Origin of the sequence: Sphingopyxis macrogoltabida, assembly GCF_001307295.1 — a bacterium.
Lineage (GTDB): Bacteria > Pseudomonadota > Alphaproteobacteria > Sphingomonadales > Sphingomonadaceae > Sphingopyxis > Sphingopyxis macrogoltabida_B.
The window spans coordinates 512,044-625,408 of record NZ_CP012700.1 but is presented as its reverse complement, the minus strand read 5'-3'; the positions used below and the strand labels follow the sequence as shown (position 1 = coordinate 625,408).

At 66.5% G+C, this 113,365-nt stretch carries 108 protein-coding genes, 2 tRNA genes and 2 pseudogenes (2 of these 112 running past the window's edge); 59 read left to right on the top strand and 53 right to left on the bottom strand.

What is annotated here, in order from left to right:
* From AN936_RS03050 to AN936_RS03020, 7 genes are all read left to right on the top strand, one after another.
* A protein-coding gene (locus tag AN936_RS03050; protein WP_054586845.1) for a GIY-YIG nuclease family protein crosses the window boundary here: on the top strand, positions 1 to 166 show its final stretch. The gene continues 239 nt to the left of window position 1, outside the view; the window shows 166 of its 405 coding nt (coding positions 240-405); the start codon falls outside the window, past its left edge; the stop codon is at positions 164 to 166.
* Positions 163 to 2,046 (top strand): DNA primase, encoded by a 1,884-nt coding sequence (gene dnaG, locus AN936_RS03045; protein ID WP_054586844.1) that lies wholly within the window; start codon positions 163 to 165, stop codon positions 2,044 to 2,046. Before AN936_RS03050 ends, dnaG begins: the two co-directional genes overlap by 4 nt.
* A gap of 34 nt (positions 2,047 to 2,080) precedes the next feature.
* Entirely contained in the window at positions 2,081 to 4,096 is a 2,016-nt protein-coding gene (gene rpoD / locus AN936_RS03040; RefSeq protein WP_054586843.1) for an RNA polymerase sigma factor RpoD, read from the top strand.
* 375 nt (positions 4,097 to 4,471) lie between these two features.
* Positions 4,472 to 4,765: a PspC domain-containing protein gene (locus tag AN936_RS03035; protein ID WP_054586842.1), complete on the top strand. Its 294-nt coding sequence runs from the start codon at positions 4,472 to 4,474 to the stop codon at positions 4,763 to 4,765.
* A gap of 260 nt (positions 4,766 to 5,025) precedes the next feature.
* The gene (locus tag AN936_RS03030) at positions 5,026 to 5,697 is read left to right on the top strand and encodes a DUF6975 family protein (RefSeq protein WP_054586841.1); all 672 of its coding nucleotides are present in this window, start codon (positions 5,026 to 5,028) and stop codon (positions 5,695 to 5,697) included.
* Between the two features lie 105 nt (positions 5,698 to 5,802).
* Entirely contained in the window at positions 5,803 to 6,648 is an 846-nt protein-coding gene (locus tag AN936_RS03025) for an AAA family ATPase (protein ID WP_054586840.1), read from the top strand.
* Between the two features lie 2 nt (positions 6,649 to 6,650).
* Complete coding sequence (locus tag AN936_RS03020) at positions 6,651 to 7,184, top strand: hypothetical protein (RefSeq protein ID WP_054586839.1); 534 nt, start codon at positions 6,651 to 6,653, stop codon at positions 7,182 to 7,184.
* Between the two features lie 14 nt (positions 7,185 to 7,198).
* On the opposite strand, the gene AN936_RS03015 is transcribed toward AN936_RS03020, so the two are convergent.
* The gene (locus tag AN936_RS03015) at positions 7,199 to 8,596 is read right to left on the bottom strand and encodes a methyl-accepting chemotaxis protein (RefSeq protein ID WP_054586838.1); all 1,398 of its coding nucleotides are present in this window, start codon (positions 8,594 to 8,596) and stop codon (positions 7,199 to 7,201) included.
* A 147-nt stretch (positions 8,597 to 8,743) separates the two neighbouring features.
* Between AN936_RS03015 and AN936_RS03010 the strand changes: the two genes are divergently transcribed.
* The 4 genes from AN936_RS03010 to AN936_RS02995 are packed head-to-tail and all read left to right on the top strand — an operon-like array spanning position 8,744 to position 12,317.
* A complete protein-coding gene (locus tag AN936_RS03010; protein ID WP_054586837.1) occupies positions 8,744 to 9,922 on the top strand; it encodes a vWA domain-containing protein in 1,179 nt (392 codons plus the stop codon).
* Positions 9,923 to 9,929: 7 nt separating this feature from the next.
* On the top strand, positions 9,930 to 10,622 hold the full coding sequence (locus AN936_RS03005) for an immunity protein Imm33 domain-containing protein (RefSeq protein ID WP_054586836.1): 693 nt from the start codon (positions 9,930 to 9,932) through the stop codon (positions 10,620 to 10,622).
* Between the two features lie 41 nt (positions 10,623 to 10,663).
* The gene (locus AN936_RS03000; protein ID WP_084758140.1) at positions 10,664 to 11,470 is read left to right on the top strand and encodes a lipid II flippase Amj family protein; all 807 of its coding nucleotides are present in this window, start codon (positions 10,664 to 10,666) and stop codon (positions 11,468 to 11,470) included.
* Entirely contained in the window at positions 11,463 to 12,317 is an 855-nt protein-coding gene (locus AN936_RS02995) for a DUF817 domain-containing protein (protein WP_054586835.1), read from the top strand. The genes AN936_RS03000 and AN936_RS02995 overlap by 8 nt, the downstream gene beginning before the upstream one ends.
* Positions 12,318 to 12,358: 41 nt before the next feature.
* Here the strand turns inward: AN936_RS02995 and AN936_RS02990 are convergent.
* The 3 genes and pseudogenes from AN936_RS02990 to AN936_RS02980 all read right to left on the bottom strand — a co-directional run bounded on the left by AN936_RS02990 (position 12,359) and on the right by AN936_RS02980 (position 15,388).
* Positions 12,359 to 13,602 (bottom strand): annotated as a pseudogene (locus AN936_RS02990) (M24 family metallopeptidase).
* Between the two features lie 14 nt (positions 13,603 to 13,616).
* On the bottom strand, positions 13,617 to 14,822 hold the full coding sequence (locus AN936_RS02985; RefSeq protein ID WP_054586834.1) for an exo-beta-N-acetylmuramidase NamZ domain-containing protein: 1,206 nt from the start codon (positions 14,820 to 14,822) through the stop codon (positions 13,617 to 13,619).
* Positions 14,819 to 15,388: a DOMON-like domain-containing protein gene (locus AN936_RS02980; RefSeq protein WP_054586833.1), complete on the bottom strand. Its 570-nt coding sequence runs from the start codon at positions 15,386 to 15,388 to the stop codon at positions 14,819 to 14,821. Before AN936_RS02980 ends, AN936_RS02985 begins: the two co-directional genes overlap by 4 nt.
* A gap of 181 nt (positions 15,389 to 15,569) precedes the next feature.
* Here AN936_RS02980 and tyrS point away from each other — a divergent pair, with 181 nt between their 5' ends.
* Complete coding sequence (gene tyrS / locus AN936_RS02975; RefSeq protein WP_054590072.1) at positions 15,570 to 16,796, top strand: tyrosine--tRNA ligase; 1,227 nt, start codon at positions 15,570 to 15,572, stop codon at positions 16,794 to 16,796.
* Between the two features lie 74 nt (positions 16,797 to 16,870).
* Positions 16,871 to 17,212, top strand: a complete 342-nt coding sequence (locus tag AN936_RS02970; protein WP_054586832.1) for a PilZ domain-containing protein — start codon at positions 16,871 to 16,873, stop codon at positions 17,210 to 17,212.
* Positions 17,213 to 17,237: 25 nt separating this feature from the next.
* Here the strand turns inward: AN936_RS02970 and recG are convergent, their stop codons facing one another.
* Entirely contained in the window at positions 17,238 to 19,304 is a 2,067-nt protein-coding gene (gene recG / locus AN936_RS02965; RefSeq protein WP_054586831.1) for an ATP-dependent DNA helicase RecG, read from the bottom strand.
* Positions 19,305 to 19,379: 75 nt separating this feature from the next.
* Here recG and AN936_RS02960 point away from each other — a divergent pair, with 75 nt between their 5' ends.
* Entirely contained in the window at positions 19,380 to 19,646 is a 267-nt protein-coding gene (locus AN936_RS02960; RefSeq protein WP_054586830.1) for a succinate dehydrogenase assembly factor 2, read from the top strand.
* A complete protein-coding gene (gene mfd / locus AN936_RS02955) occupies positions 19,643 to 23,137 on the top strand; it encodes a transcription-repair coupling factor (protein WP_054586829.1) in 3,495 nt (1,164 codons plus the stop codon). The genes AN936_RS02960 and mfd overlap by 4 nt, the downstream gene beginning before the upstream one ends.
* Before the next feature lie 108 nt (positions 23,138 to 23,245).
* Here the strand turns inward: mfd and AN936_RS02950 are convergent, their stop codons facing one another.
* The gene (locus tag AN936_RS02950) at positions 23,246 to 24,442 is read right to left on the bottom strand and encodes a GGDEF domain-containing phosphodiesterase (RefSeq protein ID WP_054586828.1); all 1,197 of its coding nucleotides are present in this window, start codon (positions 24,440 to 24,442) and stop codon (positions 23,246 to 23,248) included.
* A 60-nt stretch (positions 24,443 to 24,502) separates the two neighbouring features.
* Here AN936_RS02950 and moaA point away from each other — a divergent pair, with 60 nt between their 5' ends.
* The 3 genes from moaA (at position 24,503) to AN936_RS02935 (ending at position 26,443) form a co-directional block, all read left to right on the top strand.
* Positions 24,503 to 25,516: a GTP 3',8-cyclase MoaA gene (gene moaA, locus AN936_RS02945; RefSeq protein WP_054586827.1), complete on the top strand. Its 1,014-nt coding sequence runs from the start codon at positions 24,503 to 24,505 to the stop codon at positions 25,514 to 25,516.
* A 23-nt stretch (positions 25,517 to 25,539) separates the two neighbouring features.
* The gene (locus tag AN936_RS02940; RefSeq protein ID WP_054586826.1) at positions 25,540 to 26,310 is read left to right on the top strand and encodes an NAD kinase; all 771 of its coding nucleotides are present in this window, start codon (positions 25,540 to 25,542) and stop codon (positions 26,308 to 26,310) included.
* A gap of 58 nt (positions 26,311 to 26,368) precedes the next feature.
* Positions 26,369 to 26,443 (top strand) — tRNA-Asn (locus AN936_RS02935).
* 85 nt (positions 26,444 to 26,528) lie between these two features.
* On the opposite strand, the gene AN936_RS02930 is transcribed toward AN936_RS02935, so the two are convergent.
* The 7 genes from AN936_RS02930 to phhA form a co-directional block, all read right to left on the bottom strand.
* Entirely contained in the window at positions 26,529 to 27,311 is a 783-nt protein-coding gene (locus tag AN936_RS02930) for a sulfite exporter TauE/SafE family protein (RefSeq protein ID WP_054586825.1), read from the bottom strand.
* Positions 27,312 to 27,428: 117 nt separating this feature from the next.
* The gene (pal, locus tag AN936_RS02925; RefSeq protein ID WP_054586824.1) at positions 27,429 to 27,926 is read right to left on the bottom strand and encodes a peptidoglycan-associated lipoprotein Pal; all 498 of its coding nucleotides are present in this window, start codon (positions 27,924 to 27,926) and stop codon (positions 27,429 to 27,431) included.
* Between the two features lie 57 nt (positions 27,927 to 27,983).
* Positions 27,984 to 28,706 carry an anti-sigma factor family protein gene (locus AN936_RS02920; RefSeq protein WP_054586823.1) on the bottom strand — a complete coding sequence of 241 codons (723 nt, stop codon included), beginning with the start codon at positions 28,704 to 28,706 and terminating at the stop codon, positions 27,984 to 27,986.
* Positions 28,687 to 29,229, bottom strand: coding sequence for a sigma-70 family RNA polymerase sigma factor (locus AN936_RS02915; RefSeq protein ID WP_054590071.1), 543 nt, complete (start codon positions 29,227 to 29,229; stop codon positions 28,687 to 28,689). The genes AN936_RS02920 and AN936_RS02915 overlap by 20 nt, the downstream gene beginning before the upstream one ends.
* Complete coding sequence (locus AN936_RS02910; RefSeq protein ID WP_054586822.1) at positions 29,226 to 30,464, bottom strand: glycosyltransferase family 4 protein; 1,239 nt, start codon at positions 30,462 to 30,464, stop codon at positions 29,226 to 29,228. Before AN936_RS02910 ends, AN936_RS02915 begins: the two co-directional genes overlap by 4 nt.
* A gap of 446 nt (positions 30,465 to 30,910) precedes the next feature.
* Complete coding sequence (locus tag AN936_RS02905; RefSeq protein ID WP_054586821.1) at positions 30,911 to 32,137, bottom strand: amino acid aminotransferase; 1,227 nt, start codon at positions 32,135 to 32,137, stop codon at positions 30,911 to 30,913.
* Positions 32,134 to 32,994 carry a phenylalanine 4-monooxygenase gene (phhA, locus tag AN936_RS02900; protein WP_054586820.1) on the bottom strand — a complete coding sequence of 287 codons (861 nt, stop codon included), beginning with the start codon at positions 32,992 to 32,994 and terminating at the stop codon, positions 32,134 to 32,136. The genes AN936_RS02905 and phhA overlap by 4 nt, the downstream gene beginning before the upstream one ends.
* Positions 32,995 to 33,106: 112 nt before the next feature.
* On the opposite strand from phhA, the gene AN936_RS02895 reads away from it, so the two are divergent.
* Positions 33,107 to 33,559, top strand: coding sequence for an Lrp/AsnC family transcriptional regulator (locus tag AN936_RS02895; RefSeq protein WP_420496831.1), 453 nt, complete (start codon positions 33,107 to 33,109; stop codon positions 33,557 to 33,559).
* A 30-nt stretch (positions 33,560 to 33,589) separates the two neighbouring features.
* On the opposite strand, the gene AN936_RS02890 is transcribed toward AN936_RS02895, so the two are convergent.
* A complete protein-coding gene (locus AN936_RS02890; RefSeq protein ID WP_054590070.1) occupies positions 33,590 to 34,927 on the bottom strand; it encodes an aspartate aminotransferase family protein in 1,338 nt (445 codons plus the stop codon).
* Positions 34,928 to 35,079: 152 nt separating this feature from the next.
* Here AN936_RS02890 and AN936_RS02885 point away from each other — a divergent pair, with 152 nt between their 5' ends.
* From AN936_RS02885 to AN936_RS02855, 7 genes are all read left to right on the top strand, one after another.
* Positions 35,080 to 35,628, top strand: a complete 549-nt coding sequence (locus tag AN936_RS02885) for a cupin domain-containing protein (RefSeq protein WP_054586818.1) — start codon at positions 35,080 to 35,082, stop codon at positions 35,626 to 35,628.
* 163 nt (positions 35,629 to 35,791) lie between these two features.
* The gene (locus AN936_RS02880) at positions 35,792 to 37,066 is read left to right on the top strand and encodes a tetratricopeptide repeat protein (RefSeq protein ID WP_054586817.1); all 1,275 of its coding nucleotides are present in this window, start codon (positions 35,792 to 35,794) and stop codon (positions 37,064 to 37,066) included.
* A gap of 21 nt (positions 37,067 to 37,087) precedes the next feature.
* Positions 37,088 to 41,566 (top strand): hypothetical protein, encoded by a 4,479-nt coding sequence (locus tag AN936_RS02875; RefSeq protein WP_054586816.1) that lies wholly within the window; start codon positions 37,088 to 37,090, stop codon positions 41,564 to 41,566.
* A gap of 110 nt (positions 41,567 to 41,676) precedes the next feature.
* The gene (locus AN936_RS02870) at positions 41,677 to 42,363 is read left to right on the top strand and encodes a response regulator transcription factor (RefSeq protein ID WP_054586815.1); all 687 of its coding nucleotides are present in this window, start codon (positions 41,677 to 41,679) and stop codon (positions 42,361 to 42,363) included.
* Positions 42,364 to 42,416: 53 nt separating this feature from the next.
* Positions 42,417 to 43,706 (top strand): sensor histidine kinase, encoded by a 1,290-nt coding sequence (locus AN936_RS02865; protein WP_234715726.1) that lies wholly within the window; start codon positions 42,417 to 42,419, stop codon positions 43,704 to 43,706.
* Positions 43,703 to 44,293, top strand: coding sequence for a hypothetical protein (locus AN936_RS02860; RefSeq protein WP_054586814.1), 591 nt, complete (start codon positions 43,703 to 43,705; stop codon positions 44,291 to 44,293). The genes AN936_RS02865 and AN936_RS02860 overlap by 4 nt, the downstream gene beginning before the upstream one ends.
* A 286-nt stretch (positions 44,294 to 44,579) precedes the next feature.
* Positions 44,580 to 47,414, top strand: a complete 2,835-nt coding sequence (locus AN936_RS02855) for a CHAT domain-containing tetratricopeptide repeat protein (protein ID WP_054586813.1) — start codon at positions 44,580 to 44,582, stop codon at positions 47,412 to 47,414.
* 19 nt (positions 47,415 to 47,433) lie between these two features.
* On the opposite strand, the gene AN936_RS02850 is transcribed toward AN936_RS02855, so the two are convergent.
* The gene (locus AN936_RS02850; protein ID WP_234715725.1) at positions 47,434 to 48,093 is read right to left on the bottom strand and encodes a TetR/AcrR family transcriptional regulator; all 660 of its coding nucleotides are present in this window, start codon (positions 48,091 to 48,093) and stop codon (positions 47,434 to 47,436) included.
* A 146-nt stretch (positions 48,094 to 48,239) separates the two neighbouring features.
* Here AN936_RS02850 and AN936_RS02845 point away from each other — a divergent pair, with 146 nt between their 5' ends.
* Genes AN936_RS02845 through AN936_RS02800 form a run of 11 tightly spaced genes read left to right on the top strand, consistent with a single transcriptional unit; the run spans position 48,240 to position 58,945 of the window.
* Positions 48,240 to 49,406: an amine dehydrogenase large subunit gene (locus AN936_RS02845; RefSeq protein WP_234715724.1), complete on the top strand. Its 1,167-nt coding sequence runs from the start codon at positions 48,240 to 48,242 to the stop codon at positions 49,404 to 49,406.
* Positions 49,406 to 49,924, top strand: a complete 519-nt coding sequence (locus tag AN936_RS02840; RefSeq protein ID WP_054586812.1) for a MauE/DoxX family redox-associated membrane protein — start codon at positions 49,406 to 49,408, stop codon at positions 49,922 to 49,924. The genes AN936_RS02845 and AN936_RS02840 overlap by 1 nt, the downstream gene beginning before the upstream one ends.
* Positions 49,921 to 50,511: a redoxin family protein gene (locus AN936_RS02835; RefSeq protein WP_054586811.1), complete on the top strand. Its 591-nt coding sequence runs from the start codon at positions 49,921 to 49,923 to the stop codon at positions 50,509 to 50,511. Before AN936_RS02840 ends, AN936_RS02835 begins: the two co-directional genes overlap by 4 nt.
* 31 nt (positions 50,512 to 50,542) lie before the next feature.
* Positions 50,543 to 51,100 (top strand): methylamine dehydrogenase light chain, encoded by a 558-nt coding sequence (locus AN936_RS02830; RefSeq protein WP_054590066.1) that lies wholly within the window; start codon positions 50,543 to 50,545, stop codon positions 51,098 to 51,100.
* Positions 51,100 to 51,543, top strand: a complete 444-nt coding sequence (locus tag AN936_RS02825; RefSeq protein ID WP_054586810.1) for a c-type cytochrome — start codon at positions 51,100 to 51,102, stop codon at positions 51,541 to 51,543. The genes AN936_RS02830 and AN936_RS02825 overlap by 1 nt, the downstream gene beginning before the upstream one ends.
* A complete protein-coding gene (locus tag AN936_RS02820) occupies positions 51,540 to 52,016 on the top strand; it encodes a cytochrome C (protein WP_234715723.1) in 477 nt (158 codons plus the stop codon). The genes AN936_RS02825 and AN936_RS02820 overlap by 4 nt, the downstream gene beginning before the upstream one ends.
* A gap of 28 nt (positions 52,017 to 52,044) precedes the next feature.
* Entirely contained in the window at positions 52,045 to 52,272 is a 228-nt protein-coding gene (locus AN936_RS25365; RefSeq protein ID WP_234715722.1) for a hypothetical protein, read from the top strand.
* Positions 52,218 to 54,263: a TonB-dependent receptor gene (locus tag AN936_RS02815; protein ID WP_234715721.1), complete on the top strand. Its 2,046-nt coding sequence runs from the start codon at positions 52,218 to 52,220 to the stop codon at positions 54,261 to 54,263. The genes AN936_RS25365 and AN936_RS02815 overlap by 55 nt, the downstream gene beginning before the upstream one ends.
* Positions 54,264 to 54,276: 13 nt before the next feature.
* Positions 54,277 to 55,686: an aldehyde dehydrogenase family protein gene (locus AN936_RS02810; protein WP_054586809.1), complete on the top strand. Its 1,410-nt coding sequence runs from the start codon at positions 54,277 to 54,279 to the stop codon at positions 55,684 to 55,686.
* Complete coding sequence (locus AN936_RS02805; RefSeq protein WP_054586808.1) at positions 55,683 to 57,275, top strand: AMP-binding protein; 1,593 nt, start codon at positions 55,683 to 55,685, stop codon at positions 57,273 to 57,275. The genes AN936_RS02810 and AN936_RS02805 overlap by 4 nt, the downstream gene beginning before the upstream one ends.
* Positions 57,272 to 58,945 (top strand): AMP-binding protein, encoded by a 1,674-nt coding sequence (locus AN936_RS02800; protein ID WP_054586807.1) that lies wholly within the window; start codon positions 57,272 to 57,274, stop codon positions 58,943 to 58,945. Before AN936_RS02805 ends, AN936_RS02800 begins: the two co-directional genes overlap by 4 nt.
* Here the strand turns inward: AN936_RS02800 and AN936_RS02795 are convergent.
* Together AN936_RS02795 and AN936_RS02790 are read right to left on the bottom strand one after the other, a co-directional pair.
* A complete protein-coding gene (locus tag AN936_RS02795) occupies positions 58,936 to 59,646 on the bottom strand; it encodes a hypothetical protein (RefSeq protein ID WP_054586806.1) in 711 nt (236 codons plus the stop codon). The two genes, AN936_RS02800 and AN936_RS02795, sit on opposite strands and share 10 nt — an antisense overlap.
* Positions 59,643 to 60,131: an RNA polymerase sigma factor gene (locus AN936_RS02790; RefSeq protein WP_054590064.1), complete on the bottom strand. Its 489-nt coding sequence runs from the start codon at positions 60,129 to 60,131 to the stop codon at positions 59,643 to 59,645. Before AN936_RS02790 ends, AN936_RS02795 begins: the two co-directional genes overlap by 4 nt.
* A gap of 139 nt (positions 60,132 to 60,270) precedes the next feature.
* On the opposite strand from AN936_RS02790, the gene AN936_RS02785 reads away from it, so the two are divergent.
* The 4 genes from AN936_RS02785 to AN936_RS02770 all read left to right on the top strand — a co-directional run bounded on the left by AN936_RS02785 (position 60,271) and on the right by AN936_RS02770 (position 64,582).
* Positions 60,271 to 61,512, top strand: coding sequence for a S8 family serine peptidase (locus tag AN936_RS02785; protein ID WP_054590063.1), 1,242 nt, complete (start codon positions 60,271 to 60,273; stop codon positions 61,510 to 61,512).
* Positions 61,513 to 61,592: 80 nt separating this feature from the next.
* Complete coding sequence (locus AN936_RS02780) at positions 61,593 to 62,486, top strand: hypothetical protein (protein ID WP_054586805.1); 894 nt, start codon at positions 61,593 to 61,595, stop codon at positions 62,484 to 62,486.
* Between the two features lie 149 nt (positions 62,487 to 62,635).
* The gene (locus tag AN936_RS02775; RefSeq protein WP_234715720.1) at positions 62,636 to 63,541 is read left to right on the top strand and encodes an alpha/beta hydrolase; all 906 of its coding nucleotides are present in this window, start codon (positions 62,636 to 62,638) and stop codon (positions 63,539 to 63,541) included.
* Between the two features lie 39 nt (positions 63,542 to 63,580).
* Positions 63,581 to 64,582: a LacI family DNA-binding transcriptional regulator gene (locus tag AN936_RS02770; protein WP_084758137.1), complete on the top strand. Its 1,002-nt coding sequence runs from the start codon at positions 63,581 to 63,583 to the stop codon at positions 64,580 to 64,582.
* A gap of 5 nt (positions 64,583 to 64,587) precedes the next feature.
* Here AN936_RS02770 and AN936_RS02765 read toward each other — a convergent pair whose 3' ends face one another.
* Complete coding sequence (locus AN936_RS02765) at positions 64,588 to 65,517, bottom strand: alpha/beta hydrolase (protein WP_054586802.1); 930 nt, start codon at positions 65,515 to 65,517, stop codon at positions 64,588 to 64,590.
* A 149-nt stretch (positions 65,518 to 65,666) separates the two neighbouring features.
* Between AN936_RS02765 and AN936_RS02760 the strand changes: the two genes are divergently transcribed.
* Genes AN936_RS02760 through AN936_RS02745 form a run of 4 tightly spaced genes read left to right on the top strand, consistent with a single transcriptional unit; the run spans position 65,667 to position 72,029 of the window.
* Complete coding sequence (locus AN936_RS02760; protein WP_054586801.1) at positions 65,667 to 67,970, top strand: TonB-dependent receptor; 2,304 nt, start codon at positions 65,667 to 65,669, stop codon at positions 67,968 to 67,970.
* Between the two features lie 4 nt (positions 67,971 to 67,974).
* The gene (locus tag AN936_RS02755; RefSeq protein ID WP_054586800.1) at positions 67,975 to 68,931 is read left to right on the top strand and encodes an alpha/beta hydrolase; all 957 of its coding nucleotides are present in this window, start codon (positions 67,975 to 67,977) and stop codon (positions 68,929 to 68,931) included.
* The gene (gene treF, locus AN936_RS02750; RefSeq protein ID WP_054586799.1) at positions 68,931 to 70,415 is read left to right on the top strand and encodes an alpha,alpha-trehalase TreF; all 1,485 of its coding nucleotides are present in this window, start codon (positions 68,931 to 68,933) and stop codon (positions 70,413 to 70,415) included. Before AN936_RS02755 ends, treF begins: the two co-directional genes overlap by 1 nt.
* Before the next feature lie 27 nt (positions 70,416 to 70,442).
* The gene (locus AN936_RS02745; RefSeq protein ID WP_173585639.1) at positions 70,443 to 72,029 is read left to right on the top strand and encodes a long-chain fatty acid--CoA ligase; all 1,587 of its coding nucleotides are present in this window, start codon (positions 70,443 to 70,445) and stop codon (positions 72,027 to 72,029) included.
* Here the strand turns inward: AN936_RS02745 and AN936_RS02740 are convergent, their stop codons facing one another.
* The 4 genes from AN936_RS02740 to AN936_RS02725 all read right to left on the bottom strand — a co-directional run bounded on the left by AN936_RS02740 (position 72,030) and on the right by AN936_RS02725 (position 75,628).
* A complete protein-coding gene (locus tag AN936_RS02740; protein WP_158500037.1) occupies positions 72,030 to 72,953 on the bottom strand; it encodes an alpha/beta hydrolase in 924 nt (307 codons plus the stop codon).
* A 77-nt stretch (positions 72,954 to 73,030) separates the two neighbouring features.
* On the bottom strand, positions 73,031 to 74,266 hold the full coding sequence (locus AN936_RS02735) for an MFS transporter (RefSeq protein ID WP_054586797.1): 1,236 nt from the start codon (positions 74,264 to 74,266) through the stop codon (positions 73,031 to 73,033).
* Positions 74,267 to 74,447: 181 nt separating this feature from the next.
* Positions 74,448 to 74,523: transfer RNA gene (locus tag AN936_RS02730), tRNA-Val, on the bottom strand.
* 55 nt (positions 74,524 to 74,578) lie between these two features.
* Positions 74,579 to 75,628: a MarR family winged helix-turn-helix transcriptional regulator gene (locus AN936_RS02725; RefSeq protein WP_234715719.1), complete on the bottom strand. Its 1,050-nt coding sequence runs from the start codon at positions 75,626 to 75,628 to the stop codon at positions 74,579 to 74,581.
* A 372-nt stretch (positions 75,629 to 76,000) separates the two neighbouring features.
* Between AN936_RS02725 and AN936_RS02720 the strand changes: the two genes are divergently transcribed.
* From AN936_RS02720 to AN936_RS02695, 6 genes are all read left to right on the top strand, one after another.
* Positions 76,001 to 76,453 carry a thermonuclease family protein gene (locus tag AN936_RS02720; RefSeq protein ID WP_054586796.1) on the top strand — a complete coding sequence of 151 codons (453 nt, stop codon included), beginning with the start codon at positions 76,001 to 76,003 and terminating at the stop codon, positions 76,451 to 76,453.
* 66 nt (positions 76,454 to 76,519) lie between these two features.
* Entirely contained in the window at positions 76,520 to 76,900 is a 381-nt protein-coding gene (gene crcB / locus AN936_RS02715) for a fluoride efflux transporter CrcB (protein ID WP_054586795.1), read from the top strand.
* Entirely contained in the window at positions 76,897 to 78,111 is a 1,215-nt protein-coding gene (locus AN936_RS02710; protein WP_054586794.1) for an RluA family pseudouridine synthase, read from the top strand. Before crcB ends, AN936_RS02710 begins: the two co-directional genes overlap by 4 nt.
* Entirely contained in the window at positions 78,111 to 78,827 is a 717-nt protein-coding gene (locus tag AN936_RS02705) for an FMN-binding negative transcriptional regulator (protein ID WP_084758135.1), read from the top strand. The genes AN936_RS02710 and AN936_RS02705 overlap by 1 nt, the downstream gene beginning before the upstream one ends.
* The gene (locus tag AN936_RS02700; RefSeq protein ID WP_234715718.1) at positions 78,791 to 78,964 is read left to right on the top strand and encodes a hypothetical protein; all 174 of its coding nucleotides are present in this window, start codon (positions 78,791 to 78,793) and stop codon (positions 78,962 to 78,964) included. The genes AN936_RS02705 and AN936_RS02700 overlap by 37 nt, the downstream gene beginning before the upstream one ends.
* On the top strand, positions 78,961 to 79,650 hold the full coding sequence (locus tag AN936_RS02695; protein ID WP_054586792.1) for an ATP12 family chaperone protein: 690 nt from the start codon (positions 78,961 to 78,963) through the stop codon (positions 79,648 to 79,650). The genes AN936_RS02700 and AN936_RS02695 overlap by 4 nt, the downstream gene beginning before the upstream one ends.
* Positions 79,651 to 80,149: 499 nt before the next feature.
* Here the strand turns inward: AN936_RS02695 and AN936_RS02690 are convergent, their stop codons facing one another.
* The 4 genes from AN936_RS02690 to AN936_RS25360 form a co-directional block, all read right to left on the bottom strand.
* Complete coding sequence (locus tag AN936_RS02690) at positions 80,150 to 80,953, bottom strand: crotonase/enoyl-CoA hydratase family protein (RefSeq protein ID WP_054586791.1); 804 nt, start codon at positions 80,951 to 80,953, stop codon at positions 80,150 to 80,152.
* Positions 80,954 to 80,966: 13 nt separating this feature from the next.
* The gene (locus AN936_RS02685; RefSeq protein WP_054586790.1) at positions 80,967 to 81,572 is read right to left on the bottom strand and encodes a 2-hydroxychromene-2-carboxylate isomerase; all 606 of its coding nucleotides are present in this window, start codon (positions 81,570 to 81,572) and stop codon (positions 80,967 to 80,969) included.
* A 6-nt stretch (positions 81,573 to 81,578) separates the two neighbouring features.
* A complete protein-coding gene (locus AN936_RS02680) occupies positions 81,579 to 83,111 on the bottom strand; it encodes an acyl-CoA synthetase (protein ID WP_054586789.1) in 1,533 nt (510 codons plus the stop codon).
* Between the two features lie 107 nt (positions 83,112 to 83,218).
* Positions 83,219 to 83,893 (bottom strand): winged helix-turn-helix transcriptional regulator, encoded by a 675-nt coding sequence (locus AN936_RS25360; protein WP_054586788.1) that lies wholly within the window; start codon positions 83,891 to 83,893, stop codon positions 83,219 to 83,221.
* Between the two features lie 126 nt (positions 83,894 to 84,019).
* Between AN936_RS25360 and AN936_RS02670 the strand changes: the two genes are divergently transcribed.
* Entirely contained in the window at positions 84,020 to 85,564 is a 1,545-nt protein-coding gene (locus AN936_RS02670) for a class I adenylate-forming enzyme family protein (RefSeq protein ID WP_054586787.1), read from the top strand.
* Here the strand turns inward: AN936_RS02670 and AN936_RS02665 are convergent.
* The 6 genes from AN936_RS02665 to crtY all read right to left on the bottom strand — a co-directional run bounded on the left by AN936_RS02665 (position 85,540) and on the right by crtY (position 90,883).
* Positions 85,540 to 86,061: an AAA family ATPase gene (locus AN936_RS02665; protein ID WP_054590061.1), complete on the bottom strand. Its 522-nt coding sequence runs from the start codon at positions 86,059 to 86,061 to the stop codon at positions 85,540 to 85,542. The two genes, AN936_RS02670 and AN936_RS02665, sit on opposite strands and share 25 nt — an antisense overlap.
* The gene (gene pnuC / locus AN936_RS02660) at positions 86,058 to 86,627 is read right to left on the bottom strand and encodes a nicotinamide riboside transporter PnuC (RefSeq protein WP_054590060.1); all 570 of its coding nucleotides are present in this window, start codon (positions 86,625 to 86,627) and stop codon (positions 86,058 to 86,060) included. Before pnuC ends, AN936_RS02665 begins: the two co-directional genes overlap by 4 nt.
* Entirely contained in the window at positions 86,624 to 87,574 is a 951-nt protein-coding gene (locus AN936_RS02655) for a phytoene/squalene synthase family protein (protein WP_054586786.1), read from the bottom strand. The genes pnuC and AN936_RS02655 overlap by 4 nt, the downstream gene beginning before the upstream one ends.
* Entirely contained in the window at positions 87,574 to 88,155 is a 582-nt protein-coding gene (locus tag AN936_RS02650) for a TIGR00730 family Rossman fold protein (protein ID WP_054586785.1), read from the bottom strand. The genes AN936_RS02655 and AN936_RS02650 overlap by 1 nt, the downstream gene beginning before the upstream one ends.
* Before the next feature lie 98 nt (positions 88,156 to 88,253).
* Positions 88,254 to 89,729, bottom strand: a complete 1,476-nt coding sequence (locus AN936_RS02645) for a phytoene desaturase (RefSeq protein WP_054586784.1) — start codon at positions 89,727 to 89,729, stop codon at positions 88,254 to 88,256.
* Positions 89,726 to 90,883, bottom strand: a complete 1,158-nt coding sequence (crtY, locus tag AN936_RS02640; RefSeq protein WP_054586783.1) for a lycopene beta-cyclase CrtY — start codon at positions 90,881 to 90,883, stop codon at positions 89,726 to 89,728. Before crtY ends, AN936_RS02645 begins: the two co-directional genes overlap by 4 nt.
* A 110-nt stretch (positions 90,884 to 90,993) precedes the next feature.
* Between crtY and AN936_RS02635 the strand changes: the two genes are divergently transcribed.
* The 7 genes from AN936_RS02635 to AN936_RS02605 all read left to right on the top strand — a co-directional run bounded on the left by AN936_RS02635 (position 90,994) and on the right by AN936_RS02605 (position 98,899).
* Positions 90,994 to 91,728, top strand: a complete 735-nt coding sequence (locus AN936_RS02635) for a sterol desaturase family protein (protein WP_054590059.1) — start codon at positions 90,994 to 90,996, stop codon at positions 91,726 to 91,728.
* Positions 91,682 to 92,083: a DUF2141 domain-containing protein gene (locus AN936_RS02630; protein ID WP_234715717.1), complete on the top strand. Its 402-nt coding sequence runs from the start codon at positions 91,682 to 91,684 to the stop codon at positions 92,081 to 92,083. The genes AN936_RS02635 and AN936_RS02630 overlap by 47 nt, the downstream gene beginning before the upstream one ends.
* Positions 92,084 to 92,697: 614 nt before the next feature.
* A complete protein-coding gene (lnt, locus tag AN936_RS02625; protein ID WP_234715716.1) occupies positions 92,698 to 94,281 on the top strand; it encodes an apolipoprotein N-acyltransferase in 1,584 nt (527 codons plus the stop codon).
* A gap of 49 nt (positions 94,282 to 94,330) precedes the next feature.
* A complete protein-coding gene (metK, locus tag AN936_RS02620) occupies positions 94,331 to 95,551 on the top strand; it encodes a methionine adenosyltransferase (RefSeq protein ID WP_054586782.1) in 1,221 nt (406 codons plus the stop codon).
* A gap of 67 nt (positions 95,552 to 95,618) precedes the next feature.
* Positions 95,619 to 96,596: a hypothetical protein gene (locus tag AN936_RS02615; protein WP_149037577.1), complete on the top strand. Its 978-nt coding sequence runs from the start codon at positions 95,619 to 95,621 to the stop codon at positions 96,594 to 96,596.
* 62 nt (positions 96,597 to 96,658) lie between these two features.
* The gene (gene trmB / locus AN936_RS02610; protein WP_054586780.1) at positions 96,659 to 97,384 is read left to right on the top strand and encodes a tRNA (guanine(46)-N(7))-methyltransferase TrmB; all 726 of its coding nucleotides are present in this window, start codon (positions 96,659 to 96,661) and stop codon (positions 97,382 to 97,384) included.
* A gap of 45 nt (positions 97,385 to 97,429) precedes the next feature.
* Positions 97,430 to 98,899, top strand: coding sequence for a tyrosine-type recombinase/integrase (locus AN936_RS02605; protein WP_234715715.1), 1,470 nt, complete (start codon positions 97,430 to 97,432; stop codon positions 98,897 to 98,899).
* Between the two features lie 113 nt (positions 98,900 to 99,012).
* Here the strand turns inward: AN936_RS02605 and AN936_RS02600 are convergent, their stop codons facing one another.
* The 21 genes and pseudogenes from AN936_RS02600 to AN936_RS02515 form a co-directional block, all read right to left on the bottom strand.
* Complete coding sequence (locus AN936_RS02600; RefSeq protein ID WP_054586779.1) at positions 99,013 to 99,234, bottom strand: DUF2274 domain-containing protein; 222 nt, start codon at positions 99,232 to 99,234, stop codon at positions 99,013 to 99,015.
* Positions 99,231 to 100,307 (bottom strand): TrbI/VirB10 family protein, encoded by a 1,077-nt coding sequence (locus AN936_RS02595; RefSeq protein WP_335337297.1) that lies wholly within the window; start codon positions 100,305 to 100,307, stop codon positions 99,231 to 99,233. Before AN936_RS02595 ends, AN936_RS02600 begins: the two co-directional genes overlap by 4 nt.
* Before the next feature lie 128 nt (positions 100,308 to 100,435).
* On the bottom strand, positions 100,436 to 101,287 hold the full coding sequence (trbG, locus tag AN936_RS02590; RefSeq protein ID WP_084758132.1) for a P-type conjugative transfer protein TrbG: 852 nt from the start codon (positions 101,285 to 101,287) through the stop codon (positions 100,436 to 100,438).
* Complete coding sequence (gene trbF / locus AN936_RS02585) at positions 101,284 to 101,967, bottom strand: conjugal transfer protein TrbF (RefSeq protein ID WP_054586777.1); 684 nt, start codon at positions 101,965 to 101,967, stop codon at positions 101,284 to 101,286. Before trbF ends, trbG begins: the two co-directional genes overlap by 4 nt.
* 6 nt (positions 101,968 to 101,973) lie before the next feature.
* On the bottom strand, positions 101,974 to 103,254 hold the full coding sequence (gene trbL, locus AN936_RS02580) for a P-type conjugative transfer protein TrbL (protein WP_054586776.1): 1,281 nt from the start codon (positions 103,252 to 103,254) through the stop codon (positions 101,974 to 101,976).
* Complete coding sequence (gene trbK-alt / locus AN936_RS02575) at positions 103,251 to 103,541, bottom strand: putative entry exclusion protein TrbK-alt (protein WP_158500036.1); 291 nt, start codon at positions 103,539 to 103,541, stop codon at positions 103,251 to 103,253. The genes trbL and trbK-alt overlap by 4 nt, the downstream gene beginning before the upstream one ends.
* Positions 103,507 to 104,226 carry a P-type conjugative transfer protein TrbJ gene (trbJ, locus tag AN936_RS02570; protein ID WP_054586774.1) on the bottom strand — a complete coding sequence of 240 codons (720 nt, stop codon included), beginning with the start codon at positions 104,224 to 104,226 and terminating at the stop codon, positions 103,507 to 103,509. The genes trbK-alt and trbJ overlap by 35 nt, the downstream gene beginning before the upstream one ends.
* 343 nt (positions 104,227 to 104,569) lie before the next feature.
* Positions 104,570 to 105,985, bottom strand: a pseudogene (gene traG / locus AN936_RS02565) (IncP-type conjugal transfer protein TraG); the annotation flags it as partial.
* A gap of 15 nt (positions 105,986 to 106,000) precedes the next feature.
* Positions 106,001 to 107,746 carry a relaxase/mobilization nuclease domain-containing protein gene (locus AN936_RS02560; RefSeq protein ID WP_054590056.1) on the bottom strand — a complete coding sequence of 582 codons (1,746 nt, stop codon included), beginning with the start codon at positions 107,744 to 107,746 and terminating at the stop codon, positions 106,001 to 106,003.
* A gap of 219 nt (positions 107,747 to 107,965) precedes the next feature.
* Entirely contained in the window at positions 107,966 to 108,682 is a 717-nt protein-coding gene (locus AN936_RS02555; RefSeq protein WP_084758130.1) for a lytic transglycosylase domain-containing protein, read from the bottom strand.
* Positions 108,669 to 108,995 (bottom strand): DUF736 domain-containing protein, encoded by a 327-nt coding sequence (locus AN936_RS02550; protein ID WP_054586773.1) that lies wholly within the window; start codon positions 108,993 to 108,995, stop codon positions 108,669 to 108,671. Before AN936_RS02550 ends, AN936_RS02555 begins: the two co-directional genes overlap by 14 nt.
* Entirely contained in the window at positions 108,992 to 109,582 is a 591-nt protein-coding gene (locus AN936_RS02545; RefSeq protein ID WP_054586772.1) for a S26 family signal peptidase, read from the bottom strand. Before AN936_RS02545 ends, AN936_RS02550 begins: the two co-directional genes overlap by 4 nt.
* Positions 109,579 to 110,124: a DUF2840 domain-containing protein gene (locus tag AN936_RS02540; RefSeq protein ID WP_054586771.1), complete on the bottom strand. Its 546-nt coding sequence runs from the start codon at positions 110,122 to 110,124 to the stop codon at positions 109,579 to 109,581. Before AN936_RS02540 ends, AN936_RS02545 begins: the two co-directional genes overlap by 4 nt.
* Positions 110,124 to 110,366 (bottom strand): helix-turn-helix transcriptional regulator, encoded by a 243-nt coding sequence (locus AN936_RS02535; RefSeq protein WP_054586770.1) that lies wholly within the window; start codon positions 110,364 to 110,366, stop codon positions 110,124 to 110,126. The genes AN936_RS02540 and AN936_RS02535 overlap by 1 nt, the downstream gene beginning before the upstream one ends.
* Before the next feature lie 102 nt (positions 110,367 to 110,468).
* Positions 110,469 to 110,951: a DNA -binding domain-containing protein gene (locus tag AN936_RS23940; RefSeq protein ID WP_420496830.1), complete on the bottom strand. Its 483-nt coding sequence runs from the start codon at positions 110,949 to 110,951 to the stop codon at positions 110,469 to 110,471.
* On the bottom strand, positions 110,881 to 111,258 hold the full coding sequence (locus tag AN936_RS25875) for a transcriptional regulator domain-containing protein (protein ID WP_420496829.1): 378 nt from the start codon (positions 111,256 to 111,258) through the stop codon (positions 110,881 to 110,883). The genes AN936_RS23940 and AN936_RS25875 overlap by 71 nt, the downstream gene beginning before the upstream one ends.
* Before the next feature lie 122 nt (positions 111,259 to 111,380).
* Complete coding sequence (locus AN936_RS02525) at positions 111,381 to 111,695, bottom strand: DUF736 domain-containing protein (RefSeq protein WP_054590053.1); 315 nt, start codon at positions 111,693 to 111,695, stop codon at positions 111,381 to 111,383.
* 313 nt (positions 111,696 to 112,008) lie between these two features.
* Complete coding sequence (locus AN936_RS02520) at positions 112,009 to 112,302, bottom strand: hypothetical protein (RefSeq protein WP_054586769.1); 294 nt, start codon at positions 112,300 to 112,302, stop codon at positions 112,009 to 112,011.
* On the bottom strand, positions 112,303 to 112,440 hold the full coding sequence (locus AN936_RS24985; protein WP_158213641.1) for a hypothetical protein: 138 nt from the start codon (positions 112,438 to 112,440) through the stop codon (positions 112,303 to 112,305).
* Between the two features lie 123 nt (positions 112,441 to 112,563).
* Entirely contained in the window at positions 112,564 to 112,728 is a 165-nt protein-coding gene (locus tag AN936_RS25230; RefSeq protein ID WP_164499240.1) for a hypothetical protein, read from the bottom strand.
* 451 nt (positions 112,729 to 113,179) lie between these two features.
* Positions 113,180 to 113,365, bottom strand: the 3' portion of a protein-coding gene (locus AN936_RS02515) for a DUF736 domain-containing protein (protein WP_054586768.1). Its footprint extends 135 nt past the window's final position; 186 of the gene's 321 nt are visible here — the last part of the coding sequence; the start codon falls outside the window, past its right edge — the gene reads right to left on this strand; the stop codon is at positions 113,180 to 113,182.

Below are 113,365 nucleotides of genomic sequence, written 5' to 3'. Positions count from 1 at the left end.
CGATTGGAACGCCGTGAGCCACTTCGCCAAACCGCCAGCCGAACGCCCCTCCCCTCCCGTTCGCGTCGAGCGAAGTCGAGACGCCGCTCAGGATAGCGCCAAGCCGATGGGTGTCTCGACTTCGCTCGACACGAACGGAACTGGGAACGAGGTTCGCCCCTCGTGACCCTCACCCCGCAATGGCTGGACGAACTGCGATCGCGGATCACGCTGTCGACGCTGATCGGGCGGACGGTGAAGGTCACCCGCGCCGGCCGCGAGTATAAGGCGTGTTGTCCCTTCCATAACGAAAAGACGCCCAGCTTCACGATCAACGACGAAAAGGGCTTCTACCACTGCTTCGGCTGCAGCGCGCATGGCGACGCGATCCGCTGGATGACCGATCAGCGCGGCCTCTCGTTCATGGATGCGGTGAAGGAGCTTGCCGCCGAGGCCGGGATGGAGGTTCCCGCCGCCGACCCGCGCGCCGCAAAAAAGGCCGAGGAGCAGGCGAGCCTGCGCGATGTGGTGCAGGCGGCAGCGGACTGGTTCACCCAGCAGCTGGGCAGCACCAACGGCGCCCCGGCGCGCGAGTACCTCACAAAACGCGGGATTTCGGAGGCGACGCGCAAGGCCTTCGGCTTCGGCCTCGCGCCCGACAGCCGCAGCGCCCTCAAGGAAGCGCTCAAGAAATTCCCGACCGCGATGCTCGTCGAGGCGGGCATGCTGATCGCGGTCGACGACAAGGAGCCCTATGACCGGTTCCGCGGCCGGTTGATGATCCCGATCCGCGACGCGCGCGGACGCGTCATCGCCTTCGGCGGCCGCATCCTCGGCGATGGCGAGCCCAAATATCTGAACTCGCCCGACACGCCGCTCTTCGACAAGGGGCGCACGCTCTATAATCTCGACAAGGCCTCGCCCGCGTCGCGCCAGACGAACCGGATCGTCGTCGTCGAAGGCTATATGGACGTCATCGCGCTCGCCGAGGCGGGGATCGCCGATGCGGTCGCGCCACTCGGCACCGCGCTGACCGAGAACCAGCTCGGCTTGATCTGGCGGATGGTGCCGGTACCGGTGCTCTGCTTCGACGGCGACAGCGCGGGTCAGAAAGCCGCGATGCGCGCCGCGATGCGCGCGCTTCCCTTGCTCCGGCCCGGTTTCAGCCTCGCCTTCGCGACTTTGCCCGCGGGACAGGATCCCGACGACCTCGTCCGCGCGCGCGGTGCCGCGGGCTTCGCCGAAATCCTCGAGGACGCGCAGCCGCTCGTCGAACGCCTCTGGGCGCACGAAGTCGCCGCCGGCCCGCTTGCCACCCCCGAAGAACGCGCCGCCTTGAAAACGCGCCTCCTCGCTCACGCCGACGCGATCGAGGACGCCGATGTCCGTCACCATTATCGCGAGGCCTTCCGCGAGCGGCTCGATGCGCTGTTTGCGCGGCGGCAGCCCGAGCGCGCACCGCGCGTTCCGTGGGCACCGTCGGCGCGGCGCGGGGCGGGACGCCGCTTCGCCCCCGATCCGCGCCTGCAACCTCCCGCCGACGAGACGCGTTCCATCGGACAGGCGGGGATTGCGGCACCGCTCGTCGCCGCGCTCATCGGCGGACTGCTGCGCTATCCCGAAGCGCTGCGCCGCAACGAAGAGGCGCTGACGCGGCTCGCGGTTCCCGATTCCGCCGACGCCGAATTGCTCGGCGCGATGCTTGACATCGCAATCGGTCAGGAAGGGCTTGATTGCGAGGGGTTGCTTGCCATATTGGAGCCAATGAAAGTGTATAATAGGGCGACGACATTGCTCAGAGCCGACGGAATGCACTTCTCGTTCAACCGCAGGCTGGAAAGCAGACAGGGGGCCGCTCCGGCGCCGGAAACGGCGCTCCGCGACCTTGAAGAATATATCGGCGTGCTGGTCACCCAGCCCGAAATCCGCGCCCGGCTGGCAGAGGCCACCGCGGACTTTCAGCGCACGATGGATGACGAAGGCCTGGCGCGACAACAAAGGTTGCGCGCGATGGACGAGGATTTGACCCGCCGGCTGGCCGCGCTGTCCGACAGCAGCGGCCAGTAACCGACCCACTTGATGCCCCTAGGCAGGAACAGATATGGCCACGAAGAACACCGAAGCCGACACCGACGCCCCGCTGATCGACCTCAACGAGGCCGATGTCAAAAAGCTGATCGCGCGCGGCAAGAAGCGCGGTTACCTGACCTATGACGAATTGAATGCGGCGCTGCCGCAGGACGAGATGTCGTCGGAGCAGATCGAGGACATCATGTCGGCGATCTCCGACATGGGCATCAACATCGTCGAGAGCGACGAGGATGTTCAGGAAGAAGCCGATCAGGAAGCCGACGACGAGGTCGACGTCAGCGCCGGCACCGGTTCGCTGTCCAACCCCGCGGTCGAAAAGAAGAAGGAAACGGTCGATCGCACCGACGATCCGGTGCGCATGTACCTGCGCGAAATGGGCGCGGTTGAGTTGCTGTCCCGCGAGGGCGAAATCGCGATCGCCAAGCGCATCGAGGCGGGCCGCGACACGATGATCCTCGGTCTGTGCGAAAGCCCGCTGACCTTCAACGCGATCATCGAATGGTCGAACGCCCTCAACAACGGCGACATGCAGCTCCGCGAGATCGTCGACCTCGAAGCGATGCTGTCGAAGGACCCTGCGCCCGAAAACCTCGATGAGGAAGGCGCCGAGGACGATGGCGAGATCAGCGAGAAGAATGCCGGCGTCTCGTTCAAGGACGAGGACGAGGTCGAGGAAGAGCCCGCCGCCGACGGCGACGACGAGGACGGCGAAGGCTCGTCGGGCAAGCGCGAGAGCTTCGAGGAAGACGAGGAAGACAACACCCTCAGCCTCGCGGCGATGGAAGAGCTGCTGAAGCCCGACGCGCTCGAAAAATTCGCCAACATCACCAAGAGCTTCAAGGCGTTCCAGAAGCTGCAGGAAGCGCGGCTCGAATCGCTGTCGGGCGGCGAGGAATTTCCTTCGGCGTCGGAAAAGAAATATCACAAGCTGCGCGAGGAACTCACCGCGCAGGTCGAAAGCGTGCAGTTCCACGGCACCAAGATCGAATATCTCGTCGACCAGCTCTACAGCTATAACCGCCGCCTGACCGCATTGGGCGGCCAGATGCTGCGCCTTGCCGAGCGCCACAAAGTGCCGCGCAAGTCGTTCCTCGACAATTATGTCGGCCGCGAACTCGAAGAGAATTGGCTCGATCAGGTCTCCGGTCTCGACAAGAAATGGGCCGCCTTCGCCGAGAACGAAGCCGGCGCGGTCGACCGCATCCGTATCGAAATTAGCGAGATCGCGCAGGCCGCCGGCATGAGCCTGACCGAATTCCGCCGCGTCGTGAACATGGTCCAGAAGGGCGAGCGCGAGGCGCGCATCGCCAAGAAGGAAATGGTCGAGGCGAACCTGCGCCTCGTGATCTCGATCGCCAAGAAATATACGAACCGCGGCCTGCAGTTCCTCGACCTCATTCAGGAAGGCAATATCGGCCTGATGAAGGCGGTCGACAAGTTCGAGTATCGCCGCGGCTACAAATTCTCGACCTATGCGACCTGGTGGATCCGTCAGGCGATCACCCGCTCGATCGCCGATCAGGCGCGCACGATCCGCATCCCGGTCCATATGATCGAGACGATCAACAAGCTGGTGCGCTGCAGCCGTCAGTTCCTCCACGAAAGCGGCCGCGAGCCGACGCCGGAGGAAATGGCCGAGCGTCTGTCGATGCCGCTCGAAAAGGTCCGCAAGGTGATGAAGATCGCCAAGGAGCCGATCAGCCTCGAAACGCCGATCGGCGACGAGGAAGACAGCCACCTCGGCGATTTCATCGAGGACAAGAACGCCGTCATCCCGGTCGACGCCGCGGTGCAGTCGAACCTCAAGGAAACCGTCACCCGCGTGTTGGCATCGCTCACGCCGCGCGAGGAACGCGTGCTGCGCATGCGCTTCGGCATCGGCATGAACACCGACCACACCCTCGAAGAGGTCGGCCAGCAGTTCAGCGTGACCCGCGAACGTATCCGCCAGATCGAGGCCAAGGCGCTCCGCAAGCTGAAGCACCCGTCGCGCAGCCGCAAGATGCGCAGCTTCCTCGACCAGTAAGCTTCGGCAAGCTTCCGGACACCAGACACCCCGCCCTCACCGGCGGGGTGTTTCATTTTGCACTTTCGATCAAAGCCTTGATCGAATGGTGCACTGCACAATTTTTTACGCTCGCCCTCTTTAAATCTTCACATTTGCGCCCCAGATGCCGGCCGTCATCGCGATGCGGAGCGCTTCAACGACGAGAAAGCGCACGCCATCGAATGGCAATCATTCCCGCATAATGGGAATCGGTTCGCACTCAGGACGGCGCAGCCCCGCTTGGCTGACATAAAAAATCCCGGAAAACCGGGGACTGCAGAAACTGGCACGGCCTTTGCGATGCACTTGGCATCGCCGCGGCGCAGGGCCCGCAGCCACAGGAAAGACAAAAAGATGGAAAACGAAACCACCAACCTCTTCCGCCGCCGCGACACCTTCTTCGGGATCTGCGAGGCCGTTGGCCAGGACTTCGGCTTCAACCCGCTGTGGCTGCGCCTCGCCTTCGTCGCGCCGCTCTTCTTCTTCCCGGTCCAGACCTTCATCGGCTATTTCGCGCTCGGCGTCGCGGTGCTCGCGTCGCGCTTCCTCTTCCCCGCGAAGCTCGGCGATGCAGCTCCGGCGGCGGCCCAGCCCGCCGCGATCGCCCCCGCCGCTCCGGCGACCGGCGAACTCGCTCTCGCCGCCTGATTGGGCGCGGGCCGGGCTCCCTCTCCCCGTCTGACCCGCTCCCGGCTCCCTGACGTCCACTGGCGCCATAGCCAACCGGGACCGGCAAGCACCTTGCGCTTGCCGGTCCCTTTATTTTCGGACCGTCCCGCACCGGCACAGCATTGGCCTGTTCCGGCGGCGCTTATAAACGCGACGTTTACGACGTTGCCCTAAGACTCATCGCCGGAATTCCAGAAGGGGGCGGGTTCATCACCCGCGCCGCATGCGAGGATCAAGCGTTGAGCCAGTCGACCCAGCCCAAGCTGCCGCCACGCGATGTCGCCGAAATGCTCGATTCGCTCGTCGCGAGCGAGGGCACCGGTGCGCATCCGCATGTCCGCTCGGGCGCGCTGTCGAGCGGCCCGGACGCGATGCGAAACCTCGCCGACGCCGTCCATTTCCTCTGCCTCCTCCACGGCCGCTATCCCGGCGTCATCGATCACGCCGCGCGCAAGGCGGTCGACCCTGCCTCGCGCCAGTGGATGGACGAAGCCGCCGATGCCTTCGCACAGGAACGTGCCTTCCTGTCGAAGATCGCCGCCGCCGTCGGCCCGGTGCCGAGCACGCAGGGACAGGCACAGAGCGAGTCCGCGGTCAGCGCGCAGTGCAAGGCGCTCGACATGCTCGCTGAATCCGACCGGCACGGCTGCGCGGTGGGCGCCGCGATCGCGCTGACGCTCGACTGGCGGACGATCCGCGTCCTGCTCGACATCAGCGCGCAGCGGCTCGACATGAACTCGCCGCGCTGCACCCTGCCCGACCTGCGCGACACCGCCCGGCTCGCCGCGACGATCGCCGACAGCCCCGCGGTCGAGCGCGCCATGGTTTTCGGCGCCCAGCAACTGATTACCCAGCATAGCGGCCTCTGGGACCTGCTCGCCGCCCGCGCCGCCAGCCGGCACGACGCCTGAGCCGACGCCGCGGCGGGCGGCAACGCCTGTTTACTTGCACCGCCCATCCTCCCTCGCTATGCCCGCCCTGATTGACGTTCACGTTAAGGGAAAGGCTCTCCGCCCATGCGCTTCGAAGGAACCAGCGCCTATATCGCCACCGACGACCTGAAGGTCGCCGTCAACGCCGCGACCTTGCTGCGCCGCCCTTTGCTCGTGAAAGGCGAACCTGGCACCGGCAAGACCGTGCTCGCCGAGGAAATCGCGAAAGCCTTCGATGCCCCGCTAATCACCTGGAACATCAAGTCGACGACCAAGGCGCAGCAGGGCCTCTACGAATATGACGCGGTCGCGCGCCTGCGCGACGGCCAGCTCGGCGAAGAGCGCGTCCACGACATCCGCAACTATATCCGGAAGGGCAAATTGTGGGAGGCCTTCACCTCGCCCAAGCTGCCCGTGCTGCTGATCGACGAGATCGACAAGGCTGACATCGAATTCCCGAACGACCTGCTCCAGGAACTCGATCGCATGGCCTTCCACGTCTACGAGACCGACCAGACGATCGTCGCCAAGGAACGCCCGATCGTCGTCATCACCTCGAACAACGAAAAGGAACTGCCCGACGCCTTCCTGCGCCGCTGCTTCTTCCACTATATCAAATTCCCCGATCGCGACACGATGGCGGAGATCGTCGAGGTCCATTTCCCCGGCATCCAGAAGACGCTGGTCAGCCGCGCGATGGACATCTTCTACGAAGTCCGCGAAGTTCCGGGGCTCAAGAAGAAACCCTCGACCAGCGAGCTGATCGACTGGCTGAAGCTGCTCCTCAACGAGGACATGCCGCTCGAAGTGCTACAGAACCGAGACGTCGGCAAAGCGATCCCGCCGCTCCACGGCGCGCTGCTCAAGAACGAGCAGGATGTGATGTTGTTCGAAAAGCTCGCCTTCATGGCGCGGCGGCAGGGCGGCTAAAGATGACGGCTGCGGCCGTTGACGAAATTGTCGAGCTGTCCGTTTTCTCGCGCGAGAAAGAAGTCTTCCTCGGTTGGCGCAATATCGCGCTAAGCGCGCTGTTTGCCGCTGCGCCCCTTCTTCCCAGTTCAGGTTCCGTGTGGATCGAAATCGCGTTCAAATTCCTTTGCAGTGTGTTTGCCTTGATCGGTTTCATCAGCGGGTGGTCACACCTCTGTCGAGGATGGGGAAGTTCGCAAGGCTTTGACATTCGCATCGCACCTTCGGGATTGACCCTCAACCGCAACATCTGTCCTCTTGAAATTCCTTGGAGCGAAATCGAGCAATTCAAGTTTGACAAGCGTAGCTTTCGCGGCGCGAATGATTGCGTCATCGATCTACGATTACGGCATCGCATCCGGTCGCTGACTCACCCTTTTGGCTCAAACCGCATTATAATGCCCTTGGGCGAGTGGCACACGAGTATCCTTGAAATCGAATCTGCGATGCGCACCTTGCGATTGTATCTCTGGCGCGCGGGTTGGCGTGATACATAAGATCAAAACCAACTTTACAGCTGGTAAGCCACCTCGACATCGCCCCAGCGGCGGCCGTTGATCACCGCCGGCATATAGACGTTGCGCACCGTCACGTAATTGATCCCGTCGCCTTCCTGGCGATAGACCATCATGAAAAAGGGCGCCGTGCTGCGTTTGGCGGCCGCGTCGGCTTCGTCATAGAGGATGCGGCCGTTGCGGCAGTGGGCGGTGTCGTGGGCGACATCGCCCGTCGGCGCGCGCGAGCAGTCGGTGACATGCGTCGGCAGGAAACCGTTGATGTCGCTCGCCGACGACATCTTGATTTCGGGATGCTCGGCGACGATGCGGTCGAACAGCGGCCGCCAATGGATATCGGCCCAGTCGCAGAGGCTGGTGCGGAAACGTTCGGGGTTCGACCCCGGCACGCGGACATAATCGGTATCGAAAACCTGCTCCATCGACAGCCTGCCCGCGGCGATCGCGCCTTCGGCGAGCGCAACGAACTCATCGCGCACCTGCGCGGCAAGCTCGACGATCGCCGAATCCTGCGGGCTGACCCCGGCCGAGATCACCGCGTTGAACATGCGGTTCGACACATGCTCCATCGACAAGATGCTGTCGTGCGTTTCGCCCAGCGTCGCGCCATTTTCGCGCACCGACGCGACGACGCGGCCGAGCGCGCCGCGCACCTTGGCGCCATTGGCGTGAACCATCGCCGAACTCTGCGCGATCCGGTCGCTCTGGTCGTCGAGCAACGCCACCAGATGCGTCGCGTCGTGCAGCGCGTCGGTGATCGTTTCGAACTGCGCCTCGGCGCGGCTCGACTGTTCGACCCCCGACTGGATTTCGGCGACCAGCCCGCCCGCTTCGGCCGCGAGGCTGCCGATGCTGCGGCGGATTTCGTCGGTCGCGCTGCGCGTGTTCTGCGCCAGCTTCTTCACCTCGGCGGCGACGACCGCAAAGGTGCGTCCGGCGTCGCCCGCGCGCTCGGCCTCGATCGCAGCGTTGAGTGCCAGCATGTTGGTGGTCTTGGCGATCGACTCGATCGACTGGCTGACCTGCTGCACCTGCTCCATGACCGCAGCAAAATTGGTGACATGCGCGCCAAGCCGCGCAACGAGATCGATCACCGAGCGGAATTCGGTGACCGCCGCGTTGACGCGCTCGGCACCGGCGTCGAGCTGTTCGCACGCGCGCGCCGACAGCAGCTTCGCCTCGTCGGTCGAATCGGCGATCTGACGCTGGTCGGCCTCGAGGCCGACGACATAGTCCTCGAGCTGCCCGAGCTCGCCGATCTGGCGTTCCATCTGGTCGGTCGCGCGCTTGATCCGGCCGGCCGCGTCGCTGCAGCCGACGGCAAGCGCGCCACAGTCGCTCGCGACCGATTGGTCGAGGATCGGAGCCGCCGGGTCGATCGGATCGAATTTCATTGCGCCACCCACTCTGGATTAATCTTCGGGTGATGACCGATAATGGTTAACGCGTGGTCAATGGGCGAAGCGACGGCTTTGGGTGCCCGCACTTTCCGTTTACGTAAAGCAGTTGCACCCTTCCCCGCGACAGAGTACCCCTGAGCCATGTTTTTCGGCTTTCTCGACGAGCTTCGCGCGGCGGGCATTCCCGCCAGCCTGAAAGAGCATCTGATGCTGCTGGAGGCGCTCGACCGCGAGGTGATCGACCGCAGCCCCGAGCAATTCTACTACCTCAGCCGCGCCATCTACGTGAAGGACGAGGGCTTGCTCGACCGCTTCGATCAGGTGTTCAACAAAGTCTTCAAGGGCATCATTTCCGATTACGGCCAGAACCCGGTCGACGTCCCCGCCGACTGGCTGAAGGCGGTCGCCGAGAAATTCCTGACGCCCGAGGAAATGGCGGCGATCGAATCGCTCGGCGACTGGGACAAGATCATGGAGACGCTGAAAGAGCGGCTTGAGGAACAGCAGAAGCGCCACGAAGGCGGCAGCAAGTGGATCGGGACCGGCGGCACCAGCCCCTTCGGCAATTCGGGCTATAACCCCGAGGGCGTGCGGATCGGCGGCGAGAGCAAGCACAAGAGGGCTTTGAAGGTCTGGGAAAAGCGCGAATTCCAGAACCTCGACAACACCAAGGAACTTGGCACCCGCAACATCAAGATCGCGCTCCGCCGCCTGCGCAAGTTCGCACGCGAGGGCGCGGCCGACGAGCTCGACATCCCGGGCACGATCGACGGCACGGCGCGGCAGGGCTGGCTCGACATCAAGATGCGCCCCGAACGGCGCAACGCGGTCAAGCTGCTGCTGTTCCTCGACGTCGGTGGATCGATGGACCCGTTCATCAAGCTCTGCGAGGAACTCTTCAGCGCCGCGACGACCGAATTCAAGAATCTCGAATTCTTCTATTTCCACAATTGCCCGTACGAGGGCGTGTGGAAGGATAATAAGCGCCGCTGGTCCGAACGCCACCAGATGTGGGACATCCTCCACAAATATGGCCATGATTATAAGGTGATCTTCGTCGGCGACGCGTCGATGAGCGCCTATGAAATCACCCATCCGGGCGGCAGCGTCGAACATTTCAACGAAGAGTCAGGGGCGGTCTGGCTCCAGCGCATCACCCATGTCTATCCCGCCGCGGTGTGGCTCAATCCGGTGCCCGAGGCGCATTGGGGCTACACCCAGTCGGTGAAGCTGATCAAACAGCTGATGAGCGACCGCATGTATCCGCTGACCCTCGCGGGGCTCGACGATGCGATGCGCGAGCTGACGCGAAAGCATTGAACGGCGCATGGCGCTGCCGTCGTTGATCCGGCGCCTGTTTGGCCGATACGCGATCGAAGACCCGCGGCCGGTCGCCGAAAATGCGCCCTATACCTTCGAACTGCCGTCCGAAAACGAACTGCTCGCGGTCGCACCCGGCGATCTCGTCAAGCTGATGTTTCGTTCGATCCCCGCCGGCCAATGGGAGGTCGAACGCATGTGGGTGATCGTCACCGCGGCCGACGGCGCGCATCTGGCCGGGACGCTCGACAATCATCCGGGCGACATGCCGCAATTGAAGGCCGGCGATCGCGTGAGCTTCGACCGCGAGCACATCATCGACATCATGTGGGACGATAATCGCACCGTACCGCCACCCCCGACACCCGAACGGCGCGATTATTGGGACCGCTGTTTCGTCGATAATGCGATCCTCGACGGCCGCCGCAAGGTCGAATTTCTGTATCGCGAAGAGCCCGATCCGCCGCGCGACGACGACAATTTTTCCGACAGCGGCTGGCGGATCGAGAGCGATCCCCCCGATATGTCCGACATCGAGAGCGGCAACGCGCCGTTCAGCTATGTCGCTCTCGGCGCCGTGCTGAACCGCGACGACAGCTGGCTGCACCTGATCGACGCACCGGTCGGCAGCGCCTTCGAGCGGGACCCGGACACGGGCCGGTTCGTCGCGGCCGACATGCCGGTCGACGATCCCGAGTGAATTCGCTCGAAATGATGCACGCGCACAGCTAATCCCCGGCGATGATCGACCTCCCCCTCGTCACCATCCTGTTGCTCACCGGCTTCATCAACCTGATCGGTGCGCTGGCTTATGCGGCGCGCATCGCCGGGGTGCGGACGCGGCGGATCGCGATGTCCTTCGCGCTGTTCAATATCCTCGTCCTCTTCTCGCGCACCTCGAACAGCTTCCTCGGCCCGTTCCTCGCCAAGCGCATCGAGACGCGCATCCACGACGGCAGCGGCGCCTCGCTGTTCGTCGACATGCAGTTCGTGCTCGCGGCGGCGAGCATCGCGACCCTGGTCGGCATCCTGCTCGTCCCCACCGGTCAGCGGATGTTCGCCGCGGCGATCGGCTGGTACCAGGACAATCGCTCTACGACGAAGCTCGCGCTCAAGGCCGCCAGCCCGAGCGGCCTCAGGACGCTCCGCCAGTCGCTCCGCTTCCCCAGCCTGTCGCACCTCAAGGGCTGGCATATGCCGAAGGGCATCGGCTGGGGCGTGCTGATCGCCAACTGCCTCGCGCAGTCGCTGCTCGCCGTCGGTGTCGTCGCCTCCCTCTACGCCGGCTATCTCGCCCCCGAGTTTCGCGTCACCGCATCGCAGCTTTCGGCGCTGATCAACGGCTTCGCGACGATCCTTCTGTTCGCCTTCATCGACCCGCAACTGTCGGTGATGACCGACGACGCGGTCGAAGGAAAAGTCGACGAGGCCGATTTCCGCCGCGCGATCACCTTCATCTCGCTGAGCCGACTCGCCGGAACGGTCCTTGCGCAGGCATTGCTGCTCCCCGCCGCGATGCTGATCGCGTGGGTCTCGGTGCATGTCTGACGCCGGACGCGGTCACAGCCGCTTCCACGCCGTCCGCGCCCGCCTCGAAGCGATGGCCGTCGAACCCGGGCCGCGCGGCTGGTTCCTCGAATTTCTCGCCTTCGGCTTCAAACAGGGCTGGGCATGCCTGTTCGGCGGACTGATGCTCGCGCTGCTCCTCGGCACGCACCTGTTCTGGCCCGACGGCGCGCCGCTCCACCGCTACGACGCGATCACCATCGGCGCGGTGCTGATCCAGCTCGGCATGCTCGCCTTCCGGCTCGAAACGCCGAAAGAAGCCATTGTCATCCTGATCTTCCACATCGTCGGCACGGTGATGGAGCTGTTCAAGACCGCCGCGGGATCGTGGCAATATCCCGAAGCGAGCCTGCTCCATATCGGCGCGGTGCCGCTTTTCTCGGGCTTCATGTACGCAGCGGTCGGCAGCTACATCGCGCGCGTCTGGCGGATCTTCGACTTTCGCTACACCGGCTACCCGCCAGCATGGGCAAGTTATGCACTCGCCGCCGCGATCTACGTCAATTTTTTCGCGCATCACTGGCTGTACGATATCCGCTGGCTGCTGTTCGCGGCGACCGCGCTGCTCTTCTGGCGCTGCCAGGTGTGGTTCCGTCCCCTGCACACCCACCGCCGCATGCCGCTGCTCGTCGGCTGGGCCCTCGTCGCGCTCTTCATCTGGTTCGCCGAAAATATCGGCACCTTCGCGCGCGCCTGGACCTATCCTAGCCAGGACGACGGCTGGCACATGGTCGGGCTGGACAAGCTCGGGAGCTGGTACCTGCTGATGATCATCTCGTTCGTGCTCGTCAGCCTCGTCCAGCGTCCGAACGCTCCCGATCACTTATAGCGCGGCCGCCTGACTCTCCTCTCCCTTTGAGGGAGGGAAATCTAACTGAAAGGCTGGTCGATCGACGGCGGCGGCTCGCTGAACCATTTCGGCCCGCTGTCGGTCATGTAAAAACAATCCTCCAGCCGGATGCCGAATTCGCCGGGGATATAGATGCCGGGTTCGTTCGAAAAGCACATGCCCGGCGCCAGCGGCGTCGTTTCGCCGTGGACGAGGTTTACCGGCTCATGCCCGTCGAGACCGATGCCATGGCCGGTGCGGTGCGAGGTACCGGGAAGCCGGTAGCCCGGGCCCCATCCCAGATTCTGATAGAAGCCGCGCACCGCATCGTCGACACGCCCCGCCGGCGTGCCGAGCTTTGCCGCGGCAAAGGCGACGTCCTGCCCCTTGCGCATCTGGTCCCAGACCTCGCGCTGGCGGGCGCTGGCCTTGCCATGGACGAAGCTGCGCGAAATGTCCGACTGATAGCCATGGACGGTCGCGCCGCAGTCCATCAGCACGACCTCACCATCCTTCACCGCCTGCGGCTTGCCCGACCCGTGCGGATAGGCGCTTGCCTCGCCGAGCAGGATCAGTTCGAATTCGCTCTTGCCGCCGAGCGCCACCGTCGCCGCGCGCATGATCGCGCCGATGTCGGCCGGGGTCATCCCCGCCTCGATCCGCGGCGCAGTGTGGCGATAGGCCGCCATGGTGATGTCGGCGGCGATCTGCATCAGCGCGATCTCCGCAGGCGACTTGTGCATCCGGCAGCCGCGCACGACCGGCGCGCCGTTGACAACCTTTACCTCGGGCATCGCCTTTTCGAGGCCGTCGACCGCGAAATAGCGCACCGTCTCCTCGACCCCGATCCTGCCCTTGGTCAGCCCGCGCTTGCCGAGCCATGTCGCGACCGCGGCGAGCGGGTTCTCGTCCTCATTCCATGTCAGCACCTCGGCATCAACGCCGAGACTTTCGCGCACCGACGGTTCCTCGAAGAAAGGCGTGACGATCGCGACCTCGCCCTCGCGCGTCAGCACCGCGGCGGTCAGTCGCTCGCTGCGCCACCATTCGACCCCGGTGAAATAGATGAGGCTCGATCCCGCTCGATCAGCAGCGCACCGATATCATTCGCGCGCATCAGCTCCTTCGCCTTGGCGATGCGCGCCATGCGTTCGTCGCGGCCGATCGGGACCGCCTTGGCGGCAAGGTTGGGAAGGCCCGTCGTGTCGGCCGCAACCACCGGAACGGGTAACGCCGCCGCCAGCCCGCCGAATGCCGCGGTGCCGAGGAATTGCCGTCGGTGCATCACCGTTCCCTTCTTCAGTAGATCAGCAGATCGGCAATCTCGTCGCGCCACGCCGCCTCGTCGGGCATCGCCAGCGCATCGAGATCGCCCGCATCGGCACCTGCATCATCGACCCACTCGCGCAGGCCCGGGCCGCCGTTGATCACGTCGATCGCGAGCACATCGTCGGTGTACTCATATTTGAAATCCTTGCCGCGCCAGATCGGATAGTCGGGATAGAGGCTGCGGACCGCCTTGAAGCCGAGCGCCTGCACGCGCCAGGGCTGGAACGCATCATCGTCGTACCAAGGTCCGTCGGCATGGATATGGACGCCGCTGTTGAGCTGGCCGACATGCTTGTGAAAGGTCGGCTGGAACCAGATATCGCGCAGCTTGCACCCGCCGAGCCATTGCGGCGCGAGGCGCTGCATTTCGGCGATCACCGCCTTGGCGTCGATATCGGGCGCACCGAACAGTTCGAGCGGGCGCGTCGTGCCCCGGCCCTCGCTCAGCGTCGCGCCTTCGACCATTACCGTGCCGGCATAGGCGCGCGCCATATTGACGTTCGCGGCATTCGGGCTGGGGTTGATCCAGACGCGGTCCGTGGGCCAGCCGAAACCCGGGCCTTTCGGGTCCCAGCCTTCCATCCCGATGACGCGATAATCGACGTCGAGATTGAAGTGGCGAATGAACCAGTGCCCGATCTCGCCCATCGTGAGGCCATGACGCATCACCATCGGTCCAGCGCCGACGAAGCTTTCCCATCCGGGCAGAAGCCGCGTACCCTCGACCGGACGGCCAGCGGGGTTGGGCCGGTCGAGCACCCACACCGCCTTGCCATGCTCGGCGGCCGCCTCGAGGATGTAGAGCAAGGTCGTCACATAGGTGTAGATGCGGCAGCCCAGGTCCTGCAGGTCGACGAGCATCACGTCGAAGGTGTGCATCGACTGCCCCGACGGACGCCGCACCTCGCCGTAGAGGCTGAACACCGGCATGCCATAGGTCGGATCGGTGAAGTCGGGCGACTCCATCATATTATCCTGCAGGTCACCGCGTACGCCATGCTGCGGCCCGAACACCGCAGTGACATCGATCCCGGCCGCGACCAGCGCATCGAGGCTGTGGGTCAGGTCGGCGGTCACCGAAGCGGGATGCGCGAGCAAGGCAATGCGCTTTCCCTGAAGCGGCGCGCGAAGCGCAGGGTCGGCGAGCAGGCGGTCGATACCGAAAAGGGTCGTCATGCCCGCCCGCGTGCCTCAAGCGTCAGCGCAAAGCAATCGGGATGATGGAAGTCGGGCTTTCCGGGAGGGTGCGCGAGCGCCCAATAGCTTTTCGTCCCGTCCACTTCCTCGATCACCGCCGACAGCGCCAGCTTCGATCCGGTGTCGGGGAAGATGCCGGGTTCGACGCGCAGCGCATAGCGACCGGGCGCGCGCTCGACCTCCATCATCCATGGCGCCAGATCGTCGGAAGACAGCAGCGAGCGATAATCGTCGAACTGGTAACAGGCCCAGCGCCCGTCGGGAGCATAATTGAATTCGGTATAATCGGGCTGACCTTCTTCGGTCAGGAAAGCCTCGAAACAGGTGCCCTGCCACAGCCCATCGGTGCCGCTGTCGGCAATGACGAGTTCGCCTTCGCCCTGCGGCAGCACGATCGCTCCGATTTCGCCGTCGACGATAAAGCGCAGCGCAAAGCCGCCGTCGAACGACAGGTCGACCTCGACCGCAATCGAGCGCACTGCCCGTGCGGGCGTATCGGGGTGGCAGATGAGGGGCAGCCGCTGACTCCTCTCAGGATCGGACACTCGTTCTATCCTCCGTTCGTCCTGAGCTTGTCGAAGGACGCCTCACCTCGTCACCCCGGACTTGATCCGGGGTCCCGCTCTTTCTTGAGGAAGCGGGACCCCGGATCAAGTCCGGGGTGACGATAACGAGAATATGAACCAGTTGGGTTTGCCGCACCACCATGCTAAGCGCCCGCCCGCCATGACCAGTTACAAATCCGACCTGCTGCGCCTGCTCGACGAGCGAGGCTATATCCACCAGATGACCGACGCGGACGGGCTCGATGCCCTCGCCGCCAAACAGGTCGTTCCCGGCTATATCGGCTTCGACGCGACCGCGCCGTCGCTGCACGTCGGCAGTCTCGTCCAGATCATGATGCTGCGCCGCCTGCAACAGACGGGGCACAAGCCGGTCGTGCTGATGGGCGGCGGGACGACGCGGATCGGCGACCCCACAGGTCGTGACGAAAGCCGCAAGATGCTGTCGGACGAGACGATCGCCGCCAACATCGCCTCGATCTTCAGCATCTTCCAGCGCTTCCTGACGTTCGGCGACGGGCCGACCGACGCGGTGATGGTCGATAATCAGGAATGGCTGGGCAAGCTCGGTTACATCGAACTGCTGCAGGAAGTCGGCACCCACTTCACGATCAACCGCATGATGACGTTCGATTCGGTCAAGCTGCGCCTCGACCGCGAACAGCCGATGACCTTCCTCGAATTCAATTACATGATCCTGCAGGGCTATGACTTCCGCCACCTGTCGAAGGCGATGGATGTCCGCCTTCAAATGGGCGGTTCCGACCAGTGGGGCAATATCGTCAACGGAATGGAACTCGGCCGCCGCATGGACGGAGCCGACCTCTATGGCCTGACGACTCCGCTGCTCACCACCGCCGCAGGTGCCAAAATGGGCAAGACCGCCGCCGGCGCGGTCTGGCTTAACCCCGAACAACTGTCCCATTTTGACTATTGGCAATATTGGCGCAATTGCGACGACCGCGACGTCGGCAAGTTCCTGAAGCTGTTCACCGACCTGCCGATGGACGAGATCGCGCGGCTGGAAGCGCTCGAAGGCGCCGAGATCAACGCCGCGAAAAAGATCCTCGCCGACGCCGCGACGGCGATGTGCCGCGGCGAGGATGCGGCGCGCAGCGCGTCCGAGACCGCCGCGCAAACCTTTGAAAAGGGCCAGATCGGCGGCGACCTGCCGCAAGTTGCGGCCCCCGCCGACGGCATCGACATCCTGACCGCGCTGCGCGAACTCGGCTTCGCGGCGTCGAACAAGGAAGGGCGCCGCAAGCTCGACGAGGGCGCGGTGAAGGTCGACGGCGTCGTGATCCGCGATCCGCATCACCGGATTCTGCCCGCCGCCAAGCCCGTTCCGCTCAGCCTCGGATCGAAAAAGCACGGGCTGGTGACCGGCTGAACGGCGCGTCGCCGTTTACCGATTCTTGATGAATCGGGCCGATTCTGCCACACCAGACCAGCAAGGTATTCGGTATGCGCAAGATTGACCTTAAAAAGGCCCATTATGTGGGGCTCGATCAGCGGATTGCGCCGCGTAGCGACGTCTATTGCCGCTTGCCGTTCGTTCTGCCCGACGGCCGACAGGAAATGTGTACCTGCGTGAACATCAGCGCCGACGGCATGTTGATGCGGTACGAACGCGGGCTGGAGATCGGCGACCTCGTCGTCTTCCGCATGCCGATCATCGGCCGCACCTCGGCGAAGGTGATCTGGTCGATCGGCGGCAAGACCGGCGTCCAGTTCGACAAGTCGATTTCGGTCGAGGATTATCTGCCGATGATCCGCGCCATGGGCGCACGCGGCGACGTCAACTGAAAACGCGCGCCATAGCCGACCTGAACTAACCACTCCGCAGCAGCGGCACTGCCGCATCGCGCTCGAACAGATAGAGGCAGAGCCGCACCGCCTCGCCGCGCGCGCCTTCGATACCGCCGTCGCGTTCGACGAACAGCCGCGCATCGTCGTGCGCGACCGGCAGCAGCCGCACCAATTGCTCGGGCGTCGCGACGCGATAATCGGCATCGCCCGACTGCTTGAGCCCGAGGAGTTCGCCGCCGCCGCGCAGCTCCAGATCCTTCTCGGCGATCACGAAGCCGTCGCCCGTATCGCGCATCAGCGCCAGCCGTTCGCGCGCGGTCTCCGACAGATTCTGCGAGCGCAGCAACAGGCATACCGACTTCGCCGTACCGCGCCCGACCCGGCCGCGGAGCTGGTGGAGCTGCGCAAGCCCGAAATTCTCGGCATGTTCGACGATCATCAGGCTCGCAGCGGGGACGTCGACGCCGACCTCGATCACCGTCGTCGCGACCAGGACGCCGATCTCGCCCGCCTGAAAGCGCGTCATGACCTCGTCTTTTTCCGGACCCTTCATCCGGCCGTGGACCAGCCCTACCCGGGCGTCGCCCAGCCGTTCGCGGAGCAGGGCGGCGCGGTCCTCCGCCGCCGCCAGCTCGCTGCCCTCGCTTTCGGCGACGAGGGGGCACACCCAATAGGCCTGCGCGCCGGTTGCAAGGTGACGGTCGAGGCCGTCCACGACGTCATCGAGCCGGTCGAGCGAGATGACGCGCGTATCGACCGGCGTCCGCCCCGGCGGCATTTCGTCGAGCCGCGACACATCCATCTCGCCATGGTTCGCGAGCAGCAGCGTGCGCGGGATCGGGGTTGCAGTCATCACCAGCAGGTGCGGCGGGCGCTGTCCCTTGGCGGTCAGCATCAGCCGCTGCGCGACGCCGAAGCGGTGCTGTTCGTCGACGACGACGAGCGACAGGTCGCGGTAATTCACGGCCTGTTGGAAGATGGCATGCGTGCCGACAAGGATGTCGATGCTGCCGTCGGCGAGCCCCATCAGGGTCGATTCGCGCGCCTTGCCCTTGTCGCGCCCGGTCAGGATCGCGAGGTTGACCGGCATCCCGCCGAGCATGCGCTGCAAGGTCGCATAATGCTGGCGCGCCAGAATTTCGGTCGGGGCGAGCAACGCCGCCTGCGTCCCCGCCTCGACCGCCGCCAGCATCGCGCGCAGCGCGACGAGCGTCTTGCCCGAGCCGACGTCGCCCTGCAGCATCCGCAGCATCGGCCGGTCCTGTGCCATGTCGCCCGCAATCTCGCGCCCGACGCGTTCCTGCGCCCCGGTCAGGCCAAACGGCAGTTGCAGCGCATCGGTCAGCCGTCCGTCGCCGGCAATCGCCCGGCCCTTGCGCGCCCGCAATCCCTCGCGGATCAGCATCAGCGCGACCTGGCTCGCGAAAATCTCGTCATAGGCCAGCCGGTCGCGCGCCGCTTCATCGCGTGGGCTCGCATGCGCCCGCGTCATCGCCTCATGCCACGACGGCCAGCCACGCGCCGCGAGCAACGGCGCGTCGATCCATTCGGCGAGCTCGGGCCGCCGTTCGAGCGCGACCGCGCCAAGCTGCGACAATCGCGCGTTAGTCAGCCCTTCGGTCAGCGGATAGACCGGCTCATGCTCGGCAATTCCCGCCTCGTCGCCGGGCTCGGCCACATGATCGGGATGCACGATCTGACGCATATCGCCATAAAGATCGAGCCGTCCCGACACGCGGCGCTTTTCGCCAAGCGGGAACAGCTTGCGCGCCAGCCCCGACGTCCGCCCGAAATAGACGAGCCGAACATGATCGCCCGCATCGTCGAACGCCTCGACCCCGAACGGGGCGCGCGGCGACCGGCCAGGACGGTAATCCTGCGCGGTGAGCTCGACGATGATCGTCTGTCCCGCCTGCGCCTGGTCGAGCCGATCGACCGGAAAGCGCGAGATCAGCCCGGTCGGCAAATGGAACAGCACATCGACCACACGTTCCAACCCCAGCCGCGTCAGCGGCTTGGCAAGCTGCGGCCCGACACCCTTGATGTCGGTCAACGCGGCAAAGAGCGGATTGAGTATCTCGGGTCGCATGGCTACTGCGTCCCATCTATCGCTTGCTTGCCCCGTGCGCCACTCCCGGCAGCATGGGCTATCGGGATTCCCGCCGTGCCGCACACCGACCGCCTCAAACGCCTCAAATTCCGTGCCTGGCACCGCGGCACGCGCGAGGCCGATTATATGATCGGCGGCTTCTTCGACCGCTATTCGCCCGAATGGGGCGAGGCGGAGATCGCCTGGTATGAAATCGTCGTCGAGGAGGACGACGTCGACATCATGGCGTGGGCGCTCGGCACCGGCCATCCGCCCGCCCACCTCGACAACCCGCCGCTGATCGCCGCGATGCGCCGGCTGGACTATATCCCGCTGCCATGACTCGCTCCGCCGCCGACATCTTCGCCGCCATCGCGTCGGCCTCGGCGCCGCTCACGCTCGCGCGCGCCGCCGACGGCTTCCTGCCGCTGCTGCTCGCCGACCTCGCGCGCGCCAGCGACAAGCGTCTCGTCTATGTCGCGACCGACGATGCCGCGATGCAGGCGGTCGCCGATGCGGCGCCCTTCTTCGCCCCCGACCTGATCGTCCACCGCTTTCCCGCATGGGATTGCCTCCCCTACGACCGCGCCGGCCCGTCGATGCGCGCAAGTGCCGATCGGCTAGCGACGCTTTCGGCGTTGCAGGCCCCGCCGAAGCGCGGCGAGTTGATCCTGACCACCGTCGCCGCGATTACCCAACGCACCCTCACCCCCTTCCGCATCCGCCAGCTCGCGACGACGCTCGCGCCGGGGCAGCGGATCGACCGCGATGCACTGGCTGAACTGCTCGTCGCCAACGGGTTCAGCCGCGTCGACACCGTCGCCGATCAGGGCGAGTTCGCGGTGCGCGGCGGCATCCTCGACCTCTTCCCGGCGGGCGAGGAGACGGGCCTGCGCGTCGATTTCTTCGGCGACGAGATCGAGAGCATCCGCCGCTTCGACCCCGCCGATCAGCGCAGCCTTGGCCCCGCCAAGGCGCTGCAATTGCTGCCCGCCGCCGAGACCCTGCTCGATCAGGACACGATCAAACGCTTCCGCTCGTCGTACCGCGAACTGTTCGGCGCGCAGGCGACCGGCGACCCGCTCTATCAGGCGGTCAGCGAGGGGCGGCGTCAGGCGGGCATGGATCATTGGCTGCCGCTGTTCGAGGAACGGCTGGCGACGCTGTTCGACCATGTCGACGGCGCCACCCCCGTCCTGCGTGGCCACCGCACCGAGGCGACCGCCGAGACGCGCTTTGCGGCGATTGCCGACTATCATGCGAACCGTGTTGCCGCCGAACGCGAATCGCCCGGCAGCTATCGCCCGCTCGCGCCCGAGACGCTCTACCTTACCGAGGCCGAGTGGGCAGCGGCGGCGGCGCAGCGCCCAATCCATGTCGTCACGCCGTTCGATGTCCCCCCGGCGGCAACGGTCGTCGACCTCGAAACCTTCGCGGCGCGCGATTTCACTCCCGAACGCACCGCCGACCTCAACGTCTATGACAAGGTCGCCGACCATCTGTCCGACGAGCGCCGCAAGGGGCGCAAGACGATCATCGCCAGCTATTCGGGCGGCGCGCGCGAGCGCCTGTCGGGGCTGCTTCGCGACCATGGCGTCACCTCGCTCGCCCCCGCCGAGAGTTGGCAGGACGCCCTCGGTACCGCCTCTTCGGAAAGCGGCGGCGCGACCGCGATGGTCGTCCTGCCGCTCGACCATGGTTTCGCAAGCGACGCGATCAGCCTGCTCACCGAACAGGATATTCTCGGCGAGCGCCTCGTCCGCCGGCAAAAGCGCCGCAAGAGCGCCGACGCCTTCCTCGCCGAACTTGCGACGCTGAGCGTCGGCGATCTCGTCGTCCACCTCGATCACGGCATCGGCCGCTATGAGGGGCTGACGCAAATTCCGGTCGGCAGCAGCCCGCACGATTGCGTCGCACTCACTTACGCCGGCGGCGACAAGCTCTACGTCCCCGTCGAAAATCTCGATGTCCTCTCGCGCTACGGCGGGGAGAGCGACGGGGTCGGGCTCGACAAGCTCGGCGGCGAAGCGTGGCAGCGACGCAAGGCGCGGATGAAGGAACGCATCCGTGAGATCGCGGGCGAACTGCTGGCGACGGCGGCGCAGCGCGCGCTGCGTGCCGGCGAAGTGCTGGCGCAGGATGCCGCCTATCCGGCTTTTGCCGACCGCTTCCCCTATCAGGAAACCGACGATCAGGACCGGGCGATTGGCGACGTCCTCGAAGACCTCGCCTCGGGCCGCCCGATGGACCGGCTCGTCTGCGGCGATGTCGGTTTCGGCAAGACCGAGGTCGCGCTGCGCGCCGCCTTCGTTGCGGCGATGGCCGGCGTGCAGGTTGCGGTCGTCGTTCCCACGACCTTGCTCGCGCGCCAGCATTACACGAATTTCGTCGAGCGCTTCAAAGGCTTCCCGGTCAATATCGGCCGCCTGTCGCGCCTCGTCCCCGCCGCCGAGGCCGCGAAGACCCGCGACGGCCTCGCCAGCGGCCAGATCGACATCGTCGTCGGCACCCATGCCGTGATCGCCAAGGCGGTCGAGTTCAAAAACCTCGGCCTCGTCATCGTCGACGAGGAACAGCGGTTTGGCGTCGTCCACAAGGAGCGGCTGAAACAGCTTAAGGCCGACGTCCACGTCCTCACCCTCACCGCGACGCCGATCCCGCGCACCTTGCAGATGGCGATGTCGGGCCTGCGCGAACTCAGCGTCATCCAGACGCCGCCGGTCGACCGGCTCGCGGTGCGTACCTATGTCGCCCCTTGGGATCCCGTCGTCATCCGCGAGGCGCTGCTGCGCGAGCATGACCGCGGCGGGCAGAGCTTTTTCGTCACGCCGCGGATCAAGGACCTCCCCGATATCGAGGAGTTCCTGCGCAGCCGGGTGCCCGAGATCAAATATGTCGTCGCGCACGGCCAGATGGCGCCGGGCGAGGTCGAGGAGCGGATGAGCGCCTTCTACGACCGCAAATATGACGTGCTCGTCTCGACCACCATCGTCGAGTCCGGTCTCGATATCCCGAGCGCCAACACACTGGTCGTCCACCGCGCCGACCGCTTCGGCCTTGCCCAGCTCTACCAGCTCCGCGGCCGCGTCGGGCGCTCGAAGACGCGCGCCTATGCCTATCTGACAACGCCCGAAGGCGGTGCGATCACCGACACCGCCGAAAAAAGGCTCAAGCTGCTCGGCGACCTTGACACATTGGGCGCGGGCTTCCAGCTCGCCAGCCACGACCTCGACATTCGCGGCGCCGGCAATCTCGTCGGCGACGAGCAATCGGGGCATATCCGCGAGGTCGGCTTCGAACTCTATCAGGCGATGCTCGAAGAGGCCATTTTGGTGGCCAAGGCCGAGGGCATGGGCGCCGCGCCGCCGCGCGAAGCCTTGTCGCCGGTGATCACGGTCGACGCGCCGATCCTGATCCCCGAGGATTATGTCCCCGACCTGCCACTGCGCATGGCGCTCTACCGCCGCCTCAACGAGGCCGGCGACCGCCCGTCGCTCGATGCTTTCGCGGCGGAGATGATCGACCGTTTCGGTCCCTTGCCGCCCGAGACCGCAAACCTGATCCAGCTGATGGAGATCAAGGCCAATGCGAAGCTCGCGGGGATCGCGAAACTCGACGTCGGCACCAAGGGCGCGCTCGTCAGCTTCCACGGTGACCAGTTCGCCAACGTCCCGGGCCTCATCGCCTATGTCGAACGCTTGAAGGGCCGTGCCCGCATCCGCCCCGACAACAAGCTGTCGATCAGCGGCGACTGGGTCAGCACCGGGGCGCGGCTGAACGGCGCGCTGCAATTGTCGAAGGGGTTGGGGAAACTCGCGAAGCAGGTGGGCTAACCAACATCGTCATTGCGAGCGCAGCGAAGCAATCTCCTGCGTTCGACCTAGCGTGAGCTCAGTGACTGGAGATTGCTTCGTCGCTACGCTCCTCGCAATGACGAGGGCCTATTCCATCAGCGCCAACAACTGATCCCCCGGCACCGGCCCCGATTTCAGAAACCCCTGCCAGGTCGCCACCCCGATCTCGGCCAGCCGCGCCAGTTGCCGTTCGTTCTCAATCCCCTCGGCGACCACCAGCAGCCCCAGAGCGCGCGCGAGGTCGACGATCGCGCGTACGACGATGCGGTCGCGGTCGCTGCCGTCGATCGTGCGGGTGAAGCCGCTGTCGATCTTGAGGTAATCGATCGGCAGCCGCGCCAGCAGCGACAGGCTCGAATAGCCGGTGCCGAAATCGTCGATCGCGATCGCGCAGCCGAGCGCGCGGATCTGCGCGAGCTGCGCCGCGGCGCTCGCCGGATCGCTGAGCATCGCCTGCTCTGTCAGTTCGAGCGTCAGCCGGTCGGGGTCGACCCCCGCCTGTTTCGCCATCGCCGCAAAGCGATCGGCAAATTCGGGATCGCCAAGATCGGCAGCGGTGATGTTGAGCGACACGCGCAGCTTGCCGAGCGCCTTCGGCCATTTCGCCATTTCGGCGAGCGCGACGCGGTGCGCATGTTCGGTCAGCTCGCATTCCATCCGCGCCGCCCGCGCCGCGGTGACGAGCGCTCCCGCGCCGAGCAGCCCCAGTTCGGGATGCTGCCAGCGCAGCAGCGCCTCGACCCCGGTCATCGCACCGCTCGCGACATCATATTGCGGCTGATAGAAGATGACGACCTCGCCCTGCGACAGCGCGGCGTGCACCATCGCGCCGTCGCGCGCCGACGCCGGGCGCGCGAGCTGATCGCTCGCGCTACGGAGCTGCTCGACGACCGGCTCGTCGCGCGTGATCAGCGCCGCCGCGATACGGATCGCCAGCCGGCCATTGGGATCGCCGACCATCGGTTCGGCAAGCGCGACGTGCAAGGCACGCTCCTGCGCGCGCAAGGCCTCCAGCGACAGCGCCGCCGCAGGTACGATCAGGAAACGCGGCCCGTCGAGCCGGTCGACATGCGCGCCCTGCCCGAACTCGTCGCCGGTAAAATTCTCCAGCCGCCGCCCGACCTCGTCGAGCACCGCATCGCCCGCCGCAGTCCCCGCGCTGTTATTGATCCGCGCCAGTTGATCGACTTGCACCAATATTACGCCGACGTCGGCATCATGCCGGCCATGGAGCGTTTCGAGATGGCCGACGGCGGCCGCAAATGTGTCGGGTAGGCGATTCATTGGCGCCCCCATAGCAGGCATTGCTTGCCAAACGCTTCCCTTTTGCATCACAATCACCCGATGAGCTCAGTTTCGGACTCCAACGCTGCCACGCTGACCGACGGCCATGGCCGCCGGATCAACTATCTGCGCCTGTCGGTGACCGATCGTTGCGACCTGCGCTGCCGCTATTGCATGGCAGAACATATGAGTTTCCTGCCCCGCTCGGCAGTGCTCAGTATCGAGGAAATGGCCGAACTCGCCGAACGCTTCGTCGCACGGGGCATCCGCCGTATCCGCCTGACCGGTGGCGAGCCGCTCGTCCGGCGCGGCATCGACACGCTCGCGATGCGTCTCGGCGCAATGATCGGCCATGGCCTTGACGAGCTGACCCTGACCACAAACGGTATGCGGCTTGCCGAATATGCGCCGATGCTTGCGGAGGCCGGGGTACGGCGGATCAACGTCAGCCTCGACACGCTCGATCCGGATACCTTCCGGCATATCACCCGCGTCGGCGACGTCGCGGTGGCGCTGCAAGGGATTGCCGCGGCGCGGGCCGCCGGGCTCGACGTCAAGATCAACATGGTCGCGCTCGCCGGGCTCAACGAGGACCAGTTGCTGCCGATGCTCGACCATTGCGCCGCGATGGGCTGCGACCTGACGCTCATCGAGACGATGCCGCTCGGCGAGATCGGCGAGGACCGCAGCGATCATTATATCCCGCTCCACCAATTCGTCGCGCCGCTGCGCGCCGACTACGCCATCTATCCCGTCGACAAGCGTACCGGCGGCCCCGCGCGCTATTTCGCGGTCGAAGGCAGTCCGGTGACGCTCGGCCTCATCACCCCTCTCAGCGACAATTTCTGCGCGACGTGCAACCGCATCCGCCTGACCGTCGAGGGGCGCATCTATATGTGCCTCGGGCAGGACGACCATATCGACCTGCGCGCCGCGCTGCGCGACGGCGGCATCGGGACGGTTGACGGCTTGATCGACCGCGCATTGGCTGGCAAACCCCGCGCGCATGACTTCCACATCGAACGGGAGTCCAAACCGGCGGTCGCGCGTCATATGAGTGCAACGGGCGGGTGAAATCCGCCCGCGAGGGGACCAACATGCAACGCAAGATCGCGCTCGTCGCATCGAACGCGCCCGCCGCCGAAGAGGCCGAGGCCGAGCTGCGGCCTCTCTACGACTTCGTCGACTTGCACGAGGCCGACATGCTGATCGCGCTCGGCGGCGACGGCTTCCTGCTTCATATGCTCCACCAATTGCTTGACCAGCGCCGCAGCCTGCCGGTGTTCGGGATGAACCGCGGCACCATCGGCTTTCTGATGAACGAATTCCGCGTCGAGGGATTGCTCGACCGGATCGCGGCGGCGCGCCCGTTCCTCATCCATCCGCTATCGGGCGACATCACGACGATCAGCGGCGAACGCCACATCCTGCCCGCGATCAACGAAATCTCGCTGCTCCGCGAAACGCGTCAGGCCGCAAAGCTAGAGGTATTGATCAACGAGAAGATGATGCTCGAGGAGCTCGCCTGCGACGGCGTGCTGGTGTCGACCCCCGCCGGATCGACCGCCTATAATCTCAGCGCCAACGGGCCGATCCTGCCGCTCGATTCGGCGATGCTCGCGCTGACCCCGATCAGCCCCTTCCGGCCGCGACGCTGGCGCGGCGCCCTCGTCCCCGAATCGACGAGCATCCGCTTCAACGTCCGCGAGGGCGCAAAACGCCCGGTCAGCGCCGTCGCCGACCAGCGCGAAATCCGCGACGTAAAGACCGTTCTCGTCACCACCGACCGCAGCCGGCCGCTGACGTTGCTGTTCGATCCCGATCAGGGCCTCGACGAACGCATCGCGATGGAACAATTTATCGTTTGAGGCCTTGCAAATTCCGCCAAGCGACGGCAAAGGGGCCGCCTTCGCTTCGGCGGCGTGTTCCTCGGTAGCTCAGCGGTAGAGCAATCGACTGTTAATCGATCGGTCGTAGGTTCGAATCCTACCCGGGGAGCCATTTTTTCCAAACAGTGGACGGGCCGCTTTCGAAGGCATTCTCTGCAAAGTCCGATATTGGCGGCTTGGCATTTCGGCCCTCCGCATCAACTGGTCAGCAGTTTCAGACCCGAAAAGAGCAGCACGGCGGCGAGCGCGGGGCGCAACAGATGGTCGGGCGCCCGGCTGGACAACAGGCTGCCGAAGATCACTCCCGGGATCGAGCCGATCAGCAGACTGATGAGGAGCACCGGATCGACATCGCCGTAAAGCCAGTGTCCCGATCCCGCGACCAGCGCCAGCGGGACGGCGTGCACGATGTCGGTACCGACAATCCGCGACACCGGCAGGTGCGGATAGAGCATCAGCAAGGCGGTGACCCCGATCGCCCCCGCCCCGACCGAAGAAATCGAAACGGCAACCCCGATGAAGGCGCCGAGCATTACGGTCGGAAGGAGAGTGCGCGGGTCGTGGCGGCTGCCGCCCCGCCGCGCGAGCCGCACCAGACGTTTCTGGAAGAGCGCCGCAAAGGCGGTCAAAATCAGCATGCAGCCGAGAAAGATGATGATCACATGTTCGGCCTTCGCGCCGATTTCTCCCAAGCCCTGCAACGCGACGACCGACAAGAGCGCAGACGGGATCGACCCGGCCGCCAAGCGGCGGAAAATGCGCCAGTCGACGGTATCGCGCCAGCCGTGAACCGTGCTTCCTACGGTCTTGGTCACCGCAGCGAACAGCAGGTCGGTCCCGACCGCCGTCTTGGCGTTGACGCCGAACATGAGGACCAGCAGCGGCGTCATCAACGACCCGCCGCCGACGCCGGTCAGCCCGACCATGACGCCGACGAACAGGCCGGCGGTGATATGCATGATGTCGAGATGACCGAGCATAGTCTGGAACAACCAAATCCTCCTGGCTCGCCCCATGCGGGCAGCGGCCGCTCTGCCCTGTCAACGGCGATCGATCAAATGCCGGCAGGCACGGCGAAGCGCCCGCCGGCACGCGCCTTACGGACGTTCGATCACCACGGTTACCGCCCGGCGGTTCTTCGCATAGGCGGCCTCGTCCGAACCCGCGGCGGCCGGGCGCTCCTTTCCATAGCTGATGACATCGACACGGCCGGGATCGACCCCGAGCGTCGCGAGATAGTTTTTCGCCGAGTTCGCGCGCCGCTCGCCGAGCGCGATGTTATAATCGCGCGTTCCACGCTCGTCGGCATGCCCCTCCAGCGTCACGCGGACACCGGGATTGCGCGCCAGCCAAGCGGCCTGACTTTGAAGAATAGCCATATCCTCGGCGTCGACGTTGAACTGGTCGAAGCCGAAGAAGATGCGATCCGACGACACGTTCGCGACGAAATCCTGTTGCGATCCGGGAGTAACGCGATCGCTCTCTTCCGGTCCACAGCAGGCCGGCGGCGGCAGATCCTTGGGCGCCTTCTTGGCGCAGCCACCGACCGCAAGCATCGCGGCCATCGCACTCATCAAAACAAGCTTCTTCGTCATATTTCCCCCCTCGTGTCGAGGAACCCACTCCGGTCGGTTCCGCAAAAATCATATTGGTCAGGAGCGCGCCCGCGCGAGTGTCTCGGCCCGCGCATCGATCGCGGCAGGCCCGCTGTCACCGACCAACGCATAGGACATGTCGCCACGGCGCCAGTAGGCGACCGAATGTTCGCCTTCGCGAACCGCGTCGGGTTGTTCGGGCGCGCTTTCTCGCCCGCGCTTTGCAAAGAGCGACAGATGATCGCCCTCGCCGGTCTTGAGCGCCATGACCAGCGCCGGCCCGCGTTCCGTGGGGAATAGTTGCACGTCGGTGACCTTCCAGTCGGCCGGTACCTTAGGTACCGAAATTTTGGTCGCGCGCCGGATCTCGCGTGCGTCGAACTTCGGCGCTTCGAGTTGCGAAGCCATGTCGGCACGCATTCCGGAGACCATATGCGATGTCAGCGCATCGTCGACGTAAGCGGGCGGCCCCTGGAATATCACCAGCAAGGCGGCGGCGATTCCCGAGGCCGACAGGCCCGCGGCGGGTGTCCAACGCCACCAGCGGGCGCCGGCTGCGTTGGGCGAACGATCCTCAAACCCCGCGACCAGTTCGCGAGGCAAGGGCTCGCGGTCGCGCGCAAGCAGTTGCAACGCGCTCCGCGTCCCCAGATCGCCCATCACGCGCGCGGCGAGTTCGGGGTGCTGGCGCAGATAGTCTTCGACGGCAAAGCGTCCCTCGGTATCGAGCTGCCCGTCGACATAAGCGTCGATTTCCTGCTCACTCGGTGCGGCTGCCATCCCGTCCTCCCACGATACGCAGCGCCGGTTCGGCTCGCTGCTCGTCCTGTTGCCTGAGCGCCGCGCGCGCCCGCGCTATTCGCGACATGATCGTCCCCACCGGTACACCCAGCACGTCCGCACATTCCTGATAGCTCAGCCCCTCGATCGCCGTCAGATGAAGCACGGCGCGGTGATGCTCGGGCAGCGCGGCAAAGCTCCGCGCAATCTCGCCGAGCCGCGCATGATGTTCCTGCGACGCGTCCGAATGCGCAACCTGTGTCTCTGCGAAGCGGTCGTTCCGCCGCGCCTCGGCCGCCTCGCGCCGGGTTCCCGAAATAAAGACATTGTGGACGATCGCCAGCAGCCAGCGCCGCCGGTTGCGTCCCTCTTGATAGGTCGCCTGTCGCTCGATCGCGCGAACCAAGGCATCCTGCACCAGGTCGTCGGCATCGTCGCGATCACGGGTCAGCGACCGGGCGTAGCGGCGCATCGCCGCCACATCGTCGGCAAAGCCGCTGGATTTTCCCCAACGGATCTTCATGCCGCGCATTGTCGGGCCAGCGCCGGATATTGCAAGGCCGCGTCGCGCCCGGCCAGCCGCTCATAGACGCCGACGACGTCGGCGAGGATCGTATCCCAGCGATAGTGATCGGCCGCGGCTGCCGCGGCTTTGCCGAGCAGGTGCCGACGCGCGGGCTGGCCTATCAGCGACGCGGCGGCGGCGGCATAGGCGCGGGGATCGCGCGGCGGCACGAGCAGACCGGTGCGGCCGTGCTCGATAAGCGCCGACGCGCTGTCGACATCGGCCGAGACGACCGCGAGCCCCGACGCCATCGCTTCCAGATTGACGTTCCCGAACGCCTCGGTGACGCTGGGATTGATCAATATGTCGGCGCTGGCGACGGCCTCGCCGAGCGCCGCACCGTCGAGGAAGCCAAGAAAGGTCACGTTGGGAAGCCGCCGCGCGAGCCAGTCGCGCGCGGGTCCCTCACCGATCACGATCGGGCGGACCATATGGCCGCGCTCGCGCAGCGCCGCGATCGTCTCGGCAAAGACGCCGAGCCCCTTTTCGAGGACCAGCCGGCCAAAGAAGAGCGGGACTATGTCGTCCGGCGCATAGCCGAGGTGGCGCCGGAAGGACTCGCAGCGCCGCGCTGGTCCGAACAACGCCCGGTCGATCCCGCGCGACCAGATCGACACCCTGTCCAGTCCGAACCGGGCGGCGAGTTCATTGCGGATCGGCGACGTGGGCGCGAGAATATGATCGGCATCGCCATAGAAGCGCGCGAGATAGCGGTCGACAGGACCGCGCAGCAGGCCGAGGCGATAATAGTCGAGATAGGTTTCGAAGCGCGTGTGTAGGCTGGCAACCACGGGAATGCCGGCGGCGCGCGCATAGTGTTGCGCTTGGCGGCCGAGAATGTCGGGCGCCGACAGATGGACGATATCGGGGGCGAAGGCCTCCATATCCTCACGCGCCGCTTTGGTGAAACCCAATGCGAGCCGGTATTCGGGGCGCCCCGGAATGCCTACCGAGCGCACGGGGACGATATCGCCGACCGAAGCAAACGCTTTTTGCGGCGCGACCGGCGAACAGACACGCACCTCGGCCCCCGCCCGATCGAGCAGATAAGCGACGAGGCGATTGAGCGCGCGGTTCGCACCGTCGCGCACGCAATCATAGTTGCCGGAGAACAGCGCGACGCGCAGCGGCCGCAACGGGCCCGAACGATATCCGGGGGCAAGAGAAGAAACGGCGGGGAAAATCTTCGTCATGCGGGGCTTACGTCCGCCGCGCGGTCTCTATTCCATCGGCTTTCGATCCACATTCTTGCGCCGCGACGCGAACGGCACGACGCCGTCGCCGAGTACCGCGCGCGCTCTTTGTGATCACCGGGAGCGAGCCCTCCCCCGCAGCAATATCCTCATTGAAAGCGGGATGAACAGAACCGTGTCGCCAGCCGGCTCGTTCGGCTCGCGTCGCATGTCATTTGGCAAATTACCGGCAAGCCGGCGTCCGTTGCCGGCCCGCTCAAATCAGACAGCGGGTGCGGCGACGCGCAACCTCAAAACGGCGCATCACCGCAACGCGCGGCTTGATCGCCCCATACCAGGACTCCGGTCGCCAGGACAACGGCCCGGTCGATGCCCCGCTTGCCATGCAGGTGCCGTCGAGCGGGACCGAAGGGAATATCGCTGATCGACGGCGGATAGCTCCCCGATCAAGCGGTCGCGATCGCCGCATCCGGCACAACCGCACCCGCCTCATCGCCGAGATAGGACGCGACCGCTGCGGCGAAGCGCGCGACATTGTCCTCGTTCAGGCCGGCGATGTTGATCCGGCCCGAGGCCGGCATATAGATCGCATGCTGGGCGCGCAGCGCCTCGACCGCCGCGGCATCGATCGGCAACAGCGCAAACAGCCCCTGCTGCTGCGCGATGGAGGCGAGCGCCGGATGGGTTGCCGCGAGCAGCGTGCGGAGCCGGTTGATGCGCGCGCACATCGCATCGAGTTCGGCGCGCCATTCGGCCGCCAGATCGTCATCCTCGAGGATGACGCGGACGACCGCAGCGCCGTGATCGGGCGGCATCGACCACAGGCTTCGCGCCAGCACGAGCATGGTGTCGCGCACCGCAGCGCTGGTTTCGGGCACAGCGGACTGGACCCAAAGCGCCCCGACCCGTTCGCGATAAAGCGCGAAATTCTTGTCGCAGCTATAGGCCAGCAACGCCTCGGGGACGGCCGCAAGCAGCGTGCGCGTGCCCGCGGCATCGGCATCGAGGTCCTTGCCGAGGCCCTGATAGGCAAGGTCGACGAAGGGGATCAGGCGGCGCTCGGCCAGCTTGGCGACGAGGCGCTGCCATTGGTCCGGCGACAGCGCGGTGCCGGTCGGGTTGTGGCAGCAGCCGTGCAAAAGGACGACATCGCCCGGGGCGGCTGCATCGAGGCTGGAGAGAAAGGCCTGCTCGTCGATCCCGGCTTTTTCGGCATCGAAATAGGCATGGTGCCGAACGGTCAGCCCGGCCTCGCGGAAGATCGGCTCATGGTTGGGCCAGGTCGGCGTTCCCACCCAGATGGTGCCCGCCCCGGACCGCGCGAGCAGTTCGGCGCCCAGGCGCAAAGCCCCCGTGCCGCCCGGCGTCTGCACCCCGGTGATGCGGTCGCTGGCCGCGAGTTCGGGCCCCAGCGCGATCCCGGCCAGCAGGTCGGTAAAGCGCTGGTCACCCTCGGCGCCCAGATAGGCTTTCGACGGCTGCGCGGCGAGCAGGCGAGCCTCGGCCTGCTTGACCGCGCGCATGACGGGCGTCGCGCCCGACGCGTCGCGATAGACGCCGACCCCGACATCGATCTTGTCGGGCCGCGGGTCGGCGCGGTGCATGCCGATGACCGCAAGCAGCGCATCGGGCGGCTGGCGGTCGAGCGCGCCGAAAAGCTGACCGCCGCTCATGCGGCCTGCTCGCGGGCATAGCGCTGCGTGCCGCGCGTATAGACCTGGTCGGTCGGCAGGATCGCTTCGATCTCGATATCCTCCTGCCCTTCCAGCTCGGCATAAAGCGGACCGAAATCGGTGTTGAGCGTCTGGTCGAGAAGATCCTCGAAGCTGTCGATGACAAAATAATTCTGCTGGAAATCGTCGATGCGATATTTGGTTCGCATCAAGCGCCGCAGGTCGAAACCGATGCGGTTCGGCGACGGATCGTCGAGCGCGAAGACCGACTCGGTGTAGGAGGAGACGATACCGGCACCGTAAAGCTTCAGCCCGCCCTCGGAACGGACGAGGCCGAATTCGACGGTATACCAATAGAGGCGCGCGAGCTTTTCGATGACGCCCGCCTGCGCGGCGCGGCGGCCCCCTTCGCCATAGGCCTGCATATAATCGGCGAAGACCGGGTGCGCGAGCAGCGGCACATGGCCGAAGACGTCATGGAACACGTCGGGTTCCTGCAGATAATCGAGCTGATCGGGACGCCGGATGAAATTGCCCGAGACGAAGCGACGGTTGGCGAGATGGTCGAAGAACACGTCGTCGGGGACAAGCCCGGGCACGGCGACGACCTGCCATCCGGTCGCCTTCATCAGCCGTTCGGACAATTCGTCGAAATCGGGGATGCCCGGCTTCGACAGGCGCAGCATATCGAGGCCGTCGATGAATTCGGGCGTCACGCGGCCCGGCAGTAGCCGCGCCTGACGATCGAACAGCGTGTCCCAGGTCGCATGATCCTCCGCCGTATAGGCGTCCCAATCCTGCGGGATGGTCCAATCTGCGGCGGTACCGTCGGGGCGAATGAGGATGTCCTGTGCCATGCGCCGATAATGCCGCGTCACGGCGAAAATTGCTTTTCAAAATCGCGCCGATTATGGCATATTCTGAAACAGGAATTTCCTGTTAGATCAGAAATTGAAACAGGAATTAATCTTGGACGCAATAGACCGAAGAATCGTTGCAGAGCTGCAGCGCGACGCATCGCTTAGCCATGCCGAACTGGGCGAGCGCGTCGGCGCGTCGAGCGCATCCTGCTGGCGCCGCGTGCGGGCGCTGGAGGACGCGGGCATCCTCACCGGCCATGTCCGTCTGGTCGACCCTGCCCGGATCGGGCGCGGCGTCACCGTGCTGTGCAACATCCGCGTGCGCAGCCACAGCATCGACGACCGGGTCAGTTTCGAACAGTTCGTCCAATCCTGTCCCGAAATCGTCGAATGCTTCTCGATGTCGGGCGACTGGGATTATCTGCTGCGTGTCGTGGTCGCCGATGTCGCCGGTTATAACAGCTTCCTGATGGACACCGTGCTGGCGCATCCGGCGGTCGCCGGGGGCTCTTCGCATTTCGCGCTGGGAACGACCAAATATACGACCGCGCTGCCGATCTGACCGGGCCCTCTCGCTTGCCGGCCCGCCGGGTCAGGCGAGGCGCTTGAGCGCTTCGCCCAGCGTCGAGACGATCCGGTCGATATGCCCGGTCTCGGCGATCAGCGGCGGCGACAGCGCGACGATGTCGCCGGTGACGCGGATCAGCAGGCCGCGTTCGAAACAGTCGACGAACAGGTCATAGGCCCGTTCGCCGGCCGCACCGTCGCGCGACGCGAGTTCGATCCCGGCGACAAGGCCGATGGTGCGGATGTCGATCACATGCGGCAGGCCGCGCAGGCTGTGCATCGCCTCGCTCCAGTCCGGCGCGATATCGCCGGCGCGCGTCAACAGCCCTTCGCCGGCATAGATGTCGAGCGCCGCGAGCCCCGCCGCGCAAGCGACGGGATGCCCCGAATAGGTATAGCCGTGGAACAGTTCGATCTGCGCCTCGGGACCGTGCATCAGGGCATCGTGGACCGCGCGGCTCGCGAACACCGCGCCCATCGGGATGCAGCCGTTGGTAAGCCCCTTGGCCGTCGTCACCAGATCGGGAACCACCCCGAAATAATCGACTGCGAAGGGCGCGCCGAGCCGTCCGAAACCGGTGATCACCTCGTCGAAGATCAGCAGGATGCCGTGGCGGGTGCAGATTTCGCGCAGCCGCTCGAGGTAATTTACCGGCGGCAGCAGCACGCCGGTCGATCCGGCCACCGGCTCGACGATCACCGCCGCGATCGTCTCGGCGCCGTGCAGCGCGACCAGCCGCTCGAGATCGTCGGCGAGTTCGGCGCCATGCTCGGGCAGGCCCCGGCTGAACGCGTTGCGCGCCAGATCGTGCGTGTGACGCAGATGGTCGGTCCCCGGCAGTTGCGGAAACACCCGCCGGTTGTTGACCAGACCGCCCACCGAAATGCCGCCGAAACCGACGCCATGATAGCCCCGCTCGCGGCCGATCAGGCGGGTGCGCGTGCCCTGGCCGACCGCCCGCTGATAGGCGACCGCGATCTTGAGCGCGGTGTCGACCGCCTCCGACCCCGACCCCGCGAAAAAGACGCGGTCGAGCCCCGCCGCCGGTCCGCCGGGCGACATCGCCGCGAGACGCTCGGCGAAATCGAACGCGATCGGGTGGCCCATCTGGAAGCTCGGGGCATAATCCATCGTGTCGAGCTGGCGCGCCACCGCTTTGCTGATCTGGCGCCGGCCGTGACCCGCGTTGACACACCACAGCCCGGCGGTGCCGTCGAGCACCTCGCGGCCGTCGACGCTCGTATAATACATGCCCTGCGCCGCCGAGAGCAGGCGCGGCGCCGCCTTGAACTGGCGGTTCGCGGTAAACGGCATCCAATAGGCGTCGAGCGACGGCGCATTGGCGAGCGGTGTATCGAGCATGTCGGCTTCCTTGTTTATCCGGCGCTTAGAGAAGCCCGTCAAAGCAGGCGCAACAAGCCCTTTACTTCGTCGCACGCCGGTGGCGGATTTTCATGCTTTCCGCCACAGCCTGTTGCGATATATCGAACAGCTGCAACATAAGGAAGCGATGGATGAGCGTCGATGTCGGGGCGAGGCTGCGATTTGTTCGGACCCAATATGGCCTGTCGCAGCGCCAGCTCGCCAAAAAGGCGGGCGTGACCAACTCGACGATCTCGCTCATCGAGGCGAACCAGACCAACCCATCGGTCGGCGCGTTGAAACGCATCCTCGACGGCATCCCAATCGGCCTCGCCGAATTTTTCGCGATCGAGCCCGATCGCCCGGCGCAGATATTCTATCGCGCCGACGAACTGACCGAGATCGGCAAGGGGCCGGTCTCCTACCTTCAAATCGGCCGCAGCGCGGCGGGGCGGGCCCTGCAAATCCTGAAGGAACGCTATGAACCCGGCGCGGATTCGGGGCGCATCGCGCTCGTCCATGACGGCGAAGAGGGCGCGATCATCATCAGTGGGCGGCTGGAGGTGACGGTCGACGACGAGCGCAGCATTCTGGGCCCCGGCGACGCCTATTATTTCGACAGCCGCCGGTCGCATCGCTTCCGCTGCGTGGGGCCCGAGCCTTGCGAACTGGTCAGCGCCTGCACGCCGCCGACATTCTGATTTCTCCCGGCTTCCCGCGATGATTTGAGCGACCGCCGTCGCCGCGCGGGCCGCCACGCCACAGCTATCAGCCTTTGTCATCATTCGGACGAACTTCGTCACCGGACAAGCGCCCCGCTCCAACCCTAGATCATCGCGAACGCAACGATCGACGGAAGAGGCCATGGCGAAACGATTTTTTTCCCGCACCGCACCGCTGCTCATCGCCCTGCTCGCACCGCATGGCGCCGCGCAGGCACAGGAAGCGGCGGCATATGACCAACTGGCAGCCGAAGCCGCAACGCGGGCCGGCGATCCCGGTTTCGACTATCGTCTCGGCATCGCCGCGCTCGACGCGGGGCGCTACGGCGAAGCGGTGATCGCCTTCCAGCGCGTGCTCGCGGTCCAGCCGGAGAACGCCCCGGCGCGCGCCGAACTCGCCCGCGCCTATGCGCTGGCCGGCGATATCGACACCGCGCGGCAGGAATTCGCCACCGTCGTCGACGACCCCAGCCTGCCCGACCCGGTGCGCCAGCGCTTCACCGGCTTCGTGCGGCAGTTCGACAAGCAGATCGCGGGCGGCGGTTCCGACGTGTCCGGCTTTATCGACGCCCGCGCCGGTTACGACGACAATATCAACGCCGCCACCGACCTCAACACCATCGTCATCCCGCTGTTTAGCTTCCTCGGCCCCGGCACGCTGGGGCCGGGTGCGGTGGCGCAGGGCGACGAATATTACGAGATCCAGGGCGGCGTGTCCGCCATCACCGCGATCGGACGGCAGGACCGGCTGTTCGCGAGCGCACTCGGCAACTGGCGCGACAATTTCGATAGTCGCCGCTTCGATCAGGCGGCGCTGACCGGGACTGCCGGCTATGCGCACAGCTTCGCCAATCGCGACGTCGTGTCCTTGTCGGGACAAGTGCAGAAATTCTGGCTCGGCCACGACGGCTATCGGACCGCTTATGGCGTCATCGGCCAATATACCAAGACGCTGAGCGGCGGCCGTGCGCTGACGCTGTCGGCGCAGTGGAACCGGCTCGACTATGACGGCGCGCCGACCCGCGATGCCGATCGCTATGCCGTTGGCATGGGCTATGTCACGCGCACCATCGCCGCCGGGCTGTCGGGCGGCAAGGAAGAGACACGCCGCGCGGCGGGCGATGCCGAATCTAACTGGTTCGTCGGCGCCAATATCGGCGGCGAATTCCCGGTCGCGAACCGCATCGCGCTCGTCGCGGGCGCCGCCTTCGACCTGCGCCGCTACGATCAGGCCGACGCGCTGTTCCTCGTCGAGCGCAATGACGAGCGGCTCGACCTCACCGCGGGGATCAAGGTCGCGCTGACCGACACCCTTTTCCTCCAGCCGCGCGCCACCTGGACGCGCAACTGGAGCAACATCGCCCTTTACGATTACGAGCGCTGGACCGCCTCGCTCGGCCTTCGCCTCGAATTCTGATCCGGACCGGGAGAGACGACCATGACGCACAACGCCCAGCTTCGCCCCCAAATTCGCCTAGCCGCCGCCCTGCTCGTCGGCGCGTCGAGCCTGTCGCTCGCCGCCCCCGCCTTTGCCGGCGACCTGCTCTTCTCGTCGAAAGGCGACAAGAGTTTCGAATTCGGCGCCCGCGTCAACCAACTCGACGGGCTGAAGCAGGTCCGCCTCGGCGACGGCGCGATCGTTTCGGTGCTCGGCGTCGCCGACTATCGCATCGACACCGACGGCTCGGTCCATCTCTATGCCGGCAGCCTGACCGTCGCGGGCGGCGACGGCACGACGGTCGTGCGCATGCCCGACGGGGTCGAGGGCCGTATCGCCGGGCGCGCGGCGGCGGCGACCTTCAGCGTCGGCGCCGACGGCAAGGGCCGCGGCCATGTGCTGACCGGCGCGGTCGATATCGGCCCGGCGGACGCACCGCGCCGCTTCGCGGCAGGCCAGCTTTTCGCCTTCGCGCCGGGCGAACGCGCGCAGCAGGTCGTTTCGAACGGCGCGCAGACGACGCCGGCCGCCGGCGATGCAGCCGATGCACCGGTCGCCGACATGCGCGCGGGAGGCCCCGCGGCGGCCGCGGCGAACGGCGTGCCCGTGACGCTCGGCGACGCGCTGGCGGCGGCGGGCGCATCGAGCGATGTGCTCGCGGCGGCGCGGCGCGTCGATGCGGCGGTCGCCAATCCGGCGATCGAGAGCTTCCCGAGCGGCGACCTCGCGCTGCTCGTCGCCGGTGCGGCGGGGCTCGAACACGCCTATGGCGGCACACCGTTTCCGGGCGCGCAGGCCGACATCATCCGCACCTATCTGGCGCATCTCGCCGCCGGCAGGTCGGGGGCCGATTTCCTCACCGCCTATGCGGCTTTCCTCGGCCAGTATCTCGACCTGCTCCGTTCGAACGCCGCGCCGTCGAGCTTCGGCGGCGCCAGCCTCGCCGACATCAACGCCTTCATCGCCTATGCCGGGCGTACCGGCCGGCTCGGTCAGCTCGGCGCGCAGGATCGCGTGCTTGCCGACGCCTATCTCGCCTTCCTGCAGGGCGGCGGCAGTCCTGACCGCTTCGGCCGCAACTTCACCGACCTGACCGCCGCCTATTTCGCTTTCATCCGCGGCGGCGGCAATCCCGCCGACTTCGGTCAGGCCAGCGCGGCGACGATCGACGCCTATATCCGCTTCCTCGCCGACAGCGGGCTCGTCCAGCGGCTCGGGGCCACCGACCGCGCGCTGCTCACCGCCTATCTCGGCAATGGCGGCATCGCCTTTGCGGCCGAATATCGCGCCGCGCTCGACGCCTATTTCGCCTTCCTCGCCAGCGGCCGCCTGCCCAGCGCCTATGGCGCGCTCGACGCCGCGACGCTGCGCTCCTATCTCGAAACGCTCGCCGACGCGGGGCTGCTCGATACGGTCGCGGGCGACCGGGCGGCCTTCTATTCGGCCTATCTCGCCTTCCTGCGCGGCGGCGGTGCGCCCGATGCCTTTGCCGGCCTCCCCGCCAATATCTTCGCGGGCTATGCGTCCCAGCTCGACGCCTATTTCGCGTTCCTCGCCGCCGGCAATTTGCCGTCGGACTATGACGGCGCCGACATCGAACAGCTTCGCGCCTACCTCGCCGCCCTGCAGGCGGGCGGCGCGCTCGACCGCTTCCTCGGCGACCGCACCGAATTCTTTGCTGCCTATCTCGCCTTCCTCCAGAATGGCGGACAGCCGAACGCCTTTCCCGGGCTGAACGCGAACATCTTCGCCGGCTATGCCAACGCGCTATCGGCCTATTATGCCTATCTCGCGAACGGCGGCGTTCCTTCCGCCTATGGCGCGCTGTCGCAGGAAACGATCCGCGCCTATCTCGCGGCGCTGCAAACCGCCGGGGCGAGCAACGCCTTCCTCGCCGAACTCGCGGGCTTCTACAGCGACTATTTCGCCTTCCTCGCGGGCGGCGGCAATCCCGATAATTTTGCGGGCCTGCCGGTACCGCCCGATTTCGCGGCGTTCGCCGCGGCGCTCAACGCCTATGCCGCTTTTCTCGCCGCGGGCGGGCTGCCGGCGGACTATGACGAACAGCAGCTCACAACGCTGCAAACCTACCTCGCCAGCGTCACCGGATCGGGACAGGCGAACAGCCTGCTCGGCGCCAACGCCGACCTGCTCAACGCCTATTTCGCCTATCTCGCAGGCGGCGGAGCGCCGAACGGCTTCAGCGGCCTGCCCGTCTATGCCAACTACGTCTCGGCGCTCAACGCCTATTATGCGTTCCTCGCCGCAGGCGGGCTGCCGGGCGATTATACCGTGCTGACGCAAGCGCAGATCAGGACCTATCTCGCGGCGCTGAACGGCGCCGGCGGCTTCACGAGCCACACCGGGCTCGACGCTTTCTTCGCGCAATATTACGCCTTCCTCGCCGCGGGCGGCGATCCGGTCGAATATGGCGGCTTGCCGGTGTACAGCGACTATCTCGCGGCGGTGCAGGCCTATTACAGCTTCCTCCTCGGCGGCGGCCGGCCTTCCGAATATACCGCGCTGACGCCCGAGCAGATCGAGACCTATCTTACGCTGCTCGACGGGGCGGGCGTGCTCGACGACCGCCTTTCGGGGGCGGTCCTCGCTTTCCTGACCGACTATCTCGCCTATCTCGAAACCGGCGGCGATCCCGACCAGTTCGCGGGCCTTCCCGATCCCGGTGGCCCCGACAATCCGCAATATGCCGGCGGCTTTCCCAGCGGCACCACCGGCGCCCGCGCCTATGCCGTGCATGCCGGCGTCTCCTACCAGGCCTCGGCCACGCCGCAACTCGACGCCAATGGCGTGCTCACCGATGCCGGCGATCTCGGCATCGGCACCGCACAGGCGGTCGACGTCGCGGGCGATGCCTCGGTCGTTGTCGGACGCTATACCGACGGCGCCCCACGCTTCCGCGGCTTCAATAACGACGTCGGCGCGAACGGCGGCATTCCGTGGGTGGTCACCGCACCGCTGACGACGCCGCTGCCGACCAGCGGCACGATCGATTACGACGTGCTCGCGGCCACGAAACCCGTCTTCGCATCGGGCCGCGCCGCACCGGGCACCTTCGACGCGAACCTGACCATCGGCTTCGACGCCTCCAGCCTCAGCTATGGTTTCGACGGCACCATCGTCATGCCCGAAGCGGGCGGCGACGTGCGCTACGACTTCGCGTCGGAAGGCCGCGCCGACGGCGCCCTCGTCAGCACCTTCGGGGTCAATCCGGTGTTCAACATGAACGGCAAGATGACCGGCAACGGCGACGCCTGCTCCAGCGACGGCTGCCTGATCCTCTTCTACGGCGGCTTTGGCGGCTCGGCGGACCGCGTCGGCATGACCTATCAGACCGTCGACAACCCCAATTTCCAGACCGCCGAGCGAATCCAGGGCGCGGTTGCCTTTGCCGCGACGGGCTCGGGCGGGCCCGGCCCCGATCCGGACCCCGAACCACAGCCGGAACCCGGCATCGCGACCGGCCAGTATGAGAACCAATATCTGATCAACCTGACCTACGCCAATTTCGACGCCCAATATCGTTCGAAAGTCACCTATGACGATGCGGGCGTGCTGGTCGGCTGGACGCGCGACAATGGCTCGCCGCAGGGCGTCCAGCGCCCCGGCCCCGCCGACGAGAGCGGCAGCGTCGATGGTGTCATTGGCTGGACGCGCTGGCTCGACACCAATAATTTCGGCCTCGACGATCCGAACCTCGCCAACAGCGGCAACCCGATCCTGTCGGGCACCTTCGCGACCGCGCTGCCGACGACCGGCCGTGTCGACTATGCCCTCGTCGGCGCGACGCGACCGACCGACCGGCTGGCCAACCTCGCACCGGGCAGTTTCACCGGCAACCTCGCGGTCGATTTCGCGACGAAGCGCGTTGGCTTCGATTTCGATATCGGCATCGACCAATATGGCTGGAACGTGAAGACCGCAGGCGGCGCGGCCGATCCCAACAACGGCGGCTACCGCCTGACTGGCAACAACGAGATAGACGGCCTTGCGCTGATCAGCGGGACCACCGCGGCGAGTTGCACCGCCACCTGCTCCAGCAATGTGCGCGGCGCTCTCTTCGGTCCCGGCGCGACCCATTTCGGCGCCGCCTATACGGTCAATGACGCCGGCGCCGGGCTTGTCGTCTCGGGCGTCGCCGCCTTCGCCGGCCAGCCGGCCGCGCCGACCAACCCCTATGCCCGCATGGCGCCCAGCGGCGGCAGCCCGGTCGCGGCGACTGCGGCCCCGACGGCGCCGCTGCCGACGGGCGCACCCGCCGGGACCGGTTCGCCGCCGCCCGCATCGCTCTCGGCTGATTGGGGCCGCTGGTCCGCATCGTCGGCAGGCGCACTGCCTGTCGCCGCGCCCGGTACGCCTGCCCTGCCGACGGCGGCGCCGCAGCCCGGCGACGCGGCCGACCTGCGCCAGCGCGCCGAGCGCCTGCTCGGCGGGCTGGTCAGCTTCAAAGCGCCGCGTTGACCGGGGCGCCGCGACCCTCTTCGGCCGGGCAGCATGCTTGCCCCGTCCCTTCGGCCATGCCAGAAGGGGCGGGGTCGCCTGCCATTATGGGGGATTGCAGCGCCAACATCATGGAAACGCTGAAGATATTATATGTCGAGGATGACCAGCGCGCCGCCTCCGAGGTGCAGGCGCTCGCCGCCGCGCGCGGCGACATCGTCACCTGGGAAAACAGCGGCGCCGGCGGGCTGCTGCGCGCCGGCATGGAAAAATTCGACGTCATCATCCTCGATCGCATGCTCGGCGACCTCGACGGGCTGACGATCGTCAAGCGGCTCCGCGAAAGCGGGGTGGGCACGCCGGTGCTCATGCTCTCGGCGCTCGGACGCACCACCGACCGCGCCGAAGGGCTCGACGCGGGCGCCGACGATTATCTCGCCAAGCCGTTCGAGGCCGAGGAACTGATGGCGCGGCTGCGCGCCCTCTACCGCCGCGCATCGGGGCGCGAGCATAGCGCCGTCATCCTCTATGGCGCGTTCGAATGCCATGTGAAGGCGCGCACCGCCTTTCGCCAGAACCGGCATCTCGCGCTCAGCCCGCGCGAGTTCGAACTGTTCCGCTATTTCATGGAAAATGCCGGCGAGGTGGTGACGCGCGAGATGCTGCTGCGCGATGTGTGGAACATGTCGTTCGACCCGCAGACGAACGTCGTCGACGTCAATGTCGGCCGCCTGCGGCGCAAGCTCGAGGACGAGTTCGCGACCCCCGCGCTCGAAACCATCTGGGGCTCGGGCTACCGCCTGCTCGACGGGAGGTAGGAGCGATCGCCCGCCGTTCGATCTTCTCGCGCATCGTCCGCCTCGCGATCCTGTTGTCGCTGGCGCTCGTCTCCGGCCTGTGGATACTGACCGACCAGACGATCCGCGCGACGGTCGCCGCTTCGGCGCGCAAGGCGGTCGATGTCGATCTCGCCGGGCTCGTCGATATCTATGCCACCAGCGGACGCGGCGAACTCGAACGGCGCATCGCCGACCGGCTGGCGATCACCCCGTCGGACGGCGGCGCGCCGCATTACATGCTCGCCGATGCCCGCGGTGAGCGGCTCGCGGGCGACATCGCCGAATGGCCCGAACTCGACGCCGGGGTTTCGGAAAGCGGGACGATCCGTATCGGCGCCGGCACCGAAGTCTATGCCCGCGCCACCCGCCTCGGCCCCACGCTCCAGCTCGTCGTCGCGCGCGATACCGGCGACAATGGCGCGCTGTTGCAACGCGTGGCTTTGGTCTTTCTCGGCGGCGGCGCGCTGTTCGTGCTGCTCGTCGGCGGGCTTGGCCGCGCCGCTGCGGGCCGGCTGCACTGGCGGATCGAGCGCATCAACGACGCCTTTCGCGATTCCGACGAGGACCGGCTGGCGACGCTGCGCAGCGGCACCGCGCGCGACGAGATCGACGAACTCACCGGCCACAGCGCCGCGGCGCTGTCGCGGCAAAAGCGGCTGATCGAGGCGTATCGCGATGCCTCCGACCAGATCGCGCACGAGATCCGCACCCCGCTGATGCACCTCGACGGGCGGCTCACCAAGGCGCTCGCGGCGGGCACCGACAGCGCCGTCGCGGCGCGACTGCTCGAGGCGCGCGGCGACATCAAGCGGCTGGTGGCGATGCTCGAATCGCTGCTCGACATCGCCGCGAGCAAGGCGCGGCGCGGCGACCGCCACGGGCTGCGCCCGGTCGATCTCAGCGCGATGGTGACGCGCATCTGCGAACTTTACGCCGACAGCGCCGAGGATTCGGGGCATGATTTTTCCTGGTCGGTCGCCCCCGGAATCGTCTTCGAGGGTGAAGAGGCCCAGCTGGGCCAGCTCGTCACCAACCTGCTCGACAATGCGCTCAAATATGCGCCGGCGGGCAGCAAGGTGCGCCTCGCGCTCGCGCCGGGTCCGGTGCTGACGGTCGAGGACGACGGGCCCGGCGTGCCCGAAACCGACCGCGAAAAAATCTTCGAACGCTTCCATCGCAGCGCCAATGTCCGGCCCGACGCACCGGGAAGCGGGCTCGGCCTCGCGCTGGCGCGTGCGATCGCCGAGCGCCACGATCTGACACTCACGCTGGCGCCGTCCGAAAAGGGCGCGCGCTTCATCGTAAAGGAACAGGCGACATGACCGGGCGCAGTCACTCCCGCTGGATCGGCATCGGCCTTGTTGCGGCGCTTGCCGGATGCGCGGCGCATGGCACCAAACCCCACGCCGCCGCCGCTCCGTCCGGCGCATCGCGGGCCAGCGGCGTCGCGGCCGACCTCGCCGCCGCCGACGCGGCGCACGGGAATGGCGACAAGCGGGTGCTCGCGTCGACGTTGCTCCGGCTCGGCCAGCGCGGCGCGCGGCCACTCGACGACGCCGTCGCCGACGACCCGGTTCCCGCCTGGCGCGCCGCCGTTGCCGACAAGCTCCCGCCGTTACGCGGCCGCGCGCTCGGCCCCGGCTATGTGCGCGGCACGCTCGCGCCCGGCAACGAGACCAGCCTGAACCAGCTCTTCCTGTCCGGACAGGCGGCGACCATTGCGGCCGACTCGCAGCCGCAAAGCGAACTCCGGCTGCGCATCTACGACGGCGACGGCAAGCTCGTCTGCGACCGCACCCCGGCGCACGCCCGCGATTGCCGGTTCACCCCGGTCTTTACCCAGCGTTATCGGATCGAACTCAGCAACGGCGGCGCGCGGCGGGTGAATTATTACCTCGTCCTCGACTAGCGTTTGGTCGGCCGCCCGTGGACTGGAATGGGGTGGATTTCTGACCGTCCTTTATTTCCGTTCGTGTCGAGCGAAGTCGAGACACCCGTCGGCCTTACGCCCAGCCTGAGGGGCATCTCGACTTCGCTCGATGCGAACGAGTAAGGTTGGCCCAGACGGCAAAAACCGGCCAAAACCAGCCGGCCCATTTTCATTCCCCGTCCTCGAATTTCTTCAAAAGGCTTGAATTTTACGCCCCTTCCGGCGCAAGAGCACGCGGGGTCGCACGCAAATCGGGGGACGAGCGATGCGGGATGGAACGGGCCGGGCGGCGCGGCTGGCGGCAATGGCAATATGTCTGGCGTGGAGCGCGGGAGTAGCCGCAGCGCCGGCCTCGCCCGTCGACCGCGCGAAGCTCGACGCTCTCGTTGCGCGCATCGAGGTCGCCGAACCCGAAGCCGATCAGGCCGCCTATCGCGCCCTCGCCGACGAAACGCTGGCCGAGGCGCGGCGCCTCTACCCGGCCGGGCATCCCGAGATCGCGGCGCGCGAGCTCTATGGCGCCATCTCGCGCGCTTCGGCGGGCGAGATGGACGCGGCGCTTGCGATTATCGACCGGATCGCGCCGCAACTCGAAAAGACGCCCAGCTATCGCAAGAGCTGGTGCGACACGCTCAGCCTCCGCGCCTATATCGCCAGCTTCAAGGGCGATCATAAGGCCTCGCTCGCGCTCAACGAACAGCTCGTCGCCGATTATGCGAAGGACGCGGCGAGTAGCGACCACGCCGTCGCGCTTTCCAATCTTGCCGCCGCCTATCTCGAACAGGGGCGCCTCGACGAAGCGCTCGAACGCAACGCGCAGGCGATCGAGATGGGGCTCGCGCTCGACCCCGTCCCTCCGGCGGTCGCGGTGTGGAGCGCCAACCGGATCGTCTATCTCTATTCGGCCGGCCGCACCGAGGAAGCAATCGCCGCGGCGCAGAATGCCATCGGGCGGACCGGCGGCGCACTGGGCGCCGACCACCCGATGATGGCCAATCTCTACGCCAATTTCGGCGCCGTCCTGTTTCGCATCAACCGCCCGCACGACGCGATGCCGATGATCCGGCGCGCTTTCGAACTGACCGAAAAGGCAAGCGGCGGGCCCAACCAGAACAGCGCCGCGATGCGGGTGCAGTTTGCGCAGGCGCTGACCCGCGCCAGGCAATATGACGACGCCATCGCCTTCCTCGACGTCGCGACGCCGATCATCGACAAGCAGCTCGGCGCGCAAAGCGACCGGGCGCTCGTCGCGCGCGATACGCGGCTGATCGCGCTGATCGGCACCGGCCGCGGCGCCGAGGCGCAGCCGCTGGCCCGCGAGCTGCTGGCCATCCGCGACGAGCGCCTGCCCGAAGGGCATCGCGATCGCGCCAATGCGCGCGACAATCTGGCGAAGGCGGCGTTCGCCAACGCCGACTGGGCGGGCGCCGAAAATGCGGCGGCGGAAGCGGTCGCGCTGCGCATGAAAATGCTGCCCGCCGACCACCCCGACCTGCTGCTGGCCCGCGCCATGTTGCTGCGCGCGCAGGATCGCCGCGACAGCCGTCCGGCCGCCGATCTGGTTGCCGAGGCGCGCAGCCTGTTCGCCGCGCTCACGCTCGGCGCCAACCTCGCGCGCGGGTCGGCGCAGGCCGAACGCCAGCGCCCGGCCTATGGCTGGCTCGCCGAACTGTTCGCCCGTCGGGGCGCCGTGGACGACGCGTTCGGGGCGCAGCAATGGGCGGCGCGCAGCAGTATCGACGATGCGCTGGCGATCGCCGAAAGCGAACGCGCCGCAGCGACCGACACGGTGTTCGCGACCAAGGTTGCCGAACGGCGCCAGTTGCTGGCCGCGCGTCAGGGGCTGAACGCCCGGATCGAGGCGAACCTCGCACGCCCCGATCCGGCCTTCGACCTTGTCGCCGTGACCGGAGAACTCGCGGCCAACCGGCAGGCGATCCTTGCGCTTGACGCAGGGCTTGCGCCGCCCGAACTCGCCCGGCTCGTCTTCACGCCGTCGACGCTCGCCGAAATGGAAGCCGCGACCGGCGAGGCCGGCGCAACCGCGATGCTCACCGATCTGGGCGGCGCGTGGCTGGCGACGCTGACGCGCGGCGGCGAACCGCTCCAATATCTGATCCCGGCCGACGCGCCGGTCGGGGCGCTCGTCGCACGGCTCCGCGCCTCGCTCGACGCGGGCGATCGCGGCGCCTTCGACCGGGCGGCGGCGGCCGACCTCCATGCGTTGCTGTTTCCGGAAAAGGCGGCCGCAATGCTGCGCCCCATGCGCCAGCTCGCGGTGATCGCCAACGGCCCGCTCGGTGCGCTGCCCTTCGGCCTGCTCGTGCCCGACGCCCGCAGCGGCGATTATCTGATCGACCGCCTCGCGCTCAGCCGGCGCGTCCGCGCGCCGCGGGCCGGCGATCCGCATGGCGATGCGGCGCCCGCCGACGGCACGCTGATCGCTCTCGGCGGGGTCGAAGGCCGCAAGGCCGGATCGCTGATGGCGATGCGCTCCGCCGGCACCGCGCGGGCCATCGATGCCTTACCCGAGCTTCCCGATGCCGCGCGCGAGCTATCGGCGCTGGCCGCCGCGATCGGCGGCGGCAATTCGCGCCTGCTGATCGGCGAGCGCGCGACCGAAGCCGAATTGCGCGCGACCACCGTGCCGCGCGGCGCCGTGCTCGCTTTTGCGACGCACGGCCTGATCTCGGGCGAACTCGACGGGCTCGACGAACCGGCACTGCTGCTGACCCCGGCCGGCGGCGACGACGGCCTGCTCAAACCGAGCGAGATCGGCGGTCTCAGCCTGCCGGCGCGGCTGGTCATCCTGTCGGCATGCAACACCGCGGGCGCCGCCGGTGCCGACCGGCCGCAGCTTTCGGGGCTGGTACAGGGCTTTTTCCTCGCCGGTGCGGACGAGGTGATGGCCAGCCACTGGCCGGTCCGCGACGATGTCGCGCGGCGCCTATCGGTCGGCACCGTCCGCGGACTGCGCGCCGGTTCCGATCCCGCCACCGCGCTCCGCGAGGCGATCCGCAAGATCCGCAAGGGAAGCGACGGCGAAGCGCGCGTGGCGCACCCTGCCCATTGGGCGCCGTTCGAACTTTTCTCTCGATAGCGCAGCAGAGCAGAGCCGGCTATTCGACTTTCAGGTCTTCGGACCGCAGATTTTTCACCAGCTCGATGAAGGATTTTTTGGCGAGCGCCTGCAGGACCGGCATCCGCGCGGCCCAGGGCTTCTCATAGCCCGCGAAGACCGTCATTCCCTCCATTGACGCGGAAATGAACAGCGCCAGTATTTCGCGCGCTTCGCCCGACAGGCTGGGGTTGATCTCCGCGATCAGTTCGTTGAGCGATACGCGCGCACGTTCGTAAAGCTCGTTCATCCGGTCGTGAACGAAGCCGTCATGGTTCGCCATCGCCCAGAGTTCGGGAAAGAAGCGCGTCGTCTTCTTCGTCGTGATATCCTCGAGGATGAGCTCGACCAGATTCTCGAGCCGCGCCTCGGCGCTTGCGCCGGGCTCGTGGATGATCTCGTCGAACGCTTCCTCGTAACTGCTGATCACCGCATTCAGCAGTTCGCGAATCAGGTCGTCCTTCGATTTGAAATAATAGTTGAGGCTGCCGACGTTCATTCCCGATTCGGTGGCGATTCGGCGCAGCGTCAGCGCCGATGCGCCCTGATCGACCAACAGCGTCAGCGCCGACCGCAATATCTGCTCAAAGCCATCCTGACCCCGCGCATACCCCCCCGTCCGCGGCGTGATCTTCAGGTCGGGAACGATGAAATTGGTCACTTTTTTAGGGCCTCCTCCCCTCCGCCTAGCCAGTTCGCCCTCGCCGGACAAGTGTCCGACTTTACTCACTTGACTAAAGTTAGTCGAACGCATAATTTTCAAATGCGGGCCACAAGAGCCCCGGGGATTGAATCAGGGAGGCCGGAATGGCGCGCGTCGATCGAATGGCGGCTTTTGCCATGTTGCTGATGTCAGCCAGCGCGGCGGGCGCACAAAATTTTCCGCAGCCGCTGCCTGAGGAGCCGGTCCCGACCGTTTCCGAATTGCCCGAACGCTATCCCGATAGCTGGGTTTTCGTGCACGACCTGCACTTCAACAGCCTGCCCGACGGGCGCGCCGCGATCGTCGATGTCGCCGCCGCAAACCACAATCTGCGCGGCCAGATCCCCGTCGCGCAGTTCGGCAACATCCTGCCGTCGACGACGCGCGCCGAAATCTATGTCAGCGAAACCTTCTATTCGCGGCTGACCCGCGGCGATCGCACCGACGTCATCACCATCTGGGATACGAAAACGCTGGCTCCGAAGGACGAGATCGTGCTGCCCGGCGGCAAGCGCGGCCTGTTCGTCACGCTGCGCAACAGCCTGCAACTGACCAACGACGAAAAATGGGCGCTGGTCTTCAACTTCACGCCCGGATCGTCGGTGACCGTCGTCGACCTGGATGGCCGCAAGATATTGTCGGACATCGACCTGCCGGGCTGCTCGCTCGTCTATCCGACCGGGCCGCGCGGTTTCACTTCGCTCTGCGCCGACGGCACGATGACCAGCATCGCGCTCGACGCCGCCGGCAAGGCCGGACCGGCGGTCACCAGCGAGGCGTTCAACGATATCGACGACGACCCGCTGTTCATGACCCCGGCGATGGTCGGGCGGACGGGCTGGTTCGTCAGCTTCAAGGGCAATTTGCGCGCGATCGATTTTGCGGGAGCCGCAGCGAAAGACCTCGGCAGTTTCGCGATCCCGCCGCAGGCAGGCGGCGAACCCGAATGGCGCCCCGCCGGCTGGCAGGTCATCTCGGCCGACCGCGCCGGGCTGCTCTACGTGCTGATGAACCCCAAGGGCGTCGAAGGATCGCACAAGGACGGCGGCACCGAGGCGTGGGTCATCGACCCCAAGGCAAAGACGCTGGTCCGCCGCATCGCGCTCAAGAACCACAGCCTGTCGATCGAAGCGACGCAACAGCAAAAGCCATTGCTTGTCGCGTCGCGTACAGACGGATCGCTCGACGTCTATGACGCGGCGAGCGGCGCATTCGTCCGGACGGTTGCCAGCGTCGTGCACGATCCGATGACGATGACGGCAGCGCGCTGATGGCTACGGCCCTTTCCGTCCTCACCCTGTTTCTGGCAACGATGCTCGGCACTTCGGCGGCGCACAAGCTCTCCCACCCAACCCGGCTGACGCGAGCAACCGCCGGATTACTGCGGCTGAACCCGGCCGTCGCCATGCCCGTCACGATGGCGGCCGCCGCGATCGAGGCGACCGCGGCGCTCGCGCTGCTCTTTCCGGCTTCGCGACCGACCGGCGCATTGCTCGCTGCACTGCTGTGGTCGCTTTACGCCGCCGCACTGTTTGCGGCGCGGCGGCGCGGCGACGGCACGATCGACTGCGGGTGCGATTTCGGCAAGCCGCGGCGCGGGATCGGCCTCTTCGTCATCGGCCGCGCGATCGCGCTCGCCGCCGGCGCGCTTGTCCTCATCATCTCTCCCGTGGGGGGCGGCGGCTTCGACATCCAGTCGATCCTCACCGCCCTCGCCTTTGTCGCGCTGCTCTTCGCAGCCGGCGAAATCGCCCATCTTCCCGCCACCAGCCGGAGTGCTGCCCGATGACCGGATTCTTCCTTGCTTCACAAATCCTACTGTGGATCGCCGTCGGGGTCCTCGGCGTCCTCGTCGCGGCGCTCGCCCGGCAGGTCGGCGTACTGCACGAACGCATTGCCCCGGCGGGTGCGCTGACGCTGCACCAGAAGGTCAATGTCGGCGACAAGGCGCCCGAAATGACGCTCGAAACCCTCGACGGGCGGCAGGTCGCGATCGGGGGCAAGCGGCAGCGCCGCGGCCAGCTCATCTTCTTCCTCTCGCCCGACTGTCCGGTGTGCAAGACGCTTTTGCCCGTCGTCCGTTCGGCAAGCGGCGCCGAGCGCGGCTGGCTCGATGTGGTGCTGGCAAGCGACGGCGACGCCGCGGCCCATCGCCGGCTGGCGATGGCCGAGGGGCTGACGGGCTTCGACTATGTGCTGTCCGAGGAGCTCGGCCGGTCGCTCGGCGTATCGAAGCTGCCTTATGCCGTGCTGATCGACGAGGACGGCAACATCGCCTCGCTCGGCCTCGTCAACAACCGCGAGCATCTCGAAAGCCTGTTCGAAGCCAAGGAACGCCGCGTCGCGTCGATCCAGGAATATCTCGCGCGCGGTTGATCGCGCACGCCGCGACAAGAAGGGGATGAATATGTCGGGACTGGACAAATTTTCCGAAAAAATGACCCGCCAGGTCGCGCGCGCGACATCGCGGCGCAGCTTGCTGACGCTGATCGGCGGCGCAATTACGGGGGCCGCGGTCATTCCTGTCTTGCCGGTGTCGCGGGCGCAGGCTCAGGGTCATGGCCATAGCGGCGGCGATCCCGTCGCGCCGCAAACGACCGGCAATCCGCAGGACCCCGGGGACCAGACCCAGTGCGATTACTGGCGGTATTGCGCGATCGACGGTTTTCTGTGCAGTTGCTGCGGCGGCACCGCGAGCAGTTGCCCGCCGGGCACCGAAATGTCGCCGATCACCTGGATCGGCACCTGCCAGAACCCCGCCGACAACCGCGCCTATATCATCAGTTACAACGACTGCTGCGGCAAATCCTCATGCGGGCGCTGCCTTTGCAACCGCAACGAACGCGACCGGCCGATGGTCCGCCCGCAGGCGAACAACGACATCAACTGGTGCCTCGGCACGTCGAGCGCGATCTACAATTGCTCGACCGCCGTCATCCTCGGCGTCGCGCTGGAGCAGCAGTGATGACGCGGTGGGCGATCCTCTTCGCGCTGGCCGGGCTGACAGCCGCCGGACCGGCGACCGCCGCCGACGACGGTGCGACGATCTACAAGCGCTGCGCGGCGTGTCATCTGGCGAACGGCGCTGGGGTTCCCGGTGCCTTCCCGCCGCTGAAGAGCGATGTCCGGGCGCTGGCCGGAACCGCCGCCGGACGCCGTTATCTCGCGCTCGTCGTGATCCGCGGCGTGTCGGGACCGATCACGGTCGAAGGCAAGGCCTATCGCGGAATGATGCCGGCGCAAGCCGGGCTCAATGACGCGCAGGTCGCGGCGGTGCTCAACCATGTGGTTCGCGGCGGCTCGGCAAAAGCTTTCACCGCGCGCGAGATCGCGGGATATCGCGCGGGCAGCGCCTCGCTCAATTCCGCCGCGGTCGGGCGTCTCCAACCGAGCGTTGCCGGCAAATGAAATGGCTGGCCGTCCCCGCGCTGATGCTGGCGACCGGGGCGGCCGTGGCGACGCCCGTTTCGGGCAGCCCGTCTTCGAGCGAGACCGCAGCGATGCCGGGCGTCGCCAATCCGGCGCGGGCGCGGCAGAACTGGATCCTGACCTGTCAGGGCTGTCACCGCGCCGATGCGACGGGGTCGCCGCAGACGACCCCGACGATGGCGGGGTTCGTCGCGCAGTTCCTGCAGGTGCCGGGCGGGCGCGAATATCTGGCGCAGGTGCCAGGCGTCGCGACCGCCGCATTGTCGGACGAGGCGCTGGCCGAAGTGCTGAACTGGTCGCTCCTGCGCTTCGATCCCGCGCATGTTCCCGGCGATTTCACACCCTACACACCCGCCGAGGTGGGCCGGTTGCGGCTGAAGCCGCTGCGGACCGAAGCGGCGGCGGTGCGGGCGGGCATGGTCGCCCGCTTCGCCCCCGCCGGGAAGCCATAGAAACAAAAATGACAGGGGAGTATTTTCAATGACTAAGCTGATGATGCGCGGCGCCACGCGTCCGCTACTGGCCTTGCTCATGGCGGGGGTTTCCGCGCCGGCGTTGGCGCAGGAGGCCGCGACCGAAGTCGCGGTGGCCGAAACCACCGACGGCACCGACATCGTCGTGACCCGCAGAAGCGGTCCGAGCGCCTGCAGGACGTGCCGATCGCGGTCAGCGCGCTCGGCGGTGACTCGCTCGAAAAACAGCGGGTGACGCAGGCCGACGAACTCGCGGGCAAGATCGTCAACCTCCAGCTCACTTCGACCGTCGGCGACAACACGCCGATCTTCGCGCTGCGCGGCGTGTCGATGTCGGACTACAGCCTCAATCAGGCGAGCCCCGTCGCGACCTATTATGACGAAGTCTACAAGGGCAATTTCGCTTTTCTCGGCGTCGCCATGTACGACCTCGAACGCGTCGAGGTGCTGCGCGGGCCGCAGGGCACGCTTTACGGCAAGAACACCACCGGCGGCGCGGTCAACCTGATCAGCCGGACCCCGGTGCTCGGCGATACCGAGGGCTATCTCAACCTCGGCTACGGCAACTACAACCGCTACGAAGCCAATGGTGCGGTCAGCGTCCCGCTCGGCGAGACATTGGCGGCGCGTGTCGCTTTCACCTTCGCGCGCGCCGACGGCTGGTTCAAGAACCAGCTTCCCGGCGAACCCGACCTTGCGAGCGTCCGCGAATATGGCGTGCGCGGCAGCCTGCTTTTCGAACCGAGCGATAGCGCCCGCTTTGTCCTCCGCGCCTCGACCAGCTACCAGAACCCGCGCAACTATGGCATCTATGCTCAGCCCGAAGCGGTGAACCGCCCCGGTCTCGGCCGCCGCCAGATCGAGGCGAATGTCACCGACCGCCGCCGCGCCCGCACCTGGTCGGTATCGCTGACCGGCACGATCGATATCTCCGACGCGCTCGCGATCACCAGCGTCACCTCGTGGGACAAGGGACGGCTGAGCTTCTACGAAGATACCGACGGCACCGCGAGCGAGCTGCTCGAAATCCCCTATGCCGACCGGGCTACGCAATTCGCGCAGGACCTCCGCCTCACCAGCGATTTCGGCGGGCCGTTCAACTTCATCCTCGGCGCCTATTTCAACCGCGAGAAGGTCTATAACCAGACGACGTTCGAGATCGGCAAGGACATCGATTCCGACGGCCTGCCCGGCGTCACCGATAATGATTGCGCGGTCGGATTTCCGCTCGGCTGCCTGTTCCGCAACAGCTTCGACCAGCTCAAGAAAAGCTATGCGCTCTATTCGGACATGAGCTTCGAGGTCACCGACCAGCTGACCCTGCGCGGCGGCGTCCGCTTCACGCACGACAAGGGGGTGCAGAGCAATTTCGAGGCGAATGCCTTTGGTCCTAATGAAGTGCTGGTGATGAACCTGATCCCGCCGTCGCGGCTCGATTACAGCACCGAAAACCTGTCGGGGAAGATCGGCGCCGATTACAAGATCAACCCCGACGTCATGGTCTATGGCAACTACAGCCGCGGCTATCGCGCGCCGAGCTTCAACGCGCAGGCCTTTTTCGACCCGTCGGAACTGTCGGTCGCGAAGGCCGAAAAGATCGACGCGTTCGAACTCGGGCTGAAGAGCCAGTTCGCCGACCGCCGCGTCACGCTTAACATGGCGGGGTTCCGCTACACCTACAGCAACCAGCAGTTCATCAACGTCGATCCGGCAACCGCCGCGCAGACGTTGCTGAACATTCCGCGGTCACAGATATTGGGGGGCGAGGCCGAGCTGACGGTGCGCGCCACCGACATGGCCACGCTGCGCGCCGGGGTCGGCATCCTCGATACCAAGATCAAGCGCGGCACCGTCAGCGGGGTCGATGTCAGCGGCAACAACCTGTCGAACGCGCCGAAGCTGACCTTCACCGGCGGCGTCGATGCGACCGTGATCGACGGCGGCAGCGGCAAGCTCAGCCTGCACGGCGACCTCAACTATTCATCGAGCCAATATTTCGAAGTGCTCAACATCCCCCGCCTCCGCCAGAAAAGCTATGTGCTGCTTTCGGGCCATATCGACTGGGAGTCGGCCGACGGGCGCTGGACGGCGTCGGTATGGGGCAAGAACCTGACCAACAAATTCTATTTCACCTCGCGCGTCGACCTGCTCGCGGGCTTCGGCTTCGACTATAACCATGTCGGAACGCCGCGAACCTATGGCGTGACCGTGGGCACGAAATTCTGACCGGAGAGAATGGATGTCTGATTACAAAATGCTGATCGGCGGCCAGCTCGTCGAAGGCGACCACGCGATGGACGTAATCAACCCCGCGACCGAGGAGATATTCGCGACCGTCGCCCGCGCCTCCGAGCGGCAGGCCGACGAAGCGATCGAGGCGGCCGCCACCGCCTTCCCCGGATGGGCCGAAGTGCCGCTGGCCGAGCGGCAGGCCAAGGTCAGTCAGCTCGCCGACGCGATCGTCGCCAATGCCGACAGGCTGGCGCGTGCGCTGACGCAGGAACAGGGCAAGCCGCTTGCCGAAGCGCAGGGCGAGATCGCCTGGGCCGAGGGTTACCTCCGCCACTATGCGACACTCCAGATCGCCGAACGGACGATCCAGGACGATGCCGACGGGCTGATCCGCGTCCGCCGCAAGCCGCTCGGCGTCGTCGCGGGAATCATCGCGTGGAATTTCCCGCTGCTCGTCGCCTGCTGGAAGATCGGACCGGCGGTGATCGCTGGGAACACGATCGTCCTCAAGCCCGCGCCGACGACGCCGGTCACCGCGCTGATGCTCGGCGAGCTCTGCCGCGACATCTTCCCGGCCGGTGTCGTCAACATCATCACCGACGCCAATGATCTCGGCGGTTACCTCACCGCCGACCCGCGCATCGCCAAGGTCGGCTTCACCGGATCGACCGCCACGGGCAAGAAGATCATGGCGAGCGCTGCCGACGGGCTCAAGCGGCTGACGCTCGAACTCGGCGGCAACGATCCCGGCATCGTGCTCGACGATGTCGATGTGCGTGCGACGGCACAGGGCATTTTCAACGCCGCCTTTTTGAACTGCGGGCAGGTCTGCCTCGCGATCAAGCGCGCCTATGTCCACGACAGCATCTATGACGCGATGTGCGACGAGCTGGCGCGGCTTGCCGAGGCCGCGGTGGTTGATGACGGGCTGGCGCAGGGCGCGCAGATCGGTCCGATCCAGAACAAGGCGCAATATGAGAAGGTGAAGGCCTTTCTCGAAAGCGCGCGCCGCGACGGCACGATCGTCGCGGGCGGCGAAGTCATCGACCGCGCCGGCTATTTCCTGCGCCCGACGATCGTCCGCGACGTCACCGACGGCGACGAGATCGTCGACGAGGAACAGTTCGGGCCGATCCTGCCGGTCATCCGTTATTCGGACATCGACGACGTCGTCGCGCGCGCGAACGCATCGCCCTATGGACTAGGTGCTTCGGTCTGGTCGTCCGACGTCGAGCGCGGAATGTCGGTCGCCGACCGGATCGAAAGCGGATCGGTATGGGTCAACCAGCATGTCGCGATCGGGCCGCACATTCCGATGGCCGGGGTCAAATCCTCCGGCCTCGGCGTCGAACAGTCCGAGGAAGGCCTCGCCGAATATACCCAATTGTCGGTCATCAACGTGGCCCGTGGCGGATGAGCGAAGTCTTCGACTGGAATCCGCCGACGCACTATAATTTCGCGCGCGACGCGATCGATCGGCTGGCGAAGGAGCGGCCGGACGACCGCGCGATGCTGTGGACCGACGGCGGCGGCGCCGTCGTCGACCGCAGCTTCGCCGAACTGTCGGACCATGCCGCGCGTGCCGCCGCCGTTCTGCACGCCGCCGGGGTCCGGCGCGGCGACACCGTACTCATTCTGATGTCGCGCGAGATCGAATGGTGGGAGTTGATGCTCGCATGCCTGCGGCTGGGCGCGATTGCCTCGCCTGGCACGGTACAGTTGACGCCCAAGGATATTGCCTATCGCTGCGCGGCAGCCGAGGCACGCTGTATCGTCGCCGGGGTCGACGTTGCGCCGCGGGTGGACGAAACGCCGGTCGATGCGGCAATCCCGCTGATCCACATCGGCGGCCCCCGTCAGGGTTGGATCGACTATGGCGCGGCCAAAGCCGCCGCCACCCCGCTCGCCGAGATCGCCGACACTGCCTTCGACGATCCGGCGCTTTGCTATTTCACCAGCGGGACGACCGGCCAGCCGAAAATGACGATCCACGGCGCCGGCTATCCGCTCGCGCACGAGATCACCGGTCGCTTCTGGCTCGACCTCGGGCCCGGACACCTCCACTGGAACATGTCCGATACCGGCTGGGCGAAGGCGGCGTGGAGTAGCCTGTTCGCGCCATGGCTGATGGGCGCCGCGATCTTCGTCAACCATGCGCCCGGGTTCGATCCGGCGGCGGCGATGGACCTGCTCGAACGCCACCCGGTGACGACTCTCTGCGCGCCGCCAACCGCTTACCGGATGTTCGTGCGCGGCGATCTGGCGGGACGCAGCTTTGCGCACCTCCGCCACTGCGTCAGCGCCGGCGAACCGCTCAATCCCGAGGTGATCGACCTCTGGAAACAGGCGACCGGGCTCGATATCCACGACGGTTACGGCCAGACCGAAACGGTGCTGCTCTGCTGCAACCGTCCCGGCGCCGCGCGGCAGGGCGCGATGGGGCGTCCGACTCCCGGCATCGACCTGGCGGTCATCGGTCACGACGGCGCCATCCTGCCGCCGGACGAGGAAGGCGATATCGCGCTGCGTGTCGGCGAGGGGCGCCCGCCCGGCCTCTTTCTCGGTTACCGCGGCGATCCCGACCGCACGGCAAACGTGTTCCGCGGTGGCTGGTACCTGACCGGCGACCGCGCGACGGTCGATGCCGACGGCTATTTCTGGTTCGTCGGCCGCGCCGACGACGTCATTCTCTCTTCGGGTTACCGGATCGGACCGTTCGAGGTCGAAAGCGTGCTGTTCGAGCATGAGGCGGTCGCCGAAAGCGCCGTCGTCGCCAGCCCCGATCCGACGCGCGGCGAGGTGGTGAAGGCGTTCGTCGTCCTCGCCCGCGGCCATCGCCCTTCGGACGATCTGGCAAAAGCGCTGCAAGACCATGTCAAAGCGGCGACAGCGCCCTATAAATACCCCCGCCGCATCGAATTCGTCGAAAGCCTGCCCAAGACGGTCAGCGGCAAGATCCGGCGCAAGGAATTGCGCGACGCCGAATTTGAGAAAGCGGATGCATGACCGATAGTTTCGTACGCGGCGATCATAGCGAAGCGCTGATCGAGATGACGATCGGCGCGCTGTTCGATCGGACGGCGGAGCGTTATGCCGATGGCGAAGCGCTGGTCGTCCGGCACCAGAATGTGCGCTGGACGTGGCGCGCGCTTCGCGAACGGGTCGATGCGGTCGCGGCCGGCCTGCTCGAACGCGGGTTGAAACCCGGCGACCGCGTCGGCATCTGGGCGCCCAATTGCGCCGAATGGGTGGTCGTCCAGTTCGCGACCGCAAAGGCCGGACTGATCCTCGTCAACATCAACCCGGCGTACAGGGTCGCCGAACTCGATTATGCGCTGAACAAGGTGGGCTGCGCGGCACTCATCCTCGCGCCGTCGCACAAGAGCAGCGATTATGTCGCGATGCTGGGCGAACTGGCGCCCGAGCTGGCGACCGCCCCGCCCGGCATGCTGCACGCGGCGCGCCTGCCCGATCTCCGCCTCGTCTTCGTGCTCGGCGAGACTGAACATGCGGGCTGCCTGCCGTTCGCGGCCCTTGCCGGCAACGACATCTCCGCGCTGGCGGATATCCGGCTCGACCCGGCGATGCCGGTGAACATCCAGTTCACCAGCGGGACGACCGGCTTTCCCAAAGGCGCGACGCTGTCGCACCGGAACATCCTCAACAACGGCGCCTTCGTCGGCGCGCGGATCGGCCTGACCTCTCGGGACAGGCTGTGCATCCCCGTCCCGCTCTATCATTGTTTCGGCATGGTGATGGGCAATCTCGCCTGCGCGGTCCACGGCGCGACGATGGTCTATCCGGCCGAAGCCTTCGACCCGGGCGCGGTGCTCGAAACCGTCGAAGCCGAACGCTGCACCGCGCTCTACGGCGTGCCGACCATGTTTATCGCCGCGCTCCAGCACCCCGACTTCGACCGCTTCGACCTGTCGTCGCTGCGCACCGGGATCATGGCGGGATCGCCCTGCCCGATGGCGGTGATGCGTGAGGTGATCGACCGGATGCATATGGATCAGGTCACCATTGCCTATGGAATGACCGAAACGAGCCCGGTGAGCTTCCAGAGCGATACCGACGACCCGCTCGACCTGCGCGTTTCGACCGTCGGTCGCGTCCAGCCGCACCTCGAGGTCAAGCTCATCGACCTCGGCGGCAATATCGTCGCGCGGGGGGAGACCGGCGAACTGTGCACGCGCGGCTATTCGGTGATGCTCGGCTATTGGGACGATGCCGAACGCACCGCCGAAGCGCTCGATGCCGACGGCTGGATGCACACCGGCGATCTCGCGACGATCGACGAGGATGGCTATTGCCGGATCGTCGGGCGCATCAAGGACATGGTGATCCGCGGCGGCGAGAATATCTATCCGCGCGAGATCGAGGAATATCTGCTCACTCATCCCGACATTGTCGACGTTCAGGGCGTCGGCATCCCCGACGAAAAATATGGCGAGGAAATGTGTGTCTGGATCGTCGCGCGCGCCGGAGCGCCCCTCACCGAAGACGATGTCCGCGCGCATTGCCGCGGCCGCATCGCCCATTTCAAGATCCCGCGCCACATCCTCTTCGTCGACGGCTTCCCGATGACGGTGACCGGCAAGGTCCAGAAATTCGCGATGCGCGAGCAGACGCTCAAGCTGTTGAAGGAGCGGGAGGAGGGCGTCCGCTACGGCTGAGGCGCCGCCGCCCATCCCGACGCCTGCGCCGCGCGCTCGGCAGCGGCATCGAAAGGTTCGCCCGCCATCATCGTTGCCGCGTCGGCGGCGAGCACACCCGAAGAGGCCTGCCGGTAAGCATGGCTCTGCTGCCCGGCCAGCGTGCGTTCAAGCATCCAGCGTCCCCCGTCGCGGCAGCCGATGCCGGCAAGGTCGGCTCCTGCGAAGCTGCGGCAGATACGGCCGCTCCGGTCGCGGAAGCTGAGGCCGATCCGCACCGCCGCATTGTCCGGCTGGTTCGAGGCAAGCTGGGTATCGAGCGCCTTGGCCAGCCCGCCCGCCGCAACGAGCGTCCCGTTGGCGCTGGTCACGTTGGCCGCCGGCATCCACGGCTTGACGCCGAGCGTCAGCCCAAGAACAAGCGCGGCAGCGACCGCGCCCCAGTGGATCGCCGCAAAGCGCGGGCGTTTGTTTTCGCGGCGCTCGGCAAGGCTCGTGTCGACCTTGGCGTTCCCTTCCAGCAACGCGCGCAACCTGTCGGGCACCGCTTCCTCGACCACCGGCGCATAATGCGCCGTCAGCGTCGAACGAAGCGCGCGATAGCGGGCGATCTTGGCCACCAGCGCGGCATCCGCTGCCGCTTCGCGCGCGATGCGATGCGCAGTGAGATCATCGAGTTCGCCATCGACGAAGGCGGCAATGGTTTCGGGGTCGAAGCTCATGCCGCTTCTCCCAGCAGATGCATCAGCGTTTCACGCCCGCGCGCGAGGCGCGAGGTGACAGTGCCCACCGGCACCTCCAATATCTCGGCGGCCTCGCGATAGGCATAGCCTTCGACGAGGACGAGCATCACGACCTCGCGCTGCTCGTCGGGCAGGCGCGCCATCGCACCGTCAACATCGCCGCGCAGCGCGCCCACTTCGACCTCGGCGGCGCCGTCGCCGGCGACCTGCGTCACCGCATCGTCGATCGGGGTATGGACGCCGCGCCGCCCGGCGGCGCGCCGCTCGTCGATCCAGAGATTGCGAATGATCCGGTACATCCAGCTGTCCAGTCTCGTCCCTTGCTGCCATTGGCCCTGTGATTTCAACGCGCGCTCGATCGCACCCTGACACAGGTCGTCGGCGTCGCTCGCCTCGCGCACCAACCCCCGCGCGAAACGGCGCAGCCGGGGCAGCAGCTCGATCAATTGCTCTTCAAAGCGCATCGTCGCCTTTTTCTTCACGGTCACAGGAAGAAACGACAGGCTTCTATCGTTTCTTCCGCAGCGTGCTAAATTTTTTGCATCGGCCAGCGAAGCCGGGCGTTCGAGGACGATCATGCAACGGACCGCGACAATTTTGGCGATGACCGCCCTGCTCCTTGCCGGGACGACGGGAAGCCTGCACGCGCAGCTCGCGCTGCCGTCGGCCCGGTTGCCCGGCGACCTCCCCACGCTGCCGCCGCTCGCCGACCTTCCGGCCGAGCGGCTGGCCGGCCTCGGCGGAACGCTGGCGCAGCTCCGTCGCGACCGCATCGACAGCCTGCTCAGGGGCAATCGCGACCGCATCGAGCTCGACGAGCGCGGCGAGCCCGCGGTGCGCGGCACCCTGATCGCCAGCGGCGTCGACGAAGCGATGATCGGTGCTGCAGCGAAACAGGGCTTCGCGCTGATCGATCGCGAGCGGATCGACGGTCTCGATCTCGACATCGCCCGCTTCCGGGTTCCGGGCGACCGCAGCCTCGCGCGGGCGCGCAAACAGCTCGCAAAGCTGTTGCCGGAAGCGGAGGTCGATGTCGACAATATCTATTTCGCCAGCGGGCCCGGCGGCGCGCTGCCCGGTGCGGCGCTGGCGACCGCGCAGGGAAGCGGAGGCGCCGCGCTCGGCCTGATCGACGGCGGCGTTGCCGCACATCCCTCGGTCGCCGGGCGCGTCGAACAGCGCGGCTTTGCCAAGGGCGCTCCTGCGGCAAGCCGCCACGGCACCGCCGTCGCTTCGCTGCTTATCGGCAACGGGGCGGTTCGCGGCGCGGCACCGGGCCGGCACCTGCTCGCCGCCGACGTCTACGGCACCGATCCTGCAGGCGGTAACGCCAGTGCCATCGCGCGCGCGCTCGGCTGGCTCGCGCAGAACGGCGTCGCGGTGACGACGATCAGCCTCGTCGGCCCCGACAACAAGCTGCTCGCCGCGGCGATAGCGCGCGCGCAGCAGCGCGGCATGCTGATCGTCGCGGCGGTCGGCAACGACGGTCCCGCCGCGCCGCCCGCCTATCCCGCCGCCTATCGCGGCGTCTTCGCGGTCACCGGCGTCGATGCGAAAGGCCGCGCGCTTCCCGAGGCGGGCCGCGCGCTGCACGTCGATTTCGCGGCGCCCGGCGACGCGGTCCTTGCCGCGACCGGCGCGGGCAGCAGCAACCGGCTGCGCGGCACCTCCTTCGCCGCCCCGCTCGTCGCCGGCCGGCTGGCGCTCCGCTATCCGGTGCCGGCCATCGATCGCATCGGCCCCGCCGTCACCGCGCTCGTCATGGAAGCGCAGGATCTCGGCAAGCAGGGCCGCGACAAAATCTATGGTCACGGCCTGATCTGCGGCACCTGCGGCGGCCACTGAACTTTTTCGGAAGAAAATCGCAGCCGTTGTCGTTCTCTCCCCAGGCCCACCCCCTCCGGGCCACAAGCAGGAACAGGACAATGGAAAAATATCTCTTCAACTCGACCCTCGCGCTCGCCGCGTCGGCAATGGCTTTCTCGGCGCCGGCATCGGCGCAGATCCTCGGCGGCAGCGGGGGGCTGGGTGGAAATCTGGGCGGGACGCTGGGCGGAACGCTCGGCAATCCCACCGGCCCGATCGGCGGGACGCTCGGCAGTGCGGGCGAACTCGCCGGCTCGGGGCGCGGCGAGGCGAATATCGATCGCCGCTCGGGCCGCGTCCGCGGCAAGGGCAGCGCCGACGCCAGCGGCAAAGGGTCGGCAAACGGCGGCGGCGATCTGCTCGGCAACAGCATCGGCGGTAACGCCAGCGGCTCGGGCCGGGCATCGGGCGGCGGCAACCTCGACGCGCAGGCCGTCGGCACCGATTATGTCGGCCAGACCGTAAGCGGCACAGCCGACACGGCGCGGGGAACCGCTTCGACGGTGACCGGCACCGCGCAAGGCGCAGTCGGCGGCGTCCGCGACCGAGCCGGCGGCGCGCTTTCGGGCGTATCGGGTCAGGCGAACGGTGCCGGATCGGCCGCAGGCAGCTTCCAGGGCAGTTTGGGACAGCTCGCCGCAGCGGGCAGCGGCGCCACGGGCGGTTCGGGCATGTTCGCGGTCGAACCCGGCATGGCGGTCACCGACACGCGCGGCAAGGTCATCGGCTATGTGCAGGAACTGCGCCAGACCGGCAGCGGCGTCGTGCAGGCGGTGACGGTCGAGGTCGGCAACCGCGTCGCGACGCTCCCCGCCGCCAGCTTCGCCGGGTCGGGCGACGTGCTCGTCACGGGCATGACCAAGGGCCAGCTCAAGGACACCGCCGAGCAGCAGGAAGGCGCTGCGCCACAGGCAGAGCGCGGCAAGCGCAGCGACCGCAACGCCGAACGCTGATCGTTCATGAAGTCCCGAAAGGGGGAATGCGCCGGCCATCGTGCCGGCGCATTCTTGTCTGGGCCGTGCGTCACCAAACGCCGGTTGGACAAGCGCGCTGCCTATTGATATCGATGTCATCAAGACGATTCAATCATCAGAGGATGCCCATGCTCGATCCCGATATCGCCGCCTTCACCGGACAGCCGCAGGAAATGCCGCCGCTGACCCCGGAGCTTATACCGATGATGCGCGCCAATATGGCGATGATGGCGGCCGCGATGCCCGGAACCGACATCGACCATGTCGCAAATCTCGATGCCGACGGGGTGCCGGTCCGCTTCTATCGCCCGGCGTCCGACACGCCGCTGCCGCTGCTCGTCTTCCTCCACGGCGGCGGCTGGATGTTCGGCGACCTCGACACGCACGACGCGATGACCCGGCACCTTGCCGCAGCGAGCAGCTGCGCGGTGCTCGGTGTCGATTATCGCCTCGCCCCCGAGCATAAATTCCCGGCCGGACTCGACGATGCGATGACCGCGCTCGACTGGGCGCGGCGCTCGGCCGGCGATCTCGGCTGCGATCCCGCGCGCATCGCGCTCGGCGGCGAAAGCGCAGGGGGCAATCTGACCGCCGCCGCGACCCTCCGCCTGCGCGCCGAAAACAAGCCGCAGCCGCTGTTCCAGTTGCTGATCCATCCCGCCACCGACCTCAGTTTTTCCTTGCCGTCGTTCGCCGAAGTCGGGGCGCCGGGCCTGTCGAAAAACTATCTCGATGCGTGCCGCGAATTTTATCTCGGCAGCGGTTCGGTCGCCGATCCGTTCGTCTCGCCGCTGCGTGCCGAGCGCCTCGACGGCCTTGCGCCCGCGATCGTCCTGACCGCATCCGAAGATCCGCTGCGCGACGATGGCGAATATTATGCTGCGGCGCTCGTTCGCGCCGGCGTCGAGACGCTGGCCCGCCGCCTGCCCGGCCTGCCGCACGGTTTCCAGTTCCTGCCAATCACAATTCCCGCAGTGGCGGCAGCCAATGACTTGATCGGAGGGCTGGTCCGCCGCTACTTCGCAAATCAATAACGGCCATCGATCGGGATCGGCTTCGGGGAACGGGCAGCCATGAGCAGGACAGGCAAGAGCGAACGCCCGACGATGGAAATGGTCGCGACGCTGGCCGGCGTTTCGAAGATCACCGTGTCGCGCGCCCTGCGCGGCAGCGATCTGGTCCGCCCCGAAGTCCGCGAACGCATCGTCCAGGTCGCAGGCCAGGTCGGTTACCGGATGAATGTCGCGGCCCGCAGCCTGCGCACCCGCGAAACGCGGACGATTGCCGTCGTGATCGACCAGATCGATCCCGGCCGCCAGTCGCACACCGACCCGCTGATCCTGTCGATCATCGGCGGCCTGCTCGAAACGCTGACCCCGGCCGGCTATTCGACCCTGCTGACCACCAACGAGCATTTCCTGTCGTCGAGCGCGGTCGGGGCCGACGGCGCGGTCATGCTCGGCCAGGGCGAGGGCGCGCACCGCGTCACGCAGGTTTCCGCCATGAACCTGCCGATGGTCGTCTGGGGGGAGCCCGTCCCCGGCGTCAGCGTCAAGGTCGTGGGCAGCGACAATCGCATGGGCGGCAAGCTCGCCGCCGAGCATCTGGTCGGCCGCGGCGCAACGCGCCTGCTGTTCCTCGGCGACGTCCAGCATCCCGAAATCGCCGCCCGCCTCGAAGGGTTTCGCGAAGCGCTGGCCTCGAGCGAGGCGCGCCTCGTCGGGGCGCTTTCCTGCCCGTTCACCGCCGAGGGCGGCGCCGAGGCGATCCGCAGCGCGCTCGATGCCGGAACGACGTTCGACGCGGTCTTTGCTGCAAGCGATTTTATCGCTGCCGGCGCGTGCGATGCCCTGTCGGCACGCAAGCTTTCCGTCCCCGGCGACGTCGCGATCGTCGGCTTCGACGATGCGCCGATCGCCAGCGTGCATCGCCCGTCGATCAGTTCGATCCGTCAGGACGGCGCCGAGGCCGGCCACGCGCTGGCCCATGCCGTCATCGCCTTGATCGAAGGCGACACCGCTGCCCCCGCGCACGCGCTCCCGGTCGAACTGATCGCGCGCGAGACGAGCCGCTAGGGACCCTAGCCGAGGCGCTTGCGGAAGAAGTCCGCGACGATCGCATAGGTCTCGACCGATTCGGGCAGGTCGACGTCCATATGATGCGCGTGCCACAGCCCGTCGAACAGGACGAAGCTTGTATCGGTCCCCGCCGCGAGCAGGCGGCGATGCATGACCGACACGGCGCTCGCGGCAAAATCACGGGTCGCTGAAATCAGCAGGCTCGGCGGGAACAGCGCGAGCAATTGAGGATGCCCGGCGGACAGCACGAGCGGATCGGACAGGTCCGCGCCCAGGAAATAGGGCAGTTCCTCGACTTTCGGCGCCGCGCCCGATCCCGCCCGCGGATCGAACAGCTTCTGCGCCAGCGCCGCATCGCCCGAGAAGGGGAGCGGCGCGCCGTGAAACAGGCCGATCGCGCCGGGACCCGGCAGGCCATCGTGGAGGAAGCGCGCGACCGCCTGCGTCGTCAGCAATGCGCCGGCCGAGCAGCCATAAATGCCGATCCGCGCGGGATCGACCGTTTCGATCAGCGCCCGGTAAACCGCGACGACGTCCTCGACCGCCGCCGGATAGACATGTTCGGGCGCGAGGCGATAATCGACCGCGAGCACGCGCATCCCGGCGACCGCCGCAATCGGCACCGCTTCGAGCAGCGCGCCCGGCCCTTCGCCCCACATGAAGGCGCCGCCGTGGAGGCAGAGCAGCACCGGGGCATCGGCCGCGCCCCCCGCCGGGACCACCTCATAGCCCGTGACGCCGGCAATCGTGCGTTCGGCGACATCGACCGCATATCCCGCCTGCGCTTTGTCCAGCAGGCGCTGGTTGTAGTCGCGGAAGAACGGCCGCGCCGCAGCGAGATTGGGCGGCGTCACCGACTCTTCTAGAAAGGCGGCAAATCGCGCCTTCGCTTCGTCGCTGACCCACGGCCCGAATTGTCCGGCGTCACTCATGGCATCCTCTCTGTTATCGATAGCAAATCTTAATCACGGCTATTGATATACTTTCCTGTCCTTCATGCAAGAGCTGTTGACATCGATATCATTTTCAGTCATTCGCATTGCCGACCGGACGAATCCGGCTATCCTTTGGGAGGGAAGACATGATTTCGATGCGTTCCGCCTTTCTGATCGCGCTCGCGAGCGGCGCGAGCCTGCTGCCCGCCGCCGCCTTTGCTCAGACCGAAACGCCGCCGGCCGACGAGACCACCACCAGCGACGACAGCGGCCTCGGCGACATCATCGTCACCGCCCGTCGCCGCGAGGAAAATCTGCAGAGCGTGCCGATCGCGGTCACGGCCTTCACCGACGAGGCGCTCGAACAAAAGGGCGTCACCGATCGCACCTCGCTCGCCGACAACACCCCCTCGCTGTTCACGATCAGCGGCGGCTATCCCCGCGAATTCGCCTATTTCGCGTTGCGCGGCCAGGGCCCGGCCTTCGGCTCGACCCCCGGCGTGGTCAATTATTTCGCCGAAGTCCCGAACAGCGTGAACGTCGACGGCCGCGTCGGCACCTATTTCGACATGGCCAACATCCAGGTGCTCGCCGGACCGCAGGGCACCCTGTTCGGCAAGAATGCGACGGGCGGCAACATCCTGTTCGAGCCGGTCAAGCCGAAGGACGAATTCGAAGGTTATGTCCGCGTCCAGCTCGGCAATTATGACGACCGCCGGATCGAGGGCGCACTCAACACGCCGATCGTTCCCGGCCGGGTGATGCTGCGCGTCGCCGGCGAAGTCGGCCGCCGCGACGGCTACACCAAGGATGTCGGCCCCTTCTTCGAGGGCAAGGACTATGACAATCTGGCGTATGAAAGCTTCCGTTTCGGCCTGACCTTGCAGCCGACCGACGACATCGAACTTTATACGATGCTGCGCTACTATCATTCGGACACCAATGGCGGCGGCACCGTTCTCGGCGCCTACAACCCCGTCGCGGGTTACGACGCCACGGCACTGGGGCTGGGCTTCCTGCCGGTCGCCGCCTTCTATCCCGGCGTGCTGACCGCGGTCGCCGAACAGCAAGCACGCGGCCCGCGCCGCGTCTCCTATGATCTCGACCAGTTTTCGGAGACGAAATATTGGCAGGTGATCAACCAGGCCTCGGTCCAGCTCAGCGACAATATCAAGCTGCGCAACATCATCAGCTATTCCGAACTGCGCACCATCTACGGCTATGACTATGACGCCATGCCCTTCCCGATCGCCGGGCAGCGCGGGCGCATTCCGACCATCGCGCCCAATTTCTTCACCGAGGAATTGCAGCTTCAGGGCACCTTGTTCGACGACGCGGTCGATTTCTCGGTCGGCGGCTATCTCGACCGGCAGAGCTGGAGCGATCCGGCGGGGATCGAGGAATATACCTTCTTCCCGATCGGGACGCTGCTGCCGACGATCTCGGGCTTCTTTACCCAGACGAACAAGAGCGAGGCGGTGTTCGGGCAGGCGACGGTCGATCTCGGCAAGCTGTCGGGCGCGCTGACCGGGCTCAGCGTCACGGGCGGCCTTCGCTACACATGGGAGCACAGCTTCACCGCGCAGACGATCGGCGGTCCGCCGACGGTCTCGGGTTCGGTCGACAGCGATTATCCGAGCTACACCGCGACGCTCGACTATGATGTGACGCCCGGCGTCCATGTCTATGTCACCGCGCGCGATGCCTACAAGTCGGGCGGCGTCAACGGGCCGGTGCCGGTCGATTCGGAATTCCGCACCTACAAGCCCGAGCGGCTTTCGGACATCGAGGTCGGGCTGAAGTCGCAATTCTCGCTCGGCAATGTCGATGTCCGCGCCAACGTCGCCGCCTATCGCGGCATCTACGACAATATCCAGCGCACGACAGCCGAGGTCGTCGAAACGCCGGGCGGCACGATACCGCTCAATGTCACGCGCAGCGCCGCGAAAGGCAAAATCCAGGGCGTCGAGCTGAACCTGTTGGTCATGCCGGTGCAGGGGCTGACGCTGAACGGCAGCTATTCCTACATCGACGCGCGCTATACCGAGGTCGCCGACGCCAGCGCCGGCGCGATCCTCAATGGCGCGCCCTTCCCTTACACACCGAAGCACAAATTTTCGGTCGGCGGCTCTTACGAGACGTCGCTGGGCAGCGCCGGCGATCTGGTCCTCGCGGTCAACTATGCCCGCCAGACCAAGGTGTCGACCGCACAGACCAACGCGTCCTTCTATAATTACTTGCCGGCCTATGGCCTGCTCAACGCCAGCATCGGGCTCAAGGATATCGGCGGACGGCCGCTCGACGTCAGCTTGTTCGCAAACAACATCACCAACGAGGCGAAGCCGGTCGGGGTGCTCGACCAATATGCCCAGTCGTCGGGCATGGTCGGCCTGACCTATACCGAACCCCGGATGTACGGCGTGCGGATCGGCTACCGTTTCGGAAGCTGAGCCGATGGGTAAAAGCCCCGCCCAGCCGCCCTTTGCGCCGACGGTGAGCGAAGAAGCGCGCGCCGTCATGACGCCGCTGCTCGCAGCCGGGTCGGCGCCGGAAATGACCGCGACGCTGATGCGCAATGCGATCACGCGTAAGGCGGTTCGCGCGGCAGCGGCCAGTCACCTGAAGCCGCTGAACAAAAGCCGCGCGAAGCGTTTCGGCGTCGATGTCGGCAAAGGGACGGTGGCGGGGGTTCCCGTGAAGTTCGTGCGGCGCCGGGAAAGCGACGCATCGCCCGACCGGCGGCTGCTGATCAATTTCCACGGCGGCGGTTTCATGGTCGATTCGGGTTCGGAGACCGAAACAATCCCTATCGCCGGACTGACCGGAATATCGGTTGCCACGGTGATGTACCGGATGGCGCCCGAACATCCGTTTCCGGCCGCGGTCGACGATGCGCTCGCAGTCTATCGCAACGCCCTGTCGCAGCGATCGCCGGCATCGATCGGCATCTATGGCACCTCGGCGGGCGCGGTCCTGACCGGCCAGCTCCTCGCGCGGATCAAGGCCGAAGGCCTGCCGATGCCCGCCGCCGCCGGCTTCTTCTCGGGATCGGCCGATCTCGCGCTCGTCAGCGACTGCGAAGCCTTCCTGCCGTCGATCATGGGCACACGGACAGGCCCCGAAGTCCTCGCCGATTATGCCGCAGGGACCGAGCGCACCGACCCGCTGCTCTCGCCGCTTTACGGCGACTTGACCGGCCTTCCCCCGACGCTGCTGATGACCAGCACGCGCGACCAGCTATTGAGCCAAACCATACGCTTCCATCTCGCGCTGCGCAAAGCCGGGGTCGACGCCGATCTGATGGTTTATGAAGGCATGCTGCATGCCTTCTGGGCCTATATGGAATGCCCCGAGACCGAGGATGCGCTCGCGGCGCAGGCGGCTTTCTTCGACAGGCATCTCGCACGCTGATGGGCGCCGAACCGAGCCCCGCCGACCTCTACGGACCGCTCCTCGCCAAGGTGCAGGAGCGCGCGATCCTGCCCGACGGCAAGACCTTCGTCGATGCCCTGCCGCGGCGTCCGGTCGCCGACATCATGCATGACTTCGCGGCGCTGGCCCCGGGCGACGCGGCGCTACGCGCCTTCATCGCGGCAAACTTCGACCTCCCCGCGCAGACGACCGGCGCCAGCCCCGCCGTGCTGCCGCTCCGCGCGCATATCCGCGCGCTGTGGAAGGAACTCGCGCGCGCCCCCGAACAGGCCGCCGGCGGATCGGCGCTCGCCGTCCAGCACCGCCATGTCGTGCCGGGCGGCCGCTTTCGCGAAATCTATTATTGGGACAGCTTCTTCACGATGCTGGGCCTCGTCCGCGATAGCGAACTGGAACTCGCCAACGGCATCGTCGACGCGATGACCGACCTGATCGAGACGCATGGCCATATCCCGAACGGCACGCGCACTTATTATCTCGGCCGCTCGCAGCCGCCGCTCTTCCACATGATGGTTGAATTGCTCGGTGACCGGCAAAGCATGGTGGCAGCCCGCCGCCTTTCGGCAATGAAGCGCGAGCATGCGTGGTGGATGGCAGGCGCCGACAATCTCGACCCCGGCAGCAGCAACGCGCGCGTTGTCCGGCTCGCCGACGGCGACCTCCTCAACCGCTATTGGGACCCGCGCGATACCCCGCGCGACGAAAGCTGGCGCGAGGATGTCGCGACCGCCGCCGCGAGCGGGCGCCCGGTGGGCGAGGTTTATCGCGACCTGCGCGCCGGCGCCGAAAGCGGCTGGGATTTCTCGTCGCGCTGGCTGGACGGCGATGCCCTGCCGTCGATCCGCACGACGGCGATCGCCCCGGTCGACCTAAACGCCTTCCTGTTCGGGCTGGAGTCGGCGATCGCAGCGAGCAACGATAGCGACGCGGGACATTACGCCCGGTTGGCAGAAGAACGACGCGCCGCGATGAACCGCCATCTCTGGCACGCCGAAGGCGGCTATTTCGCCGATGTCGACGTCGAACGGGCCCGCCTGCGTCCGCCGCTCACCGCCGCCGCGCTGGCGCCCTTGCTGGTCGGCGTGGCGACGCAGGAACAGGCCGACAGCACCGCCGCGGCAGTCGCCGAACGGCTGCTTGCACGCGGCGGCCTGCACACGACGCTCGCCGCAACAGGCCAGCAGTGGGACCGGCCGAACGGCTGGGCGCCGTTGCAATGGATCGCGGTCGCGGGTTTAAAGCGCTACGGGCACGACGCGCTGGCGCGCGACATTGCCGGCCGCTGGGTCGATACGGTCGGCACCACCTTCGCCCGCACCGGACTGCTGTTCGAAAAATATGACCTCGAGCAGGCGGGCGTCGGCGGCGGCGGCGAATATGCGACCCAGACCGGGTTTGGCTGGACAAACGGCGTCACCGCCGATTTTATCGACCGCTACGACCTGTCACCACCGACAGAATAGCTGCGGTGCGCCGCAAGAGGAGAGACGATGCTGGCCGGCTTGATGCAGGACGCCCCCCTGCTGATCAGTGCGATCCTGACCCATGCGGCACGGGCGCATGGCGGGCGCGAAATCGTCTCGAAGCTCGTCGGCGAACCGTTGTGGCGCTATGATTGGGCGGGCTGCGAGCAGCGCTCGCGGCAGGCCGCACAGATGCTCGGCAGGCTCGGGATCGAAAGCGGCGACCGGGTGTCGTCGCTGGCCTGGAACACGCACCGGCATCTCGAACTTTTCTATGCCGTTCCCGGCATCGGTGCGGTCCTCCACACCGCCAACCCGCGGCTCAGCGACGAACAGATCGCCTTCACGATCAACCATGCCGGCAGCCGCGTCCTCTTCTTCGAGGCCAATCTCGCCGAGCTCGTCGACCGCCTCAAGCCGCTGCTTCCCGCGATTGAAGAATATGTCCTGCTCGCCGACCCCTATGAGCAATTGATCGCTGCCGAGGACGGCGTTTTCGACTGGCCGCGGTTCGACGAAAATGCCGCAGCCTTCCTCTGCTATACCTCGGGCACGACGGGCGATCCCAAGGGCGTGCTCTACAGCCACCGTTCGATCGTGCTGCACGGCATGGCGGCGGGGCTCAGCAGCGCCTTCGGATTCAGCGCTTTCGACACGATCATGCCCTGCTCATCGATGTATCATGCGACGGCGTGGGGCCTGCCCTTCACCGCCGCGATCAACGGCTGCAAGCTGGTCCTGCCGTGCGACAGGATGGACGGCGCGAGCCTTGCCGAGCTGATCGCGGGCGAGGGCGTGACCTTCTCGGGCGGCGTCCCGACGATCTGGACGATGTATCTGTCGCATCTCGAGAACAGCGGCCAGGGTGTCGGCGACCTGAAACGCCTTGTCATAGGCGGCTCGGCCGTGCCGCGCGCGATGGCCGAAACCTTTCGCGAAAAATATGGCGTCACCGTCCTCCAGATCTGGGGGATGACCGAAACCAATCCGCTCGGCGTGATCTCGACCCCGACCCCGCTGCTGATGGCGGAGGGCGAGGATTATGCGACCGAAACGATCCTGACGCGGCAGGGGCGGATGCAGTTCGGCATCGAGCTGCGCATCGTCGACGACGACGGCACGCCGCTCGCGTGGGATGGCGAGCAGGCGGGCAAGCTGCAGGTGCGCGGGCCGTGGGTCGTCGACCATTATTATCCCGACCTGCCCGCCGCCGACAGCGACGGCTGGTTCGACACCGGCGATATCGGCACGATCGACCGCTTCGGTTTCCTGCGCCTGACCGACCGCGCGAAGGATGTGATCAAGTCGGGCGGCGAGTGGATCAGTTCGATCGACCTCGAAAATGCCGCGGTCGGCTGCCCCGGCGTCCGCATCGCCGCCGTCATCGGCGTCTATCATCCGAAGTGGGAGGAACGCCCGCTGCTGGTCATCGAGGCCCACGAAGGCGAAACGGTCACCGCCGAGGCCCTTCGCGCGCATCTCGAAACCCGCGTCGTGCGCTGGTGGATGCCCGACGATATCCTCTTCGCGCGCGTCCCGCTCACCGCCACCGGCAAGATCGACAAGAAGGCGCTCCGCGATACCTATCGCGATCATCTCGCCGCGGCCGGCTGATCATTTCCCGGCAGCGGCGAGCTTGTCCTTCAGGAAGCGCGCGATCAGCTCGTTCGCCTCGTCGGTCTCAGGAATGTCCATATAGCCCCAGAAAGCGTGCGGCAGCCCGTCGAAGACGACGAGCCGCGCATCGACGCCCTTCCCGGTCAGCCTTCGCGCGAAAATCGCGGTCGGGCTGAGCAGGAAATCGCGCGTGCTGCTGAGCAACAGCGTCGGCGGGAAGCCCGAAACATCGCCGTGGATTGGCGAAAGGACCGGATCGGTCACCGGCTTCTTGCCCACATAGTCGGCGACCCAGTCGAACGGCGGTCCCGGCATCCACGATTCCGAATCGCCGCGTTTCGACAGGTCGGCATTGCCCGAAAAATAGCCGAGCGCAGCGGGCATCGGCCGCCCCAGGCTGGCGAGCTTCGCGACCAGTTGCCCCGACAGCGCCGCGCCCGCCGAGGTTCCGAACACCGCGATCCGCTTCGCCGTCCTCTCCTTCTCCAGCGCCCGATAGACCGCCAGCGCATCGTCGAGCGCCGCAGGATAAGGGTTTTCGGGCGACAGGCGATACAGCACCGCCACGACCGGAATCCCGCTGCGCGCGGCAATCGGGATCGTCTCGGTCAGCGACCCCGAATCGACCGCGAACCCGCCGCCGTGAAGGTTGAGCAGGACCGGCCCCGTGCCGAGCTCGGTCACCCCCTTGGGATAGACGATGCGCACCGGCACACCAGCGATTGCCCTGTTTTCGATCCGCACTTCGTATCGCTTTTCGAGCGGCGCGCCCATGCCCGCCTGCATCATGTCGATGAGCTTGCGGACCTCGGCAATCGGCGGCACCGGGTCGGGCATCTTCTGTGCCGCCAGCGCCGCCACGGCCGCCCGCCCTTCCGGGCTGAGCGTTTCGGGCAGCGGCCAGCTCTGCATATCGCGCATGGGAGGCGCCTCCTCCGCGCCCACCGGCGCAGCTCCGGCAAGGAGCATGGCCAAAAGCAGGGTCTTGCGATTCATGATCATTCGGCTCCAGTTGCGGACAATTCGTCCGTGTCGATCCTGCCTGTCGCTCCGATACGCCCCGGCCAGGCACAAAGCGCGCCGAGCAGTGCGAGTACCGCCATCGCGAGATAAGCCACGTCCAGTCCGTGCGACCAAAGCCGCCCCGACCCCGCCGTCGCGAGCGCGAGCACAACGCCGAGCAGCACGGCGTTCATCCCCTGCGCCGTCGCGCTGAGATGCATCGGCACGCGCGTCGCGATCACCAGCATGATACCGAGGATGGTGCCGGTTGCAGTAATGCCGTTGAGCAATTGCGCCGCGATCAGCACGGGCAGGCCGGGGCTGGTCGCCATGATCGCCCAGCGCAGCGCCCCCGCGATCGCCCCGGCGCAGATCAGCAGCCGCGGATCGCGCGGTCCGAGCAGCCTGGCGCCGAACCAGAAGGCCAATATCTCCGCCGCGACCGCCAAAGCCTGCAGCAGACCGACGGTCGTCGTCGAAATGCCCTGAGCGGTCCACTGGATCGCCCCGAAACTGGTCAGGACGCCGTGGCTGCCCATGATCAGCGATGCGGCGACCATCGCGAGGATCAGGCCGCGATCGCCGATCAGGTCGCGCCAGCGTCCGCCCTGCTCCTCGCTTTCCCCGGCGAGCTTGCGGTCGGCGGGCAAGGCAAAGGCGACCAGGGCCGGCGCGAGCAACAGCGTCGCAACCATCAACGGCAGCATCTTGATGCCGAAGACCCCTATCGCCCAGCCCGCCGCCGCGTTCGACGCGACCACCGCGATCGATCCCCAGACGCGCAACCGCCCGAAATCGAGCGAACGGCTGCGCACCGCCATCACCGCATAGGCGTCGGTGAGCACCGGGATCTGGTCCCACACGATCGAAAAGAAGATCACGATCACGACGCGCCCGGCATGATCGGGCTCGCCGAGCAACAGCAGCACGATCGCCGCCGAGGCGAGCGAGGTATAGGCGATCGCGCTCCGCACCCAGCCGCGCCGCCCGACGAACGCCGAAAAGGGGGCGACGGTCAGCAGCCGCAACACCAGCGGGATCGCCAACAATATTCCGATTTCTTCCGGCGATGCCCCGGTCGATTTGAGCCACAACGGCAGGAAAGCGAAAAAGCCGTAGTGAAGATAGAGCGCCAGATAGAGCCCCGAGACCCCCAGGCCCAGACGATCGCGCTTGCCGCCGAGCTCGCCCGGCGCGGCGGCGCCCGCCCCCTCACCACTCATCGGAACCATTTGCCTCTCCCGTTTCTCGACGCTCGCATAACAACTAATGTTATCGATGTCATCAGGAATAGACGAAGTGGCTTTGACGGCGAAAGCGGATCGTCCGGACTATGATCCGCCCCGCATACGCGCCCGCTCCCACGCAACGCGGGACGGTCGTCGATCATCTTATCGCAGAAGGGGGTGTCCTTGGTGGGCGCTGACGGGCTCGAACCGCCGACCCTCTCGGTGTAAACGAGATGCTCTACCAACTGAGCTAAGCGCCCCCGTTTCGGGAGAGCGCGCCCCTGCCACAGCTTGGGCGCGGAGGCAAGCGCGCCGCTATTCCTCCAGCGCCTCGAAATAGCGCGCGAGCGAATCGAATGCGCCTTCGGCAAGCCCGATGAAGATGCGGCGGCCATCGTGCGGATCGGCCTCGCGCAGAAACAGGCCAGCGTCGGTCATCGTCTTGATCCAGCGCAGCGCCGTCGTCGCGGGCACGGCGGCGGCGATGCACAGGCTCGACACCGACACCGGCTGGCGTTCGAGCCGCGCCGCATAAAGGTCGAGCAGCATGTCCCACGCCGGGTCGGCGAACAGGTCGGCCGGGAAATATTGTTCGCGCATCCGCCGCTGGCGCAGCACTCGCCGCACCGCCTTGGCGCGCTGTCGTTCCAGCGCGCGTTCCTCGGGCACGAAGCTCCGCGGCACCGCCGCAAAGTCGCGCGGCGCCGAGCGGACCTGACCCGGATAGTCGGCAAATTCCTCGGGGCGCGGCGCAAAGCCGCCCGGCGTCCCCGGCAGCCCGCCGCGCTGGCCTGCCAGATCGCCGAGCAGGCGCGAGATGCGCGCAACCTCTTCCTGCAACCGGTCGATCCGCTCCATCGCGGCGTCGCGGGCGACGTCATGGATATTCTGACATCGGGTCCGCCGGGCGGCAGCCAGAGCGACAAGCCGGTCGGTCGCATCGGCATCGACCAGAAACTGGGTCTGAAGCGACGCGGGGACCGCCGCGACTATCCGGTCGAGCGCCGCCAGCGAAGTCTCGCAAACGAGATGGCAGCCCCGCTCGCCCGCCGCCGCGCATATGTCGGCCAGCATCTCGGTTTCGATCGCATCGGCCGCAGCCAGCCAGACGATATCCGGCGCGGCATTTTGCCTGATATGGCCCGCCGCTCGCAACGCCGGCAATGCCGTGGCGAGGCGCACATCGACGAGCGGCAGGGCGTCGGGTGCGAAATCCACCTGACCGACGACCAGCAAGGGCGATTGCGTGCCAAGCGGCATCGAATATCCCGGCATCTCTGGTGGCACCGACTCTTCTCCTGCCCGGAAACCGCCCGGGGGAAAATCCGCCATGTCGAGCCCGCCGCGTGCTTCAAAGTCCATCATGCTGCCTGTCCCCGTTCATTGCTCCACCCCGGCACAACTATGTCGTCATTTCGGCGATATTCACCTTTTGTTCATTCCTGTTTGCCGCCGATACGGACCCAAGCCTGCGTAGCGGATGAGTCGGCGTACAGCAGCCGTGCCGGATTTCATCCATTTTGGACATGTTTTGTTCTCGTCGTCAACTGCTTATTCACACTTGCCATTTGCGGGCGTCATCATCAGGCCGATCGCGCGATGCCGGAAATCATCTCATCCCTCAGCCGCCTCCGCTGGCGCCGCCGCTTGCGCTCGTTCGCCGCGCTGCTCCTGCTCGCCGGGCTGGCGATCGCGGCCTAGACATGGCGCCCCGCTCCCGCGGCTACTGTCCCGCTGGTGCATGTCATCGACGGCGACAGTCTGACCGTTCGCCAGGACGATGCAGTGCTCACGATCCGCCTCACCGGGCTCGATGCCGTCGAATATCGGCAGGATTGTGCGCGTGCCGCTGGCGGCGGCCGCTGGACCTGCGGCCGCGAAGCCCGCACCGCGCTCGAAAGACTTGCCGGGGGCGGGCCGCTGCATTGCGACCTGACCGCAAAGGATGCCTACCACCGCACGCTCGCCACATGCCGCACCCTCCCCTTTCCCGAGGGCATCGACCTGAGCGCTGAAATGGTCCGGCAGGGCTGGGCTGTCGCGACGGACGGCGCCTATCCGGTCGAGGAAGCCGAGGCGCAGGCGAAGCGGCGCGGGATCTGGCAGGGCGATTTCGTCCGGCCCGCCGACTGGCGTGCGACGCACGAACGCCCGGCCACAGCACTCACCGCGCCGCGCCCCGACGAGTGAGGTCGCCACGCCCCGCCGCAAATTGCGGTGCTATGCCTTACTGCATTTTGCGGCTAGGGCGAGCGCATGAACGGCCTGTTTCCAGTCATGATCGGCGGCGCGATCGGCGCCGGCTGCCGCCACCTCGTCGGGCAGGTCATGCTCGCGCGCCTCGGCCCCGGCTTTCCGTGGTGGACGCTCTCGATCAATATCGCCGGCAGCTTGCTGATGGGCCTGCTGATCGGCTGGCTGGCGCGGAGCAGCGACGGCGGCGAGACCGCGCGGCTGTTCGTCGGCGTCGGCATCCTCGGCGGCTTCACCACCTTCTCCTCTTTTAGCCTTGAATTCTGGCTGCTCTTCGAACGCGGTCAGACCGGGCAGGCGGCCGCTTACGTCCTCGCGTCGGTGATCGGCGCGGTCCTCGCCTGCGGCATCGGCCTGTTCATCGTGCGGCAGGTACCGGCATGAGCGAAAGCAAAGCAAAGCTCGACGGGGCGACGATCGCCGAAGAGGATGACGGCATCCGCCTCGACCGCTGGTTCAAACGGCACCGGCCGGGAACGCCGCACGCGCTGCTCGCGCGATGGGCGCGTTCAGGGCAGTTGACGCTCGACGGCAAGAAGGCCGATGTGTCGGACCGCATCGAGACCGGGCAGACGCTCGTCATGCCGGTGCCGCCGGTCGAAACCGAAGCCCGTCCGGCGCGCAAAGGCCGCCCGTTGACCGATGCCGACATCGAGCTGGCGACCGGCATGCTGATTCACCGCGACGCGAGCGCGATCGTGCTCAACAAGCTGCCCGGTCTTGCGACGCAGGGCGGCACCAAGACCGAGCAGCATGTCGACGGGCTACTCGACGCGCTCAAGTTCGATGCGCCGGTGCGGCCCAAGCTCGTCCACCGGCTCGACAAGGATACGTCGGGCGCGCTGCTCGTCGCGCGGACTCCGCGCGCCGCGGCCTATTTCGCCAAGAGTTTTTCCAACCGCAGCGCGAAAAAGACCTATTGGGCGATCATCGTCGGCGTCCCCGACATCGCGCAGGGCGAGATTGATCTGCCGCTCGCCAAGCAGCCCGGATCGGGCGGCGAGAAGATGCATGTGCACGACAGCGGCCTCGCCGCGAAGACACGCTACCGGGTCATCGAGCGCGCAGGCAACAGCGCCGCGTGGGTCGAACTGCAACCGCTCACCGGCCGCACCCATCAGTTGCGCGTCCATATGGCGGCGATCGGCCATCCGATTGTCGGCGACGGCAAATATGGCGGCAAGGGCGCCTTCCTGACCGGCTCGATCAGCCGCAAGATGCACCTGCACAGCCGCCGCCTGCGCATCGATCACCCCGACGGCGGCGCAATCGATATCAGCGCCGAGGTACCCGAGCATTTCGCCGCGAGCCTCGACGCACTCGGCTTCGACCTGCTGCTCGGCGAGGTCGGGATCGACGATATCGTCAAGGGCCCGCCCTCCAAAGCGGCCGAAAAGGCGGCAGCGAAGGCGCACAGCAAGCAGATTCGCAAGGCGCGGCGCGGCGAGCGGCGCGGACGCACCGCGACGAGCAAACCCACCGACCATGTCGGCAAGCCGAAGCCGAAACCGAAGGCTAAAGCGAAACCGGGCAAGCCCGCAGACAAAAAGCCCGGAACGAAGAAGCCGTTGCCGCGCCCGGCACGGCCCCGCTAATGCACCCCAACGGCGCCTTCCGTCCGAAACAGGACGATCTCGCCGAGCTTCTCGTCCGCGAGATCGGTTTCGCCGCAATCTTCGCGGGCACCCCTGACGGCCCGCGCGTCGCTCACACACCGGTGGTGCTGAGCGACGACCGCAAGGCGCTGCAATTCCATCTCGCACGCGGCAATGCGCTGACCCGCCATCTGGAAGGCACGACCGCGCTCGCCGTGGTGCAGGGGCCTGACGCCTATGTCAGCGCAAGCTGGTATGCCGAGGCCGATCAGGTACCGACCTGGAACTATGTCGCGATCGAGATGGAAGGCGCCGTGCGCCGGATCGACGACAGCGCGCTGGTCGCGCTGCTCGACACGCTGTCCGCCGCCCATGAAGCGCGCGCCGGCGCCAATCCGCCGTGGACGCGCGCCAAGATGAACCCGGCGCTGTTCAGCCGGATGACTGGCGCGATCACCGGCTTCGAGATGCGCATCGCCGCATGGCGGCCGACGATCAAGCTGTCGCAGAACAAGCCCGCCGACGAACGCGAAAGGGTTGCCGCGGGCGTCGAAGCGACCGGTCACGGCGCGCTCGCACAGTTGATGCGGCACCTTGGCGGCGATAGGGAGAGCGCATGCCCCCCGCCGACGACGCCCTCGCCAAAAAGCGCTTCTTCGCCATCGCCGCGATGCGCGTCATGGGCGCGCTCTTCGTGCTCGCGGGCTTCGTGCTGATCCGCGGCGGGTTCGAACTGGCGGGACAGCCGACCGATCGCTGGATCGGGGTCGCCGTCGTCCTGCTCGGCGCCTTCGATTTCGCGGTGATGCCGATGCTGCTCGCGCGGCGCTGGCGCTCGCCCAAAGAGCTGTGAAGCGTTTCTGGAAAGAGGCGGCCGCCGTTCGCGAGGACGGCGGCTGGGGCATCGCGCTCGACGGCCGGCCGGTGCGGACGCCGCAGCGCGCGCCGCTGGTTGTCGCGAGCGCCGCGCTTGCCGAAGCGATCGCGGCTGAATGGCAGGCGGTCGGCGAGATGATCGATCCCGCCGCAATGCCGATGACCGGCCTCACCAACGCCTCGATCGACCTTGCATCGCCCGATCCCGCTGCCTTTGCCGAAACTGTTGCCGCCTACGCCGCGACCGACCTTTTCTGCTACCGCGACGACCGCGACGCGGCCTTGCAGGCCGAACAGGCGGCGGCGTGGAACCCGCTGCTCGCCTGGGCCGAGGAACGCTTCGCACTAGAATTCGCGCTGACGCAGGGCATATTGCCGATCGACCAGTCGGCGGAAACCGTCGCCGCGCTGCGCACGGCGGTGTTCGCGCTCGATCCATGGCGGATGACGGCGCTGACCCCCCTGGTGACGATCGGCGGGTCGCTCGTCGCGGCGCTGGCGCTTGCCGAAGCTGCGTTCGATCCCGACCTGCTGTGGCAGGCGGTCAGCCTCGACGAGCTCTATCAGGAACGCCGCTGGGGCGCCGACAGCGAAGCGCAGGCACAGCGCGCGGCGCACAAGCGCGACTGGGACAATGCGGCGCGGTTCTTGACTCTGCTCTGATTCGTCCCCGGATCCGCTTGCATCCGCAGCAGCCGCGATACCCTACGATATCGCGCCAGTGACGACCAATTCAGCGTGTGCCGGAATGGCCGACCTGGGGTGGTGAGCGGACGTCTACGTCCTCTCCTTCGTCATCCCGGACTTGATCCGGGATCCACGACGACGGCGCGGTTATGGATCCCGGATCAAGTCCGGGATGACGACACAGGAAAATCCTCCCTGTCGCGCAGCGATGGGGAGGGGGAGTGCAGGATTGGATTGCCCCCGGCAATCCAAGTCCAGTCCGGGGGACTGGACGACCCAGCACGCCGCCGCAGGCGGTGGTGGAGGGGCAAGGGCGGCAGCGCTATCGCCCCTCCGTCAGCGCTTCGCGCTGCCACCTCCCCATGGCTTCGCCGCAGGGAGGATTTATGTCCGCAACCGGTCGGTAGCTGCCATTCGTGCCGATCTGGATGGAATGACCGGAATCGACCGCCTCCCGACGCTCGCCGTCCCGCCCTCAATCCGCAAACTTCGGCCGCCGCTTTTCCATCCCGGCCATCACCGCTTCCATCTGGTTCGGGGTGCGGATGACCTTCACCTGCTCGTCGCTTTCGGCCTGCAGGATTTCGGCGTCGCTGGCGTCGGCCAGCATGTTGCACAGCCGCTTCGCGCCGCGGATCGCGTGCGGGTTCTTGTCGGCGATCACCGCCGCCAGTTCCATCGCCTTCGCCAGCGGATCGTCCGACACATGCGTCGCAAAGCCCAGCAGCTTCGCCTCCGATCCGTTGAATTCGCGGTTGGTGTAGATCAGCTCGCGCAGCACATCGTCGGCGACCTGCGTCCGCCACAGCGCCATGCCGGCAACGTCGGGGACGAGGCCCCAGCGCATTTCCATGATCGCAATGCGCGTGTCGGGGTGAACGATGCGGATGTCGGCGGCCGCCATGATCTGGCTGCCCGCGCCGAACGCGACGCCGTGCACCGCCGCGATCACCGGCACCGGCAGCTCGCGCCAGCCCCAGGCCGCATATTGCGCATTGTTCGAAATGCCCTTGGTGCGATCGGCCAGCGTGCCGCCGGCGCTGCTTGCTCCCGGGTCGCGCTCGTTGCTGAGGCTCGACAGATCGAGTCCGGCGCAGAAAGCGCGCCCCTCCCCCGACAGCACGACGACGCGCAGCCCCGCCTGGGCTTTCAGCGTGTCGATCGCTTCGACAAGCGCGGCCCACATCGCGGGGTCGAGCGCATTCATCTTGTCGCTGCGGATCAGCCGGACGTCGGCGATGCCGCCATCGAGCATGGTGATCGAAATACGGTCTTTCACGCGGGAGTCCCTTTCAGCGTTTCAACGCGGCTTCGACGAGCGGAAGCTGGTCGTTGCCGAAATACATGTCGGTCCGGTCGACGAAGATCGTTGGCGAGCCATAGCCGCCGCGCGCGACGACCTCTTCGGTGTTGGCGCGCAGCCGCGCCTTGACCGCGTCGTTCACGGCCGCTGCGGCAAGCGCTGCTCCGTCGAGCCCTTCGGCATCGGCGACCGCGGTGAGCACCGCCGGGTCGTCGAGATTTTCCTGCCGGCCGAAATAGCTCGCAAACGCTCCGCGCGCGAAACGGACGAGCGCCGTCTGATCGTCTTCGAGCGCCGCGGCGAAACGCATCGCATGGACGCTCTTCGCCGGATGCCATTGCGACGGAAAGTTCATCGGCACGCTCGCGAGCCGGGCCCAGTCCTGCAGCACCTTCCAGCTATGCTGGAGCCGCCGGTTGTCGGCCTGTTCGCGCGCCGCATAAACGGCGGGGTTCACGGCATTGAACACCCCGCCGACAAGGATCGGCCGATAGATCGCCGCGACCCCCGTCCGCTCGAGCACGCCCGGCAGGTTATGAAAGGCGAGGCAGGTCCACGGGCTCGACAGGTCGAAGAAGAATTCGACGCGCTCCATCACCCGTCAAACCCCCGCCTTGTCCTTCGCCCAATATTGGTCGCGCAGCAGACGCTTGTAGAGCTTGCCCGTATCGTGGCGCGGCAGCGCCGCCATGAAATCGATGCGGCGCGGGATCTTCACGCCCGACAATTTCTCGCGCGCATAGGCACAGAGTTCGTCGCGGAATGCATCGGTCGCATCGGCCATATCGGCGGGCTGAATCACCGCGATCACCTCCTCGCCCATTTCATCGTGCGGTCCGCCGACCACCGCGACGTCGGCCACCTTCGGATGGGTGACGAGGTGATTTTCGATCTCCTGCGGGTAGATATTCACCCCGCCCGAGATGATCATGAAGCTCTTGCGATCGGTGAGATAGAGGAAGCCCTCCTCGTCGAGCTTGCCGACATCGCCCAGCGTCGACCAGCCCTTGCTGTTCCGGCTCGACGCGGTTTTTTCGCTGTCGCCGTGATACTCGAAGACATTGTCGCTTTCGAAAAAGACGCAGCCTTCCTCGCCCGTGCCGAGCTCGGTTTCATTGTCCTCGCCGACGATGTGCACCGCGCCGAGGATCGGCCGCCCGACCGATCCCTTGTGGGTCAGCCAGTCCTGGCTCGAGATGAAGGTCATGCCATTGCCTTCGGACCCGGCATAATATTCGAACAGGACCGGCCCCCACCAGTCGATCATCGCCTGCTTGACCGGCACGGGGCACGGCGCCGCGGCATGGATCGCGACCTTCAGACTGCTGTGGTCGTAACGCGCGCGCACCGCCTCGGGCAGCTTGAGCATGCGGACGAAATGCGTCGGCACCCACTGGCTCGCGTTGACGCGATATGTCTCGATATGCGCGAGCGCCGCCTCCTCGTCGAATTTCTTCATCAGCACGACGGTGCCGCCGAGACGATGGATCGTCATCGACCAGCGCAGCGGCGCGGCATGATACAGCGGCGCTGGCGACAGATAGATGCTGTTTTCGTCGATCTGGAACACCGCGGAGGCGAGCATGACGAGGCTGTTCGTCGCCTCGATCGCCGGATCTTCGGGCAGCGGCACGCGGACGCCCTTCGGCCGGCCGGTGGTTCCCGACGAATAGAGCATATCGACCCCGGCGCGCTCGTCCGCAACCGGCGTGGCGGGCATGGCGGCGACGGCATCTTCCCAGCTTTCATAGCCGGAAATCGCGCCGCCCATGGCAAAGCGCTTGATCCCCGTCGTCAATTGCTGCGCGGCGCCGGCAAGGCTCGCCGATACGACCAGAATCTGCGCCCCGGAATTTTCGAGAATATAATCGGTTTCGTCCTGCGTCAGCCGCGACGAGATGCAGACATAGCGCAGCCCCGAACGCTGCGCGCCCCACGTCAGCCCGTAATAATGCGGCGTGTTGTCGAGCATGAAGGCGACGACATCCTCATGTCCCAGCCCGTGCGCGCGGAACAATTGCGCGGCGCGATTCGATGCGGCGTCGAGCTCGCCATAGCTGATCGCCTCGCCCGTCTCGGCGACGATGATCGCAGGCTTGTCGGGGTTGTTTCGGGCATGGACGAAAGGGTGCATCTGGCCATCATCTCCGGAATCGCTGGTTTCTTTATGTCGGAGATCAGTAGCAACCTGAAACTTTCGGTCAAGCAAGCTGGGAGCGGCGACCGGCCAGTTTCTTTCATCTATTCGGGTCGCGAGCGCAGCGCATAGCCCATGCCCTTCACGGTATGCAGCATCGGCCAGTCGAAGCCTCGATCGACCTTGGCGCGAAGCCGCGACATATGCACCTCGACCCGGTTGGTCCCGGGATCGAAATCGATACGCCAGACCGCGCGCAAAAGCGTATCGCGCGATACCGGGTGGTCGGGCACGCGCGCGAGATTGGTCAGCAGATCATATTCGCGCAGCGGCAGGCGAATGAGCCGCCCCGCGCGCTCGACGCGCCGGTCGATCAGGTCGATACGCAATTCACCCTCACCAAGCTGCCCCGCCGCAATGCGGCTGCGGCGCAGCAGGCCGGCAACCCGCGCCACCACTTCGGGCAGATTGTCGGTCCAGCCGACCGCGTCGGCGGCACCGGCGTCGAGCGCCACCATCCGCTCGTCGAGCGAATCGCGATCCGAGACGACGATCAGCGGCCGCCGCCCGACGATCGACACCGCCAGTCGGACGAAATCGAACGGCTCCTGCCAGTCGAGGAACGGGTTGATCAGCAACAGGTCGAAACAACTGTCAATCCACGGACGGAGGTCGTTCGTATGCGGCGGCAAAAGCTGCGCCGCCATTCCCGCGGCCTCGACCGCATCGCCGAGCAGCGCCGCCCGCTCCGTCTGCGGATGATAGATGGCGACAAGCAACTTTCTGTCGCACCTATCCACAATATCCGATGATGCCATCCGCATCCCCCGTCGTCGACGCAACAATTTGTTGCCCCGCCGCCCCACCGGCATTGCACCGCCTTTCGGCTGTGCTACCCCATAGCCATGACCAGTATCGAAATGCTTGACGGCGACTTCGCCACCCTGCCCGACCTCGTCCGTGCCCATGCCGCGGAACGTCCCGATGCCGTAGCGGCTGCCGACCCGTCGCGGCGGCTGAGCTGGTCCGAACTGGATCAATTGACCGACCGAGTCGCCGCGCGGCTGCAGCAGGACGGCTTTGCGAAGGGCGACCGCACCGCGATCGCCGGGCTCAACAGCGTCGAACAGATGGCGGTGATCCTCGGCACACTCCGCGCCGGCGGGGTCGCGGGGCTCGTCACCAACAGCGCGACGGGCGAGCAGATGGCGGCGATGATCGCCGACACCGGCGCGCGCCACCTGTTCCTCGACAGCGCCGCGGCGGCCAGCCTCGAAGGGCAGGTCGTGACAGCGAGCGACCGCATCGCGATGGACGGCAGCGATGCCGGCCCCCCGCTCGACGCCTGGCTGGCGCTCGCCGGGGCCAAGCCGGTGCATGTCGAAATCCTGCCCGAAGACGGCTTCAACATCATCTATTCGTCGGGCACTACAGGCACCCCCAAAGGCATTGTGCACAGCCACGCGATGCGATGGCAGCATATCGTCCGCGGCGCCCCCGCCTATGGCCCGCACGCAGTGACGATCCTCTCGACCCCGCTCTATTCGAACACGACGATGGCGAGTTTCATGCCGACGGTCGGCTCGGGCGGGCAGGTCGTGCTGATGAAGAAATTCGACGCGCGCGGCTTCCTCGAACTCGCCGAGCGCGAGCGCGCAACCAATACGATGCTGGTGCCGGTGCAGTACCGTCGCATCATGGCGCTCGAAGATTTCGGCCGCTTCGACCTCACCAGCTTCATCATGAAATATTGCACCTCGGCACCGTTTCCGGCGTCGCTCAAAGCCGATGTGCTGAAGCGCTGGCCGGGCGGGCTCGTCGAAATCTACGGCATGACCGAAGGCGGTGCGGCGTTCATCCTCGAGGCGCACCAGTTTCCCGACAAACTCCACACCGTCGGCCGCCCGGCGCCGGGCCATGTCGCGAAGGTGATCGACGAGGAGGGCAACGAACTGCCGCAAGGATCGGTCGGCGAAGTCGTCGGCCGCTCGCCCGCGATGATGACCGGCTATAACAACCGCCCGGATGCGACCAAGGCAATGCACTGGCATGATGCCGACGGCAATCTCTTCTATCGCCACGGCGACATCGGGCGGATCGACGAGGACGGCTTCCTGACCTTGATGGACCGCGCCAAGGACATGATCATCTCCGGCGGTTTCAACATCTTCCCGAGCGACCTCGAAGGCATTTTGCTCGCCGACGACCGCGTCGTCGAAGCGGCGGTGGTCGGGATGCCGAGCGAAGAATGGGGCGAAACGCCGGTCGCCTTCGTTGTGCTCAGGGAAGGCGCCGACGCCGAGGCGGTGCGCGCCGACTGCAACGCGAAGGTCGGCAAGACGCAGCGGCTGAGCGCGATTACCGTGGTCGATGAACTGCCGCGTAGTCCGATCGGCAAGGTCCTGAAGCGCGAACTCCGCGACGCCTATTCGGTCAGCCCGGCCGCCTGAATTGCCGCGAGCGCGCTGTCGAGCCGCGCGTCGCCTTCACCCTCTACCCATGCCCATGCCAGTCGCCGCCGATCGAGCTCGCCGATCGCGACCTCCATGAACTGCCGCCGGGCGAGGTCGCTACCGAACAGGCGCGTGCCGTCCTCTTCCCACGGCAGATCCATTGCCGGTACGAGATAGAGATCCGCTACCGCGCTCCACGCATCGATCCGCGGCAAGCGTTGCCCAAGCAGCATGATCGCCCATGCCTGCGTCATCAGCGGATCGGTGTCCGAGACGAGCCAGGCGGGATCGCTCGCCATCGCCGCCCCCGTCGCCGCGATGTGCCCTTCGAAAATCGCGAGCAGGTCGGCCGCGTCGAAATCGGTGCCATTGGCTTCGCTGTAGGCGCGGCCATATTCGGGAACGACCAAGCCGCCCAGCCGCGCGGCGAGACGCGGCGCAAGCGTCGACTTGCCGGTACTTTCGGCGCCGTGCAGGCAGATATGCCGCGTCATGCCGCTACCCGCCGCGGCCCGGCGGCGCGGCGCCACTGGATCAGCCCGTCGATCGACAGACCCAGCAGCACGACGTAGACCGCGCTCGTCGCATAAAGGCCGCGCGACGCGAAGAGCGGGATCGCGATCAGATCGACAAGAATCCACAGGTACCAGCTTTCGACGCGGCGCCGCGCGAGCAGCCATTGTGCCGTAATGCTGAGCATCGCGACGGCGCCGTCCACCCATGGCGCCGCGGCGTCGGTATGGCGATGCATCATGGCGCTCCAGCCCACCCACGCCGCGATGGTCAGTGCGCCCCAGACGGCGCGCGCCTGCTGCGTCATCCAGCCGACGGGGACGCCGCTTTCGTCGCGCGCGCGCAGCCAAGCCGCCCAGCCGTATAGATTGAGCGCGAAGAAAAAGCCCTGCAGCAGCATGTCGCTGTAAAGCCGCGCTTCATAGAAAACGACGGCATAAAGGCTCACCGCAACCAGCGCGAACGGATAGTTCCAGACGTTGCGCAACGCGACCAGCGCGACGTTGATCAGCACCAGCGCCGCGGCGATCCATTCGAGTTGGCTCATGCCTGCCGCGGCCGCGTCCACAACCCGTCGCGGCTGATCCGGCGCTGCGGGGGACGGCGCAGCACCGACCAGCCAGCGCGCGCGACCCAGCCCAATTTAGCGGCAAGCGAGCTCGCGGCGCGGTGGTCCCACGCATGATCGCCGCGCGCGCGCACCTCGCGGGCGATATCGCCGTAAATGCCCGCGGCGGCGAGCACCGCCCAGCGACTGCGCGGCGGCAGTTTGCGGGCGCCCCAGCGCGCCGATGCCTCATATTCCTCGGCCATTTCGGCGAGCCATTTGGCCATCACCGACAGCCGCGGACGAAAGGCAGGGTGCATATGCTGGCCCGGCGGAATGTCCAGTTCGACCATCCACTCGACGGGCAGGTAGCAGCGGTCGGCTGCGGCATCCTCGGCGACATCGCGGGCGATATTCGCAAGCTGGAACGCGATCCCGAGGTCGGACGCCCGGTCGAGCGTCGTTTCGTCGGCGGGGTCGATGCCCATGACGAGCGCCATCGCGACGCCGACCGCGCCCGCGACATGATAGCTGTAACGGAGCAGGTCGCTCTCGCTGCGCGGCCGCCAGTCCTGCGCATCGAGTTCGAAGCCGGCGATGATATCGTCGATCACCCCGCGCGGGATATCGACTTCGGTCAGCAGCAGGCCGAGCGCATCGAAGGCGGCTTCGCCCGTCGGCTCGCCCGCGAAAACCCGGTCGGTCTGCGCGCGGATATGCGCGACCGCCGCCACCGGATCATGCCCCGGCTTCATCGCGCCGCCATGGTCCTGCCCATCGGTCAGATCGTCGGCGGCACGGCACCAGGCATAGAGCAGCCACACCCGCTCGCGCGTTTCGCGGTCGAAGAGCTGGCTGGCGAGCGCGAAACTTTTCGATCCGCGCGCGATACTGTCGTGCGCGAAACCGTGGAGGGCGTGCGCGTCATAGGCCCCCGCTTCAGCCATTAAAGATCGTCGGCCTTCATCGCAAAAATCGGCGCATGGGGCTCGTACGCCGCCATCTTGGCGAGCAGTTCGTCGAGCCCCGCATCGACGATCATGATCCCGGCATGCGCGGCGCGGACGAAGCCGACATCGATCATCTTGCGGTTGAAGGCGATGAGGTCATTATAGAAACCCGCGGTGTTGAGCAGCCCGACCGGCTTGTTGTGATAGCCAAGCTGCGCCCAGCTGATCGCTTCCCACAATTCGTCCATCGTCCCGACCCCGCCGGGAATGGTCAGGAAGCCGTCCGACAGGTCCGTGAACATGCGCTTGCGTTCGTGCATCCCCGAAACGACATGCAATTCGGTGCAGCCGCGATGCGCAACCTCGGCACCTACGAGCGCGTCGGGGATGATCCCGATCACCTCGCCGCCCGCCTCCAGGGCACTATCGGCGACCGCCCCCATCAGCCCCAACCGGCCGCCGCCATAGACGACGCCGATCCCCCGCGCGGCAAGCGTCCGGCCGACGTGGCGCGCGGTCTCGAGATAAACGGGATCCTCGGGGCTCGCGGATCCGCAATAGACGGCAAGGCGTTTCATAAACTCCCCTTACGCGTTCGTGTCGAGCGAAGTCGAGACACCCATCGTCATGGCGACAAGCCCGATGGGCATCTCGACTTCGCTCGATGCGAGCGGAATTATTGGTCCAACATCAATTGAGCCGTCGCCTTCGCGCTGCCGACGACCCCCGGGATACCCGCGCCCGGATGCGTCCCCGCGCCGACGAAGTAAAGGTTCGAAATATCGTCGTCGCGGTTGTGGGCGCGAAACCAGGCACTCTGCCACAGCAGGGGTTCGAGGCTGAACGCGCTCCCCAGATGCGCCGACAGGTCGCGGCCGAAATCGGCGGGCGTGTAATGGAAGCGGGTGACGAGATTGGCGCGCAGCCCCGGCAGCACGCGCCGCTCGACCTCCGCGAGGATCGCGGCGGCAAAGCGCTCACCGAACGCACCGTCCCAGTCCGCCGCCGCCTTGCCGAGATGCGCGACCGGCGCGAGTGCATAAAAGGTTTCGTGCCCCGGCGGCGCCATGCCGGGATCGGTGATGCTCGGATGATGGAGATAGAGCGAGAAGTCGTCGGGGATAACGCCGCCCCGGTAGATGTCGTCGAGCAGCCCCTTGTAGCGCGGCCCGAACAATATGCTGTGGTGCGCGATATCGGGATATTCGCCCTTCACCCCGAAATGGACGACGAACAGCGACGGCGACCAGCGCTTGCGCGACAGGCCGCGCGCGACCTTGGACCCGCGCGAGTGATCGAGCAGGTCGCGGTAGCTGTGCATCAGGTCGCCGTTGCACGCGATCATATCGGCCTCGCCGTGCCAGCCGCTTTGCGTCGCGACGCCCGTCGCGCGGTCGCTCGCGGTTGCGATCGTCACGACCGGGTCGCCGAGCCGCAACGTCCCACCCAGCCGCTCGAACAGCCGCACCATAGCGCCGACCAGCGCATTGGTGCCGCCGCGCGCGAACCACACGCCGCCCTGCTTCTCGATCGTGTGGATCAGCGCATAGATCGCGCTTGTCGTCATCGGATTGCCGCCGACGAGCAGCGTGTGGAACGACAGCGCCTGCCGCAGCCGCTCGTCCTTCACATAGGAGGACACGACCCCATAGACGCTGCGCCACGCCCGATATTTCATCAGCGCCGGCGCCGCCTTGATCATCGACGCGAAGTCTAGGAAGGCGACCGCGCCGAGCTTTACATAGCCCTGCTCGTAGACGCCGCGCGAATAATCGAGGAAGCGGTCATAGCCCTCGACGTCAGCAGGGCAGAGCTTCGCGATCTCGGCGCGGAGCGCCGCCTCGTCGTTCGAATAATCGAAATTCGTCCCGTCGGGCCAGTTGAGCCGATAGAAGGGCATCACGGGGACAAGCTCGACGTCGGCCGCCATATCCTGCCCGGAGAGCGCCCACAGTTCGCGAAGGCACGGCGGGTCGGTGACCACCGTCGGCCCCGCATCGAAGGTAAAGCCGTCCTTCACCCAGTGATAGGCCCGGCCGCCGGGCTTGTCGCGCGCTTCGACCACCGTGGTCGCGACTCCGGCCGATTGCAGCCGGATCGCGAGCGCGAGGCCGCCGAACCCGGCGCCGATCACGATGGCGCGGCGCGTCATTTCCAGTCGAAACGCCGCAGCGCCGCGAGCGCACGGCCGACCGGCACCGGCGGCTTGCCCGACAGGATGCGCAGCTTGTCGGCCGTCCGCGACTGCCCGGCATAGAAGCGCGCGATCAGGCCCGATGGCAGGCGGTAGAAACGCTGGAAGATGCGATAGCGCTCGTCGGGTTCGGCAGCGCGGAACAGCATCGCGCCGAGCATGCGATAGAAGCGCTGGCGCCGCCACGAGGCCGCGGCGCGGGCGCGGAGCACCGCGACCAGATCGCGGCGGTCGGCGAGTTCGGGCAGCGCCGCCGCGGTCCGTACGGCATCGGGCAGCGAATAGCCGGTCGTCGCATGAAAGCTCCCCGCGCGCGTCCCGATCCGCGCGGTGCGGTCGGATTGGGGCCACAGACGATCGAAATCGCCGCCGATCACCACCGGCAAAACACCCGTTTCCTCACGGGTCACTGCCGTCACCTGCCATTGCCGCGCCGCGGCATAATCCGCGATGCGATCACGAATCGCCGCGACGTCGAGATCGCCGCCATCGCTGTAATAAGTATCCTCGACGAACAAGGTCTCGGCGTCGAAGGGCAGCAGATAAATAAAGCGATAGCCGTCGACCTGCTCGACCCCGGCGTCCATCACCACAGGCCGGTCGACGCCGTGCCCGCCCGCGATGGTCAGCGCCTGTCCGACGAATTTCTGCCAGCCGCAATCGAACGACGGGTTCTTCACCGCGCCGCGCGCATCGAGGACATGGCGCGCCGACAATCGCCCGCCGCGCGCCAGCAACACATGGTCGGGCGCGACATGCTTCGCCTTTTCGGCGATGATATGATCCTCGGGCAGCGCCGCCGCGACCGCCTCGGCCAGCGCCTCGCCGGTGATGCTTTTATATCCCATCCGCAGCGTGCGGCGATGCGCGGGGAAAATGACGCCATATTTGTCCCAATGGTAACGCACCAGCGGCGCGACCAGCCAGCGATGCTTTTTCGCAATGTCGCTGTCGAAGAAGGACCAGACATGGTTGCCGCCGATCGGCCCCGGCTCGACCAGCCGCACGTCGAGGTCGGGGCGCTTCGCAGCGAGCGCCAGCGCCGCGAGCCCGCCGGCGAGCCCGCCGCCGACGATCGCGATGTCGCATTTGCCCAGATCCTTCGCCGCCATGGCACAGCCCTAGCCGTCCGCGCGCGCCGGTGCAAAGCCATTGCAACGCGCCGTGAAGCGGCTAGCCTTCCACCGTGACCGGTTGGCCGATCCTTTATTCCGCCCTGGCGATGACGGCGATCGTCGGCGTCCGCTATCTGATCAGCAGCGGCGGCTTCGCGCTGGCGACGCGGCTGAAGCACCCCGGCCTCTATCGCGGCCTCGAAAAGCAGATGCGGCGCGAGATCGGCTGGAGTCTTGCGAGCGCCGCCATCTACGGCATTCCTGCCGGTATCGTCGCCTGGGGCTGGCAGGCGCATGGCTGGACGCGCATCTACAGCGACTGGAATGCCTTGCCGCTCTGGTACCTGCCCGTCAGCCTCTTCGCCTATCTGCTTATCCACGACACATGGTTCTACTGGACCCACCGCTGGATGCATCGTCCCGCCCTGTTCCGCCTTGCGCACAGCGTCCACCACGACAGCCGCCCGCCGACCGCATGGGCGGCGATGAGCTTTCATCCGCTCGAAGCGGTCACCGGCGCGGTCGTCATCCCGGCGCTCGTCTTCCTGATCCCGATCCATGTCGCCATGCTCGGCCTCGTCCTTGCGATCATGACGCTGATGGGGGTGGGCAATCATATGGGGTGGGAGATGTTCCCGCGCGCGCTTGTCCATGGACCCGCGGGCCGCTGGCTGATAACCGCGACCCACCACGAACGGCATCACGCCGTCTACCGGGGGAATTATGGTCTCTATTTCCGCTTCTGGGACAAGGCGTGCCGCACGGATATCGGGCTGGGCGGCTTCGGGGGCAGCCTTGACGCTGCTCACCGCCGCCGCGAGCGCCCCGCCGCCGACAGTTGAGGTCAGCGTCACCGGCCTGCGCAGCATGAAAGGGCAGCTCCTCGTCTGCCTGACCACCAATCCCAAGGCCTTTCCCGATTGCAGCAAGGACGTGGGCTCGGTGCGCATGGCAGTGAAGGCCGCCGACGCGGGCGACTTCGTCATGCACGCGCCCAAGGCGGGCACCTATGCGATTGCCGTCGTCCATGACGAAAACAGCAACGACAAGATGGACGTCGCGATCTTCCTGCCCAAGGAAGGCTTCGGCTTTTCGCGCAACCCGACGATCACCGTCGGCCCGCCCAGCTTCAAATCGGCGAGCTTCGCCGTGGCGGGCGATATGCGCCAGTCGATCAGGATGAAATATATGCTGTAGGAGCCGCCACCACATCCAAGTCCATTTTGGGGTGGGGAGCGGATGTTCGCCCGTTTTGTGTACCCCGGCGAAGGCCGGGGTCCAGGGCGTCGGAATGCCAAGGTTGCGCTATGGCGCTCTGGGCCCCGGCTTTCGCCGGGGTACACAGCATTGATGACCGCTTCCGGCCGAAAGCGGCCGCAACCCACCAGCCTCATTGCCGGTCAAAACCGCTTTCCTAAAATGCGCCGCCATGCTCCAAGCTGGTCGATGAGCCCACTATTGCACGATCTTGCTCGTCATCGTTACCGATCGCAGCGGCTAAATAGCCGATCGCGTGTGAAGTTGCGCAGTGTTCTGCGGTTTCACGACCTCGCTCCGTCCGCTTCTTTCGTCATCCCGGACTTGATCCGGGATCCATTTGGCGCGGCGCACAGCACTGAACCTCGGATCCGCCGTGCTATGGAGATATGTCAATCGCGCGTGAAGTTGCGCAGTTTTCCGAGGCCTCACGATCTCTGCTTGTCCGCTTCCACTCGAAATCCGCCGTCTGCCGGTCCGCGCCGGGTTGCTGCCGTCGTCCAACCGCGCGAGCGCCATTGTGGGGCCGCAGGCGCGGCGCTAAAGCAGCCGGCGTGACCGCGACCTCCTCCCGCATCGCCGCTTTCGCCGACCGCTGGCCAAAGCTCGTCGCCCTGCTCCTCGGAGCCGTTTCGGCAACGGGATTTGCGCCGCTGAGCTTCTGGCCGCTGACCCTGCTTGCTGTCGCCGGATGGATGGCGCTCGTCGCGCGAGCCCCGCGCGGCCGGCGCGCCTTCGGAACCGGCTGGGCGTTCGGGGTCGGCCATTTCGCGCTCGGCCTCAACTGGATCGCGACCGCTTTCACCTATCAGGCCGCAATGCCCGCCTGGCTCGGCTGGGTCGCAGTCGTCCTGTTGTCGCTGTATCTCGCAGTCTATCCGGCAATCGCGGCGTGGGGCGCATGGATGATTCGACCCAAGGCCGACACGCATTTTGCTGCGCCATCCTATCTCCTTGCCTTTGCGGCGCTGTGGGCGCTGACCGAATGGCTTCGCAGCTGGATTTTCACAGGCTTTGCATGGAATCCGCTGGGAGTGGTCGCCGTTCCGCATGTCGCGGCGCCGGCTCGCTGGATCGGCACCTACGGCATGAGCGCGCTCGTCTGCCTGTTGGCGGCGGTGCTGATTCTGGCATGGTTTCGCCGCAGTGTCGCCGCGGCTGCCTTATTTGGCGGCCTGCTCGCCCTTTGGGGTACGGCCTTCCTGGCTCAGGCGGGCGCCGATGCCGCGGTCCGGTCGAAGGGGGCGAAGCGCACCCCCATCACCGTCGTCCAGCCCAATGTCGGTCAGCAGGACAAATGGGAAGGCAGCAAGGCCGATGCCAATTTCGCCAAGCTCGCCCGGCTGACCGCGCCGAGGGATGAGCGGCCGCGGCTGATCCTGTGGCCCGAGGCAGCGATCCCCGACTATCTCGAAACCGGATACCCCTCCTATTATTACGACCGCGCGCCGGCGGCGGCGCGCGGTCGGCTGACGAACCTGATGAACCCCGGCGATCTGATGCTGCTCGGTGCGCTGAAGCTCGAGTTCAACAAGACGGGGGATGCGGTCGGCGCCCGCAACGCGGTGATGACCGTCCATGCAGACGGCACGCTCGGACCGCGCTACGACAAGGCGCACCTCGTTCCCTATGGCGAATATCTCCCGATGCGCCCGATCCTCTCGGCGATCGGCCTGTCGCGCCTCGCGCCGGGCGATATCGACTTCTGGCCGGGACCGGGGCCGCACACGCTCGACCTCGGCGCCTTCGGTCGCGCGGGCCTGCAAATCTGTTACGAGATCATCTTCTCGGGGCAGGTCGTCGACCGCGCGCACCGTCCCGACTTCCTCTTCAATCCGTCGAACGACGCATGGTTCGGCGCGTGGGGACCGCCGCAGCATCTGGCGCAGGCGCGGCTGCGCGCAATCGAGGAGGGCCTGCCCGTCGTGCGCGCGACGCCGACCGGCATCAGCGCGGTGATCGACGCCGACGGTCATATCCTCGCATCGATTCCGATGCATACCCCGGGGCGGATCGATACCACCCTGCCCCCACCACACGCCCCGACCCTTTTTGCCCGCTTCGGCAACGTCCTGCCGGTCGGCTTCGCGCTGCTGTTGCTCGCCGCCGCCATTGCTTTTCGGCGGCGCGGACGCTAACAGCCCCACACATAAAGCATCCTTTATATTTGCTCCAAAGAAGGCTCTCATGCGCAACAGCTTCCTCTTCACCTCCGAAAGCGTGTCCGAAGGGCATCCCGACAAGGTGGCCGACCAGATCAGCGATTCGATCGTCGACCTGTTCCTGTCGAAGGACCCCGAGGCGCGCGTCGCGTGCGAAACGCTGACGACGACCCAGCTTGTCGTGCTCGCCGGCGAAATCCGCTGCAAGGGCGTGTTCGAGAATGGCGAATGGGCGCCCGGCGCGCTCGAAGAGATCGAGGCCACCGTCCGCCGGACGGTCAAGGAGATCGGTTACGAACAGGACGGCTTCCACTGGCAGACCTTCCGCTTTGAAAACAACCTCCATGCCCAGTCAGCGCATATCGCGCAGGGCGTCGACGAAGCGGCCGACAAGGATGAGGGCGCCGGCGATCAGGGGATCATGTTCGGTTATGCATCGGATGAAACCCCCGACCTGATGCCCGCGACGCTCGATTACAGCCACAAGATCCTCGAACGCATGGCCGCCGACCGCAAGGCGGGCATCGCCCCCTTCCTCGAACCCGACGCAAAGAGCCAGGTCACGCTGCGCTATGCCAACGAACGGCCGGTCGAAGCGACCGCAATCGTCGTGTCGACCCAGCATGCCCCGGGCTATTTCTTCCACAACGGCGAGGGCGACGAAGCGAAATATACCGAGCTGCGCAAATATGTGCTCGGCGTGATCGCGGACGTGCTGCCTGCCGAACTGCTGACCGCGAACACCGTCTATCATATCAACCCGACGGGGCGTTTCGAGATCGGCGGCCCCGACGGCGACGCCGGCCTCACCGGCCGCAAGATCATCGTCGACACCTATGGCGGCGCCAGCCCGCACGGCGGCGGCGCGTTCAGCGGCAAGGACCCGACCAAGGTCGACCGTTCGGCGGCATATATCACCCGTTACCTCGCCAAGAACATCGTTGCCGCGGGTCTCGCGCGTCGCTGCACGATCCAGTTGAGCTACGCGATCGGCGTCGCCGAACCGCTGTCGATCTATGTCGACCTGCACGGCACCGGCACCGTCGAGGAAGGCCGCATCGAGGCGGTGATTCCGGAGCTCGTTCGCCTGACGCCGAAGGGTATCCGCACCCACCTCGGCCTCAACAAGCCGATCTACCGGCAGACCGCGGCCTATGGCCATTTCGGCCGCCAGTCGGACGGCAGCGCCTTTCCGTGGGAACGCACCGACCTCGTCGACAAGCTGAAGGCCGCGCTCGCCAGCTGACGCAGGGCTGCTTGCTATCGCCAACCCGATCTGACAGCTAATGCTTCAGGATCGGGGAGGAATGGCGATGGCAAAAACGAGCCTTATCACGAGCCTGTTCGCCGCCGCGCTGGCCATGGCTTTGCCCGGTGCAGCGTCGGCCCAGCAGCCGCTGCCGGTCAATGCCGGGGCAGCATGGGCGCATGCCCATAGCGGCATCGTCATCCCGGCAACGCTCGGCGGCCTCGCGCGCATGCGCGCGACGAGCTTCGCCGAACCCGAACTCGACATCAGCCAGAATTTCGGGTCCAGCGACGGCAACCAGCAACTGACCGTCTATATTTTCCGCAATACCAACGGCGCCGTACCGATCTGGTTTGCGCAGGCGCAGCGCGCGATCAGTTTGCGCGAGGATCTGAAAAACCCGGCGCTGGCGATCGCGCCGGTCGCCTTCACCCCGCCCGGGCAGGCTGCGGCGAGCGGCCTCAAGGCAGTGTTCGCACCCGCAGGGGTCGAGGGCATTCGCAGCACCGGCGTGGCGCCGTTCGCCGTCGGCGATTGGTATGTAAAGATGCGCGCAACCTCGGCGACGCAATCGCCCGGCGAGCTGTCGGCATCCATGGAGGCTGCCCTCTCGGAAATCCGCTTGCCGCAGACCGGTGCCGCCGTCGCGGCAGAGCCGATCGCCGATTGCGCGACCAAGCTCGCCTTCACCGGGAACGCCGCCGATTCGGCGCTTCCTGCACCAACGCTGACAGCCGGGGTGCAGACGCCAGCCCCGCGCCTGACCGCACCCCGCTGGTGCATCGACAGCGTCGTCGGCGGCAATCGCGCCGTCTATCGCCCCGAGGGGACAGCCGACCGCTATCTGCTGGCAATCGGTGACAACGGCAAGGCGGTCGCGGTCCAGCCGCACGCGGCGGGATATTATTCCGCCAATTTCATCGTCGCGGCGCAGATCGTCGCGCTTGTCGCGCAGGACCGCCTGCCCACGCCGCAGCGCGCACTCGACCTTGTTGAAAAGAAACGCGCCGCCGGAACGACGGCGACATGGCCGCCGCGCTGAGCCCCCCGCATCGAGCCGGGGCGCGTTGACCGGAACGCCACCGCTCGGCTAGGGCGCGCGGCATGACCGCTTACAAATCCGGCGATCCGACGACGATCAACCGCCTCTATGGCCGCGCCAAGGGCAAGCCGCTGCGCGCGGGACAGCAGGACCTTGTCGACAAGCTGCTGCCGCAGATTGCCGTTCCCGCGGAAGGCGAAGTCACCGCGGCGCGGCTGTTCGGCGACGCCGAGGGACAGGGGCGCCCCCTGCACTTCGAGATCGGTTTCGGCGGCGGCGAACATATGGCCGGGCGCGCCGACATGTTGCCCGACCATGGCTTCATCGGCGCCGAGCCCTTCGTCAACGGCGTCGCGCAGGCGCTGGTGCATGTGTCGGGCGACCACGGCGAACGCCTGCCGCTCGCCAACGTCCGCATCCATCACGGCGATGCGCTGGAAGTGCTGCGCCGGATTCCCGACGGCGCGCTGAGCTTCGCCTATCTGCTCCATCCCGACCCCTGGCCGAAAGCGCGCCACGCCAAGCGGCGGATGATGAACGACGGCCCGGTCGACCTGATCGCGGCGAAGCTCAAACCCGGCGGCGAATTCCGCTTCGGCACCGATCACCCCATCTATCTCGCCCACGCGCTGATGATCATGCGCCGCCACCGCCACCAGTTTGAATGGCTGGCACAGGCGTCAGGCGACTTCCTCGTCCGGCCGGGCGGCTGGCCCGAAACCCGCTACGAAGCCAAGGCGCGCACGCAAGGGCACGAAGTCTGGTATATGCGCTGGAGGCGTAGATAAGAGTGCTATAGAGTTGAAAAGGCTAGTTTTTTCTAGGCCTTCCCTATGCTATCTTTTCTCCAATTACGCGGCAATTTCCGTCACGGTGATTGCCCGGTGATTGCTGGAAACGCCGTATTGGGAGACCCATTTATGGCACGCGGAAAGATCACAAAACGCTCTATCGATGTTCTCATCGCAAGTAGCGAAAATGACATCCTCTGGGATGATAGCATAAGAGGCTTCGGCGCCAAGCGAACAAAATCGGGGGCCGTTTCATACGTCCTGCAATTTCGAATGGGCGGACGAGAATCAAAGACCCGCCGATATACGATCGGCAGTCACGGCTCGCCTTGGAGCCCAAGCACGGCGAGAGCCGAAGCGGAACGGCTGTTCATTCTAGTCGCCCAAGGCACGGATCCAGGAGAGGCGGAGCGGCAGCGCCGGCGTGAGGCGGTCGATCTGGCATTCGACAATTATGCCGATCGATTTGTCGACTCTTGCGTTGGCAAAGGTTGGAAGCGGCTCGCGGAGCAAGGCCTGAGACTCCATGTGAAGCCGGTGTTGGGCTCAAAGCCCCTGCCGCGGCTTGTTCGGTCCGATATTATTGCGGTGATGGACCGAATGCCGAGGGAGCAGATCGGCAATATCCGAAACGTCTTTGCAGTGATGCGCCGGCTCTTTCGCTGGGCGGTGGGCCGTGGGGACATCGACCGCAGCCCGATGGAAGGGATGGAGACTCCGCCTGCCGTTACCCCGCGCGACCGCTGGCTGTCGGACCAAGAGCTCGCCCGCGTTTGGCTCGCGGCGCCGCACACGCACCATTGCTTCGGCCCAATCATTCGGCTGCTGATCGTCACTGGACAGCGACGAGAGGAAGTTTCGTCGCTCCGCTGGGAGGAAGTCGACCAAGTCGAACGTATGTGGACCTTGCCAAAGGAACGGGCAAAGAATGGCAAGTCGAACCAGATACCACTGAACGATCTGGCCGTAGCCGTTCTGGATCAGGTGGCTGGCGCAGCAAAATGGCCGCGTGCCGGGAAGCTGTTCGCGACGGCGCGCGGAGGCGCTTTCACGGGCTACAGCAAGGGCAAAGACAAGCTGGTTTTGCTCTTATCGCAGGACGGCGGCGAGCCTGTGCCCGACTGGCGTCTGCATGACCTGAGGCGCACGCTCGCAACAGGGTTTCAGAGGCTCGGGATTCGCTTCGAGGTTACCGAGGCTGTGCTGAACCATGTGGGAGGTTCGCGTGCGGGTGTAGCCGGAATATATCAGCGCCATGATTGGAAGGAAGAAAAGCAGGAAGCGCTAAAACTTTGGAATGATCATGTTTCCTCGGCCATCCAGGCAGCAACGAATGCCTTGCGAGCTTTTCCGCAGCCTGCTCCAGCTTCGGACCCGACGGACCGTCAAGATGCTCGCGCCAACGACGCATCGCGCAATGGCGAAATACAACGCCGAATGGTCTCTAACACCAGGAAGGTTGAAAAAGTGCCCGCCCGACGAGGACGCGGGCGGGCAGGAATGAAGGTCTAGCCCTTGCAAGAAAGGCGAGCTCTTCTGGGTCGCCCAGCGCCCTTAGGCGCCGCCCTTGCCTGCCGATTGTATGAAAACGCCAAAAGCGACGCGCATGATGCGGAATGCAGCCCTCAGCGCTGCCGCCGCGCACTCGCGAACCCGCGGTCAGCGGAAATGAAGCGCTCGATCATTGGGACCGCAATCTTCTCGGGCGCCAGCGGCTCGGCGAGGCCCGTGGCCTTCGCGTGGATCTCGGCATAGACAAGCAGATCGCGGTGCAGCCGTCCCGGAACCTCGATCGTCAATTTGACCGGCTTGTCATCGGCGATCGGTCCAAGGCGAAGCGCGCTCATCCTTCGCTGCCCTTGTTCTCGAAGACGAGGTCGCGCGTCACGATGACGCGCAGCGTGTGGCCGGGGCGGATCGTGAGCGTAGGCGGCACCTTCATCTCGCGCTCCACGATCCGCTGACCCGCCTGGTTCACGCTGTCCTGCGCCCCGTCCCGGAGCGCCCGAAGGAGGGCGTCATCGCCGCCCGATCCCGTTTCGACACCGATGCCGAGCAAGGTCGATATCAGCGCGGCGCGCAAGACCCGACCCCAATGATGGTCGGTGCGATCGGCGAGGCCTGCCCGGCCCGACGCGTCGGCCCCTGGCTGGCGATCGAGCGCGAGCGAACGGCCGCCCGGAAGGATGAGCCTCTCCCAGACGAGCAGCACCCGGTTCTGCCCGTCAGCGATCTCGCTGTCATATTCGCCGATCAGCCGAGCACCCTGCGGGATCAGCAGGATGCGCCCGGTGGGGCTGTCATAGACATTCTGCGTCACCTGCGCCGTGACCTGCCCCGGGAGGTCGGAGCGGATGCCGGTGATGAGCGCGGCCGGAATCACACTGCCCGCCTGAACCACATTGGGCGACGAGGGCGCGACGATCCGCGCCGCGCTTTCCGTCGGCCGCGCACTGTCGCCACCGAGGAAATCCCTCCGCTTTCCGGCCAACGTTTGAACGGCTTGGGGATTGCCGGGCGCAGGTGGCAGTGCCGTATCGCCCAAGACCGGCACAGGCGATGGAAGAGATGCCCCGCCACCAAGAAATATCTGGCTGGCCCGAGCACTGTCGCGCTCCTGTGCTACCCTCGCGCGTGCCTGTTCGGCGGCAGCTGTCCGGGAGTCAGTATGCGGCGCGCCTATCGGGGGCATGGGTACCGCCTCGCCTTTCTCGCGCGCCGAGAGAATCGGTCTCCCGAGGTCGCCGGGGAGCGGGTCGCCGAGCTTTGGAATCTTGTCATAAGCACCCGGCGCACCGGTCACGAGTTCGGACCGGTTTGCGCGATCGCTGTTATGGAGGTTTTCTGCTACCTTCGGTTCCGTCGACTGCAGCGCGTAGAGCAGCGCGCCGCCAATCGCGATGCCCGCGGTACCGCCCATGATGGCAAGCGCCTTGCGAGAAAGACGCACGACCTTCGGAGGTTCAGCGCCGAGCCGGAAAGGTTCGGCACCGGAGGGGGGGGCTGCTGCGGGCCCCGTCACAATCGCATCGTCTCGTTCCGGCGCGCTCATGAGCGGCCCCCGCCGCGCGAGGCGCGTTCGATGATCACCTTGCGCGCCGCGCGGCCGGCACCCATCCGCAGTTCGCCGCGCTCGAACAGCCGGTCGACGATCATGTAGCGTCCCTGGACACGGTAGTTGAGAAGCTCCGCCTCTCCTTTCGCACCGGTGGCGAACAGCGGCGGCATCTCACCTGTCGCGATATCGTCGCCGAATTCCACGAAGGTCTGCCGTCCGTCGTCGAAGACCCTTACCGGGCGCCACCCGGGCTTGTCGCCAGAGAGCCGATAGCGAAAGTTGAGGGCGCCGAGGTCGAGCCCCGCCGCGACCGGGGCGGTCCGCTCGCGCTCTGCTTCGGCCATGCGCAGCGCGATGAGCTCGGCTTCCGGATAGGACCAGGACACCGATGCCATATAAGTTGCGGGCGTTGCGCGCAGCTCGATATGATAGGTCCGCCTGCTCGTGTTGATGACGATATTCGTCACGATGTCGGGCCGCGTTGGTTTCACGAGGATATGCACGCGGCGCGCGGAGCCGCTGCCGCTCACCGTGTCGCCGATGATCCAGCGCACCGTATCGCCGGCGGCAACGGGCCCCGGCCCGACGAGCTCCTCACCCTCCTGCAGCACGATATCGGTGACCTGCCCCGGCGATGCGTAAACCTGGTAGAGTGCCCCTTCGGCCCAGGCATATTTCTGGATAGCATTGAGGAAGGTGGCCCGCTCGGGCTGGACACGGGCGGCATCATTCGCGCGCCCGACATTCTGGCGCGGATCGCGGCTTTCAGCGGCAAGCGAAGGCGACGCGAGACCAAGCAAGGCGGCGCCGGCGAGAAGAAATTCGGAGGAAACTGGCTTCATTGATTGAGCTCCTTGGACCATGAAATAGCGGACACAAAAACGCCAAGCGGATTGCGGCGCAGCGCGTCCGGGGTGCGCGGCGGTACATGGGTGACGGTGAGGATGGCGGACCAGCGCGATGTCTCGATCAGGCTGCCGTCCTGATAGCGGCGCTCGGTCCAAGCGATCCGAAAGCTGTTCTTCGAGGCGCGGATCACGCTCGACACATCGACCGCGACCTGGACCTTGCCGACCTCGGCGAAGGGGTCGTTATTGCGCGCATGGTCGTTGAGCGCCTGGGCGCCCGTCGCCGTGGTGAAATCATAGGCCGAAAGCCAGTCCTTGCGCAGCACGACCGGATCGGCGGGGATCGAGCGGACATGCTCGATGAAACGCGCGAGGTGAAAGGCGGTCTGCGGGTCAGTCGGCTTATAATCCCCGTCCGCCGGGGCGACCGCGCGAGCCTCGCCGAGTTTGTCGACTTCGACCACCCAGGGCGTGATCGTACCGCGCGCCGAATGCCAGACGAGGCCGCAGGCGAGACCGCCCGAGAGGAGGAGCGAACCGAAAAAGGCGAGGCGCCAGTTCTTCGCCTGCACCCGCGCCGAACCGATGCGATCGTCCCAGACCTGCGCGGCGCGCTGATAGGGCGTGACGGGCTCCGGCGTGCGGCCATAATGATTGCTGGGTCTTCTGAACATGTTCGATCAGTCCTTTTCGCTGATGTCGGGAGCCGAGGCGCCGCCGTGGCTGTCGCCGCCCTTGAGAGTATGGGCACCGATGGTCGCACCCTGCGTCATCACCTGGCGGCGGCGCATTGTGGCCGCCCATGCGGGAGGGCCGTCGGCAGGCCGGGAAGGCGCAGCGCTCTCGGCGGACCCGCTGCGCCCGGCCTCGAAGTCGGCCCGCAGCTTCTCTGCGGCGCGGCGGAGCGGCGATGCGGCGCCGCTGGCGGCACTGCGCGCGACATTGGCCAAGCCGGAACCGACCGCCCCTGCCCCGCTCTTCCCGGCCTCTCCCGCGGAATAGGCCGCCGAGGCGCTGCCGGCCCCGCGCGCGCTGGCTGAAGCGGCGCCGCGTGCCGCGGTGGCCACCGCGCCGCCGGCGAGCGTCGCGCCGGCCGCACCGGCGGCGAGCGTGGCGCCCGCCGCGACGGCGGTCCCTGCAGCCGCACCGGCGCCGAGCTGCGGCCCGCCCGCGACGATGCCGTTGGCGACGCTGGGGCCGAAGATACCAAGGCCGAGAAGCGTCAGCGCGCCGAGCGCGATCGCCATTGCCTGTTCGATATCGGGTTCAGGGCCGACGCTGGCGTCGAGGAAGCGGTCGAACAAGGTCGTTCCGATGCCGGTGATGACCGCGAGCACGAGCAGCTTGATGCCCGAGGAAATGATATGACCGAGCACGCGCTCGGCCATGAAGGCCGTCCGCCCGAAGAAGGCGAAGGGGATGAGGACGAAGCCCGCGAGCGTCACGAGCTTGAACTCGAGGATCGTCACGAACACCTGCACCGCGAGGATGAAGAAGGCGAGCACGACGATGATCCAGGCGACAAGCAAGATCAGTATCTGCATAAAATTGACGAACAGGCCGATCGGCCCCAACAAATCGGCCGATGCATCGAGCAGCGGCTCGGCGGCTTCGAGCCCGGTCGCCGCGACGAACCCCGGACGCATGAAGTCGCCGATCGCCATGGCGCCGCCGCTCGCTTTCAGGCCCAGCCCAGCGAAACTTTCGAGCATGATCGTCGCCAGGCTCTGGAAATTGCCGATGATGAAGGCAAAGACGCCGATATAGAGCGTCTTCTTGACGAGACGCTGGAGGACATCCTCGTCGGCGCCCCACGCCCAGAAGAGCGCTGCGATCGTTACGTCGATGACGATCAGCGTCGAGGACAAGAAGCCGACTTCACCTCCGAGCAGCCCGAAGCCGCTGTCGATATAGGTCGAGAAGACCGACAGGAATTGATCGATTACCCCGGTGTCGTTCATTTTTCGTCCTTCTCTTGACCAAAGAAGTGGCGGCGCTTCGTTTCCCAAGCCGCCTCGCATTCGGGGTCCGCGACCGTGACGGTTCGGCAGCGGCGGAGCGTCTCGCCAAGCTCGGGCCCTGCATCCGCTCTGGAAATGTGACCAGAAACGGACGCACGCGGCGCGGGCGGGTCGACCGCCGCCAGAAGCGCAAGCGTCAGCGCCATGCCGCCCACGATCGCTCCGGCGACGAGCTTCCCCGCCCGGCCCATCTCAATTGCCCTTGCGGAAGCGACGGAAGCGCTCACGCCCTTCGGCCTCGGCCGCCGCCGCGCGCGCGGCATCCAGCATTTCGGCGCGGCCCTGCGCCGCGATCGCGGCGGCGAGGTCGCCGAGTTGCTGCGACTGGAGCGCGAGCAGTTGGTTGCCCGCCTGCGCCGCCTGCAGCGCGCCGGTCGCCGACTGGCTGGCGGTGACCAGCGTCGAGATCGACTGGCGGGCCGCGCCCATATTGGTGACGACGCCGGCCTGCACCTTCATCGCGTCCTGGAAGGCGCCGACGCTGTTGGTCCAGCGCGCCTCGGCATTGGCGACGAGCGCCGCCTGCGGACCCGACAGCGCCGCACCCTTGTAGCGGGCATCGAACGCCTTCTGGATATCGCCGACGTCGAAAGCGATGCGCTGCGCTTCGGCCAAAAGACCCCGGGTGCGATCGACCTGCCCCTGCAGCTCCTGCAGCGTCGAGGTCGGCAGGCTCTGAAGATTGCGCGCCTCGTTGACGAGCGAGGTCGCCTGGTTCTGGAGTTGCTTGATCTGGTTGTTGATCTGCTCGAGCGTGCGCGCAGCGGTCAGGATATTCTGGGCATAGTTGCGCGGATCATGGACGATCCCGCCGATCTGCGCCGCGGCGGGCGCGATCATCGAACCCGCAGGCAGCATCGCGGCCGCGATCAGACCGGCCAGCGCCGCATAGCGATAGATATTCTTCTTCATCAAACTCACTCCTTCAGGGGGCTGCGATTTCGAGATTGCCGAGCAGGTCGGCGGCCCAGGTGAGGCCGCGGTGGCGAAGCCAGGCGGCGGCGAACTGCTGCTGGCCATGCGCGGCCACCAGCTCGCCGATGCGCATCTGGTCGGACTTCGATGAGGCGGCGGCGAAGGCGAGCGCGATGTCGCCGAGACCAAGGTCGAACAAGCGGTTGCCGCGGCGCGACTGGCAATAATAGTCGCGCTTCGGGGTCGCCCGGCTCAGGATTTCGATCTGCCGGTGGTTGAGCCCAAAGCGCTCGTAGACCCGCGCGATTTGCGGCTCCGCCGCGCGCTCGTTCGGCAGAAATATGCGGGTCGGGCAGCTCTCGATGATCGTCGCGAAACTTACCCGGACGTGGCAATTATCGAGAATGGCATTGTTCGGCCCATAGGCCTTTTCGATCTGGTTCAGCGACTGGGCGATCAGGAAGGCCTTGATCCCGTAGCCCGCCATGAAGGCCAGCGCGCTCTCGAAGAAATCGAGTCGTCCGAGCGCCGGAAACTCGTCGAGCATGAACAGAAGGCGCTGCGGCCGAGCGGCGGGATTGAGCTCCTCGGTGAGCCGCCGCCCGATCTGGTTGAGGATGAGGCGGATGAGCGGCTTGGTGCGGCTGATGTCGCCGGGCGGGACGACGAGATAGAGCGAGGTCGGGGTATCGCCGGTGACGAGATCGGCGATGCGCCAGTCGGACCGCCCCGTCACCGCCGCTATGACCGGGTCGCGATAGAGGCCGAGGAAGGACATGGCCGTCGACAGCACCCCCGAGCGTTCGTTGGCCGACTTGTTCAGCAGATCCTGCGCCGCACGGGCAACGACCGGATGCACGCCCGCCTCGCCGAGATGCGCGGTCGTCTGCATGATCCGCACCGTCGAGGCGATGCCGCGGCGGGGATCGGACAGAAACGCCGCCACCCCGGCCAGCGACTTGTCTTCCTCAGCATAGAGGACATGGAGGATCGCCCCGACGAGCAGCGAATGGCTCGTCTTTTCCCAGTGGTTGCGCTTCTCGAGGCTGCCTTCGGGATCGACGAGCACGTCGGCGACATTCTGCGCATCGCGCACCTCCCACTGACCGCGCCGGATTTCGAGCAAAGGGTTGTAGGCGGATGACGCGATGTTGGTGGGATCGAAGAGGAGCACGCGGCCGTGCTGCGCCCGGAAACCCGAGGTCAGCTGCCAGTTCTCACCCTTGATGTCGTGCACGATACAGCTGCCGGGCCAGGTGAGCAGCGTCGGGACGACAAGACCGACACCCTTGCCCGAACGCGTCGGCGCGAAGCAGAGGATATGCTCTGCGCCATCGTGACGCAGATAGTGCCGGCGAAAGCGTCCAAGGATCACGCCGGCATCGCCGAGCATGCCCGCGCGCCGGATATCGCCCGCATCGGCCCAGCGCGCCGAGCCATAGGTTTCGGCGCGCCGCCGCTCGCGGGCGCGCCATACCGACATGGCGATCGCGACGATGATCGAGACGAAGCCGCCCGATGCGGCGATCATGGCGCCGCGGTAGAAGAGCGGCGGCGCGTAGGCGTCATAGACGAACCACCACCAGAAGAAGGCCGGCGGCGGATAGACCGGATAGTCGCCGATCCGAAACCATGGCGCACCCAGCGCGGGCTGATATCCGAGCGCAGCGGCAGTCCATTGCGTCGCCGCCCAGACCGCGAGGATCACGATCGCGCCGACGGCGGCGATCTGGCCCCAGAGTATCTTGTCGTTCATGCGGAAGCTGTCCTTCTAGATGCCGATGCCCCGGCCCAGCGCCCAGTCGACCGTGCCGCCGGGCGACATGGTGCCGGTGATATGCTGGCCGAGGTGGCGGTCGAGCGCGGGGCGCCAGGGAACGAGCTGGAAGCCGAGCCCGTCGTCGATCATCGCGAAGCGCCCCGATGCGAGGGTGACGCGTTCGCGGTAGATGCCGCTCACATACTCCCCGGCAGCCGAGGGTTTCGCAGTAAGGCCGGTCCGCTCGGCGATCGCGGCGGTCGCGGCCTCAAGCTCGCGCGAGGCGAGCTTGTCGATCAGTCCCGGTGACAGGCTCAGCCGATCGCCGGCGCGCGAAGCCAGTCCTTCGCTCACAAGATAGCGCGCGCGTTCGTCCATCGCCTGGCGGATTTCGAGACCGAAGCCATTGCCGCATGCGACGGGTTCGCGGGCGACGAGCTGGCGGTCGAGCCAGGTCGCGCCGGGCGCGACCACCTGCGAAGCAAGCGGCAGGTCGGAGCGGGTCGCCAGCGATATCTGATCGCGCCCCTTGCCGTCCTGCCACTTGCGCAGTTCGACGATCGCGCCGGGCCGCGCGTCGCCGGTCATCTCCATGTCATCGAAGCGGATATGGTGGGTGCGCCCATCGGCACCGTCGACGATCGCATAGGCACTGCCCGCGAACTCGTCATGGAGACCGCGTTCGACCAACCGGCCGATGACCGGCCCGTCCGGAGCTCCCTCGTGGAGCGCGAGCGCTGCGGGATCGAAGCGACCGCCGCCGCGGGCGAGCGCCCGGTGCATCGTCTTGATGACATCGCCGCGCACCGCGACCTCGCGTAGCGCCTGTTCGGCGCCCGCGTCCATAGTCCAGAGACCGGCGCCGCTTCGCTCGGCAAGCCCCATCGCCTCGAGCTTCGCGGCGCGGCCAATGAGCAACCCCTGCAGGCGCCGATCGTCACCGGCGGATGGGCGCAGGTCGATCATCCCGCCCGTTTCGTCGGCGATGCGCTGCAGCCGGGCGTCGAGGCTCGTCCAGCGTTCGGCATCGACCTCGCGTGCGAGCGCATCCTGAATGTCGAGCTCGCTCCGCGGACCGAGCTCGAGCGTCGCCAAGGCCTCGGCGCGGCCGCGGATGCCGGCGGCGATATAGCCGCGGTCGATGACGAGATCGGCGCCATCGTCGGCGACGCCGCGCACGAGAATATGGACGTGCGGATTGTCGGTATTCCAATGGTCGACCGCGACCCAGTCGAGGCGCGTATCCAGATCCCTTTGCATGTCGGTCAGAAGATCGCGGGTGAAGGTACGAAGGTCGCCGAGTTCGGCCGCGTCCTCGGGGCTGACGATCAGCCGGAAATGATGCCGGTCGTCCTCGCAGCGCGCGGCGAACGCGTCGCGGTCGGCGGCATCGCCATCGGCATCGAACATGGTGGCGTCGCGTCCGTCGCGGGTGACGCCCTCGCGCTCCAGATAAGAGATATGGCGCGCTAGCGGCGCTGCACGAAACCGTGCGCCGCGATGACGGACCACGCGCGCCATGACGGTGACGCGCCGGCTGCCCGGCTGGCTGCGCATCGCGGCCAGAGCCCGTCGGCCGCGCCCATGCGTCCCGGTGCCGCCGCCGCGGCTTCGCCCGGATCGCGAGCGGGTATATCCCGAGCGGGCGGCCGCCCTGCGGACCTGGGCCGCGAGCCGCTTGCCCCTGTCCGCGGAACCCGAGCCGCGATCGCGGCTCCGTCCCGGCCTGATCCGGAAATCGCCGTCGTCACGCCGCATCGGGCGCCCTGCCATACGAAAAGGGCGCAGAATATGCGGGCTCTGTGCGATCCGTATGGCTGATTTTGCCTATGCCATACGCCCAAAGCCGCCGAAAACCGACCATCCCGGGCCCGCAGCTGGCACGGTTTTTATCTTGCGATCCCCCATTTCCCTTCCAGCAAGATCCTGCTGCTCCCGAACCGCGGCATCCAGCAAGGCTGATCCACCGGCGAGACATCAGCGGTCCCGCGCGGTGGAGAGCGAAATGAAGAGCGACGCAGCCGGCGCGGAAGACGGCGCGGCGGCTTCGGGCGCCGATGCGGAATGCGCACCCTCGAGGTCGTCGCGGCGCCCGGCGAAGATCGCCGCATCCCGCCAGCCATGCGAAGGCCTTGGCGCCGCGGCGGCATTTCCAACGCCGTTGACGCTGTCGGCGCCATGTAGTTCGGGGGCGATCTTCGCGACATAGGCGACGGTTTCGGCGGGCAAGCCGCGGCGGCCCGATGCATAGGCATCGGCGCGCCCAGGTCCTGCATTATAGGCGGCGAGCATCAGCGCGATGTCGCCATAGCGGTCCCACATCGCGCGCAGATAGGCCGCACCCGCAAGGATGTTCGCGCGGGGGTCGAAGGGGTCCGGGCCGAGCCGGTGGCGGGCGGTCAGCGACGCCCAGGTTCCGGGCATGATCTGCATCAGCCCCATCGCTCCCGCATGCGAAACCGCGCCCGCCCTGCCCCGGCTTTCGGCGTGCATCACGCGCCAGATCCAGAGTTCGGGAATGGCGAAACGCTGCGCCGCTTCGGCGACCGGCGCGGCATAGGGATGCTCGCCCGGCTGCACCGCGGCGACAGCCGGCGTGCATAAGGGCTGCACGACGAAGGCGCCGACAAGCGCAGCGCAATGCCATGCGGGTCGATTGCCGCGCAGGCGGCGCATGCGCTCACTCGCCGTCATCGCCGCGGATCCACCGGATCGAATATTTGCGCTTATCGGGAAGTCTCTGGGTCAGATGAGCGTAGAGCGGAGCCGGGAGGCCCGGGTCGTCGATCATGATCTCGATGTAGGGATGGCCCGCGAGAGTGCGGTTCCAACCCGCGCCAATTTCGGCTTCGTTGGCCGGATTGCCGACCAGGATGCGCCAATCGGGATCGTCTTCGCCGCCGAAGTCGGGCAGGCTCTCAAGGGTGATATGAGCTTGGTAGGCGACGGTCTCGATCATCCCCGAGAACCCGTGCGAAGCGCTTCCGGTCAGCGTTCCGATGATCATTTTTCGCGCTCCCTTTTGCCGTTGGCAGAATCGTCAGAGGTGTCTCCACCGCGCCTGCGAAGCGGCGCGGCAGCTTTCGAGCGGGTGAAAAGCGGATGCGCGGTGCCGATCAGCCCGGCAGCGGGCAGCGGCCCGAAATAGCGGCCGTCGAGGCTGTCGGGTGCCGCGTTGAGGAGAAAGATCTCGCCGCGCCCGACGGTCCGGCAGCCGGTCCAGACCGGCAGCGAGCGGTTCGCCCGGTCGCGCGCCAACGCGCGGGCAGCCCCCGCTCCGTCGACGGTGACGAAGGTACCCGAACGGCAGACGAGCGCGCCGGGAATCGCGGCGACGCGCTTCAGGAGCGGCACGCCGCGCGGCAGATAGCCGCGCGCGGATAGGAAGCCAGCGAGCGCCGGCGGCGGGTCGATGACGACGAGGTCGCCGACCCGCGGCGCGGCATCCGCGTCGATCCGGTAAAGGCCGATCGGCGCGCTGGCGCTCGCATTCCAGAGCAGGCGCGGCGCGGGCTTCGCCCATTCGACCGCGACGAAGAGCGTGCCGAAAAGCGAGACGGTCGCTACCGTGAAGGACAGGATCCGGCGGTTCATGATCCGACCGCCCGGCGGCGAAGCCACGCCGTGTGGCGTTCGAGCGAATAGGGCCGGAACGGCAGGCCGGCTGCAATCCGGTTGCCGATGTGGCGCCAATGGTCGGGCGCCGCATCGCAGGCGTCGATGCCGACGGCCTCGACCGCATCGATCGCCTCGAGCGCCTTCTGGACCTTCGGCCAGCCGTCGATCCGCGCCAGTATCTCGGCGCCGGGTCTGACGAACGGCAGCGTCGAATGGGACTCGCCCGGCGCGACGGCGAGGGCGATGGCGATGTTCGAATGGATGGTGCCGAAGTCGTTCGACGTCCAGCGGACGAAAGCGAAGACCGCGCCGGGACGGAAGGCCGCGACGCGTGTCCGGCGGCTCAGGATGCGCTCGGCAGCAACGCGGCCGAAGCGGATCCATTGTTCGTGCCGGCCTTCGATCCAAGTCAGTTCGACCTCGGTCGACGCACCCTGCGGCGGCGCCGCAATCGCGCGACCGCTGCGCGGCGAAAGCCCCGGCGACCCGAGCGCCGCATCGAAATCGATGCGGCGCATCAGCGCGGCTCTCGCCGCGCGGGACGCACGATGCCGCTGCCGGGATCGGACGTCGAGGTGCGGCGGCCGAGCTCGACCCAGGCGTCGAGTTCGTCGATCGCGTAGACGACGCGGCCCCCGAGCTTGCGATAGACTGGCCCCGTTCCATAGACGCGATGCTTCTCGAGCGTCCGGTGCGAAAGGCCGACGCGCCTTGCCGCCTCGGGCGTGGTGAGAAAGCGTGGAGGGTGACCGGTCGTCATGGGGTGCTCCTTCCAGCCGCCGGACCTTCGAGAGCGGGTCGGCGGGCGATGTCGCGTCATGGCGCGGCGCAGGACGCACAGGGGAGCGGCTCAATTCCGACGTTACTTTTGTCGCCCCGGCATACCCGCGAGCAGCGCGCGGTAGCCGCCGGCGGCCAGCGACTCGGCTTCGCGGATCAGGCGCTGGGTCCGCCGCCGTTCGGGCGAGGCTTTCCAGGCCGCGCCGCGGCCGATGGTCATGCGCGGATAGACGAGGCGGCAGGCGACCTCATGGCTCGTGACGCGGGCGCCTTCGCGGAGGTCGAGTATCGCGAGCAGCAGGTCGAGCCGCTGCGCCTGGTAGAAGGTCGGCGACGCTGCGGAGGGTGAAGGAGCCGCCCCGCGCAGCCATCGATCGAGATCCTGAACCGCTCGGAGCCGCGTCCCGGTCATGCCATCGAGCGGGATGACGGCGGCGAAAGAAGCGCGTTCCGGATCGCCGCGCAGCCAGATCCGGTGAAGCGCGCACTCATGCTCAAGGATATAATGGCGCCCGCCCGCCGCGGCCCGGTGAGCGACACGCCGCTCGGCGAGGCACGAACCCAATCCGTAGCCGAGAACCGGCTCGTCCGGGAGAGCAGAATCCGCGGCATCGACCATGACGACATAAGGACAGGCGGCCGCCTCCCAGAAGGCCGGTGCCGCGCGTGCCGGGATGCGCGGGTCGGCCGGGAAAGCAGAGGCCCCATCGCCGGGCCATCACCTCCTGCAACGCCGGACCCGCGTCAGGGTCCGCCATCACGCTTTGATAGTCGCGGCGATAGTCCGGGCTGCGGCGCAGAAATTCCTGGGCGTAGCCGGGAAAGTCGAGGCGGGGCTGGCGGTCATCGTCTCGCCTCCCTTTCCGCGCCATGACCGCCTCCTTCCGAGGCAACAGAATGGGCGAGCGAGCCACGACCGCCAATTCCAAGAGGCGGGAATCCCCATCCCCATAAATGGGTATCCCGCCCGGCGGCGCCGGGCGGGTCCTGCGGCTCAGTCGCCGCGCCGCGTCTGGCGGCTCCAGACGAGGTCGTGCTCGCCATCTTCGCCCGCGAAGAGCTGTGCGAAGATCGGCGCGGTGAAGCTCGGATCGTCGAGCTTGACCGAGAGGTAGGGGCGCTGATCCTGCGTCAGCTTCTCCCAGGCCGCACCGACCTCGACATCGCCGATGAAGACACGGTGGCTCGGAGCATTGCCGCTGGGGTCTTTCTCGGGCGTGATGCGAACCGATTTCGCCTGCACCGAGAGGGTGGTGATCTGACCCCGATATTCGCCGGAGACTTTCTTGAACGTGCCGATCCTGGCCATGATGCATTCCTTCCTTGGCTCGGGCCGCACCATCGCGGCCTCGATGCGCATCGACCGTCGGCGGGGGGCCGGGCGGGCAGCCGCAGGCCCGCAGCGAAGCGGAGGACCGCGCCGGCGCGTCTTTCTTGTTTCGCGAGGAACGGCGGCACGCCGGGGGAAGAAAGTCGCGACCGGCGCGGTTGCGCGAGGCCGGATCAGCGAAGCGGCCCGCCGACAGATGGCGCATTTCGAGAGGCCGTGATGATGCGGCTCGGCGGAGGGATGTGTCGCCCGGTCGACAAGCAAGTCGGCGATAGCGAAGGGCAATGAAGACCTAGGCCTGCAACTCCGCTCGCGCGATGCCATTCCCCGGCAGCACCAGATCGCGCCAACTGGCGAGCCCGGTGAGGATGGCGACAAGGACGGAAATGCCGCGATCAGCCCATGGCTCGAGGTCGGCCAGCTCCGCAAGCGCGCCGCCCGCCTGATATCCTGCAGCCGCGGCCGTGCCGGCGAACAGCAAGACGACGCAGAAGCGAACAGCGAAGGGCGCACTACTGCCAGCGACGTACCGACCGAACGCATGGACCGAAAATCCCGCCAGCAATCCCGCGGCCAATATCGTCATTCAGCCAAAGCCATGATCGCGCAGATAGAAGGCAAGCGCGAGGCCGGTAAAGAGCGGCAACGCGTATTTCGCACAGCGAAGGAGCAGGAGCAGGGCGTAGACTATGGCTACGCCGCCCAGGATCAGCATCAGAGTCATGACCGTCCTCCATCCGGACGCGCCCGCCACCACCTCCTCAGCGCAACCTGCAATAAGGACATAGCAAAGGCCGGCTCGGGGTTGAACCCGAACCGGAACCAAGTTGGACGTAATCCCCGGAGGTTAGCGGGCGAACGGGTCATATTCGCAGACGATCGTTTCGGGGTCGCCGTCGAACTCGTCGAGCGGCATGACCGAATAGCCGGCGCCGGTCTCGACGAGGATGATTACGGTCATCATCGTCCGGGCGAGGTTCCAGCCGAGCGATTGGGCGGTGGTAAGCGGCATGGGATCAACTCCTGTCCTTGGGAGCGGGCCATTCCCGCTCGACAGGCGCCCCGCCGGACGGGGACAGGCCGCAATCACCGCGAGCGCAGCCGCGGCCCGAGCGAAGCGTGGGGACCCCGAAGCGGGTTGATTGAAGGAGGCCTGGCCTCGGCCAAGGGATCAGCGGCAATTGAGAGCGGGAATGGCCCGCTCCCATGCGGCAGAGCCCCACGCCTTCCCCGCCCCAGCCGCACGGCCCCGTCCCGGCCCCACCGAGCTTCCAATGGCGCCATAGCGCGGCGCACCGTCCGTCCTGTTCCAACCGACCGGAACGAAAAGCGCAGGAACGAATACACGGGAAGGAAGCCCGGTACCCCCCGCCTTATGGCAGCACAAAAAGGACGGCCCGTCGGACCGCCCTTCGATGTCTTGCAGCGATCGGCTCCGCCCGAAGGCGGAGCCGGGGATCCCGTCAGGCCGGCGGGTTCCAGATGATGACCTTTTTCATCGGGTCGTCGCCAGGGGCGTTGGCGACATTGCCGTAGATGGTCCCGAATTCGGGGGCCGACATCGTCACCGACACATATTCGGCGCCGTTGCTCTGCGAGAAGCGCTTCCAACCGGCGCCCAGTTCGAATCCGTTCTTGCGGCTGAGGAT

Bases quoted from the DNA above. Each gene is read 5' to 3' on its own strand.
- rpoD (WP_054586843.1), top strand. From the start codon at position 2,081: ATGGCCACGAAGAACACCGAAGCCGACACCGACGCCCCGCTGATCGAC.
- AN936_RS03035 (WP_054586842.1), top strand. From the start codon at position 4,472: ATGGAAAACGAAACCACCAACCTCTTCCGCCGCCGCGACACCTTCTTC.
- AN936_RS03025 (WP_054586840.1), top strand. From the start codon at position 5,803: ATGCGCTTCGAAGGAACCAGCGCCTATATCGCCACCGACGACCTGAAG.
- AN936_RS03020 (WP_054586839.1), top strand. From the start codon at position 6,651: ATGACGGCTGCGGCCGTTGACGAAATTGTCGAGCTGTCCGTTTTCTCG.
- AN936_RS03015 (WP_054586838.1), bottom strand. From the start codon at position 8,596: ATGAAATTCGATCCGATCGACCCGGCGGCTCCGATCCTCGACCAATCG.
- AN936_RS03010 (WP_054586837.1), top strand. From the start codon at position 8,744: ATGTTTTTCGGCTTTCTCGACGAGCTTCGCGCGGCGGGCATTCCCGCC.
- AN936_RS03005 (WP_054586836.1), top strand. From the start codon at position 9,930: ATGGCGCTGCCGTCGTTGATCCGGCGCCTGTTTGGCCGATACGCGATC.
- AN936_RS03000 (WP_084758140.1), top strand. From the start codon at position 10,664: ATGATCGACCTCCCCCTCGTCACCATCCTGTTGCTCACCGGCTTCATC.
- AN936_RS02995 (WP_054586835.1), top strand. From the start codon at position 11,463: ATGTCTGACGCCGGACGCGGTCACAGCCGCTTCCACGCCGTCCGCGCC.
- AN936_RS02985 (WP_054586834.1), bottom strand. From the start codon at position 14,822: ATGACGACCCTTTTCGGTATCGACCGCCTGCTCGCCGACCCTGCGCTT.
- tyrS (WP_054590072.1), top strand. From the start codon at position 15,570: ATGACCAGTTACAAATCCGACCTGCTGCGCCTGCTCGACGAGCGAGGC.
- AN936_RS02970 (WP_054586832.1), top strand. From the start codon at position 16,871: ATGCGCAAGATTGACCTTAAAAAGGCCCATTATGTGGGGCTCGATCAG.
- recG (WP_054586831.1), bottom strand. From the start codon at position 19,304: ATGCGACCCGAGATACTCAATCCGCTCTTTGCCGCGTTGACCGACATC.
- mfd (WP_054586829.1), top strand. From the start codon at position 19,643: ATGACTCGCTCCGCCGCCGACATCTTCGCCGCCATCGCGTCGGCCTCG.
- AN936_RS02950 (WP_054586828.1), bottom strand. From the start codon at position 24,442: ATGAATCGCCTACCCGACACATTTGCGGCCGCCGTCGGCCATCTCGAA.
- moaA (WP_054586827.1), top strand. From the start codon at position 24,503: ATGAGCTCAGTTTCGGACTCCAACGCTGCCACGCTGACCGACGGCCAT.
- AN936_RS02940 (WP_054586826.1), top strand. From the start codon at position 25,540: ATGCAACGCAAGATCGCGCTCGTCGCATCGAACGCGCCCGCCGCCGAA.
- AN936_RS02930 (WP_054586825.1), bottom strand. From the start codon at position 27,311: ATGCTCGGTCATCTCGACATCATGCATATCACCGCCGGCCTGTTCGTC.
- pal (WP_054586824.1), bottom strand. From the start codon at position 27,926: ATGACGAAGAAGCTTGTTTTGATGAGTGCGATGGCCGCGATGCTTGCG.
- AN936_RS02920 (WP_054586823.1), bottom strand. From the start codon at position 28,706: ATGGCAGCCGCACCGAGTGAGCAGGAAATCGACGCTTATGTCGACGGG.
- AN936_RS02915 (WP_054590071.1), bottom strand. From the start codon at position 29,229: ATGAAGATCCGTTGGGGAAAATCCAGCGGCTTTGCCGACGATGTGGCG.
- AN936_RS02910 (WP_054586822.1), bottom strand. From the start codon at position 30,464: ATGACGAAGATTTTCCCCGCCGTTTCTTCTCTTGCCCCCGGATATCGT.
- AN936_RS02905 (WP_054586821.1), bottom strand. From the start codon at position 32,137: ATGAGCGGCGGTCAGCTTTTCGGCGCGCTCGACCGCCAGCCGCCCGAT.
- phhA (WP_054586820.1), bottom strand. From the start codon at position 32,994: ATGGCACAGGACATCCTCATTCGCCCCGACGGTACCGCCGCAGATTGG.
- AN936_RS02890 (WP_054590070.1), bottom strand. From the start codon at position 34,927: ATGCTCGATACACCGCTCGCCAATGCGCCGTCGCTCGACGCCTATTGG.
- AN936_RS02885 (WP_054586818.1), top strand. From the start codon at position 35,080: ATGAGCGTCGATGTCGGGGCGAGGCTGCGATTTGTTCGGACCCAATAT.
- AN936_RS02880 (WP_054586817.1), top strand. From the start codon at position 35,792: ATGGCGAAACGATTTTTTTCCCGCACCGCACCGCTGCTCATCGCCCTG.
- AN936_RS02875 (WP_054586816.1), top strand. From the start codon at position 37,088: ATGACGCACAACGCCCAGCTTCGCCCCCAAATTCGCCTAGCCGCCGCC.
- AN936_RS02870 (WP_054586815.1), top strand. From the start codon at position 41,677: ATGGAAACGCTGAAGATATTATATGTCGAGGATGACCAGCGCGCCGCC.
- AN936_RS02860 (WP_054586814.1), top strand. From the start codon at position 43,703: ATGACCGGGCGCAGTCACTCCCGCTGGATCGGCATCGGCCTTGTTGCG.
- AN936_RS02855 (WP_054586813.1), top strand. From the start codon at position 44,580: ATGCGGGATGGAACGGGCCGGGCGGCGCGGCTGGCGGCAATGGCAATA.
- AN936_RS02845 (WP_234715724.1), top strand. From the start codon at position 48,240: ATGGCGCGCGTCGATCGAATGGCGGCTTTTGCCATGTTGCTGATGTCA.
- AN936_RS02840 (WP_054586812.1), top strand. From the start codon at position 49,406: ATGGCTACGGCCCTTTCCGTCCTCACCCTGTTTCTGGCAACGATGCTC.
- AN936_RS02835 (WP_054586811.1), top strand. From the start codon at position 49,921: ATGACCGGATTCTTCCTTGCTTCACAAATCCTACTGTGGATCGCCGTC.
- AN936_RS02830 (WP_054590066.1), top strand. From the start codon at position 50,543: ATGTCGGGACTGGACAAATTTTCCGAAAAAATGACCCGCCAGGTCGCG.
- AN936_RS02825 (WP_054586810.1), top strand. From the start codon at position 51,100: ATGACGCGGTGGGCGATCCTCTTCGCGCTGGCCGGGCTGACAGCCGCC.
- AN936_RS02820 (WP_234715723.1), top strand. From the start codon at position 51,540: ATGAAATGGCTGGCCGTCCCCGCGCTGATGCTGGCGACCGGGGCGGCC.
- AN936_RS25365 (WP_234715722.1), top strand. From the start codon at position 52,045: ATGACTAAGCTGATGATGCGCGGCGCCACGCGTCCGCTACTGGCCTTG.
- AN936_RS02810 (WP_054586809.1), top strand. From the start codon at position 54,277: ATGTCTGATTACAAAATGCTGATCGGCGGCCAGCTCGTCGAAGGCGAC.
- AN936_RS02805 (WP_054586808.1), top strand. From the start codon at position 55,683: ATGAGCGAAGTCTTCGACTGGAATCCGCCGACGCACTATAATTTCGCG.
- AN936_RS02800 (WP_054586807.1), top strand. From the start codon at position 57,272: ATGACCGATAGTTTCGTACGCGGCGATCATAGCGAAGCGCTGATCGAG.
- AN936_RS02795 (WP_054586806.1), bottom strand. From the start codon at position 59,646: ATGAGCTTCGACCCCGAAACCATTGCCGCCTTCGTCGATGGCGAACTC.
- AN936_RS02790 (WP_054590064.1), bottom strand. From the start codon at position 60,131: ATGCGCTTTGAAGAGCAATTGATCGAGCTGCTGCCCCGGCTGCGCCGT.
- AN936_RS02785 (WP_054590063.1), top strand. From the start codon at position 60,271: ATGACCGCCCTGCTCCTTGCCGGGACGACGGGAAGCCTGCACGCGCAG.
- AN936_RS02780 (WP_054586805.1), top strand. From the start codon at position 61,593: ATGGAAAAATATCTCTTCAACTCGACCCTCGCGCTCGCCGCGTCGGCA.
- AN936_RS02775 (WP_234715720.1), top strand. From the start codon at position 62,636: ATGCTCGATCCCGATATCGCCGCCTTCACCGGACAGCCGCAGGAAATG.
- AN936_RS02770 (WP_084758137.1), top strand. From the start codon at position 63,581: ATGAGCAGGACAGGCAAGAGCGAACGCCCGACGATGGAAATGGTCGCG.
- AN936_RS02765 (WP_054586802.1), bottom strand. From the start codon at position 65,517: ATGAGTGACGCCGGACAATTCGGGCCGTGGGTCAGCGACGAAGCGAAG.
- AN936_RS02760 (WP_054586801.1), top strand. From the start codon at position 65,667: ATGATTTCGATGCGTTCCGCCTTTCTGATCGCGCTCGCGAGCGGCGCG.
- AN936_RS02755 (WP_054586800.1), top strand. From the start codon at position 67,975: ATGGGTAAAAGCCCCGCCCAGCCGCCCTTTGCGCCGACGGTGAGCGAA.
- treF (WP_054586799.1), top strand. From the start codon at position 68,931: ATGGGCGCCGAACCGAGCCCCGCCGACCTCTACGGACCGCTCCTCGCC.
- AN936_RS02745 (WP_173585639.1), top strand. From the start codon at position 70,443: ATGCTGGCCGGCTTGATGCAGGACGCCCCCCTGCTGATCAGTGCGATC.
- AN936_RS02740 (WP_158500037.1), bottom strand. From the start codon at position 72,953: ATGCGCGATATGCAGAGCTGGCCGCTGCCCGAAACGCTCAGCCCGGAA.
- AN936_RS02735 (WP_054586797.1), bottom strand. From the start codon at position 74,266: ATGGTTCCGATGAGTGGTGAGGGGGCGGGCGCCGCCGCGCCGGGCGAG.
- AN936_RS02725 (WP_234715719.1), bottom strand. From the start codon at position 75,628: ATGATGGACTTTGAAGCACGCGGCGGGCTCGACATGGCGGATTTTCCC.
- crcB (WP_054586795.1), top strand. From the start codon at position 76,520: ATGAACGGCCTGTTTCCAGTCATGATCGGCGGCGCGATCGGCGCCGGC.
- AN936_RS02710 (WP_054586794.1), top strand. From the start codon at position 76,897: ATGAGCGAAAGCAAAGCAAAGCTCGACGGGGCGACGATCGCCGAAGAG.
- AN936_RS02705 (WP_084758135.1), top strand. From the start codon at position 78,111: ATGCACCCCAACGGCGCCTTCCGTCCGAAACAGGACGATCTCGCCGAG.
- AN936_RS02700 (WP_234715718.1), top strand. From the start codon at position 78,791: ATGGGCGCGCTCTTCGTGCTCGCGGGCTTCGTGCTGATCCGCGGCGGG.
- AN936_RS02685 (WP_054586790.1), bottom strand. From the start codon at position 81,572: ATGGAGCGCGTCGAATTCTTCTTCGACCTGTCGAGCCCGTGGACCTGC.
- AN936_RS02680 (WP_054586789.1), bottom strand. From the start codon at position 83,111: ATGCACCCTTTCGTCCATGCCCGAAACAACCCCGACAAGCCTGCGATC.
- AN936_RS02670 (WP_054586787.1), top strand. From the start codon at position 84,020: ATGACCAGTATCGAAATGCTTGACGGCGACTTCGCCACCCTGCCCGAC.
- AN936_RS02665 (WP_054590061.1), bottom strand. From the start codon at position 86,061: ATGACGCGGCATATCTGCCTGCACGGCGCCGAAAGTACCGGCAAGTCG.
- pnuC (WP_054590060.1), bottom strand. From the start codon at position 86,627: ATGAGCCAACTCGAATGGATCGCCGCGGCGCTGGTGCTGATCAACGTC.
- AN936_RS02655 (WP_054586786.1), bottom strand. From the start codon at position 87,574: ATGGCTGAAGCGGGGGCCTATGACGCGCACGCCCTCCACGGTTTCGCG.
- AN936_RS02650 (WP_054586785.1), bottom strand. From the start codon at position 88,155: ATGAAACGCCTTGCCGTCTATTGCGGATCCGCGAGCCCCGAGGATCCC.
- AN936_RS02645 (WP_054586784.1), bottom strand. From the start codon at position 89,729: ATGACGCGCCGCGCCATCGTGATCGGCGCCGGGTTCGGCGGCCTCGCG.
- crtY (WP_054586783.1), bottom strand. From the start codon at position 90,883: ATGGCGGCGAAGGATCTGGGCAAATGCGACATCGCGATCGTCGGCGGC.
- AN936_RS02635 (WP_054590059.1), top strand. From the start codon at position 90,994: ATGACGGCGATCGTCGGCGTCCGCTATCTGATCAGCAGCGGCGGCTTC.
- metK (WP_054586782.1), top strand. From the start codon at position 94,331: ATGCGCAACAGCTTCCTCTTCACCTCCGAAAGCGTGTCCGAAGGGCAT.
- AN936_RS02615 (WP_149037577.1), top strand. From the start codon at position 95,619: ATGGCAAAAACGAGCCTTATCACGAGCCTGTTCGCCGCCGCGCTGGCC.
- trmB (WP_054586780.1), top strand. From the start codon at position 96,659: ATGACCGCTTACAAATCCGGCGATCCGACGACGATCAACCGCCTCTAT.
- AN936_RS02605 (WP_234715715.1), top strand. From the start codon at position 97,430: ATGCTATCTTTTCTCCAATTACGCGGCAATTTCCGTCACGGTGATTGC.
- AN936_RS02600 (WP_054586779.1), bottom strand. From the start codon at position 99,234: ATGAGCGCGCTTCGCCTTGGACCGATCGCCGATGACAAGCCGGTCAAA.
- AN936_RS02595 (WP_335337297.1), bottom strand. From the start codon at position 100,307: ATGGGCGGTACCGCGGGCATCGCGATTGGCGGCGCGCTGCTCTACGCG.
- trbG (WP_084758132.1), bottom strand. From the start codon at position 101,287: ATGAAGCCAGTTTCCTCCGAATTTCTTCTCGCCGGCGCCGCCTTGCTT.
- trbF (WP_054586777.1), bottom strand. From the start codon at position 101,967: ATGTTCAGAAGACCCAGCAATCATTATGGCCGCACGCCGGAGCCCGTC.
- trbL (WP_054586776.1), bottom strand. From the start codon at position 103,254: ATGAACGACACCGGGGTAATCGATCAATTCCTGTCGGTCTTCTCGACC.
- trbJ (WP_054586774.1), bottom strand. From the start codon at position 104,226: ATGAAGAAGAATATCTATCGCTATGCGGCGCTGGCCGGTCTGATCGCG.
- AN936_RS02560 (WP_054590056.1), bottom strand. From the start codon at position 107,746: ATGCGGCGTGACGACGGCGATTTCCGGATCAGGCCGGGACGGAGCCGC.
- AN936_RS02555 (WP_084758130.1), bottom strand. From the start codon at position 108,682: ATGACGGCGAGTGAGCGCATGCGCCGCCTGCGCGGCAATCGACCCGCA.
- AN936_RS02550 (WP_054586773.1), bottom strand. From the start codon at position 108,995: ATGATCATCGGAACGCTGACCGGAAGCGCTTCGCACGGGTTCTCGGGG.
- AN936_RS02545 (WP_054586772.1), bottom strand. From the start codon at position 109,582: ATGAACCGCCGGATCCTGTCCTTCACGGTAGCGACCGTCTCGCTTTTC.
- AN936_RS02540 (WP_054586771.1), bottom strand. From the start codon at position 110,124: ATGCGCCGCATCGATTTCGATGCGGCGCTCGGGTCGCCGGGGCTTTCG.
- AN936_RS02535 (WP_054586770.1), bottom strand. From the start codon at position 110,366: ATGACGACCGGTCACCCTCCACGCTTTCTCACCACGCCCGAGGCGGCA.
- AN936_RS25875 (WP_420496829.1), bottom strand. From the start codon at position 111,258: ATGGCGCGGAAAGGGAGGCGAGACGATGACCGCCAGCCCCGCCTCGAC.
- AN936_RS02525 (WP_054590053.1), bottom strand. From the start codon at position 111,695: ATGGCCAGGATCGGCACGTTCAAGAAAGTCTCCGGCGAATATCGGGGT.
- AN936_RS02520 (WP_054586769.1), bottom strand. From the start codon at position 112,302: ATGACGATATTGGCCGCGGGATTGCTGGCGGGATTTTCGGTCCATGCG.
- AN936_RS24985 (WP_158213641.1), bottom strand. From the start codon at position 112,440: ATGACTCTGATGCTGATCCTGGGCGGCGTAGCCATAGTCTACGCCCTG.
- AN936_RS25230 (WP_164499240.1), bottom strand. From the start codon at position 112,728: ATGCCGCTTACCACCGCCCAATCGCTCGGCTGGAACCTCGCCCGGACG.